The sequence below is a fragment of the Metallosphaera tengchongensis genome (genome assembly GCF_013343295.1).
GTDB classification, from domain to species: Archaea; Thermoproteota; Thermoprotei_A; order Sulfolobales; family Sulfolobaceae; genus Metallosphaera; species Metallosphaera tengchongensis.
Genome location: NZ_CP049074.1, coordinates 115,343 through 229,557, shown reverse-complemented (window position 1 = coordinate 229,557; position 114,215 = coordinate 115,343). Strand labels below are relative to the sequence as shown.

Below are 114,215 nucleotides of genomic sequence, written 5' to 3'. Positions count from 1 at the left end.
GGTTCACTATCTCATGCGTTAAATCTTCTGGATCTGAAAATTCCCTAATAATGTTTACCCTGCTGGAGAAAGTAATGAAGGATACCTTGTTCCCAGGAGGTATTTTCTTCAGAAGCTCCACTGCTCCCTTTTTAGCGTTATCTATCTTAAGGCCATCCATTGATCCGCTTGTGTCTAGAAGTACAATGTAATGAAAGCCTGTAGCAGTACCGATCTTTTCCGGTACTAAAAGAACTTTGAAGACCATCTTTATTTCGCTGTTAAAAGAGTACTTATGGCTTGACTCTACCTTAACTGATAAGGTCATGACCTATCACCGTTAAATAAGAAGGTCTCATCTAAGTAAACCTGACTGAACTTTCCGTCCTCTTGTAAAAGAATTCCAGCTCTCATCTTATGGTATCTACTTGAGAACACTGTTATAACTCTTTCATCCATCTCCGCCCTGAAGCCGTCTGCGACCTCGTGTCCCCTTATAATTCCTTTTAGGAGGTTCTCCTTGAGAAAATTGAGGGTTACATCCCTTCCGTAGAAGAACGTTCCTTCTCCCCTCACGTTGGGGACGAATCCGTCCAATTCTTCCCTCGGATCATTCCAAAGCAACTCAAAAGCAATCTCGTCCTCCGGCAGGACATCTGGCTTCTTAAGTTCATCCAGCTGGGTTACCGACTTCAGATTTCTCGCTATCCCCCCATGGACACAGAAGTAATCGTTCACTATTGCAGCGTAGGGCATTTGGGAAAAGAGTTCAACGAATTCCTTGTAGCTTTCTCCTCCAAGTTTCTGTTCCACCTCAGTTTTAAAGCCGTAATAATCGTTGGTGAGAGGACTCTCGTGATTTCCCCTTAAGACAACAATCTTTTCAGGACTTTCGATAAACTTTGAGAGTATCAATTCTAAGTTTTCCAGTCCATATGGTTCCCTGTCTACATAGTCTCCCAGAAACACAATGACATCGAAGTTTGCATAGTTCTCCAGTACGTGCCTTGTGACGTTATAGGCCCCATGGGTGTCCCCAACGTAAACTGCTCTCCTTTTCTCCCCCACCCTCAAGAGAGGTTTAGTCGATGAGAACATCTCTGTTGCCTTACTCACTAAGTTCAGAATATTGTCCTTCCTCTCTTGAGGCCAAGAACTCATTCTCTCACAATCTTTATTATAGTATTATTTCCCAGCTTAACGACTGCGTTACCAGGTAAGGGAGCCTTTCCCTTCACAGTCTGGAATATCTTTCCATCGTATATGTAAGTCCCATTGGTGCTATTGAGGTCCTCAATATACAAAGAGTCCCCCTCCTTATATAGAATAGCATGCCTTCTCGATATTTCACCGTCCGGTATCATTATTACGTTTTCCGGACTTCTCCCCAACGATATACTTTCGAAGACTTCAAAGTCCAAGGGAACCTTTGTCTTGTTCAAGGCTGATACAGGTGTCGCGATGAATTGAATATAGTACTTGAACGTGACCTTCTGTTCAACTGTTTGCTGAGCTGGCCCAGGTTGAGCGACAGGTTGAGTTGATTGTTCCGCTGGTTGTGTTTCAGTCACTGGTTTTGATTCGGCAACCTGCTGAGCAACATTGGCCTCCTCAGGAGCTTGAGGTTGCTCCTCCTGCACTGCCGATGTCTCAGGCTTTTGCTCCTCCTGCGTTTGCAGGACTGGTTCTTGGTTACCCTGGCTTTGTTGTACTTCAGGTGCTTGTTCCTGAGTTACTTGGCTAGTCTCAGTTGCTATTTGTCCTTCTGGTTTCTTGAGACCGCACGTAACGCAGTATGCTGCGTCATCTGGATTTTCTGTCCCGCATCCTGAACATTTCCATGGCATATCAGTATTATCCATCTAAAAACCTAATAAGTATTTCCGGATATGACGAAACCGTAAATTGCTCCGCAAATCAGTCAGACAAAAGAACTGGAAAATAGCTACTTTCTAACAATTTTACTTAAATACTCCACATCTCCAGGTACAGATATCAGGACTGATTTCACGTTAAGTCCTGCCAATTGATCTATAATTAACTTTACCTCTTCAGTTTCAAAGTAAGGTTGAGAAATTCCCTTGAGGATCTCCTTATTTTTATCAGTCCTTATAATAACATATGGTATAATTTTATCCAGAGGTAAATTGAGGATGGATTTGACACCGCTAAAATGAAGACCTAAGAAGAAGTCTGCAGGAAGATCTAGTCTAGAAAATATTTCATCCTTACTCTTCCTTAAGCTAATCATCCCTCCAGCCCTAACGTTATAACTCTTAGCTATTTCTATCGCCCTTTGAGAGGAGAGCTGATTAACCTCATGACCGAACTTAGGTTTGTCCCCCTGAGTGAAGGCAACATCAAAGTTCATCATTCTGGAAGTTATGGAGAGAGATCTAACGAAAAGTTCATTGACATCTACCAGGCGTTGATTTAGTATTATCCTCTTGTTACCCAATCTCTCCCTTATTAAGGTGCCGACAACAGACGGGATTACAGAAGGTTCTCCTAGGGCTGCGTCAGGAATGTCATAACCGTCGAACTCGCTTAAGAGGTCTATCTCCTTCTTGAGCTTCTCCAGCTTCCACTTAGCATGAACTTCAGCTAATATTTCCATTTTGGGCACTTTTTTATAACGCACTATAAATATATTTATGTGTGTATTGTAAGAAGTGTAACTCTAAGGCAGTTATAAGGGTCCATTTCAACAGTCTCCCCCTTTGTGCTACACACTTCTCTGAATGGTTTGAGTCCAAGGTCGAGAAAACTATAGTGGACTATAATATGATTCAAAGGCACGAAACTGTGGGCGTAGCGGTGTCCGGAGGAAAGGATAGTTCTACTCTCCTTCACGTCTTGTCTAAGCTATCCACAAAGTTAGGTTTTGACCTGGTAGGCATTAACATTGATCTGGGCATAGATGGCGGGACCCAGTACTCCTCACTCAGTACTCAAATGGCAATCAAGAACTTCGAGCTGACCGGAGTTAGGTATAAGGTCCTGAAGCTAAAGGAAAGCTACGGTTTCTCCATAGACGAGGCCAAGACTAGGATAAGAAGACCAGTATGTAGCACTTGCGGTTTGGTCAAGAGATATGTCTTAGAGGAGGTGGCGAAGGGTCTTGGAGCTAATGTATTAGCTACCGGACATAACCTAAACGATATGGCCCAGTTTGTGATGGCTGGATATCACACGGGAGACCTGCAGAACCTTGCTAGACTGAGGGCTGTACTCCCCGCAGAGAACGGTTATCTAAAGAAAGTAAAACCGTTGTTCCTCTCCTCCGAGAAGGAGATCATGACGTACGCTCTGATGAATAAAATCCCATTCATGGTGGACTCCTGCCCCAACAATAGAAGGGTCGGTGGCCCTACGTCAGATAAGCTAAGGAAGATGTTGGAAGCTACTGAGGACGAAATCCCTGGCTTTATGACTAGACTTGTTGAGAATTTCGAAAAAAGGATAAGACCCTTCTTTGAGGATCTTCCAAAATATAACCTTGGCAAATGTAAAATTTGTGGGAAACCCACAAATAGCGACAGGGAAATATGTTCCTTCTGCGCGTTGAAAATCAAGATGGGTGGAGCGAAGGAAAATGTCACATAAGGATAAAAGGGAGTTCCAAATACAACTGAAATATCCTGATGGATCCCCAGCAGGTTACGTAGTATACAACGACGGAGTCTCTAGGGTTTTTGACGAGAAAAACCAGTTCCTATTTGAAGTTGAAGGAATATTCCCACCGAGGCCTAGAAATGTCTCCATGGATTGGATTGATAAAGTCCTCGAGAGGGGCCTGGAGGACGGTAGAAAGAGGTTTATCCTTTACGTTGCGTCTAGGTATTTAATGAACGTGAAGAAGTTGCCTGAGGACGAGGCATTAGAGAGGATAAAGTCATTCTACTACAAAAATGGGGGGAAGGTTTACGACACGTGGATAAGGTCAGTGCTAAGAGGAGTTAAAGCCAAAGGGTTAATGCCCCCATCCCTAAACTCTCTCCAGGTAAAGGATAGGGATCTGTACCAGGCTATAAAGACCGCTTTGGAAAAAAACGATAAAACAACTTTATAAAAAAGAAATTATATATTGTTATATGGCTACCAGCAAGAGATGGGATACGTTTACGTGGTTTGCCGTTGTTGTGCCATTGGCAGTTTTCTTCGTGATGACCTTGATTCTAGCACTTTACCTTAACAGCTTTTCCCCTTGGCGGTCTGTGGTACCTGTTTTGCTTGGCTTCGCGGTTTTCTTCTTAATTCTAGGAGTTTTCTTAAGAACAAAATTTGGAAGGATGGCTCTATAACGTGGGGGATATCTAGCTAATGTCATCTAACCTGTCTAACAACGGATCCACGTAACTCTTTTCACCAAAGACTACGAGGTCATCGACGTCCTTCTGATAGTATTTCTCAATGATTCTCAGGATATGCTCCAAGGATCCAGGGAATATATCGATGACTTCCCCTCCCTGCAGCTTATCGTCCTCATATACAGCTACTGCCATGTTCTTGTACACGTTTATCCTGAAGGCTGAGATTACCTTTCCATCCTCTACTTTTTTGTATACGTAAATTAGGAGTAAGGGCTCAGTGATTCCATGCCTTACATACTCGGAGTACTTAAGCATGACTTATTTAATTGAGAATTGGTATTAAAAATCCATGAACTCCATACAGGATCTCATAGAATTTGTTAAAATAGATACTACCTCGGCTAAGGGGAAGGGAGAGGAGGGCGCTAAGTTCATTAAGGATTACATGCAGAGCCATGGGATTGAGGCTAGGGTAGTCCAACATAGATCAAGAAATCCTTACGTTCTTGGAGAGATTAACGTCGGTGCCCAGAAAACTCTTCTCATCTACAACCATTATGACGTACAACCAGTTGAACCCCTGGAAAGGTGGCAAAGCGATCCTTTCAATCCAGTGGAAAAGGATGGGAAACTGATCGGTAGGGGTGTAGGAGACGACAAAGGCTCCTTAATGGCGAGGTTACAGGCCATAATAGAAATGGGGAAACCCCCGGTTAATATCAAGTTCGTTTATGAGGGTGAAGAGGAGATCGGAAGTCCAAATATAGATTCTTTCCTGGAGGCGCATAAGGAGGAGTTGAAGTCAGATTACATCCTTTGGGAAGGAGCAGGAAGAGGAGCCAGTGGGGCCCCAGAGATAGTCCTAGGCGTCAAGGGTCTTCTCTACGTGGAATTAATTTTGAGGACTGAGAAAGACCTTCACTCGATGTATGCGCCGATTTCCAAGAACCCTGCATGGGATTTGGTGAGAATCTTAAGTTCTCTAAAGAGAGGAGACAAGGTTTCCCTACCTGGATTTTATGATAAGGTAAAGTGGCTAACTGAGAGCGAACTGAAATATCTCAAGAGTGATAGAGCTTCCATGGAAAAGGCTTTAGGACAGAAGCTCCCTGAGGACTTCGAAAGGAGGTTGATAGAGGAGCCCACGTGCAACATTGCTGGGCTTTACTCAGGCTATACTGGTGAAGGCTCTAAGACTGTCATACCGTCATATGCCATGGCCAAACTGGACTTTAGGCTAGTCCCAAATCAGGACCCAGATGAAGTGCTGAACCAACTAAAGGAGTTTCTCCCTGGAGTTGAAATAAAGGTATGGGGTAAGGTCAGACCTTATAGGACATCTATTACCAGTAAGATATCAATATCTCTGATCGAGTCTGCAAAGAAGGTTTATGGAACTGAGCCGGAGGTCATACCCAATAGTCCGGGCACGGGACCCATGGAGTCCTTCGCCAGAATTCTCAACAATAATCAAATCGCCGATGGTGTGGGAGTTGAACATCCCGGTTCAAATATTCACTCATTCAACGAGAACATTTATGTTAAGGACTACATGATGGCTAAGGAGTGGATGAAACAGTTCCTGAGGGAACTAGGTTAAAGCTTGAATCAGAACTTTTTTGTGAAATCACCCATCTTTACTCGGCAAACTCATCATCACCTGACTTCCTCCCCGCTCTAATGCGCGAGGCTTCCCCTACTTTGTAAAATGGTTATTGGTAGATAAAATGTTCTCCGTCTATCGCATAGAGGAGATGATTTAGGAGGACATGCTGACTTCCTCCCCGCTCTAATGCGCGAGGCTTTCCTCTCTTCGTAAAAGGTCACTGGTCAGAGAAACTAAGGGGATGAAGACAGACTGTTCAGTACTTGCAGCAGGGATGGATTGTGGGTTCTCGTGGACAGCAGGTTTCATGACAAGATAGCGAGGAAGTTTCTTCCAGAGGACGTGGAGAGTGAGGTGAAAGTTGGGAATAGCAGGCTAGATTTCAGATTCAATAATAAATGGATCGAGGTCAAGGGATCAGTCTCGTGAAGTGAGGTATAGCTTTATTTCCACACGCTCCTCCAATACGGGGCGTGAGACGCCCTAAAAGAGCTAGTCCATCTCAGAAACAAAGGGTATGGGGTCATGTTAATGATCTTAGTAATGAGGCCCGATGCTAAACGCTTCATGCACATTAGGCGAACCGATGCTAGATTTGCCTAAACTTTTTGGGAAGCAATTAAATCGTGGATAAGGTTAGAAATAAATAGCTTTACACTAAAGGGAAATAAAGTAAATTACTTCTCTAACTTTAAACTTTGTTGGAAAAATCGTCTTTGAATGATCTGAGAGTTAATTAGAACGTTGTTAAATTCTTCTCCTGATCCTTTCCATTCTGACCTCTTCGTCCAACTTCTCTGCAAAATCTCTGAACCACCTGTCCATGAAGGCTATCTCTGACGTTCTTTCCATCCATCCCTCATATTCGAACGTAAGGTGAACTGGAGATCCAACTCTCACTGTGAGTCTCCCATCGCCCTTTCCTCCTCCTGCTGAAAGGTGAAAAGCGTAAATTATCTCCTCTCCCCTAATGACGTTACCATGCATATGAAATCCCATGAGCATAAACCTCCCATTAGCATCGAAGGAGTTTCCGTCAATCTTTACCTCCTTTATAGGAGGAAACAGTCTAGGGAGCACAAAGGAGGGATCGGAAAGTACAGTATATAGAGATGGAGTATCATGACTTGTGGAGACCTCTACCGATTTCTTCATTATAAATCGACCGAAGATATATATATCAATCCTCTTAATAAAGATATTGTAAAATTCCAACATCTTATTTAACGACTTCTTACCTAAAAGATGAATACGAAATTTTACTGGAGCTTGTAGGAGATCTCGGTTGTTCAAATCCAGTGCTAGGACCTCGCAATTTGGCTCCTCCGGTACCCCTTTAGGACCTCTTTAGTGTATCCAGCGACTTCGCCTGTTAAAACGCCTCCATGCTCTGCTGTCTATACAAAGTGGTAGTTGCAGAGGTACTTCACGTGTCTAGTCGACCTATATTTCACACTTTAAAGTATACAGGAGATATTTAAACCCTATCCCATCATAAAGGGTGAGGCTTGTCCTCCCTTTGTTAAATTCTTCTCCTTATCCTTTCCATTCTGACCTCTTCGTCCAACTTCTCTGCAAAATCGCTGAACCACCTGTCTATGAAGAGTATCCCTGACGTTCTTTCCATCCACCCCTCATATTCCAACGTAAGGTAAACTGGAGATCCAACTCTCACTGTGAGTCTCCCATCGCCCTTCCCCCCGCTTCCTGAAAGGCGAAAAGCGTAAATTATCTCCTCTCCTCTAACCAGGTTACCACGTATGTAAAATCCCATGAGCATAAACCTCCCATTAGCATCGAAGGAGTTTCCGTCAATCTTTACCTCCTTTATAGGAGGAAACAGTCTAGGGAGCACAAAGGAGGGATCGGAAAGTACAGTATATAGAGATTTAGCATCGTGACTTGTGGAGACCTCTATTGATCTCTTCATAGAAATCGACCGAAAAAAAAGATATCAATCCTCTTAATAAAGTTATTGTAAAATTCCAGATCTTGTTTAACAACCTCTTACTCAGAAAATGACTACGAAATTTTAATGGAGCTTATAGGTAGCCTCTGTTATTCAGAACTTGTATAGTACGTTGTTCAAGCTATAAGAACATTTCACGTCGTAAACCCTGCATCAAGGCTCAATACACCTCTCTAAGAGTAATGAATTTGAGCCCAACACTGATTTTCCTAGTCCATATGGGTCTACGCCCAATAGTCTCCAATAGTTTAGGTTTAATTTATTTCATCTATTCTATTGGAAAGATTTTTAGTTTAGTATAAACTCTATAATGAACTGAGTGAGAAAATGGTAGTCGAATCCAATTGTGAAATACCTGAAAATCTTCTCTATTATATAGATGGGAAAAATACGGTGTGGGCTAAACAAGAGTCCCCCGATACACTCCTTGTGGGTATTACTGATCTAGCCCAGACTATGGCAGGAAAAGTTGTGAAAGTGAGGATAAAGAAGAAGGGGACTAAGGTAGAGAGAGGCAAGCCTGTTGCTACCATGGAGAGCGGGAAGTGGGCCGGTCCAGTACCCGCTCCAGTTTCTGGTGAGATAATTGATGTAAACGGTGAGGTTGAAAAGAGCCCCGTACTCGTAAATAGAGACCCCTACGGGAACGGTTGGCTAGTGAGGATGAAGGTGGCTAACCCTGAGGAGTTAAAGCTCTTACAGACTGGTAATCAAGCAGTTCAGAAGCTAAAGGAACTGATATCCTCAGAGAAGCTTTCCTGTAAGAGGCTCTGAAATGTCTTGGAGATTCGTTTCTCTCCCTCCCCAAGACGGTTATCACATGGTAACTTCCTTTGTGTCAGTTGCGGAGTACGTCTCTAGGGGAGGAAAAGACACATTCCTAGTTTTTTCAGTTAAGGAACCCTTCGTAAATGTTGGAGTCCATCAAGAAGTGTGGCTAGAGGTAGATTTGGATTACACTTTAAAGAACAATATTCCAGTAGTCAGACGTGACCTGGGTGGTGGTACGGTGGTCATTACCCAGGGTGAGCACGATTACTTCATCGTAGTTAGGGGAGAGAACGCTCCTTCAGATCCCAAGACCCTTTACGAGCGATTTCTGACACCAGTTGTTGACGTATTGAAGGATTATGGGCTTAACGCTACCCTAAGGGATCAGGACATAGTGGTAAACGGTAAAAAGATCAGCGGAAACGGAGCTATGACCCACGGGAAAGCTGTGGTAATAGCTGGAAATATCCTGATGAGAGCTGACACCCGGCTCATGAGTAAGTGCATTAAGGTCCCGTCCGAGAAATTTAGGGACAAAATAGCTAAGGACATGTCCGAGTGGATTACGTCATTGGAGAGGGAACTTGGCTATGTCCCTCCTAGGGAGGAATTAGATAAGAAATTGAAAGAGAGTTTTGAAAGCCATTTAAACATAAAGTTTGAGGAGTCTACCCTTACCCCTGAAGAAATAGAGACCTGGGAAAAGTTAGCTAGCGAGAAAAGAAATGAGGAGTGGATCTACTATAAGGATAGGAGGCATCCTGAGCTGAAGACTGAGAGGTGCGTGAAGATATCTTCCTCTGTAGCGGTTTGCCATTTAGATTATAAGGCAAGGAAGCTGATTAGGATAACAGCAAAGTTTGTTGAGGGCAAGATAGACGAGGTGTCCATATCAGGTGACTTTTTCGTAATGTCACCAAAGGGCTTCCTCGAGACTTTAGAGGACAGATTAAGAGGAGTTACCCCGAGTAGGGTTCATGAAATCATAGATTCTACCTTTTTAGAGGTCAAGCCCATCATATTTGGCTTTAGCGCCGAGGACTTGAAGAAGGCGTTTCAAGAAATTCTGAACAAACCCGAAGTTCAAGAGGTCTTGGGCTGATCTTATACTAAATAGTATTTTTAAAATCGAAAATATTAATAAAAGAGATAGAATAACTTTAACACTCATCGAGCTACTCTAAATCGAAAAAACAGCTAAAATCTCCCTCTCATCAAGGCTCCCTAGAAGTGTCCTGGGATCCACAACAGGAAGGAAACCTATATTTCTACTGGACATAAGTGACCTAGCCGTCTCTAGGCTTGAATCAGGAGTGACCTTGAAGACTGGGCTTGACATCACGCTGCTTGCCTTCAGGTCCATCTTGTCGTTTAATATGGCTCTGCCCACGTCTCTAATGGAGATCACTCCTGAAGCCAGACTGTTTTCTACTACAACCGCATGCCTCTCCCAATTTTCCTTCATAGCTAGCCCTACCTCCTTAACCTCAACTTCTGGAGAGACTAGCAGAGGGTCGATCTTCATCACATCTCCTACCCTGATGTCCTCCTCTACCTTGCAATTCCTGATCAAGTCCCTCTCAGTAACTATTCCCACGGTCTTGTCTCCACTGACCACGAGCAGAGACCCTACCCCCTTAGACGTCATTATCTTTGTAGCCTGCTTAAGGTCTAGGTCCTCAGAAACCGCAAGCAAATCCACAGCCATTACATCACGGACGTAACTCTTCTTGTCGTACCAACCGTAAACAAGGTCCCTTATGGTAACTAGACCTTGCTCCTCAACTACTAGCCTTCTTATACCCCTCTCAAGCATGATCTTGAGTGCGTTCCTCAACGTCGAGTTAGCTTCGACCCTCACCAAATCCTTTACCATTACTTCCTTAACCTTCATGGGATCACGGTTTTGTTATTTTCACCGAATTACACTTGGATAGGCACTCCGATACGTCTGTATATTTCCACATTTCGCTTGGCTTGAAACATTGCTCCATGCAAGGATCCGAGATTTGAGCCTGCATTTTTTCACCAATTACTTGTTTATAGATAAAAGGAAAAAACCTTTACGGAAGAACATTATCTATATACTGTGATAGTTTGATAGAGAAGGTAGGTAACCTGGACCTTGAGGTCGTGGCAATAATTGAGGTAGAAGGGAAGGATTTCAAAGTAGTGAACGTTCCATCTCCCGATGAATATAGGGGCTTCCCCCCATCTTGGGAATTTGTTAAGTCAAATATGCTATCATGGAGACCCTATTTTAAGGGAAGAATGATTGAGTTTAATGGGCAGCTAGTCCCAGCGGTGAACGATTATCTACTTAACCTTGACGAGGAGATGTACAAGTTCCTTTATGACATTTACCTAACGTTTAAGGTTAACAAGCCTTCCATCGAGACCAACATCAGTGTAGTCATTACTAAGGAGATCGATGATATGGAGAGGGAAAAGGGTAGAACACTGAGCGAGATGGAAAGGACTAACCTATATTTAAGGTTCTCTGTGGAGGCAGCAATATTCAAAGACGTGGGTATAATTAATTAGGTGGTCATATGATAACGTTTACAGCTGAGGGTAAGTTAGAGGGAGACAGAGCATTGGTGTCAGTTAAGGACACAGAGCTAAAGATAGGTTTCATTGGATCAGATGACCCTACCCCCGAGGAATTGCTTTTAGGGGCCGCACTGTCCTGTATGCTGCTAACAATACATTATATAGCCAGGGAGAGGAGAGTCTCCTTTGACGAAATATCCGGTTACATCGAGGGAGAGCTGGATCCTAAGGGGTTTCAAGGAGATCCTTCGATTAGACCTGGGGTCCTGAAGGTAAAATATGATATAGTCGTAGTTTCAAAAGATGAGAGGATGGGAGAGGTGTTGGAACTGTCCTTGAGGAGATGCCCCCTAAAGGATACACTTATGAGGGGAACTGAAGTGGACGTGAAATGGGAAATAAGGAGAGTCTGAAGCGTTCCATAATCTACTCCCTTGTCGAGGAGAGGTCCTTAAAGTTAGACACTTAGCGTTATCTGTAACCTTACGTCTCTAAATATCTCGCTAAATCGAAGGGAGTAACAGAAGCAAATAAACTTAAAAACTCACTTATTTAACTTTTTATGATTATTAATGGCTGAAGAGCTCATGAAGCCCGGGGAGAAGCAGTTGGAGGAGGCTAGAGGCTATCTATTTGATCTACTTGACAGATTAAATGAGGTTTCGGTTAAACATGAGAAAGTCCTTGCAAGTAAAGGGATAATGCCCAGATTGGCTACAGTGTTGGGTATGGTGACCATGCAGAGGTACCAGATAGACTTAGTCATAAAATACTATTGGAAACAGTTGGAGGAAGTCTTGAACTCTATGTCACAGATCCAGGAAATTCAGGCAGACATGAAGGAAATAATGGAAGATGCGAATATGATAAAGTCTCTAGTACAAGAGGCTGGTCTATAAGAAATTTTTTCTTTTTCTTTCTATACCTAGAAACGTTTGATTTAAAAGTCGAAGTTCGGAAAAGATAGAGAGCGACCGTGATTCACATTACTTTCTTCCATGACGTGCTGTGCCCTTTCTGTTACGTAACTAACAAGAGGCTCAAGAACGTTATATCCAAGTACGAAAACGTAAAGGTCAAACATAAAGCGTTTATGATAATTTCCTCTCTGGACGATCTCCTTGCGGCAGCGCCTACACCTGAAGATGCAAGGGAGCTTTTCAGGAGTGAGTTTTCTATCTTAACTAGATATTATCCGGATTATGATCCTAAAAAGGTCCTAGATAAGGGGAAGATAGGTCACGTGTGGTCCATGCCCCCCCTTATGGCGTGTAAGGCTGCTGAGTTTCAGAGAGGAGATCAAGGACACTGGGAGTACTTTTCGTTGGCCCAAGACAAGTTCTTCATGGAAGGTGAGAACATAAATGACGATTCAGTACTAATATCCATAGCTAAGGAAGTGGGACTGGATGTGGAGAGGTTCAAGAGAGATTTTAAATCCAAGGAGGCAAAGCTTGCGGTAATCCAGGATGAAGAGGAGGCTAAGGCAATGGGTATAAGAGGTGTTCCCGCCCTTGTCGTCAATGATAAGTGGTTGATTAGAGGAGTTCAGACTGAGGAATTTCTAAAGCAAGTTGTGGACGACATCATGGAATACGGTGAGCCTAAAAAGGTAGAACTAAAGGCTTATTGGGAGCAGTGAGGTCGCTTATCAATACATTTTTCGATGCTTAGTCTCTAGGAGAGACTAGTTGCTGTACGACTACAATCAAGAGTTCAGGATGCAGGGGTTTGGGTTTCATCGGTTCTCATATAACTTGATACCCTTGGGCTTCACGGGAGTCGAACAGGTCTTCCTTCACCCTTCTCTGCCCATCAGAGGGAAAACCCCCGACCAACTTAGATGGGATACCGTCTAAACGGGGAAACCCGCACATCTTGGGCTGCCCGTATGCAAGCCTTTCGGGATACATACCCACATCTGGCATTATACAAAAATATTAGCATGGAGTTATACATAACTTAACCCTCTCACTGGAACTGCTTACCACGGTTCAGCCTAAGATGGTTAGGTTTGATCGTTTTCCAGCATCTCCTTATGAAGTAAATTCACTATACCTTCCACCCCTATAAGGAAGGAACCTAAAGATACAAGTGGGAAAAAACCTGAGACCAGGAGGAACGGAGTTATTTCCAGAACTGAGAGCCTTCCTATATTTGTTACCATTTCGTCGACTCCCATTACGCTAGAGAGGTACTGGTCGCCTGCGCCTTTCCTCAAGGACATTAACCACAGGATCTCTAGGTTGCCATCGGCTAAAGTTATGGCTAACATGGCGTAAACCACAGCCCATGGGTTGTGTAGCAGCAACGGAAGGAAGAGAGATGTCTTAAGAGCCAAATTGATGACAGAGATCAATCCTAGATTCTTTATTCTGGATCCGATAAAGCTACCAACTACCATTCCAATGTAGAAGGCTATGTTTGCCAAGCTGTAGAAGAGAGCTCCACCGCCCTCCATCTGAACCAGGAGGGGTGCGTAATTGAGTATGTATGAGATGGCAGATTGATCAATTGCAACTCCAAGTACCGCACCTCTAACCTCGGGTTTAGACAGGAACAGCTTAAACCCAGTGGTCACCTTCACGTTGGTGTTCCTAGGGTTTATCTTCAGGTTCCAAATAAGAGGGAGGGTCAGTATTGTCGCGAGCGCAGATATGAAAAGGACGTAGGGACCTAAGTACTTCAGGAGAAATGGCCATAATATAGTGCCAGATACTGACGATATCTCTTTGAGGACTCTATTTACGAAAATCCCTCTAGGTAATAAGTCCTTGGGTAATAGAGTTGCGAGCGAGGTGGAGCCCATTAAGGAAGTTAACTCAGAGATTATGGCTCTGATGTAGACTAAGAGTATCCCAATAATGTAGCCGTCAGTTGCCATAGAAAGGGAGAGCGCTACCAAGATAAAAGGAGTCATAAACTTTAGCACTAAGTATACCTTACCCCTGTCAAACCTGTCCCCCAGCACGCCCCCAAGCGGTGAAATAAAAATTCTAACAACGACTCTCGCAGACGCAACCAGAGAAAATAGAAATAGGCTATGTAAGTTCTCATAAAAGAGCCACATAACGGTCATTTCGCTAAGTGGGTAAACCCCAGAAGTTATGGCATTATTAACAGTGAACCTTTTGAAGTCCTTAAAATCCAGGGGTGAGGGCATATGAACTCATAATATTTTTGTTCAGAATTTATTAAGTCTACCAATTAATAGGGACAGTGTATGTAAAATACCGAAGTAGGTTATTTGTAATCCGTTTGATCTGGTATTGTTACAAAAAATATTACAAATAATGAAAGCGCCGCCCTTCAGGGAGGGGATGAAAAGTATGTAAAAACCCTTTTCCATCTCTCTATTTATTGAGCCAAGCGGGAGGGGTTCTCCACACCTCTCGACTGCTCCTCAGATGAGAGATGTAATCCTGAACCGATAGGGGAACCCTTGCTCAAAGAGGCATGGAAGAAGTTAGTTTAGATCCGGATATTTGCTGAGCTCCTCCTCTAATCCTTTATAGTTTGCACTGAGATGCTTTGCTAGGATCTCCTCCGCCAATCCTCCTATGTCTATGTCGACTCTATAGTTCCTTGTTAGTATCTGGTCTAGATGTTCCTTAAGATGATTTGGTGCGACCAACCCACCATGCGAAACACCTACGGCTTTGGGTAATAGGGATATTTGTAGTTTCAAACTATCAAGGTATTTCCTCAGATCAAGGGGTGGTGGAGTGGTCGGGATTGGAGTTCCATTATACCTTCCACCCGCAGAGTCACCACTGTAAAGTATACCGTCTGCTAAAACGGATATGTGATGTTTTGCATGACCGGGTGTGTAAATTATCTTTAATTTCTTTTCTCCTAGGTCTATTTCCTCCCCGCCCTTTACCTCAAGGAAATTCCCATCAGTAGGTTGAACTTCCCCATAGATGTCAACTACTTCCCCTAGGACTGCCCTAGCGTCTCTGTTAATCTTGGAGGGATCCCGAAGATATTTGGAGTAACCCTCATATACGATGACTCTCGACTTGTACCTTTGTACTATTTCAGAGAGGGCTCCTATATGATCTATGTGGAGGTGCGTAATAACCACGTAGTCAAGCTTGTCCAGGAAACCAACATCCATAACGGAGTTGGCCACTCCAGCATCTATCATTACGTTCATTTTATCGCAGATCACGAAGGAGTACACAGCTTCAGGGAACTCTCCAGGCCCTGATGGTACGGCATGAATACCTGAGCACATGGAAAAAAATGTTTATGTTAAAATAAAAAAGTGTCTACGGAGCCTCTCTGGTCTCCTCTAAAATGTCTTGGATGGCCTGAGTCTTGAACCCGCTAAGTACAGCCCCATAATGGACTGCCAGGGTCACTATAGCAGCCACGATGGTATCCTCTGGGAATGGTATTACTGGGTTCAGCCCAAATCCGCCGAAGTATGAGATTATCATAATGATAAATATATAGGCTAACAACCAATAGCTGGCCTTTATTTCGGTTTTTGCACTACTTCCCTTTGCCAGAACGTTAAGGACTACGAGATCTACTGCAACCATAGCAATCATTACTACCAAGTAAACTCCAAATCCTAGATTATTGGCAGCTCTTAACGCATTGGTTGCGTTGTAAAGGTAAAGTGCGTCAACTAGAGTAACTACTAAATTGATTAGACCGAGGACTATTGATAACCCCTTGTTAATCCCCATCATTTTATAGGCATAGTAACCAAAGAACAGCGCCAATCCTAGGAATATCCCTGAGACCACGTAGAACAATACAGCGAACCCTGACCAGTACACAATGAGACCAGCTGCTAAGGTAGCTATTGGTGCTATTATCTTTGACAGTGGTAACTTAAAAGGCCTGTTCATTTCGGGAGCTGTTCTCCTCAAGGTCTCTAGCCCTATGCCTCCCATGATGTAAGTGAAAACTGTGGCTGAACTTATGAAACTTACAAGCGATTGCCATGAAGGGAAAGGTAGCATAAAGATCGCAGCTACTATTGTCGCAGCTATCAGAGATATGACAGGAACCTTAGTTTTCCCGAGCTTCAGGAACGGACCAGGTAAGTAGCCGTTGGAGGCGAAGCCGTACAACGTCCTTGTGCTCGTCCCTGTGTATATCCAGCCTGTTCCGCTAGGCGAAACAACTGCGTCGAGCAGAAGAATGTAAGCCCAGCCGGAGAACAGTAGGGAAACGAAAACAAGGGGCGCTGCTAAGTTGAAGATTTGATAGAATGGTCCTGAAGGAAGGGAGGAGTAGCTTAGTTCGGTCCAATTTCCGGGGGTAACGGGAACTGTTTTGTTCCCTATAGTGGCAGTCAAGCTACTCCAGTTTATAGCCCCTATGAAGGCCACTTGGAGTAGAGTGTATAAAACAATTGCAATCAAGAGAGAACCTATTAGAGCGAAGGGTATGTCCTTCCTAGGATTCCTTCCCTCTCCTCCATACTCCACAGCTTGCCTGAAGCCCAGATATGAGAAAATAACACCTGTGGTTGGGATAGCATAGAGTACAGCTGAGAGTCCGTAAATTCCTGAAGAACCTGCAACTACATTGGAGGCTGATGGGAAGAACCCACCTCCAAGGGTGAAATTAACTGGATGAAAGAAGAAGATCAATAGAATGGCCACGGTTATTGTGGGTATAACAAGTTTCCACCAGCCAGCACCTTGCGTTACTTTCCCAAGGATGTTTACCCCAAGGTAGTTGAGGAAAAAGAAAAACACCAGGAAGAGATAGGCGACTAATATTCCTAAAGGCGTCAGTACACCATTAACTGTTAAGGAAGGAACGAGACTGGCAAGGTATGTGACCGAGGCTACTGCCTCTATGGCAGGTACAGAGGCTGCTGAAAGAAAGTACGTCCACGTTATAATATATCCTGCCACTCCTCCGTGGGTGTAGTGTGGATACCTTACAATCCCTCCTGTCTTTGGGATGGCTGAGCCGAGTTCTGAGTAGGCTAGTCCTATGAACAATACCAGAATCCCTGCAATAATCCAGGAAAGGATCGCTGAACCTCCAGCATATGTAGCTGTGTATAAAGCCCCGAAAAGCCAACCAGATCCTATGATTCCTCCTAAGGAAAGATATAGTAGGTCGAATTTACTTAATGCTCTTCTTAATTGCTTATCCGATTCTATACCTAAATCTCCCGATTTTTGAGGTTTTTCTCCTGACATTTCATATTAATAGACATGGATAAATAATAAAAATCTTTCTATGAACTATCACTGATCATTATCTTTTTTTTATAAATATGTCGTAGTACTCTATGTTTTTTTCATACGATCATTTTAGTTTCATATCTCTTATTCTTCTAATGCATTATACTTACTCTAAACTATGATTGTAGAAAAATCCGAGATTAATCGTATAAATTTTCTTTATTCTTGGTTTGTAGATATACTATGGTTCCATCAAAATATGAAAGATAACCTTATCAAAACAATAAGGAAACCTTTAAGCCAACCATCCATTGGAGATAAGAGATCAATAATACTTTTTAATATTGTATAAGCAAGTTAATGTGGTCAATTATGGTTGAAGAAGCAATGAAATTGCAGGGACAAGAGTTGGAGGAGAAAGCAGACTATAACATGAGATACTACTCCCATCTAATGAAACTAAGCAAGGAGAAACCTTCTGAGTTTTGGGGTACACTGGCTGAGGATCTACTGGACTGGTATGAACCGTGGTCTCAAACTATGGTTCAGGAGGATCCCCTGACTAGGTGGTTCGTTAAAGGCAAGTTGAACGCCTGTTATAACGCAGTGGACAGACATTTGAATAGTTCCAGGAAATTTAAGGCTGCCATCATCTGGGAGAGCGAGCTTGGGGAAAGGCGTATCGTCACTTACCAGGATCTATTTTATGAGGTCAATAGGTGGGCTAATGCCCTAAAGAGCCTGGGCGTAGAGAAGGGCGATCGGGTCACCATTTACATGCCACTCACTCCTGAAGGGATTGCCGCGATGTTAGCTTCAGCTAGACTTGGCGCTATCCACTCTGTGATCTTCGCAGGTTTCGGATCTCAGGCAATAGCCGATAGGGTAGATGACGCAAAGAGTAAAGTGATAATTACGGCTGACGCGTATCCCAGAAGGGGGAAGGTTGTAGAGCTAAAGAGGACTGTGGACGAGGCCCTAAACGCCCTAGGGGATAAAAGTTCAGTGAAGAACGTCATAGTCTTCAGGAGAATGAAAACAGAGGTGAGCATGAAAGAGGGGAGAGACGTCTTCTTCGATGAAGTGGGCAAGTATAAGTACGTGGAACCCGCTAGGGTGGATTCAAACGATCCCCTCTTCATCTTGTATACATCAGGTACCACTGGCAAGCCAAAGGGAATAGTCCACTCGACCGGGGGATATCTCGCGGGGACTTCAGCGATGTTGTTGTGGAGCTACGGTTTAAGCCAGGAAAACGACGTCCTGTTCAATACCTCAGACATAGGGTGGATAGTCGGTCACTCTTACATAACCTACTCTCCTCTAGTTATGGGGAGGACTGTGGTCATTTATGAGAGCGCACCGGACTACCCATACCCAGACAAGTGGGCTGAGATGATTGAGAGATATAGGGCGACCACGTTTGGCACCTCGGCTACTGCACTAAGGTATTTCATGAAGTACGGTGATGAATATGTTAAGAACAGGGATCTGACCTCCCTAAGGATCATAGTTACCAACGGTGAAGTGCTGAACTACTCTCCTTGGAAGTGGGGTTTGGAAGTTTTAGGAGGAGGAAAGGTCTTCATGTCTCACCAGTGGTGGCAGACTGAGACTGGAGCGCCTAACCTAGGATACCTGCCGGGTATTATTTACATGCCCATGAAATCTGGTCCTGCATCGGGATTTCCCCTTCCAGGAAACTTCATAGAGGTCTTGGATGAGGACGGTAATCCCTCGAAGCCAAGGAGTAGAGGATATCTGGTCATGAGGCCCCCCTTCCCTCCCAACATGATGATTGGGATGTGGAACGATAACGGGGAGAGGTTAAGGAAGACTTACTTCAGTAAGTTCACGTCCCTCTATTATCCAGGGGACTTCGCAATGGTCGACGAGGACGGATATGTCTGGGTTCTGGGAAGGGCTGATGAGACTTTGAAGGTGGCAGCACATAGGATAGGCGCGGGGGAGGTGGAGTCTGCCATAACTTCTTATCCTGGAGTCGCTGAGGCAGCTGTAGTCGGAGTTCCGGATCCAGTAAAGGGGGAGGAAGTACATGCGTTCGTGGTACTCAAGGGAGGATACTCGCCCTCCAGTGACCTAGCGAAGGAAATACAGAACCATGTCAGAAAAGTCATGGGTCCCATTGTAACTCCGCAGATCCACTTCGTGGACAAGCTTCCCAAGACCAGGTCTGGAAAAGTTATGAGAAGAGTAATAAAGGCAGTTATGATGGGTTCTAACGCTGGTGATCTCACCACCATAGAGGACGAGGCTTCAATGGATGAGATCAAGAGGGCAGTTGAGGAACTGAGGAAGGAACTGAAAACTTAAACCTTATAACGGGATAATTTTTAACTTGATAACCTCCCTTAACTTATGAATTTTTACAAATTAGTCTACGATAGGGCTGAGGCAATTATATCAGATAGGGGAGCGTACTTATTCTCTTTTAGACTAGATGGTCTAGACGTGATATTAAGAGGGACTGAAAGACCCACTAGGGGCGGTATGGCGCTTCTGGTGCCCTTCGCCAATAGGGTGAAGAACGGTAGATATCTGTGGAAGGGTAAGGCTTATCAGCTTCCTTTAGGTAGGGATGGAAACGCCATCCACGGGTTGATCCTGTATAAGGAGTTTCAAGTGACTAGACTAACGCCTAACTCCATAGAGTTGGAGACCGAAATACGAGATCCTGGATATCCATCTATCCTAGCCTTAATTGTAAAGTATACTCTTACTGACTCCATCTCAGTGGACATGAAAATCAGAAACGTCGGAGAAGAGGAAGCACCGTTAATTGTAGGGTCTCATCCTTACTTCTTAGTTCAGGGTAGCTGGAAGATCTCTCCCAACGCAGGTAAACGGCTTATAATGAAGGAGAACATACCAACAGGAGAGATGGAAGACTTTATCATCAGTGAAGGAAAATACGACGATTGCTTTTACCTCCCTGGGGATGTCACTCTATCCTCGAAGTACTCTGAAGTAAGGATTTCTAAACCTGGAATGGACTACGTTCAATTGTATACAGGGGTGGAGGGAGCTGTAGCTGTTGAACCAATGTCTGGAGCTCCAGATGGCTACAACAACGGTATTGGACTCCGAGTTTTAGGTGCATCAGAGAGCGAAAGTTATCATTTCTCTATACAATCCGTGCAGGTACGATCTCAAATTAGTTAAGGATTTTTCGAGAGACAGGACTTAAATCCAGAGGGGACGGCTTTAATTCCGTGACCTCATGACAAGAAACGTCCCTAAAGGATTTTATCTTTCTAGTAACGGATCCTGAAGGATTGAGATCGTCTTCAGGTAAACCTATAATTCTCCAGGTCTCGTTTCTACTTATGAAGTACACCGAAAACGCACCCAAACTTTTCATGAATACTGGAACCAAATTTCACAAATCATTGATATATGCCATGGGCGTAATAAAATTCTCATGTGCTAGGGCGAACTCAGCTCTAGGAATTCTTGACAAGGAAGTGGCTAAGGCAATAGAGCAAGCATCAAGGGAGCTTATGGATGGGAAACTAGATAACAAGATCGTTTTAGACGTTTTCCAAACGGGTTCTGGAACAGGACTTAACATGAATGTCAATGAGGTTTTGGCAGAGAGGGCATCGGAAATTTCTGGACTAAAGGTTCACCCCAATGACCACGTTAATATGAGCCAGTCCTCTAATGATACCGTACCTACAGCTGCGAGAATAGCAGCGGTGAAGCAGGTGGAAGAGAAGCTAATTCCCTCTCTCAGGGAAATAGCAAACTCCCTAAGGGATACAGGGGACAGATACATGGGCGTCGTGAAGTCCGGGAGAACCCATCTTAGGGACGCCATGCCCGTAACCTTTGGTCAGGAATTACACGCTTATGCTGACGCATTTGAGCACGACATCTCTAACCTCAGCTTTATTCTAAGTTACTTAAAGGAAATTCCGTTAGGTGGAACCGCAGTTGGTACAGGAGTTAATTCGCACCCTAAGTTCAGAGAGACTGTGGTTAGGGTAATCAACGAAGTTACGGGTCAAGGCTTTGTCCTAGGGAACCCGTTCAGGGGATTAAGGCTCCTCACTGATCTTCTAACCTTAAGCGGTATCATGAGAACCGTGGCGACTGAGCTCTATAGGTTAGCACAGGATTTCAGATTGATGTTCTCAGGACCGTTCACGGCAATAGGTGAGATAGACCTACCGTCACAGGAGGAGATAGCTGGAAGCAGTATTATGCCAGGGAAGACCAACCCAGTTACGGCCGAAGCCTCAATGCTCATAGCCGCGCAGGTTATTGGACTTGACCAGGCTAATCAGTTTGCCTCAAATCTTGGAGAGTTTGAATTGGCGATGGGGGTTCCTCTCGTTGGCCACAATGTTTCAACCCAAGTGGATCTAATCTCTGAAGGACTTAGCAAGTTCTCCTCATTGATAGTAAGGGGCGTTGTACCTAACGTTGAGAAAATGAAGAGGTACGCTGAGAGCAGTCCAGCTCTCATAACTGTGGTATCTCCTCTAGTGGGGTACGATAAAGCATCACAGTTGGGAAAAATGTTAAACAAGGGTCTTTCAATAAGGGAAGCTCTAAGGGAGCTAGGATTCTCAGAGGAAAAAATAAATCAAATATTAGATTTAAACAAATTGATTAAACCTACTATACAAGATAAAAGTTAAAATTATAGTTTTATTATTTGTCAGATATTACAAAATAAGGATCGTCTTTTTTCCTATTTTCAATAAATTTAGTCTTCCATTAGAAATGGAACTGGATAATAATGGTTTGATTTTTATAGAGAAATGTCCCCCTTATCACATGGTGAAAATGACAGCACCAATGAAAGCGGTAAAATTCAAACCTCTATTTAGGAGGCTTTCAGTTTTTATTATTTTTGGATTATTAGCATCAGTTATAACTTTAAGCCTGGTTTCCAGTGCATCCTCCTCGTCTTCGGGAATGAGTGTAACTTACGAGAGGTTTGACAGCTTATATCACGTTGGATCCTTGGGTATAGCGCACGATATGGGACAAGATACGCATGATATGCATGGAGTTTTGTCTAATCTATCTAATTCATCTGCATTCTATTACTTCTCCAATGCAACATATAATTCGACTTATAGTGGTGAAAGTGTAAAGATAGAGGGATCGACCTTTCTTTACGCTTTAACGTTCGGAAAGGTCACGAGCTACAGCGGAAACATTTCTATAAGGTTGAACCAAAATGGTTTACTAAACGTGGATTCCCAAATACCTCAACTAATTAGGGTTATAGTTAGCACGTCAGGAATGTCAGAGCTCGTATGGGCTGGACTACTAATGAATGGTAGTAGCATAACAACCCTGAGCTATGTAAACGAAACGGGAACACTAACTCTTGTGTTCATAAACGGAACCAGCCTAGTTAACGTAACTTTTCCATTGAAGGAAGGGGTAGCGCAATATCATGAGAACCTAGACCTAGTCCAAGCCACTCCCAAACTAATAGCACAGTCAACCCATGAGGTAGAAGTTCAGCAAAACTTCCCCAGAAGATACGCTCCAGAAGACGATGAGCTAACGGTTGGCAACTCTAGCGTGAATTCCTCGACGAATTATAACACTACTCTAGCTTACTTCAACGGCTCTCTCGTACCAGCCCTGGTGTGGAAGGGCGAGGGTCTTGCCCTTACTGACATTGGGTTTGGTAAATTAGGAGTCGTGGGCAGAAGTTACTTCCAGTTCTCTACCATAGAGTTTTTCGGAGTTAATGGAACTGTTTTAGGCTATGTCCACGACTCATTCCTTTCCAAGGAAGGGTCTAGGCAAGGAATTATATCTAGTTCTTACTCTAGCCTAGTTGCAGGAGAGTTGAAGGTAGTCACAGGTAAAGTGACGCCTCCTAAGCCGGAGGTGGAGACTGAGGTCAAAGTTAACGGAGAACCGGCGGTCATAATTATAACTAATAATGGTCTTGCTGAGTCCACTGCTTCCGTCAACCTGTCCCACCCAGTTTTCGTGGTGGAGCACGGCCATGGAGAGGGTGCCCATCTAGTGGAAGTATCGATAAACGGTACGTACCAGTTCTTCGTTGTCACTCCAAGTGGGAACGTAATAAACGTCACACCAGTTAAACCAGCTAACGTAACGGAGACCGTTCTGAACGTGAGTGGTGGAAAATATCCAGCACAGAGAATTGTGGTTCAAGCCAACGGCAGTATAATATTTAACGTTTCAGTCCTCAAGAACCAGACCGTAACTGTATATAAAGAGGTTAACGGTAATCTTGTAGCCCTCAATTCGTCCAATTATTTCGTGGTCAACGGTAAGTTGGTAGTCTATGACGATCCTTCAAACGTCTATTATGCAGTGTACGGGGCTCCATCAACCACAACATCCACTACATCCACGTCCACTTCGCCGTCTAGCACTGGGACATCTGCAGGGCTAGGGAGTTTACTGCCCGTAGTGGCCATAGTAGTTGTTATTCTGGTCATAGCAGGAGCAGTTTTCTTCATGAAGAGAAAATAATTTAGTATAAACTCCCAGGCTTTCGACTTAAACAAAACATTTTTATTTCTTTAAAGAATTTTGAATCATGAAATGGCTATTTATAATACTTCTGTTAGTGGCATCAGTTTCTCCTTATGTCCTTATATCCACGTCTAACTCAACGGTACTTCCAAGTGGTCACTTCATTTTCTTTCCATTAGACGTGAAATCCCCCCAGATACTCACCTATTCTTGGAACGCGTCTGGAGACATTGAGGTTTCACTGATGACTTCCTCTCAATTTAACGCCTTCGTTAACGGAACGACAACAGCCTTCACTGGACTCTACATAACTAACTCTTCATATAGGAACGAATTACTTCTGATGCCAGGGAGTTACTACTTGGTTTTTTACGCCTTCATGGGTCAGGTTACGCTGAACTATTCGTATAACTTGAGCAACACCAACGTGACCTATTCGCTACAACCTGGATACTACGAGTATTATACCTTGAATCTAACCTATCCTTTCCATCTAAACCTCTTCCTTGTCTCCAACAGTTCAATTTCAGTTGAAGTATATTCTAAGAATACTACTTTCCTGTCACTCAGTCCCCCTTCACGATCTATATTGACCTTCGTAAATAAGACGATCACTTTGAACCCCGGTGAATACAACGTGACCATAAGAGGTGTGGGGAACACAACTACGTCGATTTACGATCTCATTACCTATAGTTCCATATACCCTAACCCACTTTCATTGAACAAGGTTTACTACCCCATGGGGGTTGCGAGCTACGGTGTCTTTAATGAGTCCGGGGTTCTGGTCCCATATTCAGTTATTGCCAGCTCAGTCATAGGACTGGTAAACATAACCTCCATTATGGAATATAACGCTACTGAAAAGTTGCTCAACGTCTCCCCATATTCAGCCTCCCTTCAGCTTAACGTGCCAGTTGTCGTGGTGAATGGGATACATAACCAGACTTATTGGGCGCAGAATGTGGTAACTTTCCTTACTAACGAGTCGGCTCTGTGTTATGATTCCTCTATCCTAAACGTTTCCAACGAAAACGCTACCTTAAGTAACTTCTCGATCCAAGGAAAGGGGGCGGTGTATCCACCTTTCAATTCAGGATATTATTACCGCTACGCAACCCACACAGTGAAGTATAAGGAGCCCTTGGCTTTCCTTCTTTCGATAAACGTTTCGGTATTGAAAAAGCTAGGCGTTAACCTAAAGTTCGGAGTAAAGCTTTTACAGAATGGGACTTACAAGGGAGGAAATTGGACATACTTTGACTCAGTACTGATAAACGATCCCTCAGTCACGAAGGCCTACCTATACGTGAGCGGTTACTCTTCCCCAGAGGTACTAAACTACTACGACGCGGAGCTGGTTTTTGGTGGTGGAGGAAATGGTGGAACAGCCCAGTTCCTAAACCTTTCTGCCTACCTAGCACTGTTTTATTATAACGGTTCAACTCGGGCATTTCCCAGCGTTTATAGTATGGGGGGTGACACCGCTGAGACCGCAAGTAACGTGCAAGTCTATCTTAAGTCAGGTGCTGTATACGTTACTGTGGGTCAGGACGATCCAAAATTCCTTACCAATCAGTTTAGTGCGACTCTTCCGCAAGCGTCGAAAAACCAAGTTTCCAACGTATCCTTGAATACGACCAATACTAGCACGACCAATACATCCAGCTCTGGATCCAAAGTTCAAAACAATTCCACGATAACCACTTCCAATTCCACGTCCAGTAAAACCGGAACCCCTCCCAACAGTTCAAATAGTACAACTCCTACCACGCAAAGTAAAGGATATAAGGGTTTCAATTTCCCGATTACCTACGTGGTTATCGGAATCGTAGTAGTAATTGTAATAGTTCTCATGTTAATGAGAAGATCCAGAAGACCTGACCTTAATATAGAACCGTAGAAAATTGGAAAATTATATCTTAGAAATTCTAGTTTTATTTAAAAAGTAGCCTTATTTAGATATAGATAGCTCAGGTCGAGCCACAATTTGCTTTAGATCCTTAGCCTAAATTCTTTACAAAGTGAAGAAAGTCTCGCCCTTCAAGGTGAGGATGGAAAGCATTTAAAGACATTATCTTTTCATCCATTCATGTTCAGGAGGGTTAAAAAGAGTGGACGTCAGAGCTACAGTTTGAAGTTTTCCCCCACCGCCCCTCTGTTTAGCATAACTGAAAGGTATGAGAAAGGTCTACGTTTTTTCCTCTCTTGGTTAAGGGAGAACAGACCAAAGAAATTCCTAAAGGAGACACACAAAAGAACTTACGAGACATTAAGTTGTCGACACTAATACGGCTGATGTAGTTGTTGGAAATGACAAAACGTTTAGATACCGACTACTTTAGAGGACGCTAAACAACTCAAGAATTTAGCTGAGAGTCTTCAGAAAAACGATAAAAGATGGAGGACAAGAGGGCACTTAACGGGAAAACAACTTTCACAGGAGGACAAGATTTTAGAGGAGAAGGTCAAGGACAAGTGGGTAGTCAAGTAGATAATTCATTTTACGTCTTGGCTACCCTTTAAGAAGATTTAAACAATCTGATCAGAATGTAAATTAGCTGCCAAAAGGGTAGGATAGACTGTATCTCATGCAGTACTGTCGTTTACAGTCCTGGATAGAAAGGTAGGCAAAAAAGAGTAAGAGTGGGAACCTCGCCATTTATGGTGGGGACGAAGTCAGACCCCTTTCTATAATCCGGATTTATAACCACAGTGAATATATCTAAATTAATGAACACGAAACAGATAGCGATCTTATCGCTATTGCTTGAAGGTGAACTTAGCATCTCCGAAATCTCAGAATATGTAGGAATTTCAGGACCTCAGTTGAGGAGGGAAATCAATTACCTTCTAAAGAGAAATTACGTGGAAAAGAAAGCGTTCATTGGAAATGAACTTATCCTCTGCATCACAGAAGAAGGAATAGAAGAGCTAATGAGAGAGTATCCTTTACTTAAATCACTAGTCCAGAACTTGGAGACTACATTGTGCGTGAGATTTGGGTGCTAACTCTGCTTCGCTTTAAAATCCACGGTAGGCCAAATCTCTTATGGGATACAGGAGGTCAGCGAAATCGCGCCCCCTTGTCTGTAACACATCAAGCTCTGTAACACATCAAGTAATGTCGTCTCTTCACTAGCTAATTCAAGAATGATAGATAGTTGAGGACAGAACCCCGAAATAGTATCAGCTTTACACTAGAACGTTTAAATGGTCAATCACTCTCTTAAGCTTCTTAACTACTGGAGGTACGTCATTCGAAGGGTAGTAGTTCCACCCTTCAAGTTCAGCTTCTTCCCCTATGTAAACTTTGCTCCATTTGACCCCAAGGATATGATAAGCGTAAATTGGGCTCGTTGCTTCAACTAGTTTTATGAAGGAGGATAAATCCTTGGTCTCCACCATAAAGCTTCCCTTATCGCTTCCCTCCACTAACGGAACTCCCTCGTAGTACTCCATGCCCAGTAAGTTTCCCTCTGTCAACGATACATGAATTCTATACTTCCCGTCGTATTCAATAAGAAAGGCGATAGGCTTGGCATCAACTATTTTTTCATATAGGTTGAGCAATTCTTGCCCATTTACCGCTTTAGTGAAAGTGATTACTTTGGATGGTCTAGGGAAAAGTTTTATTGACGCTTCGGTGAATGCACCGAGTTTTCCTTTAGAGCCTATTAATCCTTTCCACCTAAACACTCCGACTGGTGTTACGACCCTTACCCAATCCGTAAAGGAGTAAGGTGTACCGTAAGTCGTTGAGATGGGATATGCCTCATTCAAGGCTAGTAGTCCCCCCATGGTACCGTCGTAAAAAGTCGGTAACAGTAATCCCATGGAACTAGTCTCTTCCCTGATTTTAGTTAGGGAGGCTCCGGCCTGGGCTACAACAGTTTCGTCCTTAACTTCGAAGTGGGACATCTCCCTAGTGGATATTATCACATCCGCTGACTTATTGGAGTGTGATCCTGTCCCTATGACAGCTACGCTTTTTCCTCTAACCTTGGCGTCCTTGAAAATCTCTAAGATATCGTCTTCGCAACTTACGTTCATGTTAAAGAGCTTGTCCATTTAATCTTAAAAGGGAATTGGCGTAAAAATAGAAAACCATACTATATATATTTTTTCTGTTCAATTAATATATATAGAACTTATCAAGATATACCTTACCTCTACACAGACATAGCAGGGAGAGCTATATGAAAACAGGTAAATATTATGAAGGAAAATATTTATTATAATAATGATATCATGATCTGCATATGTCCTTGACTTTCCTCATTGACGATAAGGAGAAGATATCTCCCCTTTGGAGATCCCTATCATTTATCTCAGTTAACGGAAGGATTGAGGTCATTAACGCCAGTATGGGTAGAACGTCTGTGCTTCCGGCAGGAGACGTTCTAATAGGGAGGGACATGCTCAGAGGTGAGATGGACGTTTTATCCATGATATATCCTTTTGTAGTCAACAACCAAGAGGTAGTTAGGTACCATAAGACAGTAGCTGACTACCCTCAACTTCAACTGAGAGGGAGGAAGTTAGGTGTGGGATGGTGTGATGAGGACTTTGTAGCTTGCATTTCTAAGAGGAGAGGAGAAAACGTGATATCATTACATCCCTTTCCCTTTAAGGACGAGGTTTTCGATTATGTACTGATCTATGAGATTTTGGACTACGATCTAGTTAGGGAGGCTTATAGAGTTACTAAAAAGGGAGGCAAGCTTATGATACTAATTAGGGATGAGATTTTCGGTGGAGTTAAGCCATCTATAGCCCTTAAGTTCATGGTCAAGTTTCAAGTTAGCTCGGTCTCTCTGAAGGGAGGCTTTTGGGTCATTGAAGGAGTGAAAGGAGTAACAGGCTTTAGAAAAAAATAATTATGGAGAGAACTAGGATTATACGTTGAGGTCCAAACTCCTTTCAATGGATGATGCACTATCCCTGATAAGGATAGGAGATACCATAACGGTCAGCGGGATCTCAATTCATAGAAACCCAATGGCGTTAGTTTATAAGTTGGTTGAAAATGAGTATAGGGAGTTGGGTTTCATAGATAGAGAACCAGGGGTTGCTCTAGAAGTTCTGTTGAAAAATAACGTAGTCAACAAGGTTCGAGTTGCAATGGCCACCCTAGAGTGGTTCGGCATGCTTCCTTCGTTTAGATCGAAGATAGAAAAGGGCGAGATTGAATTTTTGGAGGACACATGTGGGGCTTTTATTGCAGGCATTAGGGCTGGCGCTAGCGGCGTTCCATTTATGCCAGTAAAGGGAATAATAGGGAGTGACCTAGTTAGACTTCACGAAAGGGCAGGCACTTGGAAAGTGGTCAAGGATCCCTTTTCTGGGAACGATATAATTGTGGTGAAGGCTATTGAGCCTGACGTCGCTATCATCCATGTGAATAGGGCAGATGAGTACGGCAACGCTGAAATAATAGGTCCTCTTTATGAGGATGAATATAAGGCCAGGGCGTCTAAGAAGGTAATTATAACTGCTGAGGAGATAGTAGAGCCTAGCTACTTCTACTCTAAGAGACCTAACATTAATTCCGTTTACGTGGATGCGGTAGTCCACGCTCCTAGGGGCGCTGAACCTACCAGCATGTTCCCTCTCTATGACGCAGACTATGAAGAAATATTAAAGTTGGTTGGACAGGCATAGTTTTTAGACTTTCTGAGATTTTTTGAGCTATGGATCTTTTGAGCAAGCTTGGTCTAAGAAGACCTGGGTAGGAAAAAAGCTGGGTTGGACCAAGGTCAGTAAGTTATGTCAACTCATCTAGTCTATACAGTTCTATTATGAAATACCCAAGGACTCAAGGATTCGGGTTTGCTTCATCATAGGGACTGATAAAAGAACTGAAAACCTTTCTCCTTAGGGTGGGGAGTAGGTCAGAACTAAAAATCTAAAGAAGACCTGAGATTATAGGGGTCAATCTTATCCAAGTAAGCCATCTCTTCCTCCCTGACTAGGACTACGGTGCCGTTGGCAACGTCAAAAGGAAATCCAGTGTTCTTCTCGAAGTCCTCGTATTCGGACCAAGGATAGTAATAGAGTATCTCCCACTTCCTCTTCGCTCTGTTGTATCTCATGACACCTAGATTGGTTACTAGATAGACCCTGTTACCTGAATGTTTAGCTGTTCCAGTCACAAAATCAACCTTTTCAACCAACGTGGTCTTACTATGTTTTAAATTCCATAGTATCATTTTCTTAACGAGTGGCATTAGGTATGCAGTTGCAGCTCCTCCTGGAAGCTTGACTGATGGTTTTTCGTAGCCGCCTATACCAGTGAGGTTGACGTTGGTTTCTTGGTCGACCTGGGCTGGGCCTAGAAACATTACATCCAATTTCCCCTTCTGTGCTAGGTCGAAGGAGTCTGCAGTTGTCATGACGGGAGAGCCTTCAAGGAAGAAAGGACTTCCAGTTGACGGGGAGAAGGTTATACTGTTTGGATTAAAGGCTTCAGCAACTCCAACAATATCGATGTCTTTTTTTAACATATCTCTAGCTAAGAAGGCTCCCAATAGCGCAGGTCCAGAGTTCAGTCCAACGTACACTAGTTCACCGTCTTCGAGTAACGAAGCTATAGCCTTAATGACGTAGTCAATTCTCATAGGCAAATTTCTTAAATGAATTAGTTAATATATTATTATGTCCATTGTGTACAAGTACGGACAATTTTATATCGCCGGAGTTAGTCATGTCGTTCCTGGTTACTTGCAGGACGTTGTGTTCATATCGCAGAAGGGAGAAAGATGGGACGTGGTTAGTGCGGAGAGGTTCAAATCTGAGGACAGGAACCTGATGACCATAAGGGAAGCCGTAAAGTACGTTACTCACCTGGATGACCTAAAAAAGGCAGTTACGGAGCTGAGAGGAAGGGGAATTTCCTTGGAGGAAATCAGATCATTTCCTTTTCCTAAGAGTTTGATTGAAGGGAAGAAGAAGATTCAGGCAGAGTTTGACTGAGGGTCTTTCTAACCCTTTCCTTGACTCTCTCGCTCGCTTTCAACCAACTCGCATTACCCTCTAGATCTTTATTAATTGTAGTCTCCCTCAACAGCCTAAGGAACTTATCGGCGCTGGACTGCTCCTCAATTATGCTTTCCTCTAGGCTCATTCCGTTCCTTACCCTCATTACAATGGAAATAATCTTATTCAGTCTATCTGGTACCCCTACTCTAGATCCCCTCAACGTTATTTTTACTCTGGGGAAGTCATAACCAACCAACTCAGTCAGTTTTGTCGTGGCGTATTTCCAACCCGAGTCGTCAACTATTCCTCCAAGTATGAAACAGTCTACGCTCCTTATTAGACTCTCACTGGCGTTAGCTTCGGCGTATGGGTCTAGGACAACGGTAGATTTTGGTGGTTCTACGTCTCTCCTGGATCTATTGGAGAAACCCATCTTGGCGAACATTTCTTCAAATTCCTTGTTCGAATGGTTTATGGACAGGTTGTAATCCCACAGGTAAGTTCTCAGAGTGGAGAGACTTATGGAAATCTGACTGACTAATTTTCTCTTCTCGTCCTGAGAATGTCTGTCCCATAAGGACAGATCGATTATGAACAGGGGCGTCTCAGGATATTTTAGTGTAATTCTCTTCCCGTCCTTGGAGAACGAGTGGGTCGCAAGCGAATCCCCCCTTCCTGTGAGGATAGTGATACCAAATTCCTCACCTACGGTCTTTCCATAATGTGGTCCCTCCTTCAGTCCCCACCCGTAAAGGAGTATCTTTAAGGCTAGGTGCTGTAATATGGGTTTATCTACCCCTCTCACGTAGATCGTATCTATGTCCATTTGCCCTAGGAGCTTTGCAAGTTCTTGGCCTAATATCAACGTATTTCTATTTAGTTTCTTCGCCCTAACCTAAAAGTACACGTGAAGGGAAATGTCAGTAACCATCTCTTATCATATGATGTATAGACGATGGTGTATACGAGGTTAGTGTCAAGAGCGATAAGCTATAACGCACATTTCCACAAACTTCGGGTTACATTCTGTAAAAGCTTTACTCCGAACTTTAGGTCAACACCTAGCTTTTTCGTTACCGAAACGTTTATCGAAAGAAGGAAAGACGTCACCGATAGAAAAGTTTATATTGTTTAGGGTAACCCTAAATATTGATGGACATGAATTTCATAGATGTACTGCTAAACCCCCCTCAGAACCTAACGGTGGGTGAGATACTTATCGTGTCCTATATCCTTGGTTTAATGCATGGAGCTACCCCTGATGAGCATACATGGCCAATAACCTTCAGTTACGCCGTGGGGAAGTACAGCACCAAAGGAGGGATGAAGGCGGGTCTCCTGTTCTCTCTAGGGTTCACTGCCCAAAGAGCTTTACTGACCACTTTAGGTTTCCTAGGCCTGGCGGAAATATATAACAGGTACAACCTCGACGGACCGGTTTACATCATAGTGGGCATTGTAATGGCTATCGCAGGGTCTTATATTCTAAGGGGGCGTTACGTCCACTTACCCATAGATAGACTTCTAGGGAGCGAACACCACGACCCTCTAGCTGAGAGGAGTCAAGTTAGGGATCCACCAATAAAGATGACAATAGTTCATGGTCTTATAGCAGGATTTGGTTTCGGAGCTTACGCTTCCATCATAACTTTCGTGTTGGCACCCAGGATGCCTGGTCTCATTTACGCTCCACTCCCTGGGGTCATGTTCGGTTTAGGTACTATGACCATGCAGATAATCTTCGGAGCTCTGTTCGCTAACGTTATGAGGTTGAAGAAACTAACTGAGGAGGACGTTAAGTTTGTGGGAAGCAAGACCGCAGGAAGGGTTCTGTATTACGGTGGAATGACCTTTTCCATCGTAGGCTTGATCATTGTCCTATTCCCAACTATTGACGACTGGGCTGTATCCACTGGAATTCCAATTCCCAACCTAAACGCCATTGACGTTGGATTTCTGCTGGTGGTATCTGTCGTGGGGATTCTGGGGGTGATAAGCATGATCATGAGCTATAGAGAGATCAAGCAAATGAAACCGAAAGAAGGTGAGGTACAGAAGGGCAACACGAAGACGTGAAATGTCCTAAGACCATTCTTATGGGATTCCTAGGGCCAGGCCTTCAGCATAAAGGAGATAGTCAGTGAAAGCTTTAGTGCAACAACTAAGTAGTAGCTTAGGGGTTTAAGGTTTCTAAACAGTAAATTTTATAAGTACTTTAAAGTCTACTTTTACAATATAGCCATTGATAGGCGTCAATATCGTGGATTTGCTCCTTCTAGTTATAGTTTATTCCACAGCTGTTCTATTAATCTATTTTATATTAAGTAAAATATATCCAAAATCACCTGCGAGGCTAAAGGTTTTAACTTCGTTTATTACGGTGTTCATCCTGCTAAGTCTCGTGTCCGCTTTAAGAACTCCCTATCCGATCGATCTGTTACCAATTTTGGTTTTGGGTTTAGGTCTTACCTACGGATATGTGCGAAACAGACGTTGATTTCCTTAAAAAGTTCTCAAAAATAGTATTATAATGTTATAAATGAAAAAGAAAACCTCGTCCTTCAGGGCAGGATGGGGAAGCACCTGAAACCCTTTTCCTGCCCCTTTACCGTAAGCAGAGAGCTAGATGGGAGGGTTCTCCTCACCTCTCAACTGCCCCTCAATTGAGAGACGATCCGAGAATCAATGGGGATCCCTCGCCTTTCAAGGAGAGGGGAAGTCGGCTAGCGAGCCAGAACTAGTGAAAAGTTAGGGAAAACACCTTATTACTCTCCAATTCAACATTACTCCATGAAAATCGAGAAATCTAAGATGGGAAACTTCACCTTCTATCCTCTTTCTCAGCTAAAGGAAATGGGTTTCAATATAGACAAGTATCCCTATTCAATAAAAATACTCATTGAGAACGTTCTTAGGAACATGGACGGGGAGAAGATTACTGAGGATGATCTAGAATCAATAGCAAGTTGGAAGGTCGGAAAGGACTTTGCGTTCATGCCCACAAGGGTGATCATGCAAGACTACACTGGAGTACCACTCCTAGTTGACCTTGCGGCCATGAGATCCGAGCTGGAAAGGAGGGGGAAGGATCCCTCTAGGATAAACCCCAAGATACCGTCAGACTTAGTTATAGACCATTCAATTCAGGTGGATTACTTCGGCACAGAATACTCTCTTCTGCTCAACATGAAAAAAGAATTTGAAAGGAACTTAGAGAGGTACAAGTTCCTGAAGTGGGCTCAAGGAGCGTTCACGAACTTGAGGGTAGTCCCTCCTGGGCACGGTATAATACACCAAGTCAACTTGGAGTTCCTTAGTAAGGTTGTTGATGTGAGGGAACACAATGGAGTCCTCACTGCCTTTCCTGAGGTTGTCATAGGAACTGACTCTCACACAACCATGGCTGATGGAGTTGGGATTTTGGCATGGGGAGTTGGTGGACTTGAGGCTGAGGCAGTTATGCTGGGAGAACCGTATTTCATGACAGTCCCAGAGGTAGTGGGGGTCAAGCTCACTGGAGAGATCAGGGAAGGGGTCACCCCAACTGACGTTGTCCTTTACATCACTGAGACTCTCAGAAGAAAGGGAGTGGTCGGGAAATTCGTCGAGTTCTTCGGTCCTTCTCTCTCATATCTATCCGTTCCAGATAGGGCGACCATAGGGAACATGGCTCCGGAATACGGTGCTACAGTCGGTTATTTCCCAATAGATGAAAAAACTCTCTACTACCTAAAGGCTACTGCCAGGGACCAGGATATTGTTGGCGAATACGCTAAGGCCCAGGGGATTTACTACTCCTCTGAACCTAACTATACCGAGGTCGTGAACGTGGATCTAGGAGACGTAGAACCGGCTCTGGCTGGACCAATGAATCCAGACGAAAGGGTTCCATTGAGAAAGATGTGGGAAGTAAAGGTAGGGAACAAAAAAGGGAAGAGGGTCTCTGATGGAAGCGTTGTCCTAGCTTCAATCACAAGCTGTACAAACACCTCAAATCCCACCGTCATGTTGGGCGCAGGTGTATTGGCAAGGAAAGCCGTAGCCTACGGTTTGAGATCTAAGGATTACGTAAAGACGAGCATGGCGCCTGGTTCTCCAATAGTATTTAAGTATCTTGAGGAAGCTCAACTTTTACCCTATTTGGAAGCTTTAGGATTTCACGTTGTGGGCTTCGGTTGCACCACCTGCATTGGGAATGCTGGACCTCTTCCCAGGGAAATTGAGGAGGATCTGAAAAACGGTATTGAGGGTTACGCCGTAATAAGCGGAAATAGAAACTTCGAAGGACGTATTAATCCCCTTTTGAAAGGTACTTATCTAGCGTCGCCCTTGCTCGTGGTGGCGTACGCCCTGGCTGGGAGGATAAACATCAACTTTGAAACTGATCCTCTGGGACTTGACCCTAACGGTAAACCAGTCTTCCTGAAGGACATCTGGCCGTCAATGAAAGAGATCTCTAGATACATGGATCTGGCTTTGAACCCTAAATTTTACGAGGAGAATAAGAGCACCATATTCCAGGGTGACGAGAACTGGAGGTCTCTTGAGGTTGCGGAAGGTGTAACCTATGCCTGGGACGCCAACTCAACGTACATAATCGAGCCTCCGTGGTTCAAGGAGGACTTCGAGTTCAAGGAAATAAAGGACGCTAGGATCCTCCTGATACTTGGGGACAAAGTGACTACTGATCACATCTCACCTGCTGGGCCTATAGCGAGGGATTCAGAGGCCGGGACCTATCTACTTCAGAAAGGGGTTGCTGACCTCAACACCTACGGCGCAAGGAGAGGAAACCATGAAGTGATGTTAAGGGGCGGATTTGCCAACAGTAAGCTAAGGAACAAGATGGTGAACAGGAGTGGCGGCTTCACTAAGCATTATCCAGATGGAGAGGAGGGAACAGTCTTCAGCGTTGCAATGAAGTATAGGAAAGAGGGCGTACCCCTAGTTATCTTTGCAGGAAAGCAGTATGGTACCGGTAGCTCAAGGGATTGGGCAGCAAAGGTCACCGCTCTGCTCGGGGTAAGAGCTGTCATAGCTGAAAGTTTTGAAAGAATACACAGGAGCAACCTAGTGGCAATGGGAGTTATCCCCGTCGAGGCAAACTGGAGCTCTTTACAGCTCAGGGGAGACGAAATGGTCAGTCTGAAACTTCAAGAGCTCAAGCCTAGGACTGAAGTTGAGATAATTATCAAGGGGGATAGCCAGCAAAAGCTCCACGGCGTAGCAAGGATAGATACCAAAGCCGAACTGGAGTACATAAAAAATGGAAATATATTAAATTATGTCTTTAAGAGGGTATAGGTCATTGTTTCATTGGCATTATTTTTACAGTATTTTCCTTCTCGTCAAAAACTACTCTCACTAAGTCCCCTTCTTTTATTTGGAATTTTTGCCTTATTCTTGCTGGGATGGTGACTTGATAGTTCCTACTTACTTTAACTATATCTTCTACTGCCATTTTTATCCATAACTATTACTTACTAAAGGTTTATAATATTTTCTATATACTAATTACGGATATCACTGCCGGATTAGAAACTTTCAGTGAAAACTTCTATATAAATTTATTTTAAGAAGATTCTTTAAAGCAAATTTACTTAGAACACGGAGGTTAAAACTTGAATGCGATTCCTTACATAATTCTGCTTAACCGAATAATTCTTAAAAGGGGGATCAAACTCTGTGAGGGATCTAGCGACCTCATAATTCAACCTATCTCTTTCCATCACAATTGACGAAAGCCTCGCCTATCAGGGGGAGAAGTCAGCTCTTACGTTGCTCTCTGTAGTATCTATACTTAATCTTTTCCAGTACTCTCGGTATGTTAATCTTCATGGGACAGACCTCCTTGCACCCCCCTGAGTGGGCGCAGAGGGTAGAAGGCTTTGCGTCATTGTAAACTATATAGGACCACATGGCGCCCATTGGCCCAGAGTAGGGCGGTACCCCCCAACTTCCGTCCATAACTCTGTAAACTGGACAGTGGAGGTGACACCTACCGCACCTTATGCATAGTAGAGCTTCTTGCAAATCGGAATCCTTGGAAGCCCTCAGCCTACCGTTATCCACCAGAACAAGGTGAAACTCCCTCGGTCCGTGGGCTGGACTAACCCTTTTCATCTCTATATCCCCTGTAGAGCTCGGACCAGAGGTCAGGTTAACGTAGGTTGGCGGATAGAGGCCTGCATATGCGGCCTGAACCATAGCTTCCATCATAGCGTGATGGAGGGTGGGCACTATCTTTTCGAAACCTGCTACCGAGATATGTACTGAGGGTGAAACGGTAGAGAATCTGATATTGCCTTCGTTCTCGACGAGAATTATGGAACCGGTATCTGCGGCTATGGCATTAGCTCCAGTTATCCCAACCTCAGCGTTAATGAACTTATCTCTGAGGAATTCCCTGACCCTCATGACTATCTGTTCGTGGGTAGCTCCCTCGGGTAGATTTCCCAGGATCTTTCTAACTAGATCCTCCGCCCGTTCCTTTGACATGTGTATGGCAGGGGCAATTATGTGGGATGGATGTTCCTTTGCAATTTGTATAAGGAACTCCCCTAGGTCAGTCTCCCAGACCTCCTTACCTATCTGGCTTAAGTAATCCCTTAACCCAAGTTCATAAGCAACCATGGACTTTCCAAGAACTATCCTGTTCCTAGAACCGACGATCTTACGGATTTCCTCCTTGGCTTCGTCTGCGTTACCCACCACGTGGGGAACCCCTCCAATCCTCTTCACAGACTCTACGGTTTCCTCAACGTAGTTTTCCAGATCCTTCAAAACCTCGAGTTTCGCCTTCCGCAACTGCTCAGCCAACTCCAGGATGTACGGGTATTTCTCTAGAACCGAATAAACCCTAGGGACGTTGTTATTTATAGTCCTATTGATGGCAATCTCCCAGCTCATAGAACCACCTCAGCCACGTCCTTAATGCTCCCCTTGAAGTGTGGGGACAAGGTGACGTAACAAATTGGACATGCAACCAACAACTTATTGGAGAGCTTCTCCAATTCCTCTGCTCTTCTTTTGGCGATCTTCTCGCTTAACTCCCTGTCCACTCCTGCCAACGGACCTCCGCAACAGGTGGAAGTCTCCTTACCAGTGACTAGGAAGTCCTCTACCAGGTTAACTCCTGCTGACTTCAACAGATCTCTGTATTTCCCCCTTAAGTTCAGGAACCTTGAGTATAGGCATGAATCGTGTATGGTGAACTCCTCATTAACTTTTCTATTAATTTCTACTAGCTCCAGATAATTGAGCACCTCAACGTCGAAATCCACAAACTCCCTATATCTACTTAGAGCGTTATGGGTATGCGGGTCTACGGTAATTACCCTCTTAACTCCCCTCTCCTTGAGAAAGGTCGCTACCATCATAGCGTGGTTCCTGAAATCGTCTAGCAGACCCATCTCTAGTAACAGTGCCCCACTGTAGGGCTCATCTTCGTAAAGGTAAGCGGGCGTAATCCCTTGCCTTCTCAAAGCGTTGGCTATATTATTCAGAATTTTATAAGCCCTAGCCTGCTCCTCCTTAGACGGCTTTAGATATTTGGCCAGAGGTATAACCCCTTTTAAAACTCCCGCCATAGAGGAGAACCTATTCAAGGTAGGTACCACAGGTTCTATCTGATACATACAAGACGTGAAGAGCACTGTTTCCCCTTTCCTGGGAAGGTCATTTGTCCAACCTGAGCACACCTTTTTGTCCACAGGAAAAGGCATTCCATACTTACGTAAGCTCTCCTTCACTAAGGATATAACGCTTTCCATAATCTTGAGTTGATTCTTAGTATAAAATTCTGGCTTAAATTACTGGGAACTAGAGGACGTGGACATTTATAAATGTAAAAGAAACTGAGCTCCCCCCATTCTAAAGGGCGAAGCTTTCTCCAACTTTGTAAATAGAGTCCTAGACTGGAGTCTTGAGCGATACATTTTTACAGTCCGCATCGGTCTTTGGTGGGATGAAGCTTGACTTCCTAGATGTCGAAAGTCAGTACCTCAAGGACAACCCTCTCGGTGACAGCTACAAAAGGAAAGTTGCAGTTATAAGACCAGAGGAGGCAGAAGGAATCCCTGCAATTCTTTACCTCAGTGGATATTTCTCAAGTCCCGTGATGCAACTTAATCCGGATCCTCTGTCTGAAAACCTTAAGGAAAGGTTGGAAAGGTTAGTAAGGGAGGGTAAGGTTCCTAAGATAACGCTGATCCTCCCAGACACTTTTACCAAACTTGGGGGAAACCAGTACATAGATTCTCCTGCAGCGGGTCAATATGAGTCATTCCTAATGAAGGAAGTTATTCCCTTAGTGAAGGAGAATTACTCAATCGATCGCTTCGCAGTTATGGGTAAATCCTCAGGTGGTTTCGGTGCCCTTCACTTGGGTTCCAAGTATGAATTCAGTGCAATAGCTTCCCACTCTGCAGACGCTTACTTTGAATATGCCTATCTCCCACTATTTCCTAGGGCAATACCCACGCTCAGAAGGACAGGTGACCCTAGAGACTACGTGTCCTACTTCTGGTCTCAAGCGGATAGGAAGAGAAGGGATCTGATGGATGCTCTAATGATAGTTGGTCTCTCGGCATTTTACTCTAAATCCTCCACCATTGAACTGCCTTTTGATCTTGAGACTGGAGAGATACTGGAGGACGTTTGGAAGACCTGGCTGGAGTTCGATCCGGTAAGGTTCTTACCAAGGAGAATGGAGAAAGTGAAGGGAAAAAGAGTTTACATCGACGTAGGCGATAGGGACGATTTTTTCCTTCAATACGGTAATAAAATAATCCATAAAATATTGAGAAATTGGAAAGTAGACCACATATTTGAGGAGTTCAGGGGAGGGCACATGAATACCTCTTATAGGTATGAGCTATCCCTTTCATTTCTATCAAAGTCTTTGTATGAAACAAATTAAACTATGTTCTGTAATTAACACTAAACTAATTTATTTATAAATTTATTCCCGCGTCGAATTTCAAGGGAGTTATACTAAAACATAGAACTAAATACTTATAATCTTCTATTCTATCATTTTAGATAATGGATCCGGTATTAGTGTCAAAAGTTATCCTCACCATGATAGGGGTCATTTCGTCTGTCTACGGGGTTAGCTATATTGTTATTGGAAGGTTCGATATACCGTTCATCTCTAGGAAGGAATCCACTGTTTTGGGTTCAGTGCTAGTAGCTGTTGCCCTAGCTCTTTTTATAGTCTCCTTTGCTATACCGTAATATGGTTGTTGTCTCCTTTGAGGATGGAAGGAGGTATACTTTAGAGCCAGATGGTACTGTGAGGGTTGGTGGAGAGGCACCATCTGTAGTAATAGCGTCCCAGAACAATTTGAACGAGGAGAAATTGAAGGAGTATGCGAAGAATGGCATGAAAGTGTTTTTATGTGAAGGGTCGGAAGTGGAGTGCATATCTCTTCTATTGAACAAGTTGTTCCCTCAATGTAAGTCTTGTAAGTTTATGTGAGGGGCTAGCAGGAAGTTTGTAGGTTTTACTTTTTAGGTTTGGGATCCTTGCCCTTTCAGTTCTTATAAATTAGCTTAAGGTTTGATCTAAAATTTTCAATAACATTAAAATATCGACAACTCATTAAAAGCACTTGGTCTTCCTGTTCCATGAGATCTGGGGAAAACGACTTCTTAAGGGACGCCTTGACAATTAAATAAAACGTAAATATTAACCGTCTGCCCATTAACGACTGAGGCAGTCAATAGACGGAGAGTAAAAATGAAGGGGGACATTCGTCGTGAGATGTCAGATTAGGTAGATCCACGAAATTCAATGTGGTAAAAGCTTATTTTGATAACTATCCTTTATGTTCTTATGAAGAGAGTTAAAGATGTGATGAGTTCACCCGTATTTCAAGTAGAAGTTAATACGACCCTCCAAGAGACCTGCAAGCTGATGTTAGAGAAAGGGGTTAGTTCCGTTGTAGTTACGGAGAGTGGGACTCCTAAGGGTATCTTCACAGAAAGAGATGCGGTGAGAGCGATTGCCAACGGATCTTCCGCAATGGATGAGCTTAGGACGGTAGCAACTATGAGGGAACTAATAACTGTAAACGAAGACACAGATATAGTCCAAGCTGCGAAGATAATGGCTGAAAAGAAAATCAGACATTTACCAGTTATGAATAAGGACGGTGAGGTTGTTGGTATGATATCGGTATCAGATATCTCCCAAGAACTGAAGGAGATATAGTTTCGACGAAAGGACAGCAAACATCACCCTTTAGGACGGGAGAGGATCAGCGAGGAAAAGGTCAAACGTGTAATAATATTTTCCTCTCTTCATTGTTTTTATCATTAATATATATTACCTTAATAAAAATCTAGGACTGTTCGATCAATCCTAAAGGGCACAACTCTTTTCTCAGACTGGACGGAGAAGGCATCTTCCAAATCATGGGGGGCATTATCTTCTTTCCTCGGCCTTCTTGATGAATACTTATTCCTAGTTGGATTTTCTTATAAGGACCAAACCGTAGTGATAGGGACCAGGATCAAAGGTTTGCTTTAGTTCGAAATCTTTGAAAAGGTTTATGTAGTCCTTTTCGCTCATTCTGATGCTCATGGGGGGTCCAAAGGGTGTCTCCTCTTTTTTCCAATCCACGATAATGACCTTACCCGAGGGTTTTAGTATCCTTAAAATTTCAGAATAGGCAGCTTCCCTGTCCATATCATGGAAGGAGTTGGCTAGTACAACCACGTCAACTGAGGACGGGGGTATTGAGGTTCTTGATGACTCTTCGTAAAGGAGTTCGGTGTTTGGCTTCTTTATCCTGGTCTTTGCAATATCTAACGCCTCCTTGTTAAAGTCAACACAATAGAGCTTTGAAGAGTATTTCTCCAGCTCCGGGCAGTAGTATCCAGGGCCGCATCCCATATCGACTACAATCTCATCTCCTCGAAGAAGCTTGGGAATAAAGTTCTCTGGGTTTTCGAAATTTTTTCTCCTTTCGTCTAGAAGACGATCAAAATGAGAATGTCTTTTCATAGTTTACTAAAATACCTAAATCATATAAAAAATATACTGACTTCATTAGTACTGGTAAACCCTGATTGTTAATATCTTAAGCGGTTTACGTTATGATTGCCTCAAGTTTCAATCCTTCCTCGCAGGATTTTTGGTTATTGTAAAAGAAAGATGGGACATTTTATGATACTAACTTGAGCACCGGTTTAGATTTTAATTTGAAATTTCTACTTATTAGCTTTTAAAATTTTGAATATACATTCTCCCTAGTCTTCTATAATATATCTTCTTCTACCTACACTTGAGATGGATGGTCTTGGAGGCTTAAGGAGGTGTATTTCTCCATCAACTGCTTTGAAGGATAGTGTTTTACCCATGGTATAGTGGTATGCGGTCACTGCGCTTATGACCGAGTCCGCCTCATCCTTGTTGTTACTCAGATCCTTCCAATCCCATCCTAGGATCTTGAAGGAGGAGGTAGGGTGCGTCTCTATGGCGTTCAAGCTTTTAGATAGTTCCATTCCCCTATAGGTCAATGCCTTAATAAAAGAGGGAGGAAAAACCCTTAGCCCCCTCCTTACCAACAACAGGTCAACTTCCCTGTATCCCTCCTTATAGGTCAAGGGCGCGTCAATGGCGACCACCTTTGCCTCCTCACAGGCGTTTATTATTTCTTCGTCAGCAAGTAGAAACTGGACTTCAATCAGGTTTCCCGTCATCACCGCAACAGCACTTTCCCTTTTCACAGCGAGGTCTATTCCACAATAGCTAGGGCTCATTTTCCACTTTCCTCTTCCCTAAGCATTTCTAAGCTCTCGGCGAGGAGAAATCCTAGTATGATCCATCCTAAGAAGAAGTACACTACGTATTTTTCCAACTGGCCAAAGGATACGAAGAGTATCCAAGAGGATAGAACTAGTGAGAAAACGGAGAAAACTATTTCGTGGACGTGCTTCCTGGGTTTCCTTCTACCCATCCTCGCAAGGGACACAGAGGCAGCCATGTGTATGTAGAGGTTACTCAGGCCTGCAATTCCTGCTATTAGACCTAGGGAAGTAAAAATCCCAAAATAACGTACTAGGAAAAATGAAGTCAAGACAACGAATATCGAAACTATTACCTCCGCTACCTTGGGCTGTCCCTTATATTCAATTGAGAAGAGGCTCGTGAAATGTTGATTTTTAGCCATATTGAACAGCGTTCTTGACCCAGCCAAAAGATACGCTATTCCTCCCAGTACTGCGTCGCTCATGGCAATGGCAGCTATAAATATGCCACCGACCGTCCCAAAGAGAGAGAGCAATAGGGATACCATGTTTCCTTGAAAATTCATTGCAGCTAAGGAGTAAAAGAAGAGTGACGCTAGCCCTCCCCCTAGAAGGGGTACTAGGATGGAAGTCCTGCTTACGGTTTTCGCAGCGTTCTGTATCTCTTCAGGGAAACTAACGACGCTGGAGTAACCGGATGGAATTCCTATACCGAACAAGATCGCCTCCGGAAGATTTTCCGGTAATTTTGAGGGGATAGGGTTATAGAATTTAAATCCTGAAAGAAAAAGGAAATAGAAAGATAAACCTAGGATGGCAATAATTTCTAGTATACCAACTGCAACTGCATACCTTGCAGACAGCTTAACTCCACCTATTACTATAGCCGAGGCTATGATTGTGACTAGGAGGGATAGTAAAAGGGGATCAATTCCGGTAAGCTGTTCTAACACGTAAACTCCTCCCAGCATCAGAGTACCTCCGTAGCTCAGTGAGTAAAGGATGTACATCCATCCAGTCGTAATTCCTAAATCACTAGTCAGTGCATGTAGAGCGTAAGTGTAATATCCACCCCCCTTCGTAAACCTTTTAGACAGCGAGTAAATCACCGACGCGTTGGCCATAACCAGCAAGGTCGTAACCATCATGGCGAAGCCCGAGTCAGTCCCAACATATAGGATCATCTCTGTCCCGAATGCAATAAGTGAGATAAAAGGTGACTGACCTCCGAAGGAAAGGAAGAAGACCTCAGTGGGCGAAATCTTCGTTCTGTCGCTCATTACCTATCTCTAACATGTTCTAGGTAATAAATTGAGCAAAGTGTATCTTTTTACTACAAATGTTATAATAAATGTTAGACTTTTAGAATTTAGAGTCCGTATCAATGAGTTATAAATGGTAGAGAAAACGTTGGCCTCTGGGGATTGGTATTTGAGCTTAGACTAGCCAATATTTTGAAGGTTTCCGGCTGAATGTGAGATTTGTACCGAAGAAACGTGAAGACAGAATCAATTAAAGAGAGGAATTTAGAATATCAATTGGTAAACATGCCATTGGTCGGAGTCATAATGGGAAGTAAGAACGACTGGGAGGTTATGAAGGAGGCAGCAGAAGTGTTGAGCAACTTCAACGTATCTTATGAAGCGAGGGTTGTGTCAGCCCACAGAACTCCGGAGTTCATGATGGAATACGCGAAGGAGGCGCACAGCAAGGGGATAGAGGTCATAATTGCAGGAGCGGGAGGCGCTGCACACCTTCCGGGCATGGTAGCATCTCTCACTCACTTACCTGTTATCGGAGTTCCAATCCCCACAAGAAACCTCAACGGTCTAGATTCTCTTCTTTCCATAGTTCAGATGCCCTATGGGGTTCCAGTAGCTACTGTGGCCATTGGTGGGGCTAAGAATGCTGCTCTCCTAGCAGTCAGAATATTATCCTTAAAGCACCCTGAACTTGTGAACAAGATTCAACAGTTCATGGAGGGGATGAGGAGGGATGTCCTATCGACCACACTTTAACTTCTGCATACTGGGTGGGGGGCAACTGGGCTGGATGATGGTTCTGGAGGGCTCTAAGTTCCCAATAAACTTTTACGTTTACGCTGACCGAGAGGAGCCCGCATGCAGAGTAGCTAGATGTTTCAAGGAAGATTACAAGAAAATTATCGAAGAGTGCGACGTGGTCACGTTTGAGTTTGAGCACGTAGATGAAGGCCCCCTTACACTTGCCCATGATTTAGGAAAGCTTTTACCAGGCTTAAACTCAGTTAACCTGAAGAGGGCTAGACATCTGGAGAAAGAGTACCTTAGGAAGGAGGGTTTCCCAGTCCCTAGGTTTATTACTGTGGAGAATGGAGATGAGGCCCTTAGGGTTCTTCGCGATGAATTTGGCGGAGTTGGGGTAATCAAAAAATCCGAAGGAGGGTATGACGGTAAGGGACAGTACTTCGTTAAGGGTAACGTAGAGGACTTCAGGTTTTTAGAGAAGGAAGGGGGTTACTTCGTCGTGGAGGAATTTGTGGACTTTGATTATGAGGCTTCCATTATCGCGGTGAGGAGAGGGGGTGAGTTCAAGTCCTACCCAGGTACTTTTAACTACAACGAGAAGGGCATTCTAGTGTACAACTATGGTCCCTATGAGAACCAGCAAATGAGGGACATAGCAAAGGAATTGACTAGTAGGTTGAACTACACTGGTGTTATTGGTATAGAATTTTTTGTGAAGGAAGGTAAGGTGATGATAAATGAGTTCGCCCCGAGGGTCCACAACACTGGACACTACACCCTAGACGGAGCGGAGGTCTCACAGTTTGAACAACATGTGAGGGCTCTTTCAGGGCTAGAGCTGGGTTCGACTGAGGTTATGTCGTTCTCAGGAACTGTTAACGTACTGGGAATTCAAGAACCTCCGTTAAGCGTTCTGCAGTACGGAACCCTATATTGGTACGGAAAGAATAGTGCGACTAAGAGGAGGAAAATGGGACATATAAACGTAATAGGTGAGAACCTACTGGATGTCAAGGCAAAAATTGAAAAAGTCATGAAGATATTATATCCTAATGGTTTGGATCTATGAAGTTTAATTTCAAGATATGGATTGAGGATAAGGATGGAAAGCCAGTTATGGGGAAGGGGGGAGTAACCCTAGTGAAAGCCATTCTTGACTCCGGTTCCATTGCCAAGGCGTCAGAGGAAATGAACGTATCCTACAAGTTCGCCTGGCAGTACATAAGGCGAATAAACGGAGAGATAGGAGGAATAGCCATGAGGAAGGGAGGTAAGAACGCGGGGGGTACGGAGATTGACCCCAAGGTTTTAAGAATAGTAAGGCTTTATGAGCAAGCTCAGGAGGAAGTAAAGAGAGTTTTAGAGAAGTACTCTCAGCTCCTGGAAGAGGAAATGAAACAGTGAGTTTACTTCTGATCTATAGCTTTCAAAGCCTCCAACACGAAGCTCTCCACAACTTTCTTAGGGTCCTTAGCCTTCATGACAGCACTGGCTACACCTATGCCATCTGAACCCAACTTAATGGAAATGAAAACGTCCTCCCCTGAACTTATTCCTGCCCCGGCTATCAGGTAAACTCCCTCTACTTTTCTAATTTCCTTAACAGCGTTGGTAATAACTTCTGGTTTAGCCTTTGACACTGAGACTCCGCTCCCAATGAGTTCTGGAGGCTCTATCAGGATTGCTGTGGGGTAGAGAAGTCCCATAGGGACTACAAGTTCGTATCTATCTACACAAACCACCGACTCCAGTCCTAACTTTTTCATTCTCTTGAGCGCGTCGTCCATTTCGTCTAACCTCACTCTTCTCTCGCTGTGATTTAGGAGGCTACCTCTGGCACCTGCATCCTTTATGTGCTCGGGGAGAACTGCCCCAGTGTGTGCACCTTCTGGAAGACCGTCTACGTGTTGAGCGTATACTGGAATGGAGACCTCCTGGCTTATTCTAGTGATCATGGTAGCTGGTACTGCTATAATTATCTCTGTGGACGTATCGATGGATACTCTCTCTAACGTCTTGGCTAGTTCCAATCCCCTTTTCCCATAAGATGTCTCATAGGTCTTATAGTTGACTAGAATTATTGGTTTCTTCATGGAAAATCACACGATCGTATTGAAGTTAAGCTCAAACTATATAAGGGTGATTTAGTGCCTCGCGCAAGTCCCTCTTGAGGTAGTCCAAGATGGTTCCACCCCACAAGGAAACGACGGTAATGAGGTCTAGGTCGAGAATGTAGAGTCTGCTTACTTGTGCTGACTTCCTCCAAGCCCTAAAAGGTGAGAGTCCCTCATCGATTCGGGTTTACATCTCTCATTTGAGGGGCAGCCGAGAGGCTCAAGGATCCTCCCATAAAGGTTGATTATTGCGATGACATCGCGGTCATTCTCATAACCACAATCAACACGACGAAAATATCTGTGGGATACTTCATTGCTGAAGAATGAAGATAGTCTACCGCCCTTCGTCAACTACGTACCGCCACCGGGTCACTGGACAGAGGACGGGAAGAGGAAGCTAATCCTCGTAGTTAGGCAAGACCGCTACGAGGTTGACGAAGAGAAACACGTGCTAATTCTGAAGGACTGGAAGATGGAGACACCCTCCTCAGGAAGGTAAAGGCGGTCTGGTACTCAAGGTAGGCTAGAGATACGCATAGATAACAAGTTCTAAGCCCACACACCCATGGACGTGGGTAGAGTTATAACAAAGAGGTCTGGTAAGCCCATCAAGGACTCCCTCATAATTCACGGTGGGGGGCAAAACACAAATAGACTCGCCCATAGGTAACAAGGTAGCATCTATCGACCTAGGTATATACATGTTAGCAACAGTAGTGCGAACCTCTGTAGCTAGTTCGGCTCGTTTTTATATTTCTCACAACTGAAGTTCAGTTAAGAGCTACACTATGATTTCCCTTAAAGACCCATCAATTGAAGTAAAAAACGTCACCTGTATTTTGGGGGAATGGGGAGAGGACAAGAGTAACCTATCCTTAAAACTAAGGAAAGGTATTGGAGAAATCCAATATCTAGATCCCTACACTGGGGCTTACTTAAGCAAATCTGAGGGAGCCAAGGCGACTTACGTAGTTCCCAGGGAGATGAGAAGGGGAAACATGAACTCCAAGGACCTTCTTGCAGGATGGTTTAGGTCTAGTAAGAGGGCTGAGGAGGTCATGTTTCTTCTTGATATCCCAGACGACAATCTGAACAATATTAGTGACGTTAATTTGTCAAAGGTTTACATGTCCCCGTTGCTTAAGGAAAATGTAAAGTTCGCGGTAATAGAGGACTTCTTTCAGTTAATTGAAGAACAGGGAAAATTTAGGGCGCTAAAATATCTTTTCAAAATCTTGAGGAGCAAAAGGATGGACGCATTGTTAATGATAAGCACTACCGATTTACTGTTCCCGTGTGATCAAATTTATGTTATGTATGACGGAGAAATTGTAGAAGAGGGCGGAGGTCTGTTGCATCCCTACACAATGGCTCTTAACAACTCATCAACTAAAATAGGAAGAAAAGGTGAGAAGTTAAACGTAGTGGAAGTTGGCAGAGGAAGCCCAAGCGGATGTGTCTTTCACGACTACTGTCAGTTCCTCAAGGTCGATAAGGTCCTGCAAAGAAAGTGCAGGCTAGAAAAGCCACCAATGTGGGATTTAGGTGCGTCAAAGGTAAAGTGCTGGAAATATTGGCACCAATGAAGATCTAACGAGTTCTCGTAAACCATGTGGCACATATATCTTAATAGTATGTTATCTCGCTAAACAGGTGGAAGGTGAGTGGAAGTAGTTTCCTTGACTCCAGTGAAGCCCATGGGTTAAGGATTGATATTAGACAGTATGAAAGATGAAACCCAAACCCCTGCAGTCTTTATCTTGCCTTTCCTTCTGGTCAGACCCCTAGGCACCTCACCTTACGCCCATCCAACGAAACCCACGGAACTTCAGTTTTGCATTTACTAGTTGAAAAACGACACTGGGATGAGTAAGGGCACCCCTCACCCAAAACATTGGTGTCCTTAATTTCTCCTCTTATCAGATCAATGAGGTAAGGGTGCAGCGGGTTTTCCAAGATTCTGTATCCCTCTTCCACGGTCCTTCCCTTGAAAAGGACAATAACGTAATCCGTGAGTCTCGATAGGATTGCAGGGTTGTTATCCAAGAACACGAATGTGCTCCTCACAGTCCCCATCAGGTCTATAAGGGAGTTAATCAAGGACGCTCTTCCAATATCACTCAAACCAAATTCTATGTCGTCTATAAGGATGTAGTCTGGCTCCAGAAAGGTGGCGAGGGCTATGGCAACTTTCTTGGCATGGAGAGGAGATAGTTGATGGGGGAGTTTACTCATTATCGTGCCATCTAAACCGAGAAGTTTAACGTATTCCAATCCAACCTCTATTCCAAACTCCTCATTACCTAAGTTATGTGAGACTACGATTTCAGAGAAATGTGAAGCGACATCGTAGAGTGGGTTGAACATGGTGAAGGGATCGTAAAATACCGCGGAAATTCTCCTCCACCTGATCCTATCTAGCAAGTCTCTAGACTTAACCAAGTCGATGTTATCTAAGTATATCGAACCGCTTACTCCATCTATCAAACCCAGAGTAGCAGGAATGAGAAGCTCCTTCCCGCTATCCCTTTCCCCCAGGATCCCTACTGACGTCTTATCGATCTCAGCAGTGAGGCAATGTAATTCAGTCCCTACCGTCAAACAATCGTACTTTAACAACTCATTTCACCACATAATCAGATACCAAGAATAGAAGAACTAGGAAAAGCGCTCTGAAAGCTGCTGGGGGTAGGAAGAGCCACCAGTAGGCGAACAGTCTTGAACTATTTAATAGAGTAGTCAGCGTTGGGTAGTTCGGGTCACCAACCCCAGCTATGACTCCAAGGGCAGTGTAAACGGCTACACCGTCTATGACAGAAATAATGGAGTACCTTTTAATTATGGGTAGTACGTAACCGTAGCTGCTTTTCAGTTTATCCATAAGCGGAATTACATCCACCCCTGATATTGGATTTTGCTTGCAAAGGATTTCTGATGCCTGCCTCGAGATTACAGGCCAGCCCGTGAGAGCTACCACAATCGCCGTCAGGAAAAAGTTGGCCTTAACGAAAGTTATCTCAGGTGTGGCGAAGAGGAGTATGATAGCCATGAGAAGAGGTACTCTAGGGAGGGAGTTTACACCATCAGCTACCCTCATCATTACGGATCTGACAGTACCACATAGGTTACCTGCAAGCGCTCCATACGTGATCCCTATTGCCACTTCCACAGACGACACCAAAAGGCCGAATAATAAAGTATCTACAACTGCCCTGGCGTTAACGTTTATCATGTCTAAACCATTTACATACGTTCCTAAGGGATGAGAAATTGACGGCGGAAGGAGGGGCTTGCCTGAAGGGAGGTGGTATAGGGAGAAAATCAAAGCCCACGCTAGGTAAACGCTAAGAGCTAGAACAGTTTTCCTCATCGTCTCACCCTGGGGTCAATGAACCCGTAAAAAATGTCTCCTATCAGTCCTGACAGAAGCACTATTGAAGAGTAGAAAATGAGAACTCCCTCAATTAACTTGAAATCTCCATATAGGGCACCTATCCTCAGAAGGAGACCAAGCCCAGGCCAATAAAAGATGGATTCAACCAGGAACTCGGAGATGAGCATGTCAATGAAGGCGGTTGAAATAGTGGATAGAGCAACCACCGATGCGTTTCCTAAAACGTGTCTGTAGATAATGATAGACCTCGACAGTCCCTTGGCTTTTATGGGGTTAGGCAAAGCTGTTGGCAGAAAGAGCCTGTTGGCAAATGTACCTACGAAGGGAAAGAAAAGGGAAACGATGGGGAACACTATGCTCTCTCCGTTCTCTACCCTAAGGTGGAACGCATATATCAGGGTCAAGGCTATGACCCAGGAGGCTAAGGCGTTCCCTACATACTTCCACTTTGAAATGATCTTACTCAAGATCCCCTTCTGTGTAACGCTCCTTATAGCGAGGTACGAACCGAGATATACTGACAAAGCGAAGGAAATCCCGGACAACATGCTTGTGTATGGCAGAGAGGTCAACAGAAGGGAGTCTACGCTAATGGAAAAATGCCTGCTGTACCCGAAGTTAAAGGTGAGTAGCTCAGAAGCGACCTTAGATATCCCCTCACCGGAAACTATCTCAAGCCCAGCCGTAACGGTGGATACGATCAAAATAGAAACGAGGAACGACAACACCCTCTTCAGGATGTAGTTACTAACTGATCCATGGATTTCAGATTTAGCTAAATTCCCTATCTCCTTTTCCTGGACTAAAAGCACCGTTCCCCTAAATCCCATAGCCGTTCCAGTGAAAACTAAAAGTATACCCAAGAGGGATAATGGGGCGAGATTCTCCACATACCCTGTGACGACGTAGACGTAAAAGTAGGAGGAGTTGAGCTTAACTGGCGAGATATTAGAAACGTTGAGGATGTCAGTTCCGTTTAAAACTATTTGACCAGTTGGGCTGCCTTTTGATAGTACAGCCCAGTATTGATCTTGATAGTTGGGCGGATAGGCTACGCTTCCAAATCCGTAGGAGACCACTGACATTCTCTGAGTCTGTGAGGCATAAATCGAAAGAGTGATCCCTAGCATTACCAAGAGAATGGAAATGACCACGAGCACCAATGATTTCATAAAGCAAGACTTCACTTTTTACCTAAAAAGTCACCTTATCTAAATTTAGTTTTTTCCTTACATAAAATTTTAACACATTGTAGTTAGCAGTTTTCCCAGACTCTTGAGTTTATATAGTCTCATAATAAAGCTATTATGCTGTACATGATCAAACCTGGATCCTGAGACCTGCCCAGACGTGGGCTTATATCCCGAAAGGGGCCTAGCTTGCCGGGCCAGAGATTTGCGGCTTTCCCAACCTAGTGAGTTAGGATCCTCTTGCTAATGAGGTTGATGTGGGGGGGAGCCCTCCTCGAATTTCGTGAAGTCCAAGGGTTGAGGACTATATTAATATAAAATCCTATGGAACCCAAACTCCTTAGAGCAGCTCCCGTCCATGAATCTTATACGACTTAACTATCGAGAAAATCTTATATGAGGGATTCAAGAGAATTCGTTGAATGTCATTTCCTCTTGCAGAGATGTTCTTCTCGTCTTACAGAAGGGATCCCAACAGCAATTACCTGGTTTCTGCACCAACTGGTTCAGGTAAAACTCATCTAGCTAAAGTGGTTCTACTGGAGGGAGGTGGGATATCAATCTACGTCTCTCCCCTCAAGGCCCTTTCAAGGGAAGTTTACCTTGATGTTAAGGACAGGACCAGGGCAGTGATAGCTGACTCGGACGTCTATGAAGACGATTTGAGACACTTCAAGGGCGATGTCCTCTTGGCAACATACGAGAAGTTGGACAGCGCAATCAGACATGATTACAGTTGGTTGGGGAACGTGAAGAGGGTAATAATTGACGAGATCCATAACGTGGAGGGTGAGAGAAGCCTAGCGATTGAGAACATAGTCCTATGGGCAAAGGAAAAGGGTGTCCCGCTCATCTCATTAAGCGCCACCCTAAGTAATCCTGAAAAATACGTTAAGTGGTTGGACGCTAAGCTGATCTCCCACAAGGAAAGAACCGTTCCGCTTCACGAGTGTATAGCGTACCCATATACCTTAAAATGTAGCAATGGAATTGAAGAAAATTTTAAGGTAAAGCCTACTAGAAACCTCCCCAAACTGGAGCTTCTCTACAACGTCTTAGAGAAAATCTCCTCCATGGGAAAGAACGCTCTGGTTTTCGTGAAGAGCAGGAAGTCGGCGGAGATCCTTGCAGACAAGCTGAACAAGATGGGTTTGAGAACCTCTTTTTACCACAGTGGGATGTCTCAAGAGGACAGGAAGAAGGTCTTAGACCTTCTATACAAAGGTTCCTTAAACGCCGTAGTGTCGACGACAGCTTTGGGACAGGGAGTTAACCTCCCAGTTTACGCAGTGGTATTCTATGAGATGAAGCTTCCCCTAGTAGACGAGAAGGGGGAATTCAAGGGTTGGAAGGACATCTCGAGATCTGAGTTCCTTCAGATAGCCGGAAGGGCAGGGAGGCCTAAGTACGACAAGGAGGGTTTGACCATACTCATTGCCAGCAATAAGGTCTTCGCCGAGATCTACTCTAGGAAGTACTTCAGAGGCACTGCCAACCCTGAGGTGAGTAGGCCAGATTTGGATACACTCTCTTTAGCGTTCATTTCGTGGAACCAGAGAGTAGACTTTCAAAAGCTCAAGGATTCCATAAACTCTACCTTTAACTTCCGTGGAGTTGATGAGAGCGAAGTTGAGAGATCAGTAACAAGCCTCAGGGAAATGAAGCTTCTTGAGCTTAGAGACCATCTCAGTATAACTCCCCTAGGGCGAGCTGTTGCCATTAGTTACATTGATGTGAAGGCGCTAAAGGGTTTTCCCATAGAGAACAAGGAGCAGGACTTGATAACCGCTATCGTCTCTTCTCCAGAAGTTGCCCCAAGCCTGAGGGGTTGCAAGGAAGGTAAGGAACTTCTCTCCAAGTGGATGAATGGTGAGAGCATTGAAGGGTTATGCGTAAAGCTTTCCCACAAGGACATAGGCGAATTCATCTCCAATTCTCGTTGGATATCCTTCGCCATGTATAGGGTAATGAGAGCTCTAAATGATGATAGGTTCAGAAAGGCCCTAGACATTCACTTGAGTATAAAGTACGGAGTACCTGTCCAAGGAATCAACCTAGCCAGAGCCGGCATTCCCCGTGAGATCATCGTGGATCTTCTAAGATTCAACGTGAGTGACTTAACAGATTTATGCGTCCTTGTGGGACTTAAAGGGATAAGGGAACAAATGAGGAAACATGACGTCGAGATAGAGGTGATATGCAGGAAAGTCTACTCCGACGATCCGTCGATTTTCGATGCGAGGATGGCTTTACAGCAGTATGAAGGTAAGGAGTTTGAATTAGGTGAGCTAGTTTCAAGGTATGGTAGGGACACTCTGGCAAAATTGATGAGAATGAAACTCCTGCAGAGAAGAGGCGACAGGTTCGTAATCGTGGGCACCCAGAGAACGGTGTAGTACATAGCATCGTCTGACAGAGGAAGGACAGGCCTTGCCCTTTAGGGCGGGGAGGAGGTCAGAGAACTTTTGTTAACAGCGACCTACTTCTAAAACAACCTTCCAGTTCACATTCGCGTAAAGGAAGTTACAAAGTGACAAAAGTCTTCGCCCGTCAGGGTAGGGAGTAGGTTAGCCCTGTTACGAGTAAGGGGCAGGATATAACGTGGTGAGGACGTCTAAAAACTTTAAGAGGTTTCTCGAAACAATCTACTACGTAAGTTGAGGATTCTTTCCTGGAATGTAAATGGCTTAAGGTCTGCCCTGTCTAAAGGATTGATGGACCTTGTCAGGAAAACGTCATATGATGTTTTGATGTTCCAGGAGGTTAAAACGAACCAAATTCCAATTGATTTTCTAGCTATCCCCTACAAAGTTTTCCTAAACGCGTCTAGGCGAAAGGGTTACAGTGGAACCTTAACCTTGTCCAACACCGAACCAATATCCGTGAAGTATGGCATAGGAAATGAGGAATTCGATTCTGAGGGTAGGGTGATCTCCTTGGAGTTTTCATCCCTTTACGTTATAAACGTTTACTTTCCAAACTCAGGAGAGGAGCTTAAGCGGCTAGAATATAAGATCAGATTTAATCATGAGTTCCAAAAGTTTGTCACGTCGTTACCTAAACCTGCGGTAATTTGCGGAGATTTCAACGTGGCACACGAAGAAATTGACATAGCTAGACCTAAGGAAAACGAAAATCACGCTGGGTTCACTTCCCAGGAGCGGGAATGGTTTCACCAATTTCTCTTGTCAGGTTTTGTAGATACTTACCGACTCTTCGTGAAAGAAGGAGGTCACTACACGTGGTGGTCTTACCGCTTTCATGCTAGGGAAAGGAACGTAGGGTGGAGAATAGATTATTGCTTGGTCTCTGAGGAGTTAAAGTCAAGGGTGAGGAAAGCTGATATACTGACCGACTTGACAGGTTCTGATCATGCCCCAGTCACTCTAGATATTGAAGTTTAGCTCCAACCATTTTTGAGCAATTTTCTCTGAGATGTAAGATTCTAACTTGCGCAAGACATTAGTTCAGATTAGACTAACGACATGTGATTACCAAGGAGGAACACTAAAAATGAGTTCTTGAGTCTTGATAAAAGAAAGGCAAACCTTGAGGGTGGAGTAAGACCAAAGCTGGCTCTGCTTTTATTCAGGATTTACCGGAGATGTCTTAACCAAGAGGAGAAAAACTGTATAATATAACTAAAACACTTTCTATATTCCCGCCTGGGATTCGTTAACGCTTTCAAGGCTTTTGCCTATGGTGTTTGGCAATACTTTAATGAGTATGATCCCCATGATGACCATCGGTATTTGGAACAGAACCCAAGTCCCTAAGCTCCCCAATAATGGTATAATGGAGAACATTATCGCAGTAGATATGGCTGCCCCTAGATGAGCGAAGCCATCAGAGAAGGCAAACGACGTAGCCCTTGCGTAAGTTGGCACGTTCTCAGTCCCGTTTAAGTAGTTCAGCTGGTTACTCCAGCCAACTCCTATGAAGTTCGTTAGTAACATGCCTACGAAAGCTAGGTTTACATCCTTTATTATGGCACCATAAACTGCCACTAGCACCCCAAGTAGCATGCCTACAAAGTAACTGAGAGTAACTAGGATGGGTCTCCTTACTCTCTCCACAACGAACCTTAGACCGATAGCTCCCAGAAACGTAGCTACTCCTGCTAGTCCAAACAGAAAAGTGATCTCGTCGCCTAGTGAACCTTTGTAACCTAAGAAAGTGGAAGTCCACAGCGGATACTCCGTCAAATAGGGATACTCGCCGAAGTAAAAGAAGAATATCGCTAGCATGACTGCAAGCACTCTTATCCTGTACACTGGGTTTTTGAACACGTAGAACGGATCTACCTTCTTAACTTGGAATGAAAGAGGCTGAGGTGGTGGCAACTCCTTAAGTCCCGTCCTTTTCATAGCCTTCTCCTCCATCTCCTTCACAACCTTTTCGGCCTGATCTACATGTCCCTTGAGGCCAAGCATCCTTACGGTCTCTGAGGCATGGGATCTTATAACAAGCACTATGAAGGCTAAGGTAGCACCTATACCGAAGACTACTCTCCAGCCTATAGCCGGGTTAATGAGCACTATCTCCGAAGCTAAGAACGGACCCAGACCCAATCCAGCCCAACCTGCTATGTAAACTAGGTTAAAGTAGGAGGCCTCTTTATGGCAGGAACCATTTCCACAAGATATACTGGGACTAGGATCAAATCTCCACCAATTCCCATTCCTGTTATGAACCTGAAGATGATGAAGGTTGCGAAATTAACGGACAAAGCGTTGCCCAGACTTCCTATACCAGTTAACAACGCGGTTAGTATTAACGTGGGTTTTCTCCCAATCCTGTCAGCTAAATATCCAAGGATTATAGCACCTGGGATGTAGCCAAAGAGCCCCATGGAAACTACGGTTGTAGCTTCACTTGATGTGAGGCCAGTGTAGCTTATAGATGCAGGTGAGAACGCGAGACCGATATCTATTACGTCATAGAGCGCTATAAAGTAGCCGAATGCTAAAGATAATATTACGGAAACGGGTAAGACTATGGTAGGAAGTCTATCAACCCTTGAAGCCAATTCGGCTATTTTCTTATTTAACTCTTCTGACATAGAATATCTATTAAAATTTTTTCTAATGTCTTAAATACCTTTCTTCATTTTAACACGTTTATGAATATAAACCAATCTAGGAGTATATAAATAAAAAAGGGAAAGTATATTGTATGAGAAAAGAGAAAAGCAAAAATAAAGAGAGCTTTCCTCGTTTTAACTGAGGTAGAACTTTATGAAACAAATAATTTTTTGAATGTTACCTATTAACATGTCTAGATAGCTTTCATCCTTTCGTATTATTTAAAGAATATAAGTAACGGTTGAGTACAATTAATATGGAAGTTTTACCCTCTTTCTTGAAGGGCAAGCTATCTCCAATCATGGAGACTAGGTTGCTCAAGTTAAGAAACGTCAAATTATTACATTTTCTTGAGGAAGCTGTGGATCTTTGCGAGCCTGAAAGCGTTTATATAGTGGAGGGAACTGAGGAGGATATATCAGAAATTAGGAATAGGGCCCTTCTGACAAAGGAAGAGACAGAGCTTAACGTGAAGGGGCATACTATACATTTTGATCACGCTCTAGACCAAGCGAGAGCTAGAGAGGATACTTTCATTCTTGGGGACAGGATACCCTTCGTTAATACAAAGCCCCGAAAGGAGGGGCTAGAGGAAGTCAAATCCATTCTTAAAGGCGCCATGAAAGGCAGAGTGATGTACGTAGGTTTATACTCCCTAGGACCTGTAGGTTCACCCGCTCAAATTCTTGCAGTTCAGATTACGGATTCACCTTACGTTATACACAGCGAGAATATTCTATACAGGAACGCCTACAGGGAATTCGAGGGCGATAAGGATTTCTTGAAGTTCATTCACTCTAAAGGCTCTCAGGACGTGAAAAAGAGGAGGATCGTCATAGATCTTGACGGTGTTGTTTACAGCGTCAACACAACTTACGCAGGGAATAGCGTCGGTTTAAAGAAGCTAGCATTGAGATTGACGCTGAATAGGGCAGTTAGGGAAGGTTGGCTATCTGAGCACATGGCGATAGTGGGTCTGGAAGGTTCAAACGGTGTTCATTACGTTACTGCGGCGTTTCCGTCAGGATCGGGGAAGACTAGCACTTCCATGATGGGTAGACTCATCAGTGATGATCTAGCCTTCATTATGGGTATAGACGGAGATGTGAGGGCGTGGAACCCAGAGGCCGGCGTTTTTGGGATTATCCAAGGTATTAACAGTAAGGACGATCCGATAGTCTGGAAGGTTCTACATACCCCTGGCGAGGTGATTTTCTCAAACGTCCTAATGACTCCAGAGCGTTCGGCTTACTGGGACGGGAGCGGTTTACCTGAACCAGAAAAGGGGATCAATTTCTCGGGGGAATGGTGGAAGGGTAAGAAGGATGACCAAGGAAAACCAGTCCCTCCAAGTCATCCTAACGCTAGGTTTACTGTCTCCCTAAAATCCTTTGACAACCTGGATCCTAACTATGATAACCCTAACGGAGTAAAGATAGATGCTGTAATCTTTGGCGTTAGGGATTACAAGACTCTAGTACCCATTGCTGAAGCCTTCGATTGGGAGCATGGCGTTGTCACAATGGGAGCCTCCATGGAGTCAGCTAGGACTAGCGCTGTGATTGGAAAACAGGACGAGATGGAGTTCAATCCCATGGCTTTGCTGGACTTCATTTCCGTTCCCTTGGGGAAATACGTGCAGAATTACATTAATTTTGGTAAAAGGTTAAGAAATCCACCTAAAATTTTTGGGGTTAACTATTTCCTAAAAGATGGCGACAAATACGTCAATAGTAAGGAGGACAAGAGGGTGTGGCTAAGATGGGTTGTAGAAAGGCTAGAAGGTAGGTCCAAAGCCCTAGAGACGCCAATAGGGAAGATTCCTCTGTACGAAGACTTAAGGAGGCTCTTTGGGGAAGCTCTCGGGAAGGAGTACTCTGAAAAGGATTACGAGGCTCAGTTTTCCTTGAGACTCCGAGGCTACAAGGAGAAGTATGAGCGTATCCTGGATATATACTCTAAGATTGATACGCCCAAAGATATATTACACATCATAGAGAGACAAATACAACGTATAGAGGAATATAGGAAGAGCATGGGGGACGTGGTCTCACCATTCAGACTTAAAGTAATAGAGTGACAAGAGTAAATGAGGACTAACAATTAATATAAGTCATGGAGCTACTATGAAAGTTTATGATTAGGGCTACAGTCTCCTTACTACTAATTTTTTTGATTTCAGCATTAGCAGTGTACTCAATTAGCTTCGTTTTACCTGCACTTGCCCAGATCTACGGAGATGGGATATATCTTACTATTCCAGCTAGCTGGATAGGTGGTGCCATTGGAGGTCTCTTGCTGTCTATACTCGCAGACAAGTGGAGTAGGAAGCTCTCCCTTTTAATTTCTATTTTTTTATTTACTGTCCCACTTTTTCTAAATGTATTCACCAGAAACTTGTTCTTGTTTTATTTCCTTTGGTTCCTAATTGGGTTTGGAGTAAACGGGGAGAACGGCTTAAGCTACGTTTACGCTGCAGAGATCTCTCCTCCTAGCTACAGGGGATTTGTTGGAAGTATTATGCAGGGTCTATACTTCATCGGGGGACTACTCGGACTTCTCTGGGCTGATATTTTCAGGTCCATAGAGACCTATTTTCTCACCTTAGGTTTACTGTCTCTGGTATCGTACTTGCTGTGGTTCTCAATACCAGAGTCAAAGGTAAGGTCAAGAGGATCATTCAGCTCTTTGAGATCTAAAAACCTAACCAAAGTTCTAGTCCTAGGCTCCGTTTTCGCAGTTGGTTCCTTCCTTTTTGTAGTCCCTTTAGTCTCTCTGAGCTTTACTCTCTTCTCATTTTTTAGGTTACCTGCATTTTCGCTTCTGTCATTGGCGTTACTGTTGGGTCTTATTGGTTTCAGTTTAGCAGGGAGACTATCCGACCGATGGGGTAGGAAGAGGACTACATTCATTTTCATAGTTATCTCCCTAGTCTCCTCCGTTATGATGCTCCTCCAAGTACCTACATCGCTAATAGGAGTTCTCGTGACTCTCCTTATGGTCGGGTCCTCATTTTTCGCCTACTTCGGGGTTTGGATGAGTGAAGTTTTCCCACCAGAGGTGAGAGCCACAGGTACGAACATAGTATTTTTCCTAGGACGCCTTATAGGAGGTGGGTTTGGGGTAAGTATCATACTCCTCATGCCCTTCGGGCTGAAGGAGGACTTGGGGGTAGGCCTCTTAACTTCTACATTGTTGGTCCTTGGATCAGTCCTTCTCCTGCCGGAGACCGTTAGGAGGGGCTGAGGCTTCAGTTCTTTTAATCTCCATTTTCTTAAGGAGGTCACTCATTACCTCTTTGGCTATGGATAAAGGCTCCTCATGCTCTAAGAAGAATTTCCTTCCCTCTTCCGTTATCACGTATTTTTTTAAGATCTGGCCTTTTCTATTCTTGTCCTCTTTATACCTGAGCAGGTTTTTCCTCTCTGCATTTCTAAGGATAACGTATATTGACCCCTTTGGTAGCTTTACGTTGAACTTTCTCGAAATTGTCTTTTCCAGTTCATATCCTGTCATTGGGCTCTCCATGATCTCGCTTAGGACGTAGAGGGTTAAAATACCTCTAAGTATCATTTCTGTTTTTCTCATGGCTTTCACCCAAATAGGGGTACCTTGCTCCTCTTCGCTGGCTTAGGGATTAGGACTACTAGGATCGCCGATAGCAGTCCTACGATCGCTATACTGTAGGACGCGAAAACTAGACCATTTATCTGGGAGAGAATTCCCACAATTATGGGACCTATTACGCCTCCTCCAGTAACTCCGAGCCCCCAAACTAGTGAGTTGGCGAATCCCGTGGACCCTCTAGGAACGAAATCTCCTACTAGAGAAAGCATCAGCGGGAACGCGCTATAAGTGAAGAGTCCAAAGATTACTAGGTACACTATATCGGCGAACTTCAGAAAGGCCATTAACGCAATTACTGCCCCTAAGGTAGATATACTAAAGATTAACCTCCTCCCGACCCTGTCGGAGAGTAATCCAAGGATTGGTTGACCTACTACTGCAGCAGCTAAGGCCAGCGAGGTCGCTTCTCCCAAGTTCACCCCGTATGAGTAGTTAAAGTTCTCCACTAACAGTGTAGGTAAGAACTGGGATATTCCCTGTGTGAAAACGCTTCTAAGAAGCGCTATTATTGTGAGGAGTATAACTATCCCCATTGTGCTCCTCAGCATACCTTGGCCCTTATTCACCTCCTTTTCCTCCGATCTTGGTTCCTTTGGGTCAGGGTACTCCTGTAATTTTTCAGTAGCTAGAAACGCTGTCATGGAGGCTAGAATGGAGATCACGCCTAAGATCAGGGAACTGTATAACATATCCTTATGGAATAAGGTAAAGAGGATCAAGGTCAGGGTAGGGTAAATGGCCCTCCCTAAACTTCCCATGGAGCCGTTAATGCCTAGAGCAGAACCCGCACTCCCTCTGTAGGTAATGGAGAGCATCGCTGCTCCCAAAGGGTGATAGAAAGCTGAGGAAAAGCCTGCGAGAGCTACTGAGATCACTATGGCTAAGAGCGATTTAGCACTTATAGAAATGCCGAAGAGGATCAAACTCAAGCCCCAGAGTAGGATACCTAACCCCATGATTACAGAGTACCTCTTGGATCTGTCTGCTATTTTTGTGATAAACGGTGCAGCCAAGGCCGATACAGCGAAAAATACGCTTCCTAGGATACCTATGGTTAACTTAGATATACCGAGAAATTCTATCAGGAAAGTGAAAGTTACTGGTAAAAACCACGAGTTGCCGTCATTTATGAAGTGCGATATGGATGTGGTGAAAAGTATCTTGGATTTCATAGTTGGTAGGTAACAAAGATATCCATAAAAAACTTATCTATATACTTGTTAGGGGTTGTCCAGTTGTTACAAAGTAGGGAAAGCCTCGCCCTACGGGGATGGCAAATGACATAAACCCTTTCCCCTACTTCTGTCTATGGGCAGAGGGGCTAAAGAGAGTGGGATCGAAATCAGACCTACGGTTTCAATGAGGGTTTCCCGTACCGCCCCTCTACTCGCGCTCGTATCTAGTTACGAAAAAGGTCTACGTTTCGTCCGCAACTGGTTAAGGGAAAATAGACCAAAGAACCTGTTAACAGACGCACAAGGGGACTTACGAGACATTTAGAGAAGTCCAACCTACCCTCTAAAGCTGCCCAAGACTGCTATAGCGACGTCATCGCAGTATACAAATCCTGGTTAAACAGCGCATGCGGTAGGTATTTGAGTGTACTTAACGTCTCTGTATGGTTAACCCAACCCTATCTCTTCAACCGACTTCGGCAAAAATATCGTAAAGGTAGCAGGAGTTGGCGAACCGCAATAGAAGGTTATTTAATGGACTTACCAGAGTACAAGGACTGTCAAATGAGGGAGTAGGTTAATGCTGAGGGATTGAAAAGCCTACTTCAAGGTCTCCTTCCTCAAGGAGTGGAAAGGACTAGAAGTTGAGAACGGAGTTGCAGCCGACATCATGGGTGAACTCGAACTAGGTAAAGACGACGAAAAGTACGTCAGGGTAACGACCGGGCTAGATAACGCCCACCACAACAAGTCACTAGCTGAGTCCCTACAGAAGTACGATAAGAGGTGGAAGGGGACATAATCCTACGCAGGACAAGGTCTCACCACAAGAGAGCTAGGGACGTCTTAGGGGACTCGATAAAAAAGGTAAGTAGTTAGTAGACACAGCTAACTCATTAAAAGTCTCAACCATCTCCCTTGAAGACCTCAACGACCTCATCAAAAATGTGAAGAAGCTTCCGGGAGAGTTTAGGGACAGGCTGTACTCGACGCAGTACCGTAGACCGCAGTACTGTATTAAATGATAGGGAAAAACACTGGCTTAAAGTAGTCTACGTTGACCCACACTACTCCTCTACTCGCTGCCATATGTGGGGTCACAAAGTGAAGGAGGTCGCCTACAGGTACTTCCGTTCTCCATACTGTTATGAGAACGACCTTGACGTCATCGCAGTCATGAACCTCTATGGGAGGGTTTCTCTGGCCCTCTCGACTGCCCCCACACTAGGGATGTAACTCCGGACAGGTGAGGGGATCAACACATGGCTAGGAGGAAGTCAGTAGCAAGCGGGTTTTCAACGACCCAGTCGCATATTAGCCTTGACTTCTCCTCTTTGCTTCTTCTAATATCCTATCAAGTGCGTGTTCCGTACCGGATCTGAAGTGTTCCTCGTTCCTCTTTTCAAACGGCTTCATGTAGAGAGGCATCTCTACTTTCCAGTGGGACGTTACCTCTGTAGATGAGACCTCGATCCTATTCATTCCCTTCAGTATCCCTTTTAGGAAGTTCATGGTTAGGGAAAATTCGCCTAAATCTATCCTCACGTCGGAGGACGAGGGAAAGGCAAATCTAACTGCCCCCTCATAGGTTCTATCAGAGACTTGCCTTACGTTGAGTTCCCTTATTCCCTTCCAATACTGGGGCATGGAGTTGACTTCTCGTATCACTTCCCAAACCGTTTCTCTTCTTAGGGGTTTGAAGCTCCTTACAACCAGGAACTCAATCATCGCTATAACTTGCTTGTTTGAGTAATAACATTTTTCATATAACATTATTGTCCTAAAGCACGGATTTAACTGAATTATTCTGGTATGAATACCTCAATAATAAGAGGATCTGACGTCCACATGGATAATTAAGCGAGTAACTTTACCCGAAAATTGACCGATAGACTCCATGAAGATAGTCACTACTCTTGAGATCTCATCTTTCTTGTAATCTCGCTGGTAATTCCCTTGACGTCTCCTGTGTTCATCTTTTTAGTCATTTCATTAGTGCTCTCCATAAGGTCCTGCCTCCTAGTTTGTTCTGCTATTTCCCTTAGCTTATCCAATCTCTTTGTAGCTTCCACTAGGTTCTGGCTCTCAAGTGCTTCCGAGTAACCCTTAAGGGTCTGCATGTATTGGTATTCCATAATTACGTCCCTATCAACACCTTGCAGGAATTCACTTTGATCTTTGGCTACCTTTAGGTTAAAATCAATCTCCTTTCTCTGTTCCCCTCCTTCATCCTGATACTTAACCTTTAGAGCCATGAATTTCCCTGAAAAGTTTGGTGGGATTGTAGCCTCTCCAAATATCTTCACGACTCCCTCGACGGCATTTATCTTCACAGGTAACTGTTCGTAGTTGAGAAGCTTAACGGGAGACTCAGATACAAGGTCAACCACAACGTTCTTGGCAGCAACCTTGGATTTGACCATCTTGGGCATCTTTTCTGGTATCTCTGAGGGGTCGCTTATATGGTAGAAGAAACCGTTCCCCCTTTCTGATATCTTACTGAGTATCTCTGGACTGTAGTCGTCTCCTATACCGAAGGATATGGTCTCTACTACCTCAGGGACTTCTAGTTTCTCGTATACTTCGAGGCACTCTTCCAAGCGGAATTTATTGCTCACTCTAGAAACGCATCCCATGTCGGTGGGCACTCCGTCGGTCAGCAGGATTAGGTAAGTTGGATCTCGGTATCTCTTTGAGATCTTGAAAGCCTCCTGAAGTGCCTTATATAAACTTGTTCCGCTACCTGGCTTAATTGTGCTCAGGGCTTCATGCGCCTCGTCCAATTCCTCCATGGAAAGCGAGCTGACGTGTTCCTTAATCACGCTTACCTTTTCGTTGAACGAAATGAGTGAAAGGTAACTATCCTCGGGCAAATTATCCATGAGGAGTTCAGCCCCCCTCTTAGCCATCTCCAGTTTCGCTCCTTCCATGGAGTAACTTCTGTCCAGAAGGATTATGTAGTGAAACCTCTTAGCTTCGAACTTGGACTCCGGTACAAGGACTATTCTAAACATTGCCTTGACTTCCTGTGAGAAACTCCTGCTGTGACTCACGTTAAACATAACTGAAAGTCCCATACTAGAATATGGGATTTCTTAGTGTTTAAGTCTTATCCTATTTAGGGATTCTTAGAAATTTTATTAAAGTAATCCAACCCTTGTCAAACGTGTTTTGTTATGGTCTAGAGTATTCGAAAGGTGAAAGTTAAGGAAAACCTCTTAATTATCCTTAACTGCTACAAGATAATTATGAGGCTCACAGTATCTCAAGAGCAGATAATAAAGGAAAGTAACGGGGGTACTTGGATAACTTACGAGTCTAAATCGGAAACGACGGTGACCAGGTACATCAGCGAATCTGGTTGGACCCCCTCAGTAACCAGGGATCCAAAACCTGAACCTCTCTGCAAGTCTTTCATCCACAATTCAGTTTCGTCCTGGGAAAAGGCAAGAAAAGTCCTCGAAAGGATAAACGAAGGGAATAGGATTGAAATAAGAAAAGTAACGAGAAAAGTTCAATGGGAGGACTATGAATGTGTAGAGGAAAAAGTCGTTAATTTCATCTCCTTCAAGGGTAGGAAGTTCGCCTACACTGGAGATCCAAATGATATTCCAAGTGTGTTGGAGTTCCTGAGAGAGGAGAAAGATTTCAGACCTTCCCCTGTCTTTGTGGAGAAGGCCACCGTGATTCTAGACCCAGACGCTGTCTCCAATCTCCTTGTAGGTTTGGTGTCAATGCTGAGGGGAGACTCTCCCCAGATCTCCAGCGACGAGAGGGGGCTACCGGACATCACACTCTACGACGAACCGACAATTCCTTACTCCCATGCCTTTGCGTACTTTGATGATGAGGGCGTTGCAACCAATAGGAAAGAACTGATAGGAAACGGGCAGGTTATTAATTACTTAGGTACAAGGACTACTAAGGTGGGCTCTCCAGGTAACGCAAGGGGATTTGTTCCTAAACCTGACTTCTTTAATATGGTTCTTAAGCCCGGAGATTGGAAGTTAAACGAGCTTATTCAGGAGTCAAAGAACGCGTTCTTAGTCATGGGCTCTCATGGCTCAGAACTTGTCAAGAAAAGCCTAAGGATAAGACCTAGGAGAGTAATCCAATTGGGGGGTGGGGAGATAAGTTTGAGAGAGTTAGCAGTTCCCTTGGCTGAACTGTCTACGTTGGACGCGGTTACCGCAGATTCCCGCTTCGTCTATCTTGATGACGACCATGGAGCTCTAGCTCCGTTTGTTAGGCTGAGGGCAAGGTTTCTCTACTGAACTTGATGCCAGCTAGGAACCTTAGGGTTTTGTACGCTATCCCATCTGTCGTAGGGTTTAAGGTCAAGCACTGGGGTTCCGTTGTAAGCGTTTACTCCCCTCACCTTTACCTTGTTCTCAGTTACCTCTAGTATCTCCGCAACCGAAATTCCAATGGGGTTAGGTCTGTTTGGACTTCTAGTGGCAAAAACTCCAACCTCGTGCCCATTTCTTCTTTTAATTAGTTCGAAGGAGTTGGTCCTATCTAAGTGATAGATAACGATACAGTGGGAGAACTGATCTAACCCCACCAATCCTTCAACAAACTCCTCGTGTATAACTATTAACGATTCCTTTCCTCTAGACGGTTCGCCTTCCACCTCAATGTAACCAATGGGTCTATAGGAAATCAAAGTTCCTCAACGACTTTAGACAATCCCTTCTTGTCCCTCAATGGAATTCCTGTCCCTCCCCTATTTACAGCTACAATTTCTGCCACTATACTGAGGGCTATTTCGTTCTCGTCCTGGCCGTTGAGGTCCAATCCTGCAGGTATCCTTAGGGGGAGAAGCTTATCCTTGGAAATCCCTGCTTCGATTAACCTCTTGAGTATTACCTTCGCCCTCTTAACGCTCATTACAGCAGACACTTCCTTCGCCTCGCCTAGAATCGCCTTCATAAGAGCCCAAGTGTCGTAAACGTGCTTAGTCGCTACCACCACGTATTTGCCCTTGACAAGCTCATCAGGTATTTGAAATGTGTTCCCCCTAATGACCTGATCTGCCTCATACTCTCCCTCCTCTGCAAAGGGATCAACGACAGTAACCTTGTAACCCAGCATCTTAAGCATCCTAGCGACTATGGGAGCTATCCCTAGACTCCTGCCTTTGCACTTACTTTCATCCACCTTCACTGTGTCCCTGTCACAGAAAACTGGTTCCTCCATCTCGGCCTCTCTGCTCGAAGAGAATATGAGAACATCCATGTGTACCACTAATGTTATGAGAAGAGCAAGGATATAAAGGTTAAATGAAGAACTAAGAGTCCTGAGCCTTATTAAATATTAGTGGGGCGAGGATAGTTGAAAACTTTAGATATAGTTATTTTCTTTCAACCAAAAGAGGACAAAATGTAGGTCTTTACCATGACTAGAGAGGAGGCTGGGCAGAGGGGTGGTAGGGGAAACCTCATTGGAACTGTAGCTCTAATTTCAATCCAACTCTTTTTAGCCCCTCTACCCATTATACTCTTACATCCACGCTGGGCGATACTTTCCTTACTTTCTAACTACACGTTTTATGAGGACTCGCGATTATAAGGCGAATTGAAGAAGGATTATTTCAATGATTTACACCCACCAGACTATTAAGAAGTCTTTAGGCACCTTACTGTTGAACTACGTAGAGGATAATGTAAAGGAAAACGGGTACGACCTCCGAATCTGTGGTGAGAAGTATTGGAGGGTAACGGGAAATTCAGAACTCCCAGACAAGAGGAGCGACCTGGAGGAGCGCGAGTTTAAGGATATCGCAGTCCTTGAGCCTGGAAACACTTACCTGTTTGAAAGTTGTGAAGAAGTAAGGATGCCCAACGACACGATCGGACTGATGACTATGAGGAGCACCCTAGCTAGAAACGGCTTCCTTTCTCCGCCAACGGTCATAGATGCAGGCTATTACGGGAAAATAACCATAGCAATCTCAACTACTCGAGGTGGGAAGCTCAGAAAGGGGATGGGAGTAATTCATCTCATCTTCATGAAGCTGGAATCGTCCACGGAGAGACCCTATCAGGGGAAGTACCAGGGCGGTAGACTGATATAGAGTGTTAATAACCGTTCAGCTTACAATTAACCTTGTCCAATCCATAGAGTACAGACCCCATGGACGGGTCCTTATCAACTGGGAGTACGCGAACGTTGTTCTCTCCCATAAGGTTTTTGAATTCTTCCATGTACGCCTTGGATTTGAACATTCCGCCTAGGACGTAAACCTCACTAACGTTGGTCTTCCTCACAACGTGTAACACTGACCTGCCGAATTCCCTTGAGGCCCTCTTGAGGATTCCCTGAGCGATCTCATCTCCCCTTGAAGATGCCTTATCCACGAGCCTGGATATCGAGGCCACCATTTCCACCCTATGCTTCCTGTGGTAAGTCCAGTAAATCAGATCGTCAAGGTCCTTTAGCTTTAAACTTCTCATTACGGTCTCAGACAGCATGGAGCTACTTTCTATTCCCTGAAGACACCTGGTCAAATATCTCAAGGTCTCCCTACCCACCCAATACGCTGAACCGGTATCGGATAGAAACCATCCAGCTCCCTCAGCCCTCACTTTCTCTCCATCTTTTATGCCCAGTACAACGCTACCAGTACCGGATATGGCGATCACGCCGTTTTTTCCCCGCGTTTCGCCGTAAAGGATAAAGAAAGAGTCGTTGTCCATGATCACCTCCTTTCCAACCGAGGAAAGGTTTTCCCGCAATACGTTGAAGTCGTATCTGGAGTCCAGTCCCGCAAGTCCCATGACAACCAGGTCTGGGGTCCTCCCTTCGGTACACCTATCTATGGCTTCCTTTATCCTTTTGGTGGCTGTCTTTATCCCCACGTTGTGGAAATTCGAGCCTTCTGTCTCATAGGAGGAGACTAACGTTCCGACTCCTCCCCTGCACTCTATACACGTAGCCTTAGTCTTGGTACCCCCTCCATCAACACCTACAACTATCATGAAGATATAATGTACTTTAGAAGTTTAAATTTTAGGTCTGTCGGTCAAACTAATGGCCCTACTTGTACGAAACTTATCTTTCATTGAACTGGGTTTTTAATCTGGAGGAATGATTCACAGGAGTCAAGACAGTTAAAATCTAGTTTATCTACGTCAACTCTAAGCTCTCAGAACCTTCAGGGCGTAGGTTTCAAAAGAACCTGTAGAGAACTAGACGACCAGAGAGTTTACTTTAACCTTGAGAGACTCCACACTAAACCTCATATTGTCAAGCAGTCTTCCGATACTTTGCACTTCATCTAAGTAAGGAACCGATTTCAAGAATAGAGTTTCCGTAGCCTCCATGAGGTCCAGCGCTGACGATTTCAGGTCAATCACGGTATCCACACCTTTCCCGTCCATGGTGGATAGTACATACGCTACTACTACGGTTTTGAATTTTTCCATGAACTCGTCTATAGTCTCAGAGTCCTCTAGGACTTCGGAAACTTCCCTAGCTTTCTCAGGGTCCCTGGAGATCAACTCCCTTACCTTGACGTTCAAAGCCTGTCTTATTATCCGAGTTATTTCTTGGCTACTTTCAATTATTTGTTCGCTATCCGGCACCTTAAGATATATCACTGTTCCAAATACATCGTCAGCTTGGTTAAACGGAATGTCATCAGAGTACTCTCCAAATCTCAAGAAATGGGTCGCCCTGTTTTTGTACCTAGACATGTCGTTGAAGAGCTCTATACTCATCACATATAATTATGCCTTAGATCAATATAAAGACATGTTTCGATTCCTGAACTAACAAGTATTTTACAAAGTTGAGGAAAGCCCCACCTTTAGGACGGGGAGGATGTCAGTTCCTCCTGCCTCAAGGGACTATACTTTAGTCAATTGTAAACATGTTTAATAGTGGGGTGAGGTAACCCGTAACCTAAGTAACCTAGCGAAGACCATGAGGTTACGAGTGAGTTTAAAGGATCTATCAAGAGGATTCAACCCTGAATTTGGTCAGCAAGGTCTCAGGATCTGGAACTAGGGCGCCATCCCTGACATCTCCCCTATACCCCCTCTGCCTAGCTACCTCGAAGAATTTTTCGTCTAGCTCCTCCTTCGTCTTGGAATCCAACTCTAAAGTGAACTTTATTAAGGAACTTTTGAGCTCCTTGTAATACCCATCGTCAGATGGGATGGGAAGATCAGTGTTGGAATGATATACCCCTATCATGTCATCGTTGTATAGGACTAATCCTGGAATACCTTTCGCAACGAAGGGGAAATGATCTGAGAAAGGAGTGGGCATCTCCACCCTCTTTAGGTTGAAATGAGATGAAAGTGACCATAGATCTGGGGTAGAGGAGTAGACCACCCTACTGGGATAGGTCGCATCGATTGAGATTACAGAGAACACGTCTTTAGTCGGATACTGCATGGATCCCGTACAGCATCTTGGGCCCTCCTCAGAGCTAAGAAAAACTATCTTTACTCCGTGTTTGAGGTTAAGCTTCTCTAAGTCCTTTTTCAGGTCCATGAGAAGGCCAACAGAGAATAGGTTGTCGTGAAACCCTGTAAGCCAATGGTCTACATGGGCTAGGAAAAGGATATAGGAGTCGCCATCCCTTACCTTTACCTCCACGTTCCTTGAGCTCACAGTAACCAGCTCATTTTCGGAACAGATCTCCGCAATCCCCTCCACCTTCCTAGGGATGAAGAAGGAAGGGGGAGATCCCTGTGGTAAGACTATTTTCCTCAATTTCCCTTCCTCATAAATGAGCACCCCTTCGTACTGGGATAATGGTAAACTCTTCAAAAGGAAGGGATGGGAAGGCATTTGGAACAGACCGATCTCCCTCCCTATTTTCCCTTTTACGCATCCCTTTGTATAAGGCATTACAACTCCCTCCAGTCTCTCACCGTTGACGTATACTGCAGAGCTGTTGACCTCCCAGTACTTCGTTGTTATGTTTACTACCGTATGCTCAGGAAATCCATGGCTAATTGTATCCAGGATTTTTGATTCCTGAGGGCTTCCATGCGTTGCTTCTCCTAGTTCAAGAAACTCAAAAACGGAAGGGTTCATCGCCTTAAAGGAGGAGTTGGACAAAATAAGTCATTCTAGTAGAAAGGAAAACTTTCAACGACAGAAGAACGGCAGACCCAGCCCTTTGGAGCAGGGAAGGGGTCAGTGTAATTTCCGGACATCTATATTAACGCTTCATCAAGCGCATTTAGTTTTGTACAAATCGATGAAGACTTAAAATAGTAACCAGTAGGGGTAAAGGAGGATCCGCAAAGAGCGAACGTCTTCTAGGTCAACTGAACTCTGATCTATGACGACTTTCATATTCAATCGTTATCCATGCGGTCTCAATCGCATCGCATCTATCAATTCATTAATTAGATGACAAGTCAAATGAATTATCTAAGATCTTCTTAAAATTATTAATTAGGGTCAAGTTCACAGGGCTTTTGTCCTTTCTTAAAGAGACCGTAGTGGAAAAAATGTCACATACTTCATTCTGTACACGCTCCTTACAGCACTCCATCACTTGCTGATTAGATACGGGTATTGAACCTGCCAAGCAACACTTGGCCCTGATGAAAGACCGCACCGACCTGAATAGATAGTTGAGGGCTGAAACTTCATCCCCTCTCATGTACCCTTCAGCGCTTATCCTCAGTTGTGCCCTGGAGTAATCCAAAAGCTTCTTACACGTACTATCTGACTTCTTAAACTGGACTGACGGCAGAGATCCGCAAATTACCTTGGAATCGTAAAGAATAAAGTAGCATAGCGGATCACCATCGTTACAGATCTTTCTGAGCTGTTCTGAACTAACTACTATCGGCGTCAAGTTTGTGGAAGCCAGCTCAAACATGACGTCTCTATCGTTTGTAACAGCTAGCACATTGATGTCGGAGATTCCCTCAACGAAGTCCTCTCTCACATAAGAGCCGAAGTATAGGAGTGCTGTGACCCTTTTACATATTTCAAAAAGGTGACTTTCCAGGGACGTTCACTTAAAATATACTAACGTAACGTCCTTATCTAATTTGTGGCTGAATAAAACGGTGACCTTAGAGCTGGGGAAGGCTGCTCTAGTGGCCGAGGAAAATTTACCCTGTGAGCCGACGTGATCTTTAGACAGCACTATAACCATGTCTGACACATTCTTTGGAAGTATTAGCGAGAGTATTTTCTCTAGACTAGAAACCGTTTTGAGGGGTATTCTTTTCGGAGAGGAGTTAACTCCCAGAGACGACAATAATGTTAACAACTCGGGTTCAATTTCTACATTGTCCCTCCTCTCCATAGTTTCAGGCATAAGCAATGTAAATCACCCGCGAGAAAGTAGATAGCATTGTTATCATTATATCCTGTTACAAGACTATATGATTTCTATAAAATTTAAAGATTACTCTTGGAATCTTCATGTTACCTCCAGGAAATAGTCATTGGTAATATAATCATGTTTATTAATTTTTGTATAAATACTAATTTATTGTTTTTCAAGAATTCTATTACATCTATATCTGTTAACTAAAATATTTGTATTAAAATAATATTAATTGAATTTCAAAGGACACTCATTTTAAGATCTCAACCTGTTTTTGAGTTACTCCTCACTGATACAAATGTCGTTTTAGAATATAGATAAGCTTTTAAGAATTGAACAAGACCGAAAACTGGGATGGTCAGATGGAACAATCCTAGAGGGGATAAACCTAGCCTTTAGCTACTCAAATAATTACAAGGTGTTTGAGAACGTGAATTTAAGGTCTGGAGAGAATGAATTAACAGCAATAGTAGGACCCTCCGGAGTAGGAAAGTCAACCCTTCTTAGGATTCTAGGTGGGTTCGTAAAGCCCAACAATGGTGAAGTGAGGCTAATGGGAAGGAAGGTTTCCCATCCCACTCCCAGGATAGCCCTCATTCATCAGTCCATTGCTACTTTTCCTTGGCTAACTGCCCTTGAAAACGTGAAGCTGGGAATCAAGTATAGGAAGCTCCCCAGGGAGGAGGAGGACAAAATAGCTAGGAAAATGCTTGAGGTAGTGGGTCTACAAGGATTCGAGGATTTTTACCCTAAACAGATGAGCGGTGGAATGAGACAGAGAGTTGCCATAGCGAGAGCGTTGGCAGCGGACCCTTACGTTCTTCTGATGGATGAGCCCTTCGCTCACTTAGATGAGCTGACTGCGGAGGGATTAAGGCAAGAGATTTACTCTACGCTGTTTAATGAGGAAACGTCTTTGAAATCTGCAGTACTTGTGTCGCATAACATGAACGAAGTTGTTGAGCTGTCGGATAAGGTTTACGTTCTTAACGGGAGTCCAGCAACGGTTGTTGGTGAGGTTATAATTGACCTAGATAGGCCTAGGAACTTGAAGGATCCAAAATTCCAGGAATATCTCGATATCCTGTACAAGTTACTTACACCAGTGAAAAAGGTAAAGGGGATGAAGGAAACTTGAACTTCGTCCTTCTCTCCTTTCTAGCTGTTGGTGTTACCATTGGTAGGGTCTTCGTCACTATTATTCTCTCCATTGTGACAGGGTGGTTACTTGGATATATTGCCATAAAGAACAGGACCTTTGAGAACGTCTACATATCCTTGTCTGAGGTTCTAGAGTCAGTCCCCGTCATATCCTTCTTTCCTGTAGTCTTAATCTTCTTTGTTACTGATATCGGAGGTTACTTGGGTGTGGAGTTGGCTGTGATATTTCTAGTTTTCACTGCTGTTGTTTGGAACATATGGATGGGGATCTACCAGGCTTTTAAGACTGTTCCAGATAACCTAAGGGAAGTTACAGAAAACCTAAGGCTCAGTTTTCTTGAAAGAATGAGTAAGCTTTACATCCCTTTCTCCATACCAAGGATTGCGGCGAACCTGATTCCGAGTTTCGCTGACGCCATGTTTTATATTACCGTTAGTGAGGTATTTAGCGTCGGAAATTCGCAATTCGCGGTCTTTGGAATAGGGTCTCTGATCTATAAGTACACCTCACTGGGGCTATATACTCAAGCTTTGTACTCTCTCCTTATCTTGGCTATAGTCACTACGGGTGTAACTTTAGGTTTAAGGGAGTACGCCATGTATTCAGTTCAGAGATACGGTCTAGACACCGAGTCCGTCAACATGGCTATGAGAAGGGGAAGGTTCAGAATAAGATATTCAGCCAAACTGAGTAATGCGATTGCTCCCGTGACTAAGGTCGCTAAGTACGTGTCTAAGGGTAGGTCAAAGGTAGAGGACTTCGATGAGGATAGGGAGTCTACGGCTAAATGGGGAATCCTAGGTAAAATCTTCGCAATAGGATTCCTCTTAGCTATCTCATATTCCGTGTTCACTCTTGTGAGTTCAGTTCCTTCTTCCGCGTGGTTCTCCGTAGTCGACTCCACCCCTTACGATCTAATCCTGATTGGCATTGACTACCTCCGTGTCGCAATTATAGCTTTAATATCGTTGATAATTGCAATTTTTGTTGGTTACTGGGTATCCCTACACCATAAGGTGGAAATGGTTCTCATCCCAGTAATCCAATCACTTGCCTCCTTCCCTGCACCGGCTTACTTCCCTCTTCTATTTGGGTTCACTTACCCAATCTTTTCTCGAGTCTTTGGCGGATTGACAGACGAGTTTTACGTTTTGTTTCTTGGTTTCATCTCAACTTTCTATTACGTTTTCTATAGTTACTGGATGGGTGTAAAGAACCTACCCAAGGAGTACTGGGAAGTGATGGATAACTTGAATCTATCCTGGTGGGACAGGCTCAGGAAAATTGTTATCCCGTCGGCGATGCCGTATTTGATTACAGGTCTGACGAGCACGGTCAATAGCGCCTGGGGAGGGCTTGCTATAGGGGAATATTGGACCAACATCTATGACGGGAGAACCCTCCAGGTCCATCAGGGCCTAATGAAAGAGCTTGCCATAGCTGATAGTACAGGGAACCTGCTCCTAGTGGGTTGGCTGTCAGTATTATTTGCCATCATCGTTGTCGTGTACTCGATTGTGTTCACCAGGAAACTGATGGATCTAGCTAGGGAAAAATACGTCGCTGAAGAGGGTATATATGCAGCGTAAACAGAATAGCTGTTTTTGAAATAGACAGACACTGTCAATCCATGGAGGGTCTAGATTCTGACTCCCTCCCCACCCTGATAAGTGAGCTGTTCCTTGCTTTGTAAAAATAGATCAGAATAGGAAACAAATCTAACCATAAAACATATTCGCCAGTAGGCCTAAATGGGGTTTACTGACCCTTTAAGGGGTGCTACAGGAGTTACATTGAACGCTGGGTGTGGTTGTATGGGATATATAAGGGTCTCATATTCGACCTTCTACACTTTAAAGGTCGAATGAATGACACGAGAGCAAACAAAAAACGTGGACTGAGCGTACCAACATTTAAAGATTAAACTAGCTCTAGGGATCAGGGTTTCTCTCATCCTTGTTCCTGGATAAAAATATTTAGCCTCTCGTCCTTCACTCTCCATACCAGTGATGAGGAATCCGGGAACCGATCTATGAGGTCTCCATGCGCGAACTCTGAGGTCATTATAATTATAAGAATTCAATAGGACTAATAATCCTAATGTTTAAATGGTAAAAATTTTAAGAGAGAACTTGATATGTAGAGTGATTGGATATGACAGCCACATATGAAAAGCCAGATATGGCAAAACTAATTGAAGAGCTCAGGGCTCTGAAATCTAAAGCATACATGGGTGGGGGAGAGGAGAGAATCCAGTTCCAGCACAATAAGGGGAAGCTCACCGCAAGGGAGAGGTTGAACCTACTTTTCGATGAAGGTACCTTCAATGAGGTAATGACTTTCGCCACAACAAAGGCGACAGAGTTTGGCTTGGATAAGAACAGAGTCTATGGTGACGGTGTGGTCACAGGATGGGGACTGGTTGAGGGAAGGACTGTTTTCGCCTTCGCCCAGGATTTCACCTCCATAGGCGGAACCTTAGGCGAGACCCACGCCTCCAAGATAACGAGGGTATACGAGCTAGCCCTTAAGGTTGGTGCGCCAGTTGTTGGAATCAACGACTCTGGTGGAGCCAGAATACAGGAAGGTGCAGTAGCCCTAGAAGGTTATGGCGCGGTTTTCAGATCAAATGTGATGGCTTCAGGGGTAGTCCCACAAATAACAATTATGGCCGGACCCGCTGCGGGAGGTGCTGTGTACTCCCCTGCCCTCACTGATTTCATAATAATGATCAAGGGGGATGCCTATTACATGTTCGTCACCGGACCAGAGATCACTAAGGTGGTTCTTGGGGAGGATGTTTCCTTCCAGGACTTGGGTGGTGCAGTTATCCACGCTACGAAGTCCGGAGTTGTCCACTTCATAGCTGAGAACGAACAGGACTCCATAAACATCACGAAGAGGTTACTGTCCTACTTGCCCTCTAATAACATGGAGGAACCCCCGTTTGTGGATCTAGGGGATCCCGCTGACAGGGAGATGAAGGACGTGGAAGAGGTTGTCCCAACAGACACCGTAAAGCCCTTTGATATAAGAGAGGTCATCTATAGAATGGTTGACAACGGAGAGTTCATGGAGGTTCAGAAGCACTGGGCTCAGAACATGGTCGTGGGTTTTGCCAGAATGGCTGGCAACGTAGTAGGCATTGTAGCCAACAATTCAGCACACTTAGGAGCAGCGATAGACATAGATGCAGCGGATAAGTCCGCGAGGTTTATCAGGTTCTGTGACGCCTTCAATATACCTCTAATAAGCGTAGTTGATACTCCAGGGTATATGCCAGGCACAGACCAAGAGTATAAAGGGATAATAAGGCACGGGGCCAAAATGCTCTACGCCTTCGCTGAAGCTACAGTGCCCAAGGTAACGGTAGTGGTGAGGAGATCTTATGGAGGGGCTCACATTGCCATGAGTATAAAGAGCTTAGGTGCGGACTTGATCTACGCTTGGCCTTCAGCTGAAATAGCAGTGACGGGTCCTGAGGGGGCTGTGAGGATCCTGTATAGGAGGGAAATTCAGAATAGCAAGACTCCAGATGACCTTATCAAGGAAAGAATTGCGGAGTACAAGAAACTATTTGCTAACCCATACTGGGCAGCAGAGAAGGGGTTAATAGATGACGTCATAGAGCCCAAGGATACTAGAAAGGTCGTGGTCTCCGCACTAGCCATGTTGAAGAACAAGAGGGAGTTCAGGTACCCCAAGAAGCATGGAAACATACCCCTCTAAGGTCTTTTTTTCCTGACATGTAGAAAATACCTCCCGTTTTTTTCCTCAATCCCTACTTCTTGTGATAACGCCCTTAGTATTAATGACAGATCCCTAATCACCTTTTCCTCCCCCTCAAATTCAATCTCCTCCCCTTCCTTAGCCCTAAAGAACTCCTCCAAGTAGTCTTGCAGCTTCCTTGACAATTCTCTCACCTAACTTCTCCCCCAAGAGGGCTTTCACCTTGTCAGGGTTCATAACTATATCCTCCGGTTTTCTTATTCCTCTTTCGTAAAGTAGCCTCCCCCTCTTCCTACCTACTCCGCTGACCTTGACCAGGTCAACAAGTTCCTCTTTCACTCCATCGCTAACTCTCCTATTTAGGTTTAGGAGGATTTTTTCGTGGTCTTTCAGATCCAATACTTGGGCCAGTTGATACCCGGAGTACGTTAACCTATCCATGGTCTCTACAATGGACCTTAGATCCCCTGACCCAATCCTATACTTGGAAAGTATTTGGTCCTCCTCAACCTCCTCTATCCAGTCGTGAAGAATTAGCGCAATTTTGAGCGCGGAGTAATACTCCTCACCCTCATCTCCTTCTTCAGGGTCAACGAACGGTGGGCAGTAGGCCATGTCAATAAGGTCCTCTCCCTCTTGCTCTGACACGTTCACGACTGGAGCGTCAGGGGTCATGGAAAGCATGTGGAAATAGGCTATATCGCAGTTTTCGCTGGAGTTCATGGAGATAGTGTCCTTTATCACTCTAGCCGTGAAGGGCTTTATGTAGAGGTCAGCCACTCTCCTCCCGAACCTGGTGAGCTTAACTCCTTCTAGGAATCCGTTCTCCCTGAGCCAGGCTAGCCCCTTCTCTATGTAATTCTTGACCAGCTCCTTATCAAGTAAGGACTCCTGGGCCACCTCCGTGATCTCGTCCTCGGAACTTACATCAGAGGCTATACCTAGGAGGAAGGAGTAGAAAGCTGACTCGTTACCCAATTTGGATTCAATAGGTTCAGGTGGGGATAGGATGTACTTCCTTGCCACCCTCTCCGCATCCTTTCGGTTCCTCACGACTATGACCGACTCCCCTTCCGTATCGTATCCAGGTCTGCCGGCTCTCCCGCTCATCTGTTTGTACTCCATTACGGAGATCTCCTCCTGATATCCAAGGATTTTCTTATTGAACCTGTAGATGTCCCCTACCACTACTGATCGGGCTGGTAAGTTGACACCCGCAGCCAGCGTTGGGGTTGCAGTAATCACCTTGATGATTCTTCTCCTGAACCCGTCCTCTATAACCTCCCTTAGTCCTCTAGAAAGTCCAGCGTGATGGAACGCCACCCCACTCGCTATTAGCTCCTTTAGGGCTTCCTTCTCTGTTGATCCAGCGTCTTCGACCTCCTCCAACCTAGAGAGGAGCCCTTTTATCTCATCCTTCTTGAGCTTTAAGTCGAGCTCCTTTATCTTCCACGCTGTAGTTTCAGCCATCTTTCTAGAGTTCCTGAACACTAGGACTTGCCCTCCTTCGTTGACCACCTTCTCAGTATAGGACAGAATAGGATCGCTCCCAGCGAGGGGATATGAGGAACCATCAGAATAGTAGATCTGGCTCCTTCTCCTTTCGTTAACCAGGATTCCCTCCTTTAATGGGACGGGTCTCCAGTTGGTGGTAATGGGGATTGCACTTAACCATTGAGCTATTTGGGAACTGTTGCTGACAGTGGCGCTCAAGGCAAGAAGGAAATTTCTCTTAGCTCTAATGGCAACGCTCTCTACTACTGGACCTCTGGTTCCATCGTTTAGGTAATGGAACTCGTCAAGGACGAAGTAGTCGGTCTCAAGTAACCACTCTGGTTTATGCCTCCACAGGGAGTCAAGTTTTTCATAGGTAGTTACTACTAGGTCGTATCTGCTGAGGTATCTATCGTCGGTGTCGTAGTCCCCTGAGGTCATCCCGACCTTTATGCCCAGGGCTTCCCAGTCCTTGAAAGTTACGAATTTCTCTGACGTAAGGGCCCTCAAAGGCGTCACATATACTGCCCTCCTTTCTCCCCTCATTAGATGGGAGAGCATGCCCAACTCTGCAATGAGCGTCTTTCCAGACCCGGTTGGAGAGGTCAGGAGTAAACGTTTACCTTCAAGGAGTCCCTTTTCCACTGCCTCCGACTGGACGGGGTTCAGGGATACAATTCCCCTCCTCTTCAAGATGACCTTTATTTCCTCCTTCACTGGAAGGTCGTTCAAGTCTACAACTTTCATTACGGTATAACTTGGTGCTTTGTCCAATTAATAATGTATGGGACTTTAGGACCTACTATTGGGAAGGACTTCTAACAACGTGGAAATCTACAAGACTTATACCTTAATATACCTCCAGGGAGTGCACGTCATTCTGACATTTAGTCTACCTGATACTGCGATCAGTTTCAATTTATTCTCTGTTCTCCAATAAATAATAAGCTGAAAATTACTTCTTATTCTAAAACCTAGGACTGCGAGAAAGTTTAGGAACTCCATGGGGCAAAACCCATTTCTTTTCCCCTTACCTAATCTTTTAATAATATATTTAGCGTGGTCTAACTTTTGAAGATTTTTCACTTTTAAACGTGGCAGTATATTTTTTAAAAAAAATCGAAAATATCTGGAAGATTTTAATATCCTTTTCCATTCTATAGAGTATCCTAGATGTATAAGGGCTTCCAAAAGGAGCAGAGAGATTCAGAGCCGAGGCGTGAGATTGGTGTCCTTGACCTCATATTCATAAGCCTAGGGGGGCAGTCTCCGTTTCTTAGCGTATTAACTTACGGGGTTGCAGCATACGACGTGGTAGGGAGAGGTGCGGCCCTAGCGGTAATTCTAGGTACAGTCTTGGTATTGGTCAATGGTATGGTTGTTTATATTCTTTCTAATAAATTTACGAAAGCGGGAGGATACTACACTTATGCCTATTACACTTTGACAAAAAGACTGGGATTTGAGACCGGGTGGTTATATCTTTTATATTCCTCTCTCTATGGGTCAGCCTATGTCTTTGGCGCCTCGTTTATTCTGTCTTCCATCCTTCCTGTACCTTCTTATGTTATAGGTTTGATAATCTTAGGAGTCTCCAGTGCTTTCGCTATTCTAGGTATAAGACCCACAGCCAAGTACGCGATAGTGGCGAGCCTAATAGAAATAGGGATGATGACTACACTTGCAGTGCTCTTCATGTCCTCCACTGGCTTCAAATTGTACAACCCAGTTCCTTCAAATCTTTCTCTTTCTTCAATAGCCTTAGCCATTCTTTTTGGCTCAAGCATCCCAACAGGTTACGGTTCTATTACACCTCTATCAGGAGAGGTCAAGAACCCGAAGAAGAGCGTGCCTACAGCCATAGTAACTGTTATACTTCTGGGTGGACTATTGGCTGCCTTCGATATTTACGGAATAACAGACCACATTATATTTTTCCACTTAGCAGCAAATCAATTGAACCTTATTCAGCTGGTTGAGGACAGATTTGGTCTCTTAACTCTAGTGTTCGTCCTATTTGCCGCGGCCAACGATGGTATTCTAGCTACCTTAACGTTCCTTACTGCAACGTCTAGGACCATTTTCGCAATGGCTAGGGGTAAGTTCCTCCCAGAAGCATTGAGTAAGCTTGAGTCAGGGAGGGGGCCCATGAACGCTGTTCTGCTCTCGGTGGGGATATACTTTGCAATATTGTTGGGAGGATTCTTGATTGTAGGTACCAACGCTTTCGTTGCCTTCACCATAGCAGGACTAGTATCATTATTTGCCAATATTTTCGTTCATCTGTCATCAGATTTCTCCTTGATGAAGCTCTCCCTGACGAAGTTTTCCAAGAGGATAAAGTGGTTCGTGTTATCTGTGTTTGCCACATCCTTTTCCGGATACGAACTTTTCCAATCCATAGGTTCGTCTCCCCCTTCAGTAGTGTACTTCTTCATGGGTACTATCATCTTGGGGTTCCTAGCAGCGGAAATAATTGAAATGAGCAAAGAAGAGGAAGAAAAGCATGAGATGAAGGGAGAGGGTAGGGAGGATAAAGCTTCTTTCTAGGGTTTAGGCGGATATTCGACTTGAGGGATCCAGAGAAGTCTTAGGGGTTTGGGTCTCTTAGAATTTCATGTTGTTTGATATCTACCCCCGACCCTTAGGCTTCACGGGAGTCGAGCGGAAGACTCGCTCTCACTCCCCAAGGAGTGACCCCGACCCACCTAGGCGGTGGGGGAACCCGCACACCTTGGACCTTTTATATTGTCTTACCTACCTTTCAGGATACAGGCCCACATCCGGGGCAAGACCCTTTGGCGGTATATAAAGCCCTCAACAACCCAGATCATGTGAACCCAATCGGCTCAGAGAAACTGTTGACCACGGCTCCTGACATTTGATGCCCTAGATCTCCGTGCCTATTCTATCAATAGTCGAATTGATCCTGCCATTGAAAGGATTTAAAGATTCTCCAGGGAGACTTTTACTAAAAATAATTAGTTCTTCATGGTTTTACAGAGCGCGGTTGTTAAATCCGGAAAACAAACTCCATCTAACGGGTATATTACTAACTGGAACAGCTACCTTCACTGCTTGGTCACTTTGTCATGGGCCTTCACTAAACTCTTGAGCATTGCCCTTTGATGAGATGTATCCTTTCCTTTAGTATCCCAATACACTTACCTATTCGAGACTGGTTTCTTCGTGTTGGCGGATTCAGGATCCATACATTTGAAGAGCTATGAAGGATCTAGCCCTCCTTTCCTGGGCAAAGCTACAATATCGGGACTTCCGTCGGTACTCCCCTAGGAACGATAATTTCCTGAGGCCGACCCCCTTCATTATCCTTCTTTTTATGACCCTAGACCTGACCTGACGAGAGGATGTTACAGAAAATTGCATTAATCTAAATTAAAATTGTTCCTCTTCTTGATGATTTATATGGAGAATATTTTTAACTAGTCAACCTTACATGAAAGTATGAATAAGACAATAGTAATTGGTACAATAGGTGTAATTATAGTGGTGATTTCAGTTATAGCCTTTGTAAATACTACTACTCACGTTAGCTCACCAGCTAAGAGCTCAGTTAACCTAGTGTCTTCTCCAAGCGCTAACTTCATTCTAAGCCCCGTCCAGGCCGAAGCTTCTACTGGAGTTCAGGGGTATACGGTAGGTGTATGGGCTGAGCTGAACAACCTCTCTGGTATTGCCCCTATGGGTACTATACCTTCATATTATTTAGATAATTTGAGCCAAAACCTTGGAGTCACCTTTGGTGAAGTTCTAGTACACAACAGCTCTTCCTACGCCGTATCCCTGGTATCCAAGGTTACTTCAGAGAACGTGACCAACTACTTTAGGAAACTCGCCCTAATCCTAGTAGCAGGGTACAACTTTAACGTTAACAAGTCCGGGAACCTGGAGTACGTTTACGGAAATATCTCCTCTTACGGGATAGCAACAGGGTACGACGGTAAATACCTAGTTGCAATAGTAGTTAAGGGAGTTAACGATCCAGCGCAGTCTGCCCTGAACTTGTTCATGAACCAGTACCAGGACGCAGTGACGTCCGGAGTAGGCCTCGTCTCTCCCCCATCAATCTTCAGTAGCGTACCCGACATGAAAATAGCCTACTGGTCATACGTAAATTACACCGCGTTACACCAGTTAAACTACACCGATATATTAGGCCTAGGGAACTTTAACGGGTTCGGGATGTACCACTTTAAGAACTTCAATCAATACGGAATGATGGGAGGTCAAGGTCATTACTACGGAAACTTGACTCTGAATGTAAGTACAGGATACTTAGCAGTTTACGCTAACAGTTCATCTCTGCTGACAGTTCAGGTTACGCAGTTCAAGACACAACAAGATGCTCAAAACAAGTACAACCAACTTCTGAGTAACTATGAGATGATCAAGAACATTACTGGGATGAATGCGATTGTAACGCAAGGCAACATAGACGGTGCGCCATACTTCGTTGCGAACCCGTATCCCATAAACAATAACACCCTAGTTCTAGGATCAGTTTCCGGGCAATATCTTGTGCTAGAGCTCAACTACGCAAAGGTTGCAAGCCAATCCTTGTTAACCGGGTACCTTCAAGGTTTGCTAAGTGAATTATAATTTTTTAAGATTTTCTAAATATTTTTAAGTAAATCCCTTGGGGAATTGTTATCTGGCTCAAAGTTAAATATTATGTGTTATTAATCCATGTTGTGAGGCTAAGTTTATTGGTATTTATCTTGGTTATTTTTTCTGCATTTTTCACTCCACCTAGTTACTCCTATGCTCAGTACTTTGGACCTTCACTTCAGGGAACGCCTTTAGGCACGGTGCCAAGTTCGTCTCAAGTGTGCATTTCAGTCCTCATTCCTCCAAAGGACACCAATTACCTTAACCTTCTGGTTCAGGAGATAGGAAACCATCAGGCTAAGCCCTTGAGCAAGGATCAGCTAATATCTGATTTTGGGAACGTTCAACAGGAACTGGAGGTGGTGAACTACTTAGAGAGTGACGGTTTTTCCGTGGTCTATAAGAGTCCCTTCCTAGTTGTTGGAGTTGCAAGCGCCTCCACTGTAGAGAGTGTCTTTAAGACAAATCTAGAGCTATACAAGTATCAAGGTGAAGTCTACTATAGACCGATCTCTACTCCCTATATTCCCCACGACTTGGCCAATTCCCTAGTAATGGGATTAACAAACTTCACATTAATTAAACCTCAACTGATACCTCTAGGTAACCTCACATCAACGGGGCTCGTGGGTAGCAGCTTTCCGAACTACTTTGGTTTCCAATTTTCTGCGCTGTATTACAGCGGAAAGGAAATTCAGCAAGCCTACAACGTGACCCCTGGTGGTAGAAACGTGACGGTAGCTGTGATTGACGCCTACGGGGACCCGGAGCTCTATCAGGATTTAAAGGCGTTCGACTCCCAGAACGGACTGCCACCAATAAATCTGACTATACTTCCTTTAGGTCCCTATCACCCTATCTTTGGGATATTTTCAGGGTGGGACGTGGAGACAGCCCTTGACGTCGAGGCTGTGCACAGCGTAGCTCCGTACGCCCATGTCTTGGCGGTGATAGCCTCGAGCCCCAGCTTGCTTTTCCAGGCAGTTGACCTGGTTGTGTCGGAGGATCTAGCAAACGTCGTGTCAATGAGTTGGGGTCTACCTGAAAACCTGATAGGGTCGTCTGGGTATTACGCTTATTTCCAGGGAAGCTCTACGCCAAACTATCCCTACCTGGATTACTACTTTGAGCTGGGCACAGCTGAGGGCATTTCGTTCTTCGCCTCTTCAGGAGATCAAGGGGCCTTCGGAGGCACAACTACTAGCTACGGAGGGGTCTCTTTCCCAGCCTCTTCTCCCTTTGTTACTGCAGTAGGAGGAACGTCTCTATACCTAAACGTGAGATCGGGGTACGTTCAGGATAGGAACGCTACGGTGAGCTACCAGTACGAGACGGCCTGGAGCGTATTGCCTCAATACTTTGAACCTGGACCTTCAACTGTGTCCTCAGGGGGTGGAGTTAGCACGCTATTCCCAGCCCCATGGTATCAGTTGAAGTACCTCAACGCCTCAGCTAGGGAGGTACCTGATGTAAGTGCTGACGCTAATCCCTACACAGGTATGGTAGTCACAGTGGAGGGGGCCCAGGAAGTGATAGGAGGTACAAGCTTGGCATCCCCCATATGGGCTGGAATAGCTGCAGATATGGATTCCTCTCTAAACTCCTCGTTGGGTTTGATCAACCCAATCCTTTATTGGATATATTCCAACTCCTCACTGTACCATGAAGCCTTCCATTCAATCACGGTAGGGTTCAACGGTGTGTATAACTCAAAAATGGGTTACAACATGGTCACGGGGTTAGGGTCACCATATTACCCTGGACTTCTAAACGCTGTAAGGGACTACCTGATGCAGAAGGGACTGGAGATATCTGTATCTACTTTCTCTGAAAACACTACTATACCCTGGTACTCCTACAATACCACCGTTGGGATAACTGCGTACATCACTTTCCAGAACGGTACGATAGTAAGGGGAGGTCAGTTTAACGCATACATCTACACCACTCAGGGGTTTTTGGAGAAAGTTCCACTGACTTTCAATGGAACGTTCTGGAAGGGAGATGTTCAAGTACAACAAGGACAACCTGCAAACATCTGGTCAATAATCGTAAACGGCTCTTCCCAAAACCTTAATGGGATAGGTCAGACTGATATAGATGTGGGGGGTTCTGTTGTTATCTCTCAGCCTACCCCCTATCCCATATCCCTTCCTTATCCGAGCAACGAACCAATCCCAATCCAGGCTCAGGTTACGTATCCAAACGGTACTCCATTGGTTAACTCCAGCGTTAACGCTTACCTTATCAAGGACGGTAAGGTTTTACTTAGCGTTAAGTTGCTACCAGTTGGACAGGGTATTTACTCTGGTCAGTTCACGGTCTTGCCGAACATGCCTCAAGGAACCTACTTACTACTGGTAAACTCAACCTTGGGATCAACTTACTCCTACGTTTACGTTGGTAACTTAATTTACGGTGCTGTATATACCCCTGTAATAGATGGATACCCCGGAGCCTCTCCAGGAGAGAACGTTACTTTCTTTGCTGAGGTGTTTACAAGCTTTGGACTAGGTCTTTTCACCACTAACGTCACGGCATTAGTTTACCATAATACCACACTTGTGGCGGAGGTTCCCATGGTCTCCGCACCTGAGGTTACTCAGTTTGGCGTCTTCAGCCTATTCGGCCTCAAGGAAGCTAACTTCACCATTCCAGGTAATTTCACCCCAGGAATTTACAAGGTCGTTTTTGAAACTAGGGCAAATACCTCTGTTGGAATTCAAACCGGTAACTTTACCACATGGTTCTACGTAGCTCCTGCGCTAAGTTCCTCAGTTTCGATACCAGGTCCCCTATACCAAGGTGAAAAGGTTCCAATACACGTGAACATCACCTTCAGTAACGGTACCCCAGTAAAATCTGGCACTTTCTCTGCCGTCCTAGTTCCAGCTGGACAGACCTCTAGATCTCTAGTGTACGAGTCTAGTTATGAGGTTCCCCTTCAGTATAACTCCAGTGAAGGCGAGTGGGTCGGATATTACACCGTACCCTCTTTCCAGAACAGTCAGCTTTTAGGGGGGAACGAGCCTGGCGTGATAGCAGGACCGTGGACAGTCATAGTTGCAGGTACCTCCCCTCTAGGTTACACTGAAATGGTCCATCAGGACGTTCAGGTCATGGATCAGACCTATTTAGGCAACATAGTGCTCAATAGGACTCAGCCTTTGGGACAATACGGAGAACCCTATTCCCTCTACCAGGTCTACTCCCCGAATCTAACGGTCGATGGTACATCTCTGAACTTGGTTGGATCCACCGTAGGAGTTCTGAAAGTAGTAGATGGGGAAGTTAACGTTTCCTCCTCTTCCATAGGCGAGATAGTAGCTGTTAACTCCACAGTAACGTTAGTTAACACATTGGTAGTAGGGAGTCCTGTGGGCATTACCTCAACGGATTCGAACCTTACCTTTGTATCCTCCACCTTAGAGTCCTCACCTTATGCCTTCAACGTATCCGGCGGGAACGTTATACTGCAAGGCTCACCCGTCCTATCTCCCTCGTTGTCCGTGGCCCAGCCACCTAGAGTGACCCCTGCTATCCTCAACGTCACATCCGGGTTCTCCGTAGTCAACGTCACGGTGAGCCCATACCTCACACCGATCTCGTTATACATGGATGGAGTCCCCCAGAACTTCACCTACTCTAGACTGAACGGCTCCCTTATAATTCACGTGCCGGTTAAGGCCTCTTCCTTACCTTCAGGGTTGTATATTTATACCTTACAGTTAAAGAACGGGTTAAAGTATAACGTAACCTTTGAGGTTAACAACCTTTATCACGACGTCGTTTTCTCCCAAGACATCGCTGTCCTAGAGGTGGTGTTAGGGGTTTTGGTTGTAGTGGTGGTTATATTGTTTATCCTCTTATTAAGGAGGGGAAAAAGATGAGGCTAGACCCCACGTTTAGGAAAGCGTTGGTCGTAGCGTTTTCTATCGTCCTAATGGGGACGCTGGGTGCACTGCCCCAAGCCGTGGGTTCAACCTCTGACCAAGCCGTAAGTCACTATATTCCGTACAACTTGACAGTCGGGAGCTCAACACTTAAGTCCTTGGGAGTCGACCCCAGCTTCTATTCGTTTAGTGCGCTATCGTACCTTACCCCGAACGTCACCCCAGTCAAAATTATCGTTGGGGAGAACCTGGTCTTTAACGACACAGCGTGGAAGCCATACTACATCAAGGTCGACGTACCCAGAGGGAACTACAGCCTTATCCTCATGAACGTATCAGTCAAGGAAGTTAACGGTACCCAGTTCGATAGACCCCTCTATGTGTTTGTTGATGGCGTACCGGTTTTCTGGGGATCAACACAAGAGATAGAGAACTCAACAGCTGCTGTAGACCTGACAACCTTTGAGAACCTGTTAGAGGGAAACGTAACCTTCGAACCTGTTCTGGTTAACTTCTACAGTGCAAAGGATAACGTAACTGGGGTATATCTAATGAACGTTACTCTCACCTTGTATCCAGGGGCTGAGCCTCCAGGGCTACCAAACGGGTTCATCCCACTCTTCGTCAACGGAACTTTCAACTACAACTACTCTTACGTGATATTAACTCCCACCATGGACTCTATAACTACCCACTTTACTGTCCCCAAGGGGACATACAGGATGACGGCCCTCCTCTATGAGGAAGGAGGTGGCTTGGACGAGTTTTGGTACTCCAATGAGCCAGCGACTAGGGACATCCTGCTCTACTACAATGGTCTCCTAGGTTCAGTCATACCACCCTATGAGACAATATACACTGGAGGGATAGATCTCTTCTGGTGGAAGCCCCTTACCAGCATAAACACCCTAGCATTCCATACACCCTACCAAGTGGACTTAACGCCCTTCCTAGCTCTAGGTAACCATGCCAACGTCACTGTGACCATGTCCAATTTGAAGACTGCAGAGCAAATAAACCACAGTCCGGCCTTCGATTGGGATCTATCTGGAGTTATTCTACTCTGGGTAAACCAGTCAAATGTCTTGCTCGGAGGTCAACTTAACGTAGCTTATTCAAGGTTTGTAGACTCAACACCACTATTTGCCGGAGGTTTCTCGGGCGTGCATTATCAAGAGGGAGGAAACTATCTCTTGGAATACTCCTCAACTCTTCACTTCTCTGACGGGATAGAGGTGGCGACAGTGGTCCAGAGCGGGAGATTCTCTTCCTACCAGAGCTTCAACTCCATATACGAGCTTGCGTATCTCGACGAGAGCTTCCATGAGGTCTCCACAGAGAGCGGGGTTTACAACTCATCCATGACAGTTCAGGGCAACTTCCCTATCACGCTTCAGTTGTCAGCTTTCCTAACGCCAATTTCCTCACCCTCTGTTATACCGTTCAATCTGTCCTACGCCCAAAACGGTACCTTGAGCCTAGGTGTTGACTACGCGTATAATTTCACGTTTAACGGCTTTAGGACTTCACAGACCGTAAACGAGAATGCGTCAGCGGAGGGAGGGTTCTCCGGTGTAATTGAGGTCATCAATAGCTACGGAGGGGCTATCCTTGTCAAGCTAACATCCAACAACGCTGTGACGCAGAAGGATCTGAACTTTCTCTTCCTCTCAGGACAACTTAGTAGCCTTAAGGGGTTCCACGAGTCCTTTTACGCTGAGGCTGTCCAGAACAGTACAGTAAACACCACTGGGTACTACGTAAAGTTGCAGGTGAGGTTGTCGCCAATAAACTCGACAAATAGCGGAGGGCAAACGGAGTCTACAATTTATCAGAGTTCAGTTCGTCAAGGTAATCTTCAGGAATCTCGCTATCGTCTGGCCCTATATCCTCCTCTTTACCCTCTGAGCTATCTTCAAATTCACGTTCGGTCCTTCCCCTTTTAGAACCAGCTTTAGAGGACTCATAGCTTTTTCTGGTTTTTTCCTCAGCTTCCATGTACTCCTTTGCCGACTCGTTTAAAATGTAGCTCAGCCTCTGATGCAACAGGGCTGCCTCAGCAGTGCTTAACTGGAATCCAACCCTCTTGGCTCCATCGTCTATAACTAGAAGTAGCTTCCCTTCCTGGGCGAACCCCTTATCGTTCACTATAGGTGAGTCAACGAGGAGTTCCAGTACTTTTGGTTTTCCTTCCTTGGTGAACCTAGGAATCCTTAAAACTCTTCTCATTATTAATTTTAATAGCCCATTTCCTTTATATCATTTTGGGATGACAACTTGCCCGGCTGACAGGTGACGATGAGGGTTTTACTGAAGTTGCCTCCGTGGAGTAGGTTAAAGTTTAGGGCTCTAACTCCCTCCTGTACTCCTTACTTAACTTGTCCGCTTCCCTTAAGAGTTCGGGGTACCCTGATCTACTGAACTGGACTACGTCCTCTAACGTAACTAGGTTACCTGGACTGAAGTAGTACTTCCCCTGTTTCACCCCTACCCTTTCCCCTTGAATAACTAGATATTTCACACCGTTCTCCTCTACTATATCTCCCACCAACCTGGATTTTGCTATACCTATAGTGGGAACTTCGAGTAGCACTCCCAGGACTGTTGCTATTCCACTCCTCCTAGGGTGAGCTATACCATGCCCGTCAACCAGAAGTAATTCTGGATGTGTTCCTTCCAACGCCTTTAACATTATAGGAGCTTCCCTTATGAAAAGTAGACCAGGTATATAGGGGAACGACACTTTTCCTGTGACCTTATGTACCTCCTTTTCATCACCGTCACAGACAGCTACAGCAATTCCCGTGTTCCCTTTGTAAGCTACGTCCACAGCGCACACTCTTTTCACATTGCCTAACCTTTGAAACTTGACTTGCTTCGCTACAAGTCTCTGAAGAAGGATCAGAAAGTCGTATAGGAAGTCTTGTTTTTCCATAAGGTTCAACTTCTTATGCTTTATTCAAGTTATTTGGCTTCTGACACGAACTAGTGTAGAACAGACTCATCCTGAGGAAACGGGGTATAGGGTTCCGTTGGTTCCCTTGTGCTAGAACTCGTTTTCTCTCGTGAACGGGTTATACGTCAAGTTTTATGACAAAGAGTAGTCATGATCCCTTCCACCAAACTATGGATCCTCGTGTTCCCCCACGCCCTCTAGCTAGAGTCAGTCCATTCCCTCTGTCTTACTCTTCAAAACTTCAGACCTCCTATTGGCTAGCTCCATTAGAAAGGAGAACTGTTGCATGGTCTGCACGGCTCCAGGCCTGTAGGACCTCACCTCTTCCACTGCATCGTTTAAGCTCAGACCCTCCCTCACCATGAGGTATCCTGCTATCACTGTCCCAGTCCTCCCAATACCTCCGACACAATGAACAAGATTAGACCCACTATCTAACCAGCTCACGATCTCCCGAAACCCCTCAAGGGAAGGGCCGTATCCGTCAGGGATGGGGACATGGAGGTACTTCATGCCGTTATCTGATAATTGAGCATAGTAGTAACCCGCGTTACCCCAGTTCTCCTCTATTTCCCAGTCTTCAGCCAATATCAATACCTTATTGACCCCACTCCTTCTCCACTCCATAATTTCCTCCACGTGAGATGGTAAGTGGGATCCGCCAATTCTACCTTTCCTCACCCAATACGTGATGATGTCACCTCAGTTGATCCGCTGTTCTTCATCTACTTCTTACATACCTCAAGGAAGTTTTTAAGTATCTGTACCCCGTGCTCCGTATGTTTCACCTCAGGGTGAAATTGGACTGTGAACGTGGTGTTGTCCGAGTTCACCATGGACTGAACCCTGGTGGTTTCGCTCCTAGCTAAGACCCTGAAACCGGGAGGAGGTGACTTAACCTCATCATTATGACTCTCCCATGCGTTGAACTCCTTTGGAACTCCATTCAGGATGGTATCGTTATCATCGACCATTATTTTAACTAGACCGAACTCAGGACTTTCAGCCCTCTCAACCAATCCCCCAGAAACGTATGCAATAAGTTGATGACCTAGACAAATCCCCAATTTAGGGACGTGAATTTCCCTCACGTAAAGTGGAGAGTTGCCCATCCTGTGGATCTCCTCCTTTACCGACTGAGGACCACCACTGAATATGAGGCAATCAAAGGACTTTACCTTCTCCACAGGTAGCGACGGGTCTATGGTCTCTATGTTTCCTCCAAGGTACTTTACGTTCTTGAGTATAAGGTGGTTATACTGACCGCCAAAGTAAATGAGTCCTACTCTCACAACTACAGAAAAGCCCTTTGGCTTAAAAACCTTACAAAGATACGTTACTCCCTGTTACCCTTATTTAGTGCCTAACTTCTTTTGAAATATTAAGATTAGACTTTTAAATTAAAACAACGAAAATTCTTAGATGGGAAAACTAAGGTGCAGCGTCTGTGGGGAGATGAACCCTGACGTCCTCACCAACTGTAGAAAGTGCGGGTCTACACTGCCCTCAAGGTTCACCTCCTTGCCGGTGAAGATATGTCCAAAGTGCGCTAGGTCAAACCCGGCTTCCAGAGAGACTTGTCTATATTGCAACGCTAAGCTGGTGTAATTACAAGACGAACTAGGGTCTAGTCCTGACCTTGTAAACGAAAAAGAAAACCCATCCCCTCAGGCCTAGGAGGAAATCTGAACATATTTGGTACAGAAAATCAATCTTTTGAGAATTTTGTATTATTTAAATATATCGCTAGAAACCTCTTCCATTAAACCCCGTTAAAGCTAAACATATGGTTTTGACTACCCTTCTACCCTTTTATAGTTTAATTTTCGCAAATCGCATTTTTTGAAATGTTTAATCATTAAACTTATATATATGATTGATATAATATTAAGTAGATAAACATGTCCGAATCCGCGAAGTTAGACCGTCTCATGAAATTAAAAGGAGCTGTAGCAGCAGGTAAGTATTCTATGGAGGGCAAAGTGGTTGAATACAAGGGCAACATCCCCAAGGATATAGCTGAGATGGTAGCCATGATGGTGGCTGCGAACACGATGATGGGAAAAATGCAGGCTGAAGGTTTCACTAAACTTACGGGAATGAAATGGACCCCGTTCCATGGTTGGGCGGTGGCTGCTGGCGACTACGCCGTATGCGTTATGGGACACTACGGAGTTTTCGTAAAGATGGCTGAGGCCGACTTTAACGATATATTTAAGACGTTAATGGAAGTCGCAAGGTAAACTTTTTTCCTTTTATATCTTATATTTAGACCATGAAGTTTTTCACCTTTAAGAAAGGAGGACTTGAGAGGGTAGGTGTTCTGAAGGACGGTAAGGCCCTGGACCTATATGAAGCGTACAGGAAACTTTACGAAACTGTGGAGTCCCCAGGGTTTCTCCTAGACCTAAAGAAGCTGATTTCCCTAGGGAAGCCAGCCTTGGAGGTTGCCAAGGAGCTGGAAGCGGAGTGGCCTTTGGAGGCCGAACTGGGTGAGATAGACTGGCAACCACCGATAACATCACCGGACAAGGTTCTCTGCCCTGCTGTAAATTACCGAGCTCACGGACAGGAGGTCTCAACGCCCCCACCGTCAAAGCCTTACTTCTTCACCAAGTTCGCTAGCTCCCTAGTGGGCCATGAGAAGCCTGTGGTCAAACATAAAATAGTTAACAAGCTTGATTGGGAAGTTGAGCTAGGGATAGTAATAGGTAAACCCGGAGAGTACATAGACGTTAGGAGAGCCCTAGATTACGTCTTTGGGTTCACGGTGTTGAACGACGTCTCAGCTAGGGACTGGCAATTTCCAGAGGGGTGGCCTAAAGTTCTCAACCCCTACGGTCAAAATTGGGTGTGGGGAAAGGCCATGGACCGCTCCACGCCCGTAGGGCCGGTGGTCGTAACTAAGGATGAGGTCCAGGATCCCAACTCCTTATCCATGTCATTGAAGGTAAACGGATTTGAGGAACAGAGGGGTAATACTAGGGACCTAATATTTAAGGTTGAAGAGCTCGTTAGCTGGGCTTCCATGGGCATAACACTAGTACCTGGAGATATAATTTCCACGGGTACCCCTCCGGGTGTTGGGTACGCAAAGGGAAAATTCCTAAAGGTCGGTGACGTAATGGAGGCGACCGTTGAGGGAGTGGGAACCATAAGGAACAGGGTCGTGGAGGAGTAGGTGTACCTGGGGAAAACTTTTGGATAAGTTCAATTGGCTTCTCCTTTCCAGGGCTACCAGAAGCGTCGGCATTATGTTCGTCACCGTATCCAGTTCTCTTTACCTTTCAGCGTTGGGCCTCCCACCAGCTCTAATAGGTCTAGTGTTCCTTGGAATGACCGCGTACATCGCTGGGTTCAGCTTAGGGCTAGGTATGTTGGGCGATAGGGTCGGGTATAAGAAATCCCTAATCCTAGGGGATCTAATCCCTGCGTTGGGTTTAGCCCTCTTAGTTTCCACTAGGGACCTATTGATAGTAATACCATCAATGATAGTTACAGGTTTAGGGGGTACGGCCGGAGGAGCTAGGGGCGCGTTCTCTCCAGGCCTCACAGCCATAGTTGCTAGGAATTGGAGGGGGGAAGAGGAGAGGGTTGAAAAGATGGGGAAACTCACCTCAGTGGCTGCTCTTTCAGGCATGGGAGGAGGGCTCCTCCTGGCGTTTCACGACTACCTCCCCTTTGGAAACCTGAACGACTATAGGTTTCTGTTTGGAGTGGCCTCCCTGCTCCTCCTGGCGTCTTCGCTCTTCGTGCTCCGAGTTGAGGAAAAGAGGGGTGAGAAAAAGAGCACAAGGTTCATGAAGAGGAGTAGTTTAAACTACATCTCTAAGGTTATAGCTTCCAACGTCCTTTCGGGTGCCGGTATAGGTCTAGCCATACCGTTATTGCCTCTTTGGTTTAGCTTGAGGTTCCACGCCACTCCCTTAGTTATAGGGATTACCTTCTCTTTGGCTTCCGTAAGTACTGCCCTAGGGTCATATCTAGCGACCTTAACTAAGGGAAGTCCGTTAAAACTAGCCTCCATGACGAGGATTATTAACGGAGTTCTCCTGATGGGGATGGCTCTCTCTCCATTCTTAGTTCTAGCCAGCGTACTTTACATTGTTAGAGGGTTGAACGCCGGTCTCGGGATGCCCAATAGAACTGCAGTTAACGTCAGAGGCATCTCCGAGGAGGACTTCGGTACAGCGTCGAGCCTGCAAGGAGTAGCCACGAGGCTTTCCCAGACGAGCTCAGGGTTGAGCGGTTACATAATGGAGTTTGGAGTGGACTTACCCCTTGAAATAGGGGGTTTTGTGCAACTCCTTGGTGGGATAACTTATTTCGCACTTCTAAGGGGAGGACAAGGGGGGAGCAAACCCAGGGAGATGAGACAACAGAGTGATAGCAAGTTATAGGACGGGCTCTAGGAGTCGCTGACTACTTCCCCTCCCTAAGGGGAAAGGTCATTCCTTATTTTCTCACTTTAAACAGTATTTATTTGCCCCTACACCTTGTTTAAGGTATGGATAAGAAATGGGCTGTTAGCTACCTCTATCTATTTTACCTTTTCCTAGCTACTTTACCCCAACTGACGAACTTACCAGGTTTCAATCTGGGACTGCCCATCCTAGTCCTAGTCGCCTTGTACCTAGTACACTCCTACGTTACCCTCCATTGGAGATCAATCAGGTTCTTAATGACTGCGTTTGTCATAGGGTTCCTCTTTGAAGTCATTGGGGTTCATACTGGGTTTCCGTTCGGTAGGTACTATTACACTGGGGGTTTAGGTATGGAGGTCCTGGGCGTCCCAGTCATAATTCCCCTACTGTGGGCTACCCTGGCTTACTTCTCATACCTCCCGTCCCACAACGCTGTCATCTCCTCTTGGCTCATGGTGTTAGTAGACTTGACAGTAGACCCCCTCTTCTCAAGGTTTGACTGGCACTGGTTATCCCCAGGTCAGTACTTTGGGGTCCCCATCACGAACTTCGTTTCTTGGTTTGTAATATCCATGATCATCTACCTGTTATGGAAGCCCGAAAGGAAAACAATTTACGGGATAGGTGACTACGATATCAGAGCGTCTGGGTTTGTATACGGACTAATCCTGGACTTGGCTTTACAGGACTACTTCTCAGGTCTGGTCTACCCAGCTTTGATCTCCACAACTGTCTCAACAGTGACTTTCCTTGTTCTACATGAACTTCATACTGCCTTGAGGAACCCCAAATCTGTCAGCAAACATGAAAATAACTAGCGTGCCTGCGTTCCTGACCTTGTACATAACTCTTAGGACCGTATTGGGATCGAGGTTGTCATCGTAAAGTACCCTACTCACGAAGATCACTTGAGGGATCTCATCATTGGGAGGAGTGAAAGCCACGTCAACCTTCATCTTAAGGAGTCTATACTTCATCTCGTTCAAGAAATCTGCCCTGTCGGGCTTATCCATTTCTCTCAGCCTACTGGCATGATATTGGTGGACTCCAACCGCCATGCCCATAATGTATATCTTGGAGTCGCTCTTTGGCTTAATCAACTCCATCTGCGGACCTCCCTGCTGGGGGGATATGGCAAAGTGCATAAACTCGTTGGGTTGACTAATCTCCTTAACGTTTAAGCCTAAAGACCTGAATATATTCATGATTTCCATCTAAATCACCCATACTTGGTGTCTGTCCTGGTCGTGGTGGACCCGAACCTATCGATAAACCTCATTATAACGTAGGTTCCCCCGTTCCTCACTGCGTAGTAGGTATCAATGAAGTCATTGGGGTCTAGTCCGTCCTCGTACACTACCTTGCTGACGTTAATCAGTTGTGGAATCTCTTGGTTAGCTGGGAGGAACACAACGTCTAGCTCCATTTCAAGCAGGTAATATTTTAGATCGTCTATGAACTGCTTCCTCTCAGGGGTGCTCAGTTTCCTGAGGGAGTCCTGATGCGACTGATGGACAGCAATACCCATCCCCAATATGTAAAATGGGGTGGAGCTTGTAGGCTTGACAACGTCTACGACTGGACCACCTTGAGCTGGGGACGCGCTTACATGAAAGAACTCCCTAGCGCCCTCTGGAGTCCACACCTTCATTCCCAAGTTCTCCAGCCACTCCTTGATCTTTTGTTCCATATTGAGCTCATGTATTGAAGGATTAAAAACCCTGCCCAATGTCCTCCTGAACAGCCAACGCAACGTTACGACCAGGGATTCCAGTTACCTGGCCTCCAGGGTAGGTACCTGCACCAGTAAGGTATAGTCCCCTCACTGGGGTTCTATACCCCCATCCCTTGACTGGTCTCCCGTCAAAGAGGAAGGGAGGTCTCATGGGCAAGTGGTTCAGGTTCCCGCCAGGTAGGTTATAGTGGGCAGATGCAAAGGAGGGGTCTATTCTCTCTTCATAGAGGATTTCACCCCTGAAGGCACTTAGTACCTCCTCCCTATCTCCCATGAACTCCAGGACGTGACCTCCCCTCCTAGAGTCCAGATACGAAGGCATCACGATCTCCCCTATCTCCAGGTCTACTATACCTTCAAGGTAAGGTCTCAGTCTCTCCTCTATCTTGGGGGTTTCCTTGAAGACGACGTTATATTTGACCCAACCACCATGACCTGGATCAAGCCTCAAGTGACTGAGGGAATCTACCATCGCCAGTGTGGAGACCGGACTTACAGCCGAGACCACAATATCAGCCTTGATCTCCTTATCGCCTACCTTTACTCCCACCACCCTACCATTTCTTTCAATTACTCTCTCAACTTTCATATTGGTCAAAATATCTACCCCTATTGCCCTAGCCTTTTCTGCTATCGCTTCGGAGACCGTGCCCATACCCCCTGGGACTAGGCTCCACTTATTGAAGAAGTAGGCAACCATGTATGCCGGGGAGTCCTCCATGGAGGGATAAACGAAGTATCTGTGAACCTCCGCCGGAAGGTAGTCGGACAGAAATTCCCTGGAGGTCTCCCTCAGGATCTCTGGGATACCCTCCTTCTCTGCAACTTCAATTACCTCGTCCTCAGTTGGCGGTCTGGAGAGGAAGGTAAACTTCCTCATGACATCCTTCATCTTAGTTATCTTCCTTTCGAACTCGTCATACGAATCGAATACCCTTTTAAGGTTCTTCCTTCTCTTCTCATCGTCCCTATGGAAGGGAACGAGCTTACCATCATATTCTATGGTCTGGAAAATATCGCTGGTCAAAATAGGTATGGAGAACTCGGAGATGAGCTCCTCTGGCATAACACCTAGGACATAGGAAGCCCTGCTTATGACCGCATTCCCTACCTTTACGCTCTCTGTCATTCCACCGATCCTGTCTGACGCCTCGACGACGCGAACTTCCAAACCTAGCTTTCTGAGGTAGTATGAAGCTATGAGTCCGTTATGACCTGAACCTATGACGATGACACGCATTTGAGGATATTATCCTATGGAGTAAAATGACTTTCTCAAGCGAACCAATTTTCTTGATTAACCGCATTTATCTGGATAGTTTATTTAGTGATTTTAACGGCATAAATTTATTTTCACTAGATAGCAGTAAGCATTTAGGCTCAGGCCTTAGCCTGCTACGCTATCTGTTAATTTCCTTTAGTTTAAGGTACCAGAAGGAAGTAGTCAACCTCAAGAAGGCTGAGACCAAAAGGAGTACCCTTAGATCAGTGGCTAAACCAAGGACTGGTATCAACAAGTTCATGATGAAGCTGGACGCTACTGACCCCATTAGAGCTCCTATTCCCTGAAGGACAGAGTAAAACCCTAAGGCTACTTTCATGTCTTCCTTACTGGAGGAGTCGTAGAGGTAGCTGACGTAAGCTGTGGAGCCAACCATACTGGTGAAACCAGCTACCATCTCAACTAGGTATATGAAGTAGATGGACGGAGCTATGGCGTAAGTGAGGGGAAAAACGGTAAGGAGGGCCCTTCCTAAAAACATGGCTAACTTTCTATTCGTCGTAATCAAACGGGCCACTGTCCTCCTGAAAGCTAGGGAAGATACCCCTGCTATGAACGACATGATAGCTATATTGGTGTAATTCATGTGGAAGATGAATATTTGGGCCACCGGGAAAAGTGGCCAGGCAAAGGACCAGATGAAGGTAAAGGTCCCAGTCAACGCTAGGAACCTCCCAATCCCTTTAGGTAAATGGAACTTCCTGGAAGGATCTTCATAATCCACGTCTGAACGCCATAAAATAAAGATACAGGTTAAACTAATGATACCGCTTAGTATGAACGGGATCTTAATGAGCTCAGTAGAGGACCCCACGAATACCCCTGCACCCAAAGTGGCTATGAGGCCACCTACATTGGCGTAGGCTGTGTACTGAGTAAGTACCTCTCCTCTCGATGAGGAGCTCAGCTTCTCCATGATCAAGTTCCAACCCATTATCGACATCCCCAGACCCAACTCTGCGAAGCAGTACCCTAACGTGAGGTCTATCCCCGTGAACGGTAGGAAAGACAATACTATCCACGAAAGCCCAGTGATCAAGCTCCCAAGAATTAGCAGGGTCAACGCTCTAACCTGGAACAGAGCCGTGGCGAACTCAGAGATCGCGGTCAGGACTGTTGAGGCTGAGCTAATTATACCTAAGTATTCGTTAATTACCCCAGAGGAAGCAGCAGTGAAGGTGATAAAGGGTTGGGTAAGGTCAGCGGCAATGCTTCTCAATACAGCATAGGTTCTTAGAGGCTTCAAGGTAGAATCTAGTTATTACGGTGTAGTATTAATTTTCTTTTTCTATTCAATAGAAATAGGGAGAAAGGGTGGCTTGCGCGTCATATTCACATGTAGGTGTGCGGTCTGCCGTTCTTCCAAGAGTTCATTAGCATGACGTCCCTGGGATCCGCCAGGTTTAGGGAAAGGTTGTGGGCGAAGCTCGATTCCCCAAACTTCTCGTCAACAATCTCTAGGGTCATCCTCCTTACCTCCCTCTCGTCAGCTACACCTAGCAGGTGTAAGTATTCGTGGAGGATTACGACGTAAAGGTATTGCCCGAGGTTATCATGGTTTACTCCTGATAGGGGTACAGTGTTTACGTATATCGTTTCCTGTCCAGCCCTAACGAATCCAAGGATCGAGGGGTTGAAAGGCATAAGTTGCACTTCAGCCCTCGTTGATTTCCCCCATCTTTTTAGGACGTCCCTTATAACCTCGTTTAGTATAGAGTGTGGAGTATCTAAAGTTGGCATAGAATAACGTCTCATTTTGGGCTTTTATTTTTATATAAAAACTTCCTTCACAGGGCTTTATTCACGTAATGACATGACCTTGGATCTCTTGACGGGCTCAATTTCTATCTAAGACCGAAAGAAATTAATGGTCTTTAATCCCTTCTGTACTGTGATTTCAGAAAACTTCAGCGACGAACTGGAGGCGGCTCTAGGTATTTCCCTCTACCCGTACCAAAAGATAGTGGTTAACGACGTGATGGAGTCACTCAAGGACAAGAAGTTTGTGGTAGTTTCGATGCCCACGGGGTCAGGGAAGACCATAGTTGAGCTCGCTGTGGTCTCCCTTCTCATGAGGAGTAGGAGGCGTGTTCTGGTCCTGGAACCCACTAGAATACTCTGTGACCAGATGTTTCACAATTTTTGGAGTAAACTATTCCCAGATGCGGGAGAGGAGTATGAGGGGCAATGCGACAGCTTTAGGACCGGGAGAAACCCTGTGATCTCGACTCCGTTTACCGCCTCCAAGTGTAAGCCTGAAGTCGACGTATTGATCCTGGACGAGGTCCACCACGCCTTCGGGGATCCGAGGTACGCTGAGGCTATACTCTCCCTGGAGCCTAAGGCCATGGTAGGTTTCACCGCCCTTCTACCCAGCAAGAAGAGGTACAACATTGACACTACCGTCCTAGAGAGGATCGGTTCCCCTCACGTACTTGCATACGACTTCAAGAAACTGTCACAGATAGACTCCTCCTTCAACCTACCCAAGGCCATAGCTGACGTATTTGACGCGGAAATGGACGGGATAGAGAACGTGGCCTACGACGCTCTCCTTAAGGGAAAGGTAGAAGGGAACAAGAACGTGCTAGGTTTCTTAAGGTCCACCCTGAGCTCTTACGGGAAGAGAGCGTTTTGCGAAAGCCTAGATAAACTTGCAACTGGTCAAAAGGTCCATGACCACGCTTCCCTCTCAGTCCTCTGCTCCTCCCCGGGGTTTAGCCATAAGGCCAGAACCTTAAAGGAGATAGTGAGCTCTTACGACATAGAGGAGCACAAACCTGTCCTCATTTTCACGTCAAGGCGTATGACAGCGCATGAGTTTGAGGTAGTGTTAAACTCTATGGGAGTCAACAACGTGGCCATTTTAACCGGGGAGTTAAAGAAAGAGGAAAGGCTCGACATAGTCAACAGGGCTAAAAGGGGGGAAGTTGACGTCATAATCTCGACTGTGGTGGGTGAGGAGGGCATAGATATACCAGAAGCTAAGCTCCTTGTGATGACTGACGTACCGAAAAGTCCCCTGAGGTTCTACCAGAGACTGGGTAGGTTAATAAGGAAAACCAAGGGTAACGAAATAAAGTACCTGGTGGTTACCCTCACCCCGAAGACCTTTGAATACGACGACTTAGATGAAGCGTTGAGGTCACTGAGTAACGAGGGAGTTGACGTGAGTTACATCCTCGAAAGGAGGGAAGGGAAGGGCACCTTAGCTAGAGTGGTTGAACAGGTCAGGAGTAAGGGAGGAATCACAACCCTCGGAAGTCTATTGGAGGAGGAGGTGGATCTAGACCAGTTCCTCCTTAGGAGGGGAAAGTCCAGTCTCTTCAACTACTTTAAAGAGAAGGGTAACGATAGCAAGAACGTGTTCACAGACGTTGTGGACATGGCGATCTCAGACGGGGAGTTGTCGTACTACTATGACCCAGAGAAGACTTCTCATCTAGTCTACTTAATACTCCTATCCAAGTACTGCCAACTTTGCGTAGGCGAGCAGTGCATGGACATATGTAGCGACGAGCTGAGAAGATTGGGGGAAATGAAGAGCTACAACATATCAAGGAAGGATCTATTGAGGTACTTAACGGTACTGTTCACTAAGGACAGGCAGAGCGAGGTGGAGAGATCTTTCAGTTACGAACCCGACCCAGATATTGCGGTAAGTTCAAGCGCGAACCAGAGGAACAGGTCAATAACGTTTACAGCCAGAGTGAGAGCGTCAGCCAACGGGATAACTGTATACCCACTGGTGAAAATATCCTACTACGGCGTTTCCCCTGACGAGGAGAAGTTCTTGAAAAGAAATGTCTTAGCAATTTTGAATCAGGCTAAGAAAAAGTTCGCGTCTAACCTTTCCCCCTATTGACCTCTTCGCTCAGTTCGTGGTAAGCCTTCTTTACCTCCTCGACGGCGGCCTCGTCCTCTAACGTGGTCACGTCCCCGATGGGTGAGCCAGTTGCAACTGCCTTTACGACCCTCCTCATTATCTTACCGCTCCTGGTCTTGGGAAGTTTACTCACGAAATGTATGTCCTTGAAAACTGCGATGGGCCCGTAGTTCTCCCTTACAGTCTTCATCAGCTCTTCCTTTAGTTTTTGATCTGGGTTGTACCCTACCTTAAGTATGACGAAGGCTTCAGCTAGCTCTCCCCTCAGTTGGTCTGGGACTCCAACTACAGCAGCCTCAGCAACTGCAGGGTGTTGGATGAGGGCGGACTCAAGCTCGTAAGTCCCTATCCTGTGCCCAGCTATCTTAAGGACCTCATCGGCTCTCCCCAATATCCAGAAGTAGTCATCCCTGTCCTTTATGGCGTAATCGCCAGCTAGGAACATTCCAGGAAACTTACTCCAGTAGACCTTGACGTACCTTTCCGGGTCCTTATGGATGGTGAGTGGCATTCCAGGCCAGGGTTTGGTTATAACCAGGTATCCTTTCTGTTCCTCCGGGAGAGGCTTTCCGTCCTCTCCTACTACCTCGGCCGATACTCCAGGGATGGGCGGACCGTTAGTCCCTGGTTTCATGGGTACCAGTAGCCCTCCAGGAGTTATGGATATCAATATTCCACCTGTCTCGGTCATCCACCAAGTGCTCCCAAAGGGAATTTTGCTCCTACCAACATGTTTATGGAACCACCTCCACGCCTCGGGGTTTATAGGTTCGCCCACAGAATGCATAAGTCTCACGCTGCCCACGTCATGCTTTGTAATCCATTTCTCTCCTTGTTTCATAAAGGACCTTATAGCTGTGGGAGAAATGTAAAGGACTGAGACCTGATACCTCTCAATTATTGAGGTCCACCTATCCGGTTCCGGGTAGTCCAAGGCCCCCTCGTACATGACCTCGGTAGCCCCTTCCATTAGGGGACCGAAGACGATGTAGGAGTGACCGGTGACCCAACCTATGTCCGCAGCGCACCAGTACACGTCAGTGTCCCTTATGTCGAAAACTTGGTTCATGGTGTAATGCAGTAAGGTAAGATACCCTCCGGTATCGTGGACTATTCCCTTTGGTTTCCCCGTTGTTCCTGAGGTGTAAAGAATGTATAATGGGTCTTCACTTTTCACTCTTTCAGGCTCGACGTAAACGTTCAGGGGTACACTTGAGAGCACTTCATCGAGGTACTTGTCCCTACCTTCCACCATATTGACCTTGATACCTGCCCTCCTAACAACCAAAACGTGCTTAACTGTTGGTGAGTTCTCCAGGGCCTTGTCCACCACCTCCTTTAGGGGTACAATCTTTCCTCTCCTCCAACCCCCATCAGCGGTGACCACTAGCTTTGCCTCAGCGTCGTTCATCCTGTCCGTAATGGCTTGGGAGCTGAAACCTGAGAAAACTACTGTAAAAGTCACCCCGAGTCTAGCTGCTGCCAACATAAAGATGGGCAGTTCTGGGATCATAGGGAGGTATATCCCTATGGCATCCCCTTTTTTTAGCCCGTAAACTTCCTTTAAAACGTACGCAACCCTGTTGACCTCTCTGAAAAGGTCGAGATAGGTGAGTTTCCTAACCTCCTTGGGTCCGTTTTCCCAAGGCTCACCTTCCCATATAATCGCTACCTTGTTCCTTCTCCAAGAGTTTGCGTGTCTGTCCACAGCTAGATGGGAGGCGTTAAGCTGCCCTCCAACAAACCATTTGTAGAAAGGTGGGTTGCTGTCATCTAACGTCTTATCCCAAGGCCTATACCACTCCAGATCTTTAGCTACGGACTCCCAGAACTCTCGGTAATTTTCTGTAGTTTTCTTGTGAAGTTCCATGTACTCTCCCACGGAGACGACCCTATGCCTCAGCACTTCAGGGAGTACCTTCTCCTGAAAGGGTAAGCTTATCTCATCTGTAGACTTACTCATGACTATACATACAAGAAAAATAATTATAAATCTTTAACCATAAGACACCATAAGAACAAGCTTTTATATATTTGAAATTCTAGATATAGTGGAAATATCATGACAGAACAAAAAAGGGCAAATCCAGCCCCCCTAGGTTTATCGGGCTTCGCCCTAACCACCCTTGTTTTAAGCACGTATAACGCAGGCCTCCTATCAAGTGGAGAGAACGCGGTTCTAGGTCTTGCAGCTTTTTACGGAGGTCTAGCTCAGCTCTTGGCAGGTATCTTGGAGTGGAGAGCGGGGAACACCTTCGGTTACGTTGCGTTCTTTACCTACGGTGCTTTCTGGGAGTGGTTCTTCTTAACCTCCCTCGGCATATTCGGTGACGTCACGGCTGTGGGTATAGGATACGTCCTAGTCGGCTTCGGGATCTTCACGTTGGTAATGTGGTTCGGTACCTTTAAGGCCAACATGGGTTTATTTACGACCTTCCTCTTACTTTGGATAACCTTCTTCCTCTTGGGCATAGGAGCGATGACGGGAAACACTCCCCTGTTCCACGCAGGGGGCTACGTCGGTATCCTCACTGCAATAGCTGCGTGGTACACTGGACTAGCCTCAGTGGTCGCGGAGGCCCTTGGAGCCAAGGCACCCCTAGGTAAAGCGCCCATGTCTTGACCTATACCCTAAACCCTAAGTGAGAAAGGGAAGGTTTCTTTCCTATACGCTGAGTCCCAAAACATGTATTCGTAGATGGACGCCAGCCTAAAGTTGTACAGCATCCTTTTTTCAACCTCTTCGGTTACCTCCACCTCGTCCAGTTGTGAGACAGCCCACCTGACACCCCTTTCATACTCCTCTCCCCCGTAGGTGTTTATCCATCTGGAGTACTCCTCAACTGGAGAGCCCTTCTTTAAGAGTAGTTTACCTACGTGCATGTAAATCCAATAACAAGGGAGGACCGCGGAGAGGATCTCTGGGAAAGTTGAGGAGTAGCCGACGCTAAGTAGGAAGGAAGTGTAAGCCTTGTTTGCGGGAGACATTTCCTGTAGTTTCAGATCAACCCCCCACTTTTTTAGAAAGGAGGAGTGAAGGCCCTCCTCCACCTTGGATGCGTCAAGAACATGGGTCATGAAGTTCATCCTCTGCTCTTGAGTTTCAGCCTTGATGGAGGCCATGAGGAGGACCTTTGAGAACTCGTTAAGGTAGAGGGCATCTTGTATAATGTAATGCTTGAAGCTGTCCATGGGGAGGGAGCCATCAGTGAGACCAATAATAAATGGATGACTCTCGATGCCCCTTAATATGTCCTGTATTGAAGACCAGAACCTCTCTTGTCTTGTCATGTAGATGAGTCAGTCCGTGGAATATAAACGAGTTTCGGATCAGGTTATAGGAAAAAGAGAGCTGTTGGGACCCGAGAAGTCTTAGTGTGGTTCTAGTGCTTAAGTTAGACGAGGAGAGCCTCACCCTTTAGGACCGGGAGGAATTCAGTGACGTATCCTCAAGGGTGGAGATGCTGGGCCAAGGATAGTGCAAGCTTGAGAGGACGTGTATTGAAAGGAGTACTTATTAACTTTAATTTCGGTATTATCTTATGTTATTCCTACTATGGTTCAAGGTTAAGCAACCGGAGTCCTTGACCCAGAGGCACCTCATGCAGATCTGGCAGAGGGAGGCTGAGGCGGCTCTCCCTGCAGTAAAACAAGGGAAGATTAAGGGCCTCTGGAAGGTCTCAGGGAAGAGGGAGGTTGTGGCCATCCTGGACGCTGAGTCCCACGAGGAGATAGACCAGATTTTGGAGAACTTACCCATAGTGAAGGAGATGGGATACGCTGTGGAAATTGAGGTCCACGCGATCCATCCCTATGAAAGCTTTTATGAGTTGGTTAAGAAAATAGCCACATGACGGAAGCGTACGTCTTTTGGCACAGGAGGAGCCCGGAGACAAGTAGAGAGAGGTATGAGGAGGGTCTGAAGAAGTTCCATGAAGTCTTGAGAAGAACTGGGGTAAATGGTTTACACTTCTCCTCTTCCTATAGGGTTTACGGTATCCCTTGGATGCCTGAAGGCGACATTTATGAGGACTGGTACTACATATCCGATTCGAGTGTTTTGGACAGGTTAATTGAGGAAGTTGAGCAGAGAATAAGGGTGGAGCATGACGAAATAGCGTCCATGTCTATGGAGGGAAAGGGGACTCTCCTTCAGCTCAAGGGAGGGGATGTAAAGGTCACGTCGAGGGACGAGGTCACGTGGTTCTCTAAACCTAGGGGAGTCAGGTACGAGGACTTTTACTCTAGGCTGGGTATTAAAGACCAATCCCTATGGAGGAGGCTGTTGGCCATGGGACCATCGCCTGAGTTCTGTCTTATAGGCAAAGATAGAGTTTATAGGGAGAACGCGGTTTACGTGAGCAGAGAGATGATTTATACTTCCAAACCATTAGACTAGAGTTTTAGAAATAACAAGTAACTTTAGAGAGATGCCATCCCTTAAGGGGGAGTTAATAAGAGTACGACTCCTTTTACAGGTCACAGTTAACGAAAGCCTCACCCTTCAGGGCAGGGAGGAGGTCAGCAAGAGAGCACAGCGCATGCTCATTATCTTCCAAATGGTTATATCCAACCCAACAACTATATCTTATGTTGGCCTTTATCTCTAACCAACTTACCTCAGCCATATTACAGGAAACTTCAGTTGTATGGTTCCCAGTACCAAAGTTTGACTCACCGTCAGTCTTCTCCAAGTTGTTAGACGAGCATGGTGGAGAGTTCAGCATCCTCCCTGAACCACCCTACGACCTAGACCAGCGTTATGAGACCCCTATGGTCCTGACCACCACGGTTCAAAGCGAGAGGGGAAAGATGGAGGTCACTGACCTCCTACCCGTGGGGGAGACGGTGATAATAAGGAGGGTCAAAAGCGAGATCCCGTTCCGTGTCGTGTTCAACCCAGTCTTCCATTACGGCTTGTATAGGTCCGTCCAGGACAGGGAGAGGAGGATCAACCCCAAGGGTAGGGACTGCGTGGCTTTCCTCTACCAGTACACAGGGGAGGTCAAGCAAGAGGACGAGGTCACGTGGGCCTTCTCTGAGGGCGAGGGCTACCTGGTCGCCAACTACTCCTCCGACACCAGACATGGAGCCCTGAGCGAAAGGGCTAAGACCCTCTCCCTGGAGTTCGAGAGACCCTTCGCGAAGACCTTAGACTACTGGAGGAGGGTAGTGAAGGAGCGTGGGGGAGAGTTCAGGGAGCTGTACAGGACCTCCCTCTCGGTCCTCTTGGGCTCAATCTACGTTCCCTCAGGGGCGTCAATTGCGTCCCCGACGACCTCACTACCCGAGGTCGTTGGTAGCTCGAGGAACTGGGACTACAGGTTCGCGTGGGTGAGGGACTCCTCAATCATAGCTGAGTCCCTCCTCGATGCAGGGTACGTAGTTGAGGCGAGGTCGATCATAAGGTTTCTCCTATCCCTGGTCAACTTCACCTCCAAGCCCTTCTTCTATCCCCTGTACTCCATTGAAGGTACCATCCCTCCCCCCGAGAGGAAGATACCCTGGCTTTCAGGTTACAAGGGGTCCAGACCAGTGAGGGTCGGGAACGGTGCGTCAACTCAAGTCCAACTAGACGTTGAGGGATTCTTCATGGCCTCCCTTCACAAGTACCTCCAGATAACTGGGGACAGGGTCTTCCTAGAGGAGAACTGGGACAGGGTCAGATACATAGCTGACTGGGTCGCTGAGAACTGGGACATGAAGGACTCCGGGATCTGGGAGGACAGGGGTGAACCGAGGCACTACGTCCACTCGAAGGTAATGATGTGGGTGGCTTTGGACAGGGCCGGTAAGATCTCCGAGTTCATGGGGTTCGATGACGAGTGGAGGGAAAGGAGGGAGGAGATAAGGAAGTGGGTAATGGAGAACGGGGTTAAGGGCTACTTCGTTAGGTACCCGGAGAGCCGGGAGGTCGACGCCTCAATCCTGACTGCCCCTTTGTACGGGTTCGTCTCCGTGGATGACAAGACCTTCCTGGAGACCCTGAGGAAGGTGGAGGAAGACCTAGTGGTCGACGGGTTCGTTAAGAGGTACAGGGCCGACTTCATGGGTGAGGCAAAACATCCCTTCCTCCTGACTACCGCTTGGCTCGCTAGGGTATACATCAAGATGGGCCAGGTAGAGAAGGGTAGGAAAATATTGAGGAGGCTCGACCAGATCTCTGGGGGGCTGCGACTCTTGGGGGAGCACTTTGACGTGTCTGCAGGGGAGTTCACGGGGAACTTCCCTCAAGTGTTCGTACACGCCCAAGTTGTCAGTGCTCTAAAGGACTTGGGAGGAGCTAGGGAGGGATATGCTTGAAGAATAGTTTCAGATGACGAGAGGATCGAGGTATTTCAAGACGAGAAGAGTCCAACAGGTACGTGATGGGTAATATGGTCTTCTCCTCCCCCGACTCGTGGCTGGAAGCCAACAGGAGGGTGGGCTTGGAACTAAGGCTACCTGAGCTTTCTGATCCCCACCACTGCTCAGCCTAAATCAAAGGTGTAAGGGAGGGCTAAGGGCCACGGGTGACTGAATCAGGGGAGGTCAACTCGGAAGGGACATGGTCAAGGAAGTGTATAGGGCAACTCTCAAGAAGTTAAAGGAGATGTTTGAACTAAACGTAAGGCTAGCACGGAATAGCTGAAGGGACGTGATGGCGACGTATAAGAGCGTTCTTAAGACTCCTGGGCGTAGTGGTCACCTAGGGGAAGTAGGGTGTGTGTATGACTATTGTTTATGGCAGGGACGAAGTCAGTGAATTGCATAAGTAAACAACTCTCCATTTAAGGGACAGATTACATAATGAGAGAAGCTCCCCCTCTAGCGCCCTGACGAAGTCAGATGTTGAAGTAAGTTAAAGCTAAACTTGCGTTGATAAAAAGAAACCGGAGATAAGCCACCACTGAACATAGTTTATTCAGTTATCATATAATCCATGTGTTCTGACCCGACTCAGGTACGTATGTTGTAGTTAGGTTCGAATTTGAGGACGATCCCCCAGATGGGTAGTACCACACGATCGCATTAATCGTGGTTGGAGGGGCAGAGGAGGGATATACAAAATACCAGTAAACAATATCATATAATGAGTTTGAAGGTGAACTTATAATATTGTATAGATTGTTTGTATTGTTATAGAAATAACCGTTTTTCCAGACCTGCGTCGATACATTGTAAAACTGCGCGACCGTATTGGGGTTATTATTCTGTTCACTAGTAAGGAAGGCTTGGGAGATAAGATCGGTTGTAGAGCTACTTCCGAACTTCACTGTAACGTTATATCCATTATGTGTACCACCAAACCCTATTAGTTTAGTATTAATTTTGTCAGTTTGATTATATAAAGTAACATTAATATTTCCAGCTGATTGTAATAGCGAACCGTAAGAGAAATTAAGGAAGTACTCCTCCCCAACATTCAAGTCCGCTATGAAGCTTGAGTTCGTTGTGGAGGCCGAACCACTGGACGTTGAAACATTAAAGTATAATTTTAATCCATTCTGGTAAATAGTTATTGTATAATTATTACCATTACCGACTCTGGTCAAATTTTCCTGAAATATAATAGAATTTATAGAAGTATTGGCAATAGGTTCAAACCAGAACCCCTCTTGGATACCACCTTGACTGGTAAAAGTATGAGGAGGATTAGTTATTTTTTTGCTATTTCCGTTAAAATTTCCAGTCTGACTTACTACATAAAGTCCCAAACCTGCGTCAGCTGGGTTCACATAGGTATAGCCTAGCCTGTACCAATGACCGTTCTCATAGGTCAGTATCCAAACTACTATGATCTCTCCCGGGTAGATCGTGGAATTGACCTGGTAAGTTCCTGTGGGTGCAACTTGGTATGCTTTAAACCCACTTGGGCTAGACAGTTGGTTCCCCTGGACCGTGTAGACAGTATTCAGGGTAACGGAGGGCGGTACCTGTATCTTCCCCGAGCTATTCACGAAAACTGTTGCGTTCTGTGCCCCTTGAGGAGCGTAAAGAAAAGTCCCTAGTCCTGGAAGAGGTCTGATCACGAACGGCACAATGTACACGTTCTTCACAGGGGCTGAGTACCAGAAGAGGAAGGAGACATTGAACCTCGTGTATGAAGGGGCTAAGCCCGAAAAGGATATTGGTGATACGAAAGTCTGGACCTCCTTAGCTTGAGCAGTAATTAAGCTCTGCTGTTGAAGGGATGACGCTTGGCCTGAGAAATAGGTTGCGTAAAGACCGAAAGCTCCTATACTCAACATGAGGGCTACAATGACCACTAGGAACGTAGTAACTACTGAAGGCATTGAAAATTATTTAAACACAGTGATATATAAATATTCATTCAGAATTAAGATATGATGTCCACATCTGTCACTCTTTTGTTTCGACGTTACTGGGAATGTCTAGTAGTTTAAGCATGCAAGTAGAGTAGTTGAGATTCGTGATAAGATGAGAGCATACCTCGTCGTCTGTGTCTGGGATAAGGTCAGTCCTCAATCCATAGCTACTGAGCTTTCCACGGTAGCGGACTTTAGAGGTGTTTAAGGAGACGGTCTAAAGGCCTGCTGTTAACCGATTCATACTAAATCCCATTAGTAGGGGTAGGAAAGACCCATATGGCTTTAAAATGAAAAAGTGCAGTCAGACGCAAAATCTATACTGACGCACGAGTAATTCAGCGAAAATTATCCTTAAATGGTCCATTACTAAGTCCATACTGGCTGTGAATTCACCATAATATATTTAAAATGAGCTTAATAAAGTAAGGTTTTTGGTTATCTTACTTTTTTCCCCATATTGGTGTTTTACCTAAAATCCCTTAACACTCGTGCCGATTTTTAGTGATTTTTAGCGAAGGTTTAATATAGAAGCTAGGATTAGTATTTCTTGAAATAGGAAATGGAGAACGTTGTACAGGAGATAATCCTTGTGAGCGTGGTGTTAGTCCTAGGTCTGGTCATTATAGGCTTTACGGTTTCCTACCTATACCCCCAGATAGTCTTATCCTCCGAGGAGCAGACAGCAAATAACATAGCTTCCCAGACTACCTTAAGCGTGGGTCCTGTCCTATCAGGAAGTTCCTCTACAGGTAGCCTGGTGATGGAGGTTTACGACCCAGGAGTCTCTGGGAACGTGTCGGTCCTTGCTTTCGTGGAACCGCAGAGCTTCGAGACGTCAGTTGGACTAGTCACACCTCCTACCTCACCTAACTTTAAGGTCTACCTGCCCAACGGGAAACCTGCCTATAGCTTCACGTCTGGGAACATATACGACCTCAACGGGAGACTATTGGTGAGGTCGGAGCACGTTTACACAGTACCGTTCAATCAACCCTTTACAATATCTGTGAATAACTTCAACAGCAACGATATTGTTATAATTTGGGTAATGTACGGTCAAGGTGAATTGTTCAGGATCGGGTTCACTTTTACTGGGGTCCCCTCTTCAGGTGGTTGAAATGAGGGCAATTTCCGTACCGGTATTCATGGTCTTGATGTTTATACTCTTGGTAGCTGTGATAGTCCCAGCCTTCCTGCTCTTTCAGTCAGTGAGCGTCTACTCTTCCCAAGGCTCCCAGCAGGCCTCGGCTTACTCTCAAGGTCAAGGTAATGAGATAAACCAAGTTTTCAGGGGAAACCCCAACATCTATTACAACTCCACAGAGTACGAGCCTCACCTGGAGTTCCTGTTTACTTCTACCCCGTATCCTTTCAATATTACAAGGATTTACTACTTTAATGGCTCGGAGTGGGTACCTACACTCCGGTCTCTCGTGGTTGCAGGTGACTCCAGCCTCCCTCTACCCTCAAAGAGCTTCAATATGCCTGTCCTGTTGGTCTCTGGGCAAGGTAACATATACTTCCTAAACCCTAACACTTCAGTTGACACAGTAAATATACAAGGGCCGTCTGGGAAGTTTCCGGTGTACGTAGCCTCTTTCGTAGAGAACGGGAGCAAGATATACCCAGTAACTACTACCGTTAACTTCGCAGGAAATGTTGAGTCAACTCCCTTCTTAATAGACGTATTGCCCGGGAACTACCCCGTGGACGAGGTTAACCAGTACGTGTTTTTGTCACAGTACGGTATTACCGGTGTGTTCCAGAACTGGTCGGTTGTGGGTTATGGGACTCTTTCAGCCACAAACGCACTTTCAACAGTGGTTACCGTGAGCGGGCCTGTAGTCCTTACCGCAATTTATAAGGGAGATGTGGCTAAGTATTCTGTGACCATCAAGCCGTGGGATATCCCGTTGGAGCCTAATACTACCTCTGTTAAAGTTAGATCCAATACCCTTACCCTTTCGTCCCTGAACGCGACTATACCTGTAAAAATAGATAATAGAATATATTATCTGAACTCTTCTGGCATTACACTGAATCTAAGTTACGGTTATCACATAGTCCAGTTTCCTCACCTCTATAATATCAGTTTTAATTACAGTTACAGTCATGGAGGTGGTAAAGGAAACACTCCGAATAGTTTCTTCATGGAAGCGGGCCAGATAAATTGTTATAACTTGAGTAATCTCAGGGCTTCCACTACAAATATAACACCTATTGGTCTAGACGAAGTGTTCGTAAACGGCTCTGGTACCGTGTACGGTGTGTACAAGAACATAACCACTTACTACGGTATGCTAGTGAACAATTCTTTCTTTTTGCCCGCTGGCTATAATATAAATAATCAGAGTGTTTTAGGCGATTTCGCGGGTCAGTTCCTACAAGTAAACAAATCATTTGTCGTAGGTCCTACACAGGACAACAGGTTTGAGAGGTTATACTTTAAGAGTGGCACAGGACTAGACCTGACCTATGAATATCTTGTTACTGAATATGGAAATTTTATAATTTCGTATAAATCCTTAGTTTCAATAAATCAAAATACACAATCTTATTCTTCAATTCTATCCTCTCCCATTAATGTCACTATATATAACGTAACTAGTTCTTATGCAGAGCCTTCATCGACTATAAATGGAAATGGTTACTACTTCATAGTTCAGTCTCCTATGTACTTGACAGTTTACGAAGAGTGGGAATACGAAGGTGTGGTCTTATGAGGAAAGGTATATCCAACGCTATCGCTCTGCTTATCCTGATTGTCGTTGTCCTAGTAATAGCCGTTCCTGCCCTCCTTTACGTCTCAAACTCCCAGCAGGCTGCTACCACCCAAAGCGCCCTGGTGAACAATTACATTTACCTTAAGTCCCTCCAAGTCAAGCAAGTTCAGGAGGGACACCCTGCTATTTTCTACGCGAATTCTTCCATCCTCTTCTACTATACCAACGGTACCTTCGTGCCCCCAACCAACCTAACAATTACCCATATACTTTTCCTCAATGGGTCAATTTGGCAGAACGTGACTCAGATCCATTACCCCCTTGAAGTATCAAGGTTCTTCAACCTCTCTCTCCCTGGCTACGTCCAGGGACACCCAATCATAATAGTGACTTCTCTAGGGAACGTCTTCTTCTTGACGCCTAAGTCGTCCATCGGTCCGTACTCCCTCTCCTCAAAGGGTGGGTTTACAGTTGTGACACAGATATATGGTAGTCCTCCTCTGTCAGTGTCAACGAACATCTCCACCAATATTTATGGTAAATTTGAAAATTTCACAACCCCAGTTTCGTTCCCCAACTACACGGGGACTTTCGTGGTGAAAGCCCCTCAATACGTGTTCTACGAAAGACCTAACGGTTCCGTTGTGACAGGGGTATTCAGGAACTGGATAGTGCTCGGAACAGCCAGCCTGAATTCGACCAATTCAACTGACGTTAGAGTTACGTTGGAGGGGACGTCCACTGTGCTAGAGGCTAACTACACTCCAGTCACCAAGATAATCACGATTTCTCTAAAGGTCCACCCATCTACTAATAACATCTGTGTGCTCGTTGATGGAAGGCCTTACAATTTCGATAACACGATAAACGTCACAGTCCCTGCAGGATACATCAACGTTTCCCTAAAGACCCTCCAGTTCAACTACTCCGGAAGCAACCAAAATATAATATATCATTACTCGTACGACTATTCGAGTTTTGGTAGTAACAAGTACGATGTTACCAGCTTCATATTATTCTCGTTATCAAATTCCTCATTAAATATTAATTATATTAATAATTTTAATTATGTGAAAATTTACATCGGTTATTCAGTATATAATAATGGATATATGCCAAATGTTACAGCAATCTATTATGTTAAAGGATTCATTGGTGATTATATAATCCCTGGTCGTCAAGTATATCCTCTTTCCCCTTCTTCTGATGTATTATTTTTGAATTCGTCGCTATATAATTACAACGAATACTATTGGGTAGTCAACGGTACTTATTCAATAGGAGGTACGGGAAATGTATTAAGAGGCCCCTTCCTTGTAATATATAATAACTCAAACTTACAATTATTCAATAATATAAGTTGGAATCCTTATATATTCTTGGTCAACGGCACCAAGTCTAATAACTTAGTAGTAACGATAAATGATTTTACTAATATTACAGTAGAATATGTCTATGAATATGGTTATGATCAGTTTTAGGGGTGACTAAAGTTGAAGGGCCAGTCAGAATTTATAACATTCCTGATTGCAGTCATACTGATAATAGTAGTGATAATACCTCTATTTCTGTTCATGATTAACGTTTCTGAACCCTCCGTAAAATCGCTTGACACAACTTCTGTTCTTCAAAGGCAGATAAACGGAGGGTCGATCCTCCTTTTCTACAACGCGTCTCCTTCAAAGCCGGAACTCCTAGTTTTAAGAGGAGGGGGAAACTACACCTTGGACGCAGTTTACTTCCTAGGAAAAGGCCCTTGGGTAAATATATCATCGTCAGTTAGACCAATACAATCAGCCCAACAACACATCCCCTTGCCGTTGACATACAATTTCTCCCTTCCTGAATACGTCTGGAACGAGACAATCCTGGTTCAAATATCTGGATATAACGTCAGCGTCTTCGCTACGCTGCTCCCAAACGAGACTGCATTTTCATGAGCGGTGAGCTTTTCCCTCACCTTGACTAACTCAGAGCATGCATCGCCAATAAGGCTCTGTGTTTTACGGTAAGATTACATATTTACTCTCCAATGAGTTATTATTATAGGTTTAGGTTTCACAGCATTTCATGGCCCTAAACACCGGTTCTCGACTCTCGGCCTCCATGGGAGTCAAGCTGGCCTTCCACCCTAATCCTTTCCCAACTCACTATGGGTGACCCCTATCTACGAAGTTGAGGTGACCCTCACACTTAGGACTGAACTGTCCATAGGTCTTGCCAACACTTCGAGGTATAGTCACATTTCTGTGGTTAGACCTCGCAATGAATGGTATTCTCACGCTTTGTCATACCCCTTTACTCTAGATACGTATTTGATCTTGTTACTAAATTATATAGATTCTAGGAATAAACGAAACTGCTGACAACGGTCCCACACCCTCTCCCCAACGTGTACTCTTAGACCTTCAAGACACATCGTTTCCATAACGCCTTGTTAACCCTCTTCCCCTCCTACTCACCCCAGACTTAGAATCTGTTCTATAAATAC

Annotated in this window: 112 protein-coding genes and 3 pseudogenes (1 of these 115 cut by a window edge); 61 read left to right on the top strand and 54 right to left on the bottom strand. The window is 44.9% G+C overall.

All coding sequences use genetic code 11. From position 1 onward, the window contains the following. The 4 genes from GWK48_RS01090 to GWK48_RS01075 form a co-directional block, all read right to left on the bottom strand. Positions 1-307, bottom strand: partial view of a VWA domain-containing protein gene (locus tag GWK48_RS01090; RefSeq protein ID WP_174628813.1) — the 5' portion only. The gene continues 845 nt to the left of window position 1, outside the view; 307 of the gene's 1,152 nt are visible here — the first part of the coding sequence; the start codon lies at positions 305-307; its stop codon lies beyond the left edge, outside the window. Continuing rightward, a complete protein-coding gene (locus tag GWK48_RS01085) occupies positions 304-1,140 on the bottom strand; it encodes a metallophosphoesterase (protein WP_174628811.1) in 837 nt (278 codons plus the stop codon). The genes GWK48_RS01090 and GWK48_RS01085 overlap by 4 nt, the downstream gene beginning before the upstream one ends. Then, positions 1,137-1,826 carry an FHA domain-containing protein gene (locus GWK48_RS01080; RefSeq protein WP_174632398.1) on the bottom strand — a complete coding sequence of 230 codons (690 nt, stop codon included), beginning with the start codon at positions 1,824-1,826 and terminating at the stop codon, positions 1,137-1,139. Before GWK48_RS01080 ends, GWK48_RS01085 begins: the two co-directional genes overlap by 4 nt. A gap of 98 nt (positions 1,827-1,924) precedes the next feature. Then, on the bottom strand, positions 1,925-2,596 hold the full coding sequence (locus tag GWK48_RS01075) for a hypothetical protein (protein WP_174628809.1): 672 nt from the start codon (positions 2,594-2,596) through the stop codon (positions 1,925-1,927). A 41-nt stretch (positions 2,597-2,637) separates the two neighbouring features. Between GWK48_RS01075 and GWK48_RS01070 the strand changes: the two genes are divergently transcribed. From GWK48_RS01070 to GWK48_RS01060, 3 genes are read left to right on the top strand one after another with little or no spacing between them, the layout of a single operon-like run. Further along, positions 2,638-3,585 carry a PP-loop family protein gene (locus tag GWK48_RS01070; RefSeq protein WP_174628807.1) on the top strand — a complete coding sequence of 316 codons (948 nt, stop codon included), beginning with the start codon at positions 2,638-2,640 and terminating at the stop codon, positions 3,583-3,585. After that, entirely contained in the window at positions 3,575-4,051 is a 477-nt protein-coding gene (gene priX / locus GWK48_RS01065; protein ID WP_174628805.1) for a DNA primase noncatalytic subunit PriX, read from the top strand. The genes GWK48_RS01070 and priX overlap by 11 nt, the downstream gene beginning before the upstream one ends. A 22-nt stretch (positions 4,052-4,073) precedes the next feature. After that, a complete protein-coding gene (locus GWK48_RS01060) occupies positions 4,074-4,283 on the top strand; it encodes a hypothetical protein (protein ID WP_174628803.1) in 210 nt (69 codons plus the stop codon). 12 nt (positions 4,284-4,295) lie between these two features. Here GWK48_RS01060 and GWK48_RS01055 read toward each other — a convergent pair whose 3' ends face one another. Then, positions 4,296-4,607, bottom strand: a complete 312-nt coding sequence (locus GWK48_RS01055; protein WP_174628801.1) for a hypothetical protein — start codon at positions 4,605-4,607, stop codon at positions 4,296-4,298. 34 nt (positions 4,608-4,641) lie between these two features. Between GWK48_RS01055 and GWK48_RS01050 the strand changes: the two genes are divergently transcribed. The 3 genes and pseudogenes from GWK48_RS01050 to GWK48_RS11865 form a co-directional block, all read left to right on the top strand. Then, a complete protein-coding gene (locus tag GWK48_RS01050; protein WP_174628799.1) occupies positions 4,642-5,892 on the top strand; it encodes a M20/M25/M40 family metallo-hydrolase in 1,251 nt (416 codons plus the stop codon). A 297-nt stretch (positions 5,893-6,189) separates the two neighbouring features. Then, the gene (locus GWK48_RS01045) at positions 6,190-6,327 is read left to right on the top strand and encodes a DNA/RNA nuclease SfsA (protein ID WP_174628797.1); all 138 of its coding nucleotides are present in this window, start codon (positions 6,190-6,192) and stop codon (positions 6,325-6,327) included. A 66-nt stretch (positions 6,328-6,393) separates the two neighbouring features. After that, positions 6,394-6,501, top strand: a pseudogene (locus GWK48_RS11865) (DNA/RNA nuclease SfsA); the annotation flags it as partial. Between the two features lie 144 nt (positions 6,502-6,645). Here GWK48_RS11865 and GWK48_RS01035 read toward each other — a convergent pair. From GWK48_RS01035 to GWK48_RS01030, 3 genes and pseudogenes are all read right to left on the bottom strand, one after another. Further along, the gene (locus GWK48_RS01035; RefSeq protein WP_174628794.1) at positions 6,646-7,053 is read right to left on the bottom strand and encodes a DUF3211 domain-containing protein; all 408 of its coding nucleotides are present in this window, start codon (positions 7,051-7,053) and stop codon (positions 6,646-6,648) included. Positions 7,054-7,188: 135 nt separating this feature from the next. Then, positions 7,189-7,352 (bottom strand): annotated as a pseudogene (locus tag GWK48_RS11405) (transposase); the annotation flags it as partial. A 68-nt stretch (positions 7,353-7,420) separates the two neighbouring features. Next, positions 7,421-7,828, bottom strand: a complete 408-nt coding sequence (locus tag GWK48_RS01030) for a DUF3211 domain-containing protein (protein ID WP_174628792.1) — start codon at positions 7,826-7,828, stop codon at positions 7,421-7,423. A gap of 366 nt (positions 7,829-8,194) precedes the next feature. On the opposite strand from GWK48_RS01030, the gene gcvH reads away from it, so the two are divergent. Next, positions 8,195-8,641: a glycine cleavage system protein H gene (gene gcvH, locus GWK48_RS01025; RefSeq protein ID WP_174628789.1), complete on the top strand. Its 447-nt coding sequence runs from the start codon at positions 8,195-8,197 to the stop codon at positions 8,639-8,641. Between the two features lies 1 nt (position 8,642). Further along, a complete protein-coding gene (locus GWK48_RS01020; RefSeq protein ID WP_174628787.1) occupies positions 8,643-9,740 on the top strand; it encodes a lipoyl protein ligase domain-containing protein in 1,098 nt (365 codons plus the stop codon). 78 nt (positions 9,741-9,818) lie between these two features. Here the strand turns inward: GWK48_RS01020 and GWK48_RS01015 are convergent, their stop codons facing one another. Next, positions 9,819-10,532: a CBS domain-containing protein gene (locus GWK48_RS01015; protein WP_174628785.1), complete on the bottom strand. Its 714-nt coding sequence runs from the start codon at positions 10,530-10,532 to the stop codon at positions 9,819-9,821. 203 nt (positions 10,533-10,735) lie between these two features. On the opposite strand from GWK48_RS01015, the gene GWK48_RS01010 reads away from it, so the two are divergent. The 4 genes from GWK48_RS01010 to GWK48_RS00995 all read left to right on the top strand — a co-directional run bounded on the left by GWK48_RS01010 (position 10,736) and on the right by GWK48_RS00995 (position 12,833). Continuing rightward, complete coding sequence (locus tag GWK48_RS01010) at positions 10,736-11,182, top strand: hypothetical protein (protein WP_174628777.1); 447 nt, start codon at positions 10,736-10,738, stop codon at positions 11,180-11,182. Between the two features lie 8 nt (positions 11,183-11,190). Further along, positions 11,191-11,604 carry an OsmC family protein gene (locus GWK48_RS01005; protein WP_174628775.1) on the top strand — a complete coding sequence of 138 codons (414 nt, stop codon included), beginning with the start codon at positions 11,191-11,193 and terminating at the stop codon, positions 11,602-11,604. Positions 11,605-11,763: 159 nt separating this feature from the next. Continuing rightward, positions 11,764-12,090, top strand: a complete 327-nt coding sequence (locus GWK48_RS01000) for a hypothetical protein (RefSeq protein ID WP_174628773.1) — start codon at positions 11,764-11,766, stop codon at positions 12,088-12,090. 77 nt (positions 12,091-12,167) lie between these two features. Next, the gene (locus GWK48_RS00995; protein WP_246263859.1) at positions 12,168-12,833 is read left to right on the top strand and encodes a DsbA family oxidoreductase; all 666 of its coding nucleotides are present in this window, start codon (positions 12,168-12,170) and stop codon (positions 12,831-12,833) included. 106 nt (positions 12,834-12,939) lie between these two features. On the opposite strand, the gene GWK48_RS00990 is transcribed toward GWK48_RS00995, so the two are convergent. The 4 genes from GWK48_RS00990 to GWK48_RS00975 form a co-directional block, all read right to left on the bottom strand. Next, on the bottom strand, positions 12,940-13,119 hold the full coding sequence (locus GWK48_RS00990; protein WP_174628771.1) for a hypothetical protein: 180 nt from the start codon (positions 13,117-13,119) through the stop codon (positions 12,940-12,942). 80 nt (positions 13,120-13,199) lie between these two features. Then, on the bottom strand, positions 13,200-14,354 hold the full coding sequence (locus GWK48_RS00985) for an MFS transporter (protein WP_174628769.1): 1,155 nt from the start codon (positions 14,352-14,354) through the stop codon (positions 13,200-13,202). 303 nt (positions 14,355-14,657) lie between these two features. Beyond that, complete coding sequence (locus GWK48_RS00980; RefSeq protein WP_174628767.1) at positions 14,658-15,431, bottom strand: MBL fold metallo-hydrolase; 774 nt, start codon at positions 15,429-15,431, stop codon at positions 14,658-14,660. A 34-nt stretch (positions 15,432-15,465) separates the two neighbouring features. Beyond that, positions 15,466-17,370 carry an APC family permease gene (locus GWK48_RS00975; RefSeq protein WP_174628765.1) on the bottom strand — a complete coding sequence of 635 codons (1,905 nt, stop codon included), beginning with the start codon at positions 17,368-17,370 and terminating at the stop codon, positions 15,466-15,468. 357 nt (positions 17,371-17,727) lie between these two features. On the opposite strand from GWK48_RS00975, the gene acs (GWK48_RS00970) reads away from it, so the two are divergent. From acs (GWK48_RS00970) to GWK48_RS00945, 6 genes are all read left to right on the top strand, one after another. Beyond that, complete coding sequence (acs, locus tag GWK48_RS00970; RefSeq protein ID WP_174628763.1) at positions 17,728-19,689, top strand: acetate--CoA ligase; 1,962 nt, start codon at positions 17,728-17,730, stop codon at positions 19,687-19,689. Between the two features lie 45 nt (positions 19,690-19,734). Further along, entirely contained in the window at positions 19,735-20,538 is an 804-nt protein-coding gene (locus GWK48_RS00965) for an aldose 1-epimerase (protein WP_174628762.1), read from the top strand. A 164-nt stretch (positions 20,539-20,702) separates the two neighbouring features. Continuing rightward, positions 20,703-22,022 (top strand): class II fumarate hydratase, encoded by a 1,320-nt coding sequence (locus tag GWK48_RS00960; protein WP_174628760.1) that lies wholly within the window; start codon positions 20,703-20,705, stop codon positions 22,020-22,022. Between the two features lie 139 nt (positions 22,023-22,161). Next, positions 22,162-23,856 carry a hypothetical protein gene (locus GWK48_RS00955; RefSeq protein WP_246263858.1) on the top strand — a complete coding sequence of 565 codons (1,695 nt, stop codon included), beginning with the start codon at positions 22,162-22,164 and terminating at the stop codon, positions 23,854-23,856. Between the two features lie 67 nt (positions 23,857-23,923). Further along, positions 23,924-25,762, top strand: a complete 1,839-nt coding sequence (locus GWK48_RS00950; protein WP_174628759.1) for a thermopsin family protease — start codon at positions 23,924-23,926, stop codon at positions 25,760-25,762. A gap of 830 nt (positions 25,763-26,592) precedes the next feature. Continuing rightward, positions 26,593-26,871: an ArsR family transcriptional regulator gene (locus GWK48_RS00945; RefSeq protein ID WP_174628757.1), complete on the top strand. Its 279-nt coding sequence runs from the start codon at positions 26,593-26,595 to the stop codon at positions 26,869-26,871. 183 nt (positions 26,872-27,054) lie between these two features. On the opposite strand, the gene GWK48_RS00940 is transcribed toward GWK48_RS00945, so the two are convergent. Then, on the bottom strand, positions 27,055-27,930 hold the full coding sequence (locus tag GWK48_RS00940; RefSeq protein WP_246263857.1) for an FAD-binding oxidoreductase: 876 nt from the start codon (positions 27,928-27,930) through the stop codon (positions 27,055-27,057). Between the two features lie 191 nt (positions 27,931-28,121). On the opposite strand from GWK48_RS00940, the gene GWK48_RS00935 reads away from it, so the two are divergent. After that, positions 28,122-28,739 (top strand): methylase, encoded by a 618-nt coding sequence (locus tag GWK48_RS00935; protein ID WP_174628755.1) that lies wholly within the window; start codon positions 28,122-28,124, stop codon positions 28,737-28,739. Positions 28,740-28,764: 25 nt separating this feature from the next. Further along, positions 28,765-29,523: a CoA transferase subunit A gene (locus tag GWK48_RS00930; RefSeq protein WP_246263856.1), complete on the top strand. Its 759-nt coding sequence runs from the start codon at positions 28,765-28,767 to the stop codon at positions 29,521-29,523. 236 nt (positions 29,524-29,759) lie between these two features. Here GWK48_RS00930 and GWK48_RS00925 read toward each other — a convergent pair whose 3' ends face one another. After that, the gene (locus GWK48_RS00925; protein WP_174628753.1) at positions 29,760-30,479 is read right to left on the bottom strand and encodes a CoA-transferase subunit beta; all 720 of its coding nucleotides are present in this window, start codon (positions 30,477-30,479) and stop codon (positions 29,760-29,762) included. A 37-nt stretch (positions 30,480-30,516) separates the two neighbouring features. On the opposite strand from GWK48_RS00925, the gene GWK48_RS00920 reads away from it, so the two are divergent. Continuing rightward, positions 30,517-30,834, top strand: a complete 318-nt coding sequence (locus GWK48_RS00920) for a hypothetical protein (RefSeq protein ID WP_174628752.1) — start codon at positions 30,517-30,519, stop codon at positions 30,832-30,834. Here GWK48_RS00920 and trm10 read toward each other — a convergent pair. Continuing rightward, positions 30,785-31,705 carry a tRNA (adenine(9)-N1)-methyltransferase Trm10 gene (gene trm10, locus GWK48_RS00915; RefSeq protein ID WP_246263855.1) on the bottom strand — a complete coding sequence of 307 codons (921 nt, stop codon included), beginning with the start codon at positions 31,703-31,705 and terminating at the stop codon, positions 30,785-30,787. The two genes, GWK48_RS00920 and trm10, sit on opposite strands and share 50 nt — an antisense overlap. 293 nt (positions 31,706-31,998) lie before the next feature. On the opposite strand from trm10, the gene GWK48_RS00910 reads away from it, so the two are divergent. Together GWK48_RS00910 and acnA are read left to right on the top strand one after the other, a co-directional pair. Continuing rightward, positions 31,999-32,916 (top strand): hypothetical protein, encoded by a 918-nt coding sequence (locus tag GWK48_RS00910; protein WP_174632387.1) that lies wholly within the window; start codon positions 31,999-32,001, stop codon positions 32,914-32,916. 714 nt (positions 32,917-33,630) lie between these two features. After that, positions 33,631-36,144, top strand: coding sequence for an aconitate hydratase AcnA (acnA, locus tag GWK48_RS00905; protein ID WP_174628750.1), 2,514 nt, complete (start codon positions 33,631-33,633; stop codon positions 36,142-36,144). A 1-nt stretch (position 36,145) separates the two neighbouring features. Here acnA and GWK48_RS00900 read toward each other — a convergent pair whose 3' ends face one another. From GWK48_RS00900 to GWK48_RS00890, 3 genes are all read right to left on the bottom strand, one after another. Next, entirely contained in the window at positions 36,146-36,301 is a 156-nt protein-coding gene (locus GWK48_RS00900) for an AbrB/MazE/SpoVT family DNA-binding domain-containing protein (protein WP_174628748.1), read from the bottom strand. A 305-nt stretch (positions 36,302-36,606) separates the two neighbouring features. Then, positions 36,607-37,749 (bottom strand): LUD domain-containing protein, encoded by a 1,143-nt coding sequence (locus GWK48_RS00895; RefSeq protein ID WP_174628746.1) that lies wholly within the window; start codon positions 37,747-37,749, stop codon positions 36,607-36,609. Next, complete coding sequence (locus tag GWK48_RS00890) at positions 37,746-38,612, bottom strand: heterodisulfide reductase-related iron-sulfur binding cluster (RefSeq protein ID WP_174628745.1); 867 nt, start codon at positions 38,610-38,612, stop codon at positions 37,746-37,748. Before GWK48_RS00890 ends, GWK48_RS00895 begins: the two co-directional genes overlap by 4 nt. A 152-nt stretch (positions 38,613-38,764) precedes the next feature. On the opposite strand from GWK48_RS00890, the gene GWK48_RS00885 reads away from it, so the two are divergent. The 4 genes from GWK48_RS00885 to GWK48_RS00870 all read left to right on the top strand — a co-directional run bounded on the left by GWK48_RS00885 (position 38,765) and on the right by GWK48_RS00870 (position 41,056). Further along, positions 38,765-39,760: an alpha/beta hydrolase-fold protein gene (locus tag GWK48_RS00885; protein ID WP_246263854.1), complete on the top strand. Its 996-nt coding sequence runs from the start codon at positions 38,765-38,767 to the stop codon at positions 39,758-39,760. A gap of 125 nt (positions 39,761-39,885) precedes the next feature. Next, entirely contained in the window at positions 39,886-40,077 is a 192-nt protein-coding gene (locus tag GWK48_RS00880; protein ID WP_174628743.1) for a hypothetical protein, read from the top strand. 1 nt (position 40,078) lies between these two features. Continuing rightward, positions 40,079-40,321, top strand: a complete 243-nt coding sequence (locus GWK48_RS00875) for a hypothetical protein (RefSeq protein ID WP_174628741.1) — start codon at positions 40,079-40,081, stop codon at positions 40,319-40,321. A 357-nt stretch (positions 40,322-40,678) separates the two neighbouring features. Beyond that, positions 40,679-41,056: a CBS domain-containing protein gene (locus tag GWK48_RS00870; RefSeq protein WP_174628740.1), complete on the top strand. Its 378-nt coding sequence runs from the start codon at positions 40,679-40,681 to the stop codon at positions 41,054-41,056. A 252-nt stretch (positions 41,057-41,308) separates the two neighbouring features. Here the strand turns inward: GWK48_RS00870 and GWK48_RS00865 are convergent, their stop codons facing one another. From GWK48_RS00865 to GWK48_RS00855, 3 genes are all read right to left on the bottom strand, one after another. Further along, positions 41,309-41,851 (bottom strand): class I SAM-dependent methyltransferase, encoded by a 543-nt coding sequence (locus GWK48_RS00865; protein ID WP_174628738.1) that lies wholly within the window; start codon positions 41,849-41,851, stop codon positions 41,309-41,311. 245 nt (positions 41,852-42,096) lie between these two features. Then, a complete protein-coding gene (locus GWK48_RS00860) occupies positions 42,097-42,609 on the bottom strand; it encodes a DUF429 domain-containing protein (protein ID WP_174628736.1) in 513 nt (170 codons plus the stop codon). Continuing rightward, positions 42,606-43,877, bottom strand: a complete 1,272-nt coding sequence (locus GWK48_RS00855) for an APC family permease (RefSeq protein ID WP_174628734.1) — start codon at positions 43,875-43,877, stop codon at positions 42,606-42,608. The genes GWK48_RS00860 and GWK48_RS00855 overlap by 4 nt, the downstream gene beginning before the upstream one ends. A gap of 267 nt (positions 43,878-44,144) precedes the next feature. Between GWK48_RS00855 and purE the strand changes: the two genes are divergently transcribed. Genes purE through GWK48_RS00840 form a run of 3 tightly spaced genes read left to right on the top strand, consistent with a single transcriptional unit; the run spans position 44,145 to position 46,007 of the window. After that, the gene (gene purE / locus GWK48_RS00850; RefSeq protein ID WP_174632383.1) at positions 44,145-44,615 is read left to right on the top strand and encodes a 5-(carboxyamino)imidazole ribonucleotide mutase; all 471 of its coding nucleotides are present in this window, start codon (positions 44,145-44,147) and stop codon (positions 44,613-44,615) included. Next, a complete protein-coding gene (locus tag GWK48_RS00845) occupies positions 44,593-45,672 on the top strand; it encodes a 5-(carboxyamino)imidazole ribonucleotide synthase (protein ID WP_174628732.1) in 1,080 nt (359 codons plus the stop codon). Before purE ends, GWK48_RS00845 begins: the two co-directional genes overlap by 23 nt. Continuing rightward, positions 45,669-46,007 (top strand): winged helix-turn-helix domain-containing protein, encoded by a 339-nt coding sequence (locus GWK48_RS00840; protein WP_174628731.1) that lies wholly within the window; start codon positions 45,669-45,671, stop codon positions 46,005-46,007. The genes GWK48_RS00845 and GWK48_RS00840 overlap by 4 nt, the downstream gene beginning before the upstream one ends. A 2-nt stretch (positions 46,008-46,009) precedes the next feature. On the opposite strand, the gene tpiA is transcribed toward GWK48_RS00840, so the two are convergent. Both tpiA and GWK48_RS11400 read right to left on the bottom strand, forming a co-directional pair. Next, positions 46,010-46,696, bottom strand: coding sequence for a triose-phosphate isomerase (gene tpiA, locus GWK48_RS00835; RefSeq protein WP_174628729.1), 687 nt, complete (start codon positions 46,694-46,696; stop codon positions 46,010-46,012). 194 nt (positions 46,697-46,890) lie between these two features. Further along, positions 46,891-47,032 (bottom strand): annotated as a pseudogene (locus GWK48_RS11400) (RNA-guided endonuclease TnpB family protein); the annotation flags it as partial. Between the two features lies 1 nt (position 47,033). On the opposite strand from GWK48_RS11400, the gene GWK48_RS11395 reads away from it, so the two are divergent. Both GWK48_RS11395 and GWK48_RS00825 read left to right on the top strand, forming a co-directional pair. Then, positions 47,034-47,219: a hypothetical protein gene (locus GWK48_RS11395; protein ID WP_246263967.1), complete on the top strand. Its 186-nt coding sequence runs from the start codon at positions 47,034-47,036 to the stop codon at positions 47,217-47,219. A 289-nt stretch (positions 47,220-47,508) separates the two neighbouring features. Beyond that, positions 47,509-48,306 carry an ABC transporter ATP-binding protein gene (locus GWK48_RS00825; RefSeq protein WP_174628727.1) on the top strand — a complete coding sequence of 266 codons (798 nt, stop codon included), beginning with the start codon at positions 47,509-47,511 and terminating at the stop codon, positions 48,304-48,306. Positions 48,307-48,496: 190 nt separating this feature from the next. On the opposite strand, the gene GWK48_RS00820 is transcribed toward GWK48_RS00825, so the two are convergent. From GWK48_RS00820 to GWK48_RS00810, 3 genes are read right to left on the bottom strand one after another with little or no spacing between them, the layout of a single operon-like run. Further along, the gene (locus tag GWK48_RS00820; RefSeq protein WP_174628725.1) at positions 48,497-49,339 is read right to left on the bottom strand and encodes an ATP-binding cassette domain-containing protein; all 843 of its coding nucleotides are present in this window, start codon (positions 49,337-49,339) and stop codon (positions 48,497-48,499) included. A 1-nt stretch (position 49,340) separates the two neighbouring features. Beyond that, positions 49,341-50,090, bottom strand: a complete 750-nt coding sequence (locus GWK48_RS00815; protein WP_174628723.1) for a peptide ABC transporter permease — start codon at positions 50,088-50,090, stop codon at positions 49,341-49,343. Then, positions 50,087-51,286: an ABC transporter permease subunit gene (locus GWK48_RS00810; RefSeq protein ID WP_174628721.1), complete on the bottom strand. Its 1,200-nt coding sequence runs from the start codon at positions 51,284-51,286 to the stop codon at positions 50,087-50,089. The genes GWK48_RS00815 and GWK48_RS00810 overlap by 4 nt, the downstream gene beginning before the upstream one ends. Positions 51,287-51,726: 440 nt before the next feature. Between GWK48_RS00810 and GWK48_RS00805 the strand changes: the two genes are divergently transcribed. Together GWK48_RS00805 and GWK48_RS00800 are read left to right on the top strand one after the other, a co-directional pair. Next, on the top strand, positions 51,727-53,700 hold the full coding sequence (locus tag GWK48_RS00805) for a DEAD/DEAH box helicase (RefSeq protein ID WP_174628719.1): 1,974 nt from the start codon (positions 51,727-51,729) through the stop codon (positions 53,698-53,700). Positions 53,701-53,961: 261 nt separating this feature from the next. Next, positions 53,962-54,708, top strand: a complete 747-nt coding sequence (locus tag GWK48_RS00800; protein ID WP_174628717.1) for an exodeoxyribonuclease III — start codon at positions 53,962-53,964, stop codon at positions 54,706-54,708. 249 nt (positions 54,709-54,957) lie between these two features. On the opposite strand, the gene GWK48_RS00795 is transcribed toward GWK48_RS00800, so the two are convergent. Both GWK48_RS00795 and GWK48_RS11640 read right to left on the bottom strand, forming a co-directional pair. After that, the gene (locus GWK48_RS00795; RefSeq protein WP_281359991.1) at positions 54,958-55,875 is read right to left on the bottom strand and encodes an MFS transporter; all 918 of its coding nucleotides are present in this window, start codon (positions 55,873-55,875) and stop codon (positions 54,958-54,960) included. A gap of 23 nt (positions 55,876-55,898) precedes the next feature. After that, the gene (locus tag GWK48_RS11640) at positions 55,899-56,366 is read right to left on the bottom strand and encodes an MFS transporter (protein WP_281359990.1); all 468 of its coding nucleotides are present in this window, start codon (positions 56,364-56,366) and stop codon (positions 55,899-55,901) included. Positions 56,367-56,644: 278 nt separating this feature from the next. Between GWK48_RS11640 and GWK48_RS00790 the strand changes: the two genes are divergently transcribed. Beyond that, a complete protein-coding gene (locus GWK48_RS00790; protein WP_174628715.1) occupies positions 56,645-58,468 on the top strand; it encodes a phosphoenolpyruvate carboxykinase (GTP) in 1,824 nt (607 codons plus the stop codon). A gap of 56 nt (positions 58,469-58,524) precedes the next feature. Beyond that, positions 58,525-59,634, top strand: coding sequence for an MFS transporter (locus GWK48_RS00785; protein ID WP_174628713.1), 1,110 nt, complete (start codon positions 58,525-58,527; stop codon positions 59,632-59,634). On the opposite strand, the gene GWK48_RS00780 is transcribed toward GWK48_RS00785, so the two are convergent. Next, on the bottom strand, positions 59,596-59,976 hold the full coding sequence (locus GWK48_RS00780; RefSeq protein WP_174628711.1) for a PadR family transcriptional regulator: 381 nt from the start codon (positions 59,974-59,976) through the stop codon (positions 59,596-59,598). The two genes, GWK48_RS00785 and GWK48_RS00780, sit on opposite strands and share 39 nt — an antisense overlap. Positions 59,977-59,981: 5 nt before the next feature. After that, entirely contained in the window at positions 59,982-61,187 is a 1,206-nt protein-coding gene (locus GWK48_RS00775; protein WP_174628709.1) for an MFS transporter, read from the bottom strand. Positions 61,188-61,860: 673 nt separating this feature from the next. Between GWK48_RS00775 and GWK48_RS11635 the strand changes: the two genes are divergently transcribed. Continuing rightward, a complete protein-coding gene (locus tag GWK48_RS11635; RefSeq protein WP_281359989.1) occupies positions 61,861-61,992 on the top strand; it encodes a hypothetical protein in 132 nt (43 codons plus the stop codon). Between the two features lie 287 nt (positions 61,993-62,279). Then, positions 62,280-62,426 carry a hypothetical protein gene (locus GWK48_RS11390; protein WP_246263853.1) on the top strand — a complete coding sequence of 49 codons (147 nt, stop codon included), beginning with the start codon at positions 62,280-62,282 and terminating at the stop codon, positions 62,424-62,426. Between the two features lie 78 nt (positions 62,427-62,504). On the opposite strand, the gene GWK48_RS00765 is transcribed toward GWK48_RS11390, so the two are convergent. Continuing rightward, the gene (locus GWK48_RS00765; protein ID WP_174628707.1) at positions 62,505-62,918 is read right to left on the bottom strand and encodes an SRPBCC family protein; all 414 of its coding nucleotides are present in this window, start codon (positions 62,916-62,918) and stop codon (positions 62,505-62,507) included. 182 nt (positions 62,919-63,100) lie between these two features. After that, a complete protein-coding gene (locus tag GWK48_RS00760; protein WP_174628705.1) occupies positions 63,101-64,267 on the bottom strand; it encodes a VWA domain-containing protein in 1,167 nt (388 codons plus the stop codon). A 171-nt stretch (positions 64,268-64,438) separates the two neighbouring features. On the opposite strand from GWK48_RS00760, the gene GWK48_RS00755 reads away from it, so the two are divergent. Further along, a complete protein-coding gene (locus GWK48_RS00755; protein ID WP_174628703.1) occupies positions 64,439-65,464 on the top strand; it encodes a metallopeptidase TldD-related protein in 1,026 nt (341 codons plus the stop codon). Here GWK48_RS00755 and tsaA read toward each other — a convergent pair. Beyond that, entirely contained in the window at positions 65,458-65,856 is a 399-nt protein-coding gene (tsaA, locus tag GWK48_RS00750) for a tRNA (N6-threonylcarbamoyladenosine(37)-N6)-methyltransferase TrmO (RefSeq protein ID WP_174628701.1), read from the bottom strand. The genes GWK48_RS00755 and tsaA overlap by 7 nt on opposite strands. Continuing rightward, positions 65,853-66,428, bottom strand: coding sequence for an XdhC family protein (locus tag GWK48_RS00745; RefSeq protein ID WP_174632382.1), 576 nt, complete (start codon positions 66,426-66,428; stop codon positions 65,853-65,855). Before GWK48_RS00745 ends, tsaA begins: the two co-directional genes overlap by 4 nt. 358 nt (positions 66,429-66,786) lie before the next feature. On the opposite strand from GWK48_RS00745, the gene dcd reads away from it, so the two are divergent. Then, positions 66,787-67,266, top strand: coding sequence for a dCTP deaminase (dcd, locus tag GWK48_RS00740; RefSeq protein ID WP_174628699.1), 480 nt, complete (start codon positions 66,787-66,789; stop codon positions 67,264-67,266). Positions 67,267-67,270: 4 nt separating this feature from the next. On the opposite strand, the gene GWK48_RS00735 is transcribed toward dcd, so the two are convergent. The 5 genes from GWK48_RS00735 to GWK48_RS00715 form a co-directional block, all read right to left on the bottom strand. Then, positions 67,271-68,170: a BadF/BadG/BcrA/BcrD ATPase family protein gene (locus GWK48_RS00735; RefSeq protein ID WP_174628697.1), complete on the bottom strand. Its 900-nt coding sequence runs from the start codon at positions 68,168-68,170 to the stop codon at positions 67,271-67,273. A gap of 210 nt (positions 68,171-68,380) precedes the next feature. Continuing rightward, positions 68,381-68,911 (bottom strand): hypothetical protein, encoded by a 531-nt coding sequence (locus GWK48_RS00730; RefSeq protein WP_246263851.1) that lies wholly within the window; start codon positions 68,909-68,911, stop codon positions 68,381-68,383. Positions 68,912-69,146: 235 nt separating this feature from the next. Beyond that, positions 69,147-70,241, bottom strand: coding sequence for a M28 family peptidase (locus tag GWK48_RS00725; RefSeq protein ID WP_174628695.1), 1,095 nt, complete (start codon positions 70,239-70,241; stop codon positions 69,147-69,149). Positions 70,242-70,554: 313 nt separating this feature from the next. Further along, positions 70,555-71,109, bottom strand: a complete 555-nt coding sequence (locus GWK48_RS00720; RefSeq protein ID WP_174628694.1) for a hypothetical protein — start codon at positions 71,107-71,109, stop codon at positions 70,555-70,557. A gap of 69 nt (positions 71,110-71,178) precedes the next feature. Then, complete coding sequence (locus GWK48_RS00715) at positions 71,179-71,487, bottom strand: DUF4898 domain-containing protein (RefSeq protein WP_174632378.1); 309 nt, start codon at positions 71,485-71,487, stop codon at positions 71,179-71,181. A 430-nt stretch (positions 71,488-71,917) separates the two neighbouring features. On the opposite strand from GWK48_RS00715, the gene GWK48_RS00710 reads away from it, so the two are divergent. The 3 genes from GWK48_RS00710 to GWK48_RS00700 all read left to right on the top strand — a co-directional run bounded on the left by GWK48_RS00710 (position 71,918) and on the right by GWK48_RS00700 (position 76,390). Continuing rightward, positions 71,918-72,637 (top strand): ABC transporter ATP-binding protein, encoded by a 720-nt coding sequence (locus GWK48_RS00710; protein WP_174628692.1) that lies wholly within the window; start codon positions 71,918-71,920, stop codon positions 72,635-72,637. Next, on the top strand, positions 72,634-74,250 hold the full coding sequence (locus GWK48_RS00705) for an ABC transporter permease subunit (protein ID WP_174628690.1): 1,617 nt from the start codon (positions 72,634-72,636) through the stop codon (positions 74,248-74,250). The genes GWK48_RS00710 and GWK48_RS00705 overlap by 4 nt, the downstream gene beginning before the upstream one ends. Positions 74,251-74,815: 565 nt before the next feature. Then, a complete protein-coding gene (locus tag GWK48_RS00700) occupies positions 74,816-76,390 on the top strand; it encodes an acyl-CoA carboxylase subunit beta (protein WP_174628688.1) in 1,575 nt (524 codons plus the stop codon). Here GWK48_RS00700 and GWK48_RS00695 read toward each other — a convergent pair. Then, a complete protein-coding gene (locus tag GWK48_RS00695) occupies positions 76,387-76,584 on the bottom strand; it encodes a hypothetical protein (protein ID WP_425487482.1) in 198 nt (65 codons plus the stop codon). The genes GWK48_RS00700 and GWK48_RS00695 overlap by 4 nt on opposite strands. Beyond that, complete coding sequence (hel308, locus tag GWK48_RS00690) at positions 76,535-78,631, bottom strand: ATP-dependent DNA helicase Hel308 (RefSeq protein WP_174628685.1); 2,097 nt, start codon at positions 78,629-78,631, stop codon at positions 76,535-76,537. Before hel308 ends, GWK48_RS00695 begins: the two co-directional genes overlap by 50 nt. A gap of 426 nt (positions 78,632-79,057) precedes the next feature. On the opposite strand from hel308, the gene GWK48_RS00685 reads away from it, so the two are divergent. Further along, entirely contained in the window at positions 79,058-80,434 is a 1,377-nt protein-coding gene (locus tag GWK48_RS00685; RefSeq protein WP_174628683.1) for an APC family permease, read from the top strand. Between the two features lie 651 nt (positions 80,435-81,085). Here GWK48_RS00685 and GWK48_RS00680 read toward each other — a convergent pair. Next, positions 81,086-81,271 (bottom strand): hypothetical protein, encoded by a 186-nt coding sequence (locus GWK48_RS00680; protein ID WP_174628681.1) that lies wholly within the window; start codon positions 81,269-81,271, stop codon positions 81,086-81,088. A 78-nt stretch (positions 81,272-81,349) separates the two neighbouring features. Between GWK48_RS00680 and GWK48_RS00675 the strand changes: the two genes are divergently transcribed. From GWK48_RS00675 to GWK48_RS00665, 3 genes are all read left to right on the top strand, one after another. Further along, positions 81,350-82,504 (top strand): hypothetical protein, encoded by a 1,155-nt coding sequence (locus GWK48_RS00675; protein WP_174628679.1) that lies wholly within the window; start codon positions 81,350-81,352, stop codon positions 82,502-82,504. 92 nt (positions 82,505-82,596) lie between these two features. Then, entirely contained in the window at positions 82,597-86,403 is a 3,807-nt protein-coding gene (locus GWK48_RS00670) for a S53 family peptidase (RefSeq protein WP_174628677.1), read from the top strand. Continuing rightward, a complete protein-coding gene (locus GWK48_RS00665) occupies positions 86,400-88,352 on the top strand; it encodes a peptide-N4-asparagine amidase (protein WP_246263850.1) in 1,953 nt (650 codons plus the stop codon). The genes GWK48_RS00670 and GWK48_RS00665 overlap by 4 nt, the downstream gene beginning before the upstream one ends. 395 nt (positions 88,353-88,747) lie before the next feature. On the opposite strand, the gene GWK48_RS00655 is transcribed toward GWK48_RS00665, so the two are convergent. The 3 genes from GWK48_RS00655 to GWK48_RS00645 form a co-directional block, all read right to left on the bottom strand. Beyond that, a complete protein-coding gene (locus tag GWK48_RS00655) occupies positions 88,748-89,341 on the bottom strand; it encodes an endonuclease V (RefSeq protein ID WP_174628675.1) in 594 nt (197 codons plus the stop codon). Between the two features lie 228 nt (positions 89,342-89,569). Next, positions 89,570-90,055, bottom strand: coding sequence for a protein-tyrosine phosphatase family protein (locus GWK48_RS00650; protein ID WP_425487505.1), 486 nt, complete (start codon positions 90,053-90,055; stop codon positions 89,570-89,572). Between the two features lie 32 nt (positions 90,056-90,087). Beyond that, complete coding sequence (locus GWK48_RS00645; RefSeq protein WP_174628671.1) at positions 90,088-90,654, bottom strand: GMP synthase subunit A; 567 nt, start codon at positions 90,652-90,654, stop codon at positions 90,088-90,090. Between the two features lie 130 nt (positions 90,655-90,784). On the opposite strand from GWK48_RS00645, the gene GWK48_RS00640 reads away from it, so the two are divergent. The 5 genes from GWK48_RS00640 to GWK48_RS00620 all read left to right on the top strand — a co-directional run bounded on the left by GWK48_RS00640 (position 90,785) and on the right by GWK48_RS00620 (position 94,604). Further along, positions 90,785-90,970, top strand: a complete 186-nt coding sequence (locus GWK48_RS00640) for a double zinc ribbon domain-containing protein (RefSeq protein ID WP_174628669.1) — start codon at positions 90,785-90,787, stop codon at positions 90,968-90,970. A gap of 293 nt (positions 90,971-91,263) precedes the next feature. Next, on the top strand, positions 91,264-91,605 hold the full coding sequence (locus GWK48_RS00635; protein ID WP_174628667.1) for a DUF2173 family protein: 342 nt from the start codon (positions 91,264-91,266) through the stop codon (positions 91,603-91,605). A gap of 32 nt (positions 91,606-91,637) precedes the next feature. Continuing rightward, entirely contained in the window at positions 91,638-92,543 is a 906-nt protein-coding gene (locus GWK48_RS00630; protein WP_174628665.1) for a fumarylacetoacetate hydrolase family protein, read from the top strand. A 19-nt stretch (positions 92,544-92,562) separates the two neighbouring features. Next, positions 92,563-93,762: an MFS transporter gene (locus tag GWK48_RS00625; protein WP_246263849.1), complete on the top strand. Its 1,200-nt coding sequence runs from the start codon at positions 92,563-92,565 to the stop codon at positions 93,760-93,762. A gap of 107 nt (positions 93,763-93,869) precedes the next feature. Continuing rightward, on the top strand, positions 93,870-94,604 hold the full coding sequence (locus GWK48_RS00620) for a carotenoid biosynthesis protein (RefSeq protein WP_174628663.1): 735 nt from the start codon (positions 93,870-93,872) through the stop codon (positions 94,602-94,604). Here the strand turns inward: GWK48_RS00620 and GWK48_RS00615 are convergent. The 5 genes from GWK48_RS00615 to GWK48_RS00595 form a co-directional block, all read right to left on the bottom strand. Then, the gene (locus GWK48_RS00615) at positions 94,542-95,000 is read right to left on the bottom strand and encodes a DUF2299 domain-containing protein (protein ID WP_174628662.1); all 459 of its coding nucleotides are present in this window, start codon (positions 94,998-95,000) and stop codon (positions 94,542-94,544) included. The two genes, GWK48_RS00620 and GWK48_RS00615, sit on opposite strands and share 63 nt — an antisense overlap. 5 nt (positions 95,001-95,005) lie before the next feature. After that, positions 95,006-95,476, bottom strand: coding sequence for a DUF2299 domain-containing protein (locus tag GWK48_RS00610; protein WP_174628660.1), 471 nt, complete (start codon positions 95,474-95,476; stop codon positions 95,006-95,008). A gap of 22 nt (positions 95,477-95,498) precedes the next feature. Next, complete coding sequence (locus GWK48_RS00605; protein WP_174628658.1) at positions 95,499-96,761, bottom strand: phytoene desaturase family protein; 1,263 nt, start codon at positions 96,759-96,761, stop codon at positions 95,499-95,501. A 160-nt stretch (positions 96,762-96,921) separates the two neighbouring features. After that, on the bottom strand, positions 96,922-98,049 hold the full coding sequence (locus GWK48_RS00600) for an MFS transporter (RefSeq protein ID WP_174628656.1): 1,128 nt from the start codon (positions 98,047-98,049) through the stop codon (positions 96,922-96,924). A gap of 86 nt (positions 98,050-98,135) precedes the next feature. Next, the gene (locus GWK48_RS00595; protein ID WP_174628654.1) at positions 98,136-98,543 is read right to left on the bottom strand and encodes a hypothetical protein; all 408 of its coding nucleotides are present in this window, start codon (positions 98,541-98,543) and stop codon (positions 98,136-98,138) included. Between the two features lie 151 nt (positions 98,544-98,694). Between GWK48_RS00595 and GWK48_RS00590 the strand changes: the two genes are divergently transcribed. Next, entirely contained in the window at positions 98,695-100,668 is a 1,974-nt protein-coding gene (locus GWK48_RS00590; protein WP_246263848.1) for a DEAD/DEAH box helicase, read from the top strand. Here the strand turns inward: GWK48_RS00590 and acs (GWK48_RS00585) are convergent. After that, complete coding sequence (gene acs / locus GWK48_RS00585; RefSeq protein WP_174628650.1) at positions 100,649-102,652, bottom strand: acetate--CoA ligase; 2,004 nt, start codon at positions 102,650-102,652, stop codon at positions 100,649-100,651. The genes GWK48_RS00590 and acs (GWK48_RS00585) overlap by 20 nt on opposite strands. 99 nt (positions 102,653-102,751) lie before the next feature. On the opposite strand from acs (GWK48_RS00585), the gene GWK48_RS00580 reads away from it, so the two are divergent. Beyond that, positions 102,752-103,312, top strand: a complete 561-nt coding sequence (locus GWK48_RS00580) for an acetate uptake transporter (protein ID WP_174628648.1) — start codon at positions 102,752-102,754, stop codon at positions 103,310-103,312. Positions 103,313-103,320: 8 nt separating this feature from the next. Here GWK48_RS00580 and tenA read toward each other — a convergent pair whose 3' ends face one another. Then, positions 103,321-103,980, bottom strand: a complete 660-nt coding sequence (tenA, locus tag GWK48_RS00575; RefSeq protein ID WP_174628646.1) for a thiaminase II — start codon at positions 103,978-103,980, stop codon at positions 103,321-103,323. A gap of 251 nt (positions 103,981-104,231) precedes the next feature. Here tenA and GWK48_RS00570 point away from each other — a divergent pair, with 251 nt between their 5' ends. From GWK48_RS00570 to treH1, 3 genes are all read left to right on the top strand, one after another. Further along, positions 104,232-104,543: a muconolactone Delta-isomerase gene (locus GWK48_RS00570; RefSeq protein ID WP_174628638.1), complete on the top strand. Its 312-nt coding sequence runs from the start codon at positions 104,232-104,234 to the stop codon at positions 104,541-104,543. Beyond that, complete coding sequence (locus GWK48_RS00565) at positions 104,540-105,088, top strand: hypothetical protein (RefSeq protein WP_174628636.1); 549 nt, start codon at positions 104,540-104,542, stop codon at positions 105,086-105,088. Before GWK48_RS00570 ends, GWK48_RS00565 begins: the two co-directional genes overlap by 4 nt. Positions 105,089-105,279: 191 nt before the next feature. Next, positions 105,280-106,992 carry an alpha,alpha-trehalase TreH1 gene (treH1, locus tag GWK48_RS00560; RefSeq protein WP_174628634.1) on the top strand — a complete coding sequence of 571 codons (1,713 nt, stop codon included), beginning with the start codon at positions 105,280-105,282 and terminating at the stop codon, positions 106,990-106,992. A gap of 608 nt (positions 106,993-107,600) precedes the next feature. Here the strand turns inward: treH1 and GWK48_RS00555 are convergent. Next, entirely contained in the window at positions 107,601-108,965 is a 1,365-nt protein-coding gene (locus tag GWK48_RS00555; RefSeq protein WP_174628632.1) for a hypothetical protein, read from the bottom strand. 595 nt (positions 108,966-109,560) lie between these two features. Between GWK48_RS00555 and GWK48_RS00550 the strand changes: the two genes are divergently transcribed. The 4 genes from GWK48_RS00550 to GWK48_RS00535 are packed head-to-tail and all read left to right on the top strand — an operon-like array spanning position 109,561 to position 113,664. Further along, positions 109,561-110,118, top strand: coding sequence for a hypothetical protein (locus GWK48_RS00550; RefSeq protein WP_174628631.1), 558 nt, complete (start codon positions 109,561-109,563; stop codon positions 110,116-110,118). A 1-nt stretch (position 110,119) separates the two neighbouring features. Beyond that, on the top strand, positions 110,120-111,724 hold the full coding sequence (locus tag GWK48_RS00545; protein WP_174628629.1) for a hypothetical protein: 1,605 nt from the start codon (positions 110,120-110,122) through the stop codon (positions 111,722-111,724). After that, positions 111,721-113,205, top strand: a complete 1,485-nt coding sequence (locus GWK48_RS00540) for an archaellin/type IV pilin N-terminal domain-containing protein (protein ID WP_174628627.1) — start codon at positions 111,721-111,723, stop codon at positions 113,203-113,205. Before GWK48_RS00545 ends, GWK48_RS00540 begins: the two co-directional genes overlap by 4 nt. Positions 113,206-113,217: 12 nt before the next feature. Further along, positions 113,218-113,664, top strand: a complete 447-nt coding sequence (locus GWK48_RS00535; RefSeq protein WP_174628625.1) for a hypothetical protein — start codon at positions 113,218-113,220, stop codon at positions 113,662-113,664. Positions 113,665-114,215 lie beyond the last annotated feature (551 nt).

What these genes read in the sequence shown, in the direction of transcription:
- GWK48_RS01085 (WP_174628811.1), bottom strand. Translation starts at nt 1,140, where the DNA reads ATGAGTTCTTGGCCTCAAGAGAGGAAGGACAATATTCTGAACTTAGTG.
- GWK48_RS01080 (WP_174632398.1), bottom strand. Translation starts at nt 1,826, where the DNA reads ATGCCATGGAAATGTTCAGGATGCGGGACAGAAAATCCAGATGACGCA.
- GWK48_RS01075 (WP_174628809.1), bottom strand. Translation starts at nt 2,596, where the DNA reads ATGGAAATATTAGCTGAAGTTCATGCTAAGTGGAAGCTGGAGAAGCTC.
- priX (WP_174628805.1), top strand. Translation starts at nt 3,575, where the DNA reads ATGTCACATAAGGATAAAAGGGAGTTCCAAATACAACTGAAATATCCT.
- GWK48_RS01060 (WP_174628803.1), top strand. Translation starts at nt 4,074, where the DNA reads ATGGCTACCAGCAAGAGATGGGATACGTTTACGTGGTTTGCCGTTGTT.
- GWK48_RS01055 (WP_174628801.1), bottom strand. Translation starts at nt 4,607, where the DNA reads ATGCTTAAGTACTCCGAGTATGTAAGGCATGGAATCACTGAGCCCTTA.
- GWK48_RS01050 (WP_174628799.1), top strand. Translation starts at nt 4,642, where the DNA reads ATGAACTCCATACAGGATCTCATAGAATTTGTTAAAATAGATACTACC.
- GWK48_RS01035 (WP_174628794.1), bottom strand. Translation starts at nt 7,053, where the DNA reads ATGAAGAAATCGGTAGAGGTCTCCACAAGTCATGATACTCCATCTCTA.
- GWK48_RS01030 (WP_174628792.1), bottom strand. Translation starts at nt 7,828, where the DNA reads ATGAAGAGATCAATAGAGGTCTCCACAAGTCACGATGCTAAATCTCTA.
- gcvH (WP_174628789.1), top strand. Translation starts at nt 8,195, where the DNA reads ATGGTAGTCGAATCCAATTGTGAAATACCTGAAAATCTTCTCTATTAT.
- GWK48_RS01020 (WP_174628787.1), top strand. Translation starts at nt 8,643, where the DNA reads ATGTCTTGGAGATTCGTTTCTCTCCCTCCCCAAGACGGTTATCACATG.
- GWK48_RS01015 (WP_174628785.1), bottom strand. Translation starts at nt 10,532, where the DNA reads ATGAAGGTTAAGGAAGTAATGGTAAAGGATTTGGTGAGGGTCGAAGCT.
- GWK48_RS01005 (WP_174628775.1), top strand. Translation starts at nt 11,191, where the DNA reads ATGATAACGTTTACAGCTGAGGGTAAGTTAGAGGGAGACAGAGCATTG.
- GWK48_RS01000 (WP_174628773.1), top strand. Translation starts at nt 11,764, where the DNA reads ATGGCTGAAGAGCTCATGAAGCCCGGGGAGAAGCAGTTGGAGGAGGCT.
- GWK48_RS00990 (WP_174628771.1), bottom strand. Translation starts at nt 13,119, where the DNA reads ATGCCAGATGTGGGTATGTATCCCGAAAGGCTTGCATACGGGCAGCCC.
- GWK48_RS00985 (WP_174628769.1), bottom strand. Translation starts at nt 14,354, where the DNA reads ATGCCCTCACCCCTGGATTTTAAGGACTTCAAAAGGTTCACTGTTAAT.
- GWK48_RS00980 (WP_174628767.1), bottom strand. Translation starts at nt 15,431, where the DNA reads ATGTGCTCAGGTATTCATGCCGTACCATCAGGGCCTGGAGAGTTCCCT.
- GWK48_RS00975 (WP_174628765.1), bottom strand. Translation starts at nt 17,370, where the DNA reads ATGTCAGGAGAAAAACCTCAAAAATCGGGAGATTTAGGTATAGAATCG.
- acs (WP_174628763.1), top strand. Translation starts at nt 17,728, where the DNA reads ATGGTTGAAGAAGCAATGAAATTGCAGGGACAAGAGTTGGAGGAGAAA.
- GWK48_RS00965 (WP_174628762.1), top strand. Translation starts at nt 19,735, where the DNA reads ATGAATTTTTACAAATTAGTCTACGATAGGGCTGAGGCAATTATATCA.
- GWK48_RS00960 (WP_174628760.1), top strand. Translation starts at nt 20,703, where the DNA reads ATGAAGTACACCGAAAACGCACCCAAACTTTTCATGAATACTGGAACC.
- GWK48_RS00955 (WP_246263858.1), top strand. Translation starts at nt 22,162, where the DNA reads ATGGTGAAAATGACAGCACCAATGAAAGCGGTAAAATTCAAACCTCTA.
- GWK48_RS00950 (WP_174628759.1), top strand. Translation starts at nt 23,924, where the DNA reads ATGAAATGGCTATTTATAATACTTCTGTTAGTGGCATCAGTTTCTCCT.
- GWK48_RS00945 (WP_174628757.1), top strand. Translation starts at nt 26,593, where the DNA reads ATGAACACGAAACAGATAGCGATCTTATCGCTATTGCTTGAAGGTGAA.
- GWK48_RS00940 (WP_246263857.1), bottom strand. Translation starts at nt 27,930, where the DNA reads ATGGACAAGCTCTTTAACATGAACGTAAGTTGCGAAGACGATATCTTA.
- GWK48_RS00935 (WP_174628755.1), top strand. Translation starts at nt 28,122, where the DNA reads ATGTCCTTGACTTTCCTCATTGACGATAAGGAGAAGATATCTCCCCTT.
- GWK48_RS00925 (WP_174628753.1), bottom strand. Translation starts at nt 30,479, where the DNA reads ATGAGAATTGACTACGTCATTAAGGCTATAGCTTCGTTACTCGAAGAC.
- GWK48_RS00920 (WP_174628752.1), top strand. Translation starts at nt 30,517, where the DNA reads ATGTCCATTGTGTACAAGTACGGACAATTTTATATCGCCGGAGTTAGT.
- GWK48_RS00910 (WP_174632387.1), top strand. Translation starts at nt 31,999, where the DNA reads ATGAATTTCATAGATGTACTGCTAAACCCCCCTCAGAACCTAACGGTG.
- acnA (WP_174628750.1), top strand. Translation starts at nt 33,631, where the DNA reads ATGAAAATCGAGAAATCTAAGATGGGAAACTTCACCTTCTATCCTCTT.
- GWK48_RS00900 (WP_174628748.1), bottom strand. Translation starts at nt 36,301, where the DNA reads ATGGCAGTAGAAGATATAGTTAAAGTAAGTAGGAACTATCAAGTCACC.
- GWK48_RS00895 (WP_174628746.1), bottom strand. Translation starts at nt 37,749, where the DNA reads ATGAGCTGGGAGATTGCCATCAATAGGACTATAAATAACAACGTCCCT.
- GWK48_RS00890 (WP_174628745.1), bottom strand. Translation starts at nt 38,612, where the DNA reads ATGGAAAGCGTTATATCCTTAGTGAAGGAGAGCTTACGTAAGTATGGA.
- GWK48_RS00880 (WP_174628743.1), top strand. Translation starts at nt 39,886, where the DNA reads ATGGATCCGGTATTAGTGTCAAAAGTTATCCTCACCATGATAGGGGTC.
- GWK48_RS00875 (WP_174628741.1), top strand. Translation starts at nt 40,079, where the DNA reads ATGGTTGTTGTCTCCTTTGAGGATGGAAGGAGGTATACTTTAGAGCCA.
- GWK48_RS00870 (WP_174628740.1), top strand. Translation starts at nt 40,679, where the DNA reads ATGAAGAGAGTTAAAGATGTGATGAGTTCACCCGTATTTCAAGTAGAA.
- GWK48_RS00865 (WP_174628738.1), bottom strand. Translation starts at nt 41,851, where the DNA reads ATGAAAAGACATTCTCATTTTGATCGTCTTCTAGACGAAAGGAGAAAA.
- GWK48_RS00860 (WP_174628736.1), bottom strand. Translation starts at nt 42,609, where the DNA reads ATGAGCCCTAGCTATTGTGGAATAGACCTCGCTGTGAAAAGGGAAAGT.
- GWK48_RS00855 (WP_174628734.1), bottom strand. Translation starts at nt 43,877, where the DNA reads ATGAGCGACAGAACGAAGATTTCGCCCACTGAGGTCTTCTTCCTTTCC.
- purE (WP_174632383.1), top strand. Translation starts at nt 44,145, where the DNA reads ATGCCATTGGTCGGAGTCATAATGGGAAGTAAGAACGACTGGGAGGTT.
- GWK48_RS00845 (WP_174628732.1), top strand. Translation starts at nt 44,593, where the DNA reads ATGTCCTATCGACCACACTTTAACTTCTGCATACTGGGTGGGGGGCAA.
- GWK48_RS00840 (WP_174628731.1), top strand. Translation starts at nt 45,669, where the DNA reads ATGAAGTTTAATTTCAAGATATGGATTGAGGATAAGGATGGAAAGCCA.
- tpiA (WP_174628729.1), bottom strand. Translation starts at nt 46,696, where the DNA reads ATGAAGAAACCAATAATTCTAGTCAACTATAAGACCTATGAGACATCT.
- GWK48_RS00825 (WP_174628727.1), top strand. Translation starts at nt 47,509, where the DNA reads ATGATTTCCCTTAAAGACCCATCAATTGAAGTAAAAAACGTCACCTGT.
- GWK48_RS00815 (WP_174628723.1), bottom strand. Translation starts at nt 50,090, where the DNA reads ATGAGGAAAACTGTTCTAGCTCTTAGCGTTTACCTAGCGTGGGCTTTG.
- GWK48_RS00810 (WP_174628721.1), bottom strand. Translation starts at nt 51,286, where the DNA reads ATGAAATCATTGGTGCTCGTGGTCATTTCCATTCTCTTGGTAATGCTA.
- GWK48_RS00805 (WP_174628719.1), top strand. Translation starts at nt 51,727, where the DNA reads ATGTCATTTCCTCTTGCAGAGATGTTCTTCTCGTCTTACAGAAGGGAT.
- GWK48_RS11640 (WP_281359990.1), bottom strand. Translation starts at nt 56,366, where the DNA reads ATGTCAGAAGAGTTAAATAAGAAAATAGCCGAATTGGCTTCAAGGGTT.
- GWK48_RS00790 (WP_174628715.1), top strand. Translation starts at nt 56,645, where the DNA reads ATGGAAGTTTTACCCTCTTTCTTGAAGGGCAAGCTATCTCCAATCATG.
- GWK48_RS00785 (WP_174628713.1), top strand. Translation starts at nt 58,525, where the DNA reads ATGATTAGGGCTACAGTCTCCTTACTACTAATTTTTTTGATTTCAGCA.
- GWK48_RS00780 (WP_174628711.1), bottom strand. Translation starts at nt 59,976, where the DNA reads ATGAGAAAAACAGAAATGATACTTAGAGGTATTTTAACCCTCTACGTC.
- GWK48_RS00775 (WP_174628709.1), bottom strand. Translation starts at nt 61,187, where the DNA reads ATGAAATCCAAGATACTTTTCACCACATCCATATCGCACTTCATAAAT.
- GWK48_RS11635 (WP_281359989.1), top strand. Translation starts at nt 61,861, where the DNA reads ATGGGTGAACTCGAACTAGGTAAAGACGACGAAAAGTACGTCAGGGTA.
- GWK48_RS11390 (WP_246263853.1), top strand. Translation starts at nt 62,280, where the DNA reads ATGTGGGGTCACAAAGTGAAGGAGGTCGCCTACAGGTACTTCCGTTCT.
- GWK48_RS00765 (WP_174628707.1), bottom strand. Translation starts at nt 62,918, where the DNA reads ATGATTGAGTTCCTGGTTGTAAGGAGCTTCAAACCCCTAAGAAGAGAA.
- GWK48_RS00760 (WP_174628705.1), bottom strand. Translation starts at nt 64,267, where the DNA reads ATGGGACTTTCAGTTATGTTTAACGTGAGTCACAGCAGGAGTTTCTCA.
- GWK48_RS00755 (WP_174628703.1), top strand. Translation starts at nt 64,439, where the DNA reads ATGAGGCTCACAGTATCTCAAGAGCAGATAATAAAGGAAAGTAACGGG.
- GWK48_RS00745 (WP_174632382.1), bottom strand. Translation starts at nt 66,428, where the DNA reads ATGGATGTTCTCATATTCTCTTCGAGCAGAGAGGCCGAGATGGAGGAA.
- dcd (WP_174628699.1), top strand. Translation starts at nt 66,787, where the DNA reads ATGATTTACACCCACCAGACTATTAAGAAGTCTTTAGGCACCTTACTG.
- GWK48_RS00735 (WP_174628697.1), bottom strand. Translation starts at nt 68,170, where the DNA reads ATGATAGTTGTAGGTGTTGATGGAGGGGGTACCAAGACTAAGGCTACG.
- GWK48_RS00730 (WP_246263851.1), bottom strand. Translation starts at nt 68,911, where the DNA reads ATGAGTATAGAGCTCTTCAACGACATGTCTAGGTACAAAAACAGGGCG.
- GWK48_RS00725 (WP_174628695.1), bottom strand. Translation starts at nt 70,241, where the DNA reads ATGAACCCTTCCGTTTTTGAGTTTCTTGAACTAGGAGAAGCAACGCAT.
- GWK48_RS00715 (WP_174632378.1), bottom strand. Translation starts at nt 71,487, where the DNA reads ATGCCTGAAACTATGGAGAGGAGGGACAATGTAGAAATTGAACCCGAG.
- GWK48_RS00700 (WP_174628688.1), top strand. Translation starts at nt 74,816, where the DNA reads ATGACAGCCACATATGAAAAGCCAGATATGGCAAAACTAATTGAAGAG.
- hel308 (WP_174628685.1), bottom strand. Translation starts at nt 78,631, where the DNA reads ATGAAAGTTGTAGACTTGAACGACCTTCCAGTGAAGGAGGAAATAAAG.
- GWK48_RS00685 (WP_174628683.1), top strand. Translation starts at nt 79,058, where the DNA reads ATGTATAAGGGCTTCCAAAAGGAGCAGAGAGATTCAGAGCCGAGGCGT.
- GWK48_RS00680 (WP_174628681.1), bottom strand. Translation starts at nt 81,271, where the DNA reads ATGCAATTTTCTGTAACATCCTCTCGTCAGGTCAGGTCTAGGGTCATA.
- GWK48_RS00675 (WP_174628679.1), top strand. Translation starts at nt 81,350, where the DNA reads ATGAATAAGACAATAGTAATTGGTACAATAGGTGTAATTATAGTGGTG.
- GWK48_RS00665 (WP_246263850.1), top strand. Translation starts at nt 86,400, where the DNA reads ATGAGGCTAGACCCCACGTTTAGGAAAGCGTTGGTCGTAGCGTTTTCT.
- GWK48_RS00655 (WP_174628675.1), bottom strand. Translation starts at nt 89,341, where the DNA reads ATGGAAAAACAAGACTTCCTATACGACTTTCTGATCCTTCTTCAGAGA.
- GWK48_RS00640 (WP_174628669.1), top strand. Translation starts at nt 90,785, where the DNA reads ATGGGAAAACTAAGGTGCAGCGTCTGTGGGGAGATGAACCCTGACGTC.
- GWK48_RS00635 (WP_174628667.1), top strand. Translation starts at nt 91,264, where the DNA reads ATGTCCGAATCCGCGAAGTTAGACCGTCTCATGAAATTAAAAGGAGCT.
- GWK48_RS00630 (WP_174628665.1), top strand. Translation starts at nt 91,638, where the DNA reads ATGAAGTTTTTCACCTTTAAGAAAGGAGGACTTGAGAGGGTAGGTGTT.
- GWK48_RS00620 (WP_174628663.1), top strand. Translation starts at nt 93,870, where the DNA reads ATGGATAAGAAATGGGCTGTTAGCTACCTCTATCTATTTTACCTTTTC.
- GWK48_RS00615 (WP_174628662.1), bottom strand. Translation starts at nt 95,000, where the DNA reads ATGGAAATCATGAATATATTCAGGTCTTTAGGCTTAAACGTTAAGGAG.
- GWK48_RS00610 (WP_174628660.1), bottom strand. Translation starts at nt 95,476, where the DNA reads ATGGAACAAAAGATCAAGGAGTGGCTGGAGAACTTGGGAATGAAGGTG.
- GWK48_RS00605 (WP_174628658.1), bottom strand. Translation starts at nt 96,761, where the DNA reads ATGCGTGTCATCGTCATAGGTTCAGGTCATAACGGACTCATAGCTTCA.
- GWK48_RS00595 (WP_174628654.1), bottom strand. Translation starts at nt 98,543, where the DNA reads ATGCCAACTTTAGATACTCCACACTCTATACTAAACGAGGTTATAAGG.
- acs (WP_174628650.1), bottom strand. Translation starts at nt 102,652, where the DNA reads ATGAGTAAGTCTACAGATGAGATAAGCTTACCCTTTCAGGAGAAGGTA.
- GWK48_RS00580 (WP_174628648.1), top strand. Translation starts at nt 102,752, where the DNA reads ATGACAGAACAAAAAAGGGCAAATCCAGCCCCCCTAGGTTTATCGGGC.
- tenA (WP_174628646.1), bottom strand. Translation starts at nt 103,980, where the DNA reads ATGACAAGACAAGAGAGGTTCTGGTCTTCAATACAGGACATATTAAGG.
- GWK48_RS00570 (WP_174628638.1), top strand. Translation starts at nt 104,232, where the DNA reads ATGTTATTCCTACTATGGTTCAAGGTTAAGCAACCGGAGTCCTTGACC.
- GWK48_RS00565 (WP_174628636.1), top strand. Translation starts at nt 104,540, where the DNA reads ATGACGGAAGCGTACGTCTTTTGGCACAGGAGGAGCCCGGAGACAAGT.
- treH1 (WP_174628634.1), top strand. Translation starts at nt 105,280, where the DNA reads ATGTTGGCCTTTATCTCTAACCAACTTACCTCAGCCATATTACAGGAA.
- GWK48_RS00555 (WP_174628632.1), bottom strand. Translation starts at nt 108,965, where the DNA reads ATGCCTTCAGTAGTTACTACGTTCCTAGTGGTCATTGTAGCCCTCATG.
- GWK48_RS00550 (WP_174628631.1), top strand. Translation starts at nt 109,561, where the DNA reads ATGGAGAACGTTGTACAGGAGATAATCCTTGTGAGCGTGGTGTTAGTC.
- GWK48_RS00545 (WP_174628629.1), top strand. Translation starts at nt 110,120, where the DNA reads ATGAGGGCAATTTCCGTACCGGTATTCATGGTCTTGATGTTTATACTC.
- GWK48_RS00540 (WP_174628627.1), top strand. Translation starts at nt 111,721, where the DNA reads ATGAGGAAAGGTATATCCAACGCTATCGCTCTGCTTATCCTGATTGTC.